This window comes from Buchnera aphidicola (Anoecia oenotherae) (assembly GCF_005080765.1).
GTDB classification, from domain to species: domain Bacteria; phylum Pseudomonadota; class Gammaproteobacteria; order Enterobacterales; family Enterobacteriaceae; genus Buchnera_E; species Buchnera_E aphidicola_AB.
In genome coordinates, this window is sequence record NZ_CP033012.1 from 230,685 (window position 1) to 346,027 (window position 115,343).

The 115,343-nt window shown below is 22.6% G+C and carries 90 protein-coding genes, 6 tRNA genes, 1 rRNA gene and 2 pseudogenes (1 of these 99 only partly in view); 63 read left to right on the forward strand and 36 right to left on the reverse strand.

Going from position 1 to position 115,343, the window contains the following annotated elements; genetic code table 11:
• Nucleotides 1–750: the 3' portion of a DNA polymerase III subunit alpha gene (gene dnaE / locus D9V65_RS00930; RefSeq protein ID WP_158341721.1), read on the forward strand. It extends 2,757 nt beyond the left edge of the window; the window shows 750 of its 3,507 coding nt (coding positions 2,758–3,507); its start codon lies off the left edge, out of view; its stop codon occupies nucleotides 748–750.
• Nucleotides 751–830: 80 nt separating this feature from the next.
• On the opposite strand, the gene D9V65_RS00935 is transcribed toward dnaE, so the two are convergent.
• Nucleotides 831–2,561 carry a proline--tRNA ligase gene (locus D9V65_RS00935; RefSeq protein ID WP_158341722.1) on the reverse strand — a complete coding sequence of 577 codons (1,731 nt, stop codon included), beginning with the start codon at nucleotides 2,559–2,561 and terminating at the stop codon, nucleotides 831–833.
• A gap of 464 nt (nucleotides 2,562–3,025) precedes the next feature.
• On the opposite strand from D9V65_RS00935, the gene D9V65_RS00940 reads away from it, so the two are divergent.
• Complete coding sequence (locus tag D9V65_RS00940) at nucleotides 3,026–4,147, forward strand: EscU/YscU/HrcU family type III secretion system export apparatus switch protein (protein ID WP_187305767.1); 1,122 nt, start codon at nucleotides 3,026–3,028, stop codon at nucleotides 4,145–4,147.
• A 28-nt stretch (nucleotides 4,148–4,175) separates the two neighbouring features.
• Nucleotides 4,176–6,290, forward strand: coding sequence for a flagellar biosynthesis protein FlhA (gene flhA, locus D9V65_RS00945; protein WP_158341724.1), 2,115 nt, complete (start codon nucleotides 4,176–4,178; stop codon nucleotides 6,288–6,290).
• A 106-nt stretch (nucleotides 6,291–6,396) separates the two neighbouring features.
• Here the strand turns inward: flhA and argS are convergent, their stop codons facing one another.
• Nucleotides 6,397–8,130, reverse strand: a complete 1,734-nt coding sequence (gene argS, locus D9V65_RS00950) for an arginine--tRNA ligase (protein WP_158341725.1) — start codon at nucleotides 8,128–8,130, stop codon at nucleotides 6,397–6,399.
• A 364-nt stretch (nucleotides 8,131–8,494) separates the two neighbouring features.
• Here argS and D9V65_RS00955 point away from each other — a divergent pair.
• From D9V65_RS00955 to D9V65_RS00965, 3 genes are all read left to right on the forward strand, one after another.
• A 16S ribosomal RNA gene (locus D9V65_RS00955) occupies nucleotides 8,495–10,044 on the forward strand.
• Between the two features lie 66 nt (nucleotides 10,045–10,110).
• Nucleotides 10,111–10,187: transfer RNA gene (locus D9V65_RS00960), tRNA-Ile, on the forward strand.
• 103 nt (nucleotides 10,188–10,290) lie between these two features.
• Nucleotides 10,291–10,363: transfer RNA gene (locus D9V65_RS00965), tRNA-Ala, on the forward strand.
• 12 nt (nucleotides 10,364–10,375) lie between these two features.
• On the opposite strand, the gene gloB is transcribed toward D9V65_RS00965, so the two are convergent.
• On the reverse strand, nucleotides 10,376–11,110 hold the full coding sequence (gloB, locus tag D9V65_RS00970; protein ID WP_187305768.1) for a hydroxyacylglutathione hydrolase: 735 nt from the start codon (nucleotides 11,108–11,110) through the stop codon (nucleotides 10,376–10,378).
• A gap of 84 nt (nucleotides 11,111–11,194) precedes the next feature.
• Entirely contained in the window at nucleotides 11,195–11,653 is a 459-nt protein-coding gene (gene rnhA, locus D9V65_RS00975; RefSeq protein ID WP_158341727.1) for a ribonuclease HI, read from the reverse strand.
• Nucleotides 11,654–11,713: 60 nt separating this feature from the next.
• Here rnhA and dnaQ point away from each other — a divergent pair, with 60 nt between their 5' ends.
• The 7 genes from dnaQ to tadA all read left to right on the forward strand — a co-directional run bounded on the left by dnaQ (nucleotide 11,714) and on the right by tadA (nucleotide 16,178).
• Nucleotides 11,714–12,391, forward strand: coding sequence for a DNA polymerase III subunit epsilon (gene dnaQ / locus D9V65_RS00980; protein WP_261978541.1), 678 nt, complete (start codon nucleotides 11,714–11,716; stop codon nucleotides 12,389–12,391).
• A 79-nt stretch (nucleotides 12,392–12,470) separates the two neighbouring features.
• Nucleotides 12,471–12,544: transfer RNA gene (locus tag D9V65_RS00985), tRNA-Asp, on the forward strand.
• 280 nt (nucleotides 12,545–12,824) lie between these two features.
• Complete coding sequence (gene lpcA / locus D9V65_RS00990; RefSeq protein ID WP_158341729.1) at nucleotides 12,825–13,415, forward strand: D-sedoheptulose 7-phosphate isomerase; 591 nt, start codon at nucleotides 12,825–12,827, stop codon at nucleotides 13,413–13,415.
• A gap of 216 nt (nucleotides 13,416–13,631) precedes the next feature.
• On the forward strand, nucleotides 13,632–14,087 hold the full coding sequence (gpt, locus tag D9V65_RS00995) for a xanthine phosphoribosyltransferase (RefSeq protein ID WP_158341730.1): 456 nt from the start codon (nucleotides 13,632–13,634) through the stop codon (nucleotides 14,085–14,087).
• A 285-nt stretch (nucleotides 14,088–14,372) separates the two neighbouring features.
• On the forward strand, nucleotides 14,373–14,948 hold the full coding sequence (grpE, locus tag D9V65_RS01000; RefSeq protein ID WP_158341731.1) for a nucleotide exchange factor GrpE: 576 nt from the start codon (nucleotides 14,373–14,375) through the stop codon (nucleotides 14,946–14,948).
• Between the two features lie 260 nt (nucleotides 14,949–15,208).
• Entirely contained in the window at nucleotides 15,209–15,682 is a 474-nt protein-coding gene (gene smpB, locus D9V65_RS01005) for an SsrA-binding protein SmpB (protein ID WP_158341732.1), read from the forward strand.
• 40 nt (nucleotides 15,683–15,722) lie between these two features.
• On the forward strand, nucleotides 15,723–16,178 hold the full coding sequence (gene tadA, locus D9V65_RS01010; protein WP_158341733.1) for a tRNA adenosine(34) deaminase TadA: 456 nt from the start codon (nucleotides 15,723–15,725) through the stop codon (nucleotides 16,176–16,178).
• A gap of 32 nt (nucleotides 16,179–16,210) precedes the next feature.
• Here the strand turns inward: tadA and acpS are convergent, their stop codons facing one another.
• The 5 genes from acpS to lepA all read right to left on the reverse strand — a co-directional run bounded on the left by acpS (nucleotide 16,211) and on the right by lepA (nucleotide 21,079).
• Complete coding sequence (acpS, locus tag D9V65_RS01015; RefSeq protein WP_158341734.1) at nucleotides 16,211–16,591, reverse strand: holo-ACP synthase; 381 nt, start codon at nucleotides 16,589–16,591, stop codon at nucleotides 16,211–16,213.
• 99 nt (nucleotides 16,592–16,690) lie between these two features.
• Complete coding sequence (era, locus tag D9V65_RS01020; protein ID WP_158341735.1) at nucleotides 16,691–17,533, reverse strand: GTPase Era; 843 nt, start codon at nucleotides 17,531–17,533, stop codon at nucleotides 16,691–16,693.
• Nucleotides 17,530–18,210: a ribonuclease III gene (rnc, locus tag D9V65_RS01025; RefSeq protein WP_158341736.1), complete on the reverse strand. Its 681-nt coding sequence runs from the start codon at nucleotides 18,208–18,210 to the stop codon at nucleotides 17,530–17,532. Before rnc ends, era begins: the two co-directional genes overlap by 4 nt.
• A gap of 129 nt (nucleotides 18,211–18,339) precedes the next feature.
• Nucleotides 18,340–19,269 carry a signal peptidase I gene (lepB, locus tag D9V65_RS01030; protein ID WP_158341737.1) on the reverse strand — a complete coding sequence of 310 codons (930 nt, stop codon included), beginning with the start codon at nucleotides 19,267–19,269 and terminating at the stop codon, nucleotides 18,340–18,342.
• Nucleotides 19,270–19,291: 22 nt separating this feature from the next.
• Complete coding sequence (gene lepA, locus D9V65_RS01035) at nucleotides 19,292–21,079, reverse strand: translation elongation factor 4 (protein ID WP_158341738.1); 1,788 nt, start codon at nucleotides 21,077–21,079, stop codon at nucleotides 19,292–19,294.
• Nucleotides 21,080–21,501: 422 nt separating this feature from the next.
• Between lepA and mnmA the strand changes: the two genes are divergently transcribed.
• From mnmA to lipA, 7 genes and pseudogenes are all read left to right on the forward strand, one after another.
• The gene (gene mnmA / locus D9V65_RS01040; protein ID WP_158341739.1) at nucleotides 21,502–22,614 is read left to right on the forward strand and encodes a tRNA 2-thiouridine(34) synthase MnmA; all 1,113 of its coding nucleotides are present in this window, start codon (nucleotides 21,502–21,504) and stop codon (nucleotides 22,612–22,614) included.
• 259 nt (nucleotides 22,615–22,873) lie between these two features.
• Nucleotides 22,874–24,244 carry an adenylosuccinate lyase gene (gene purB / locus D9V65_RS01045; protein WP_158341740.1) on the forward strand — a complete coding sequence of 457 codons (1,371 nt, stop codon included), beginning with the start codon at nucleotides 22,874–22,876 and terminating at the stop codon, nucleotides 24,242–24,244.
• Between the two features lie 401 nt (nucleotides 24,245–24,645).
• Nucleotides 24,646–25,421 (forward strand): annotated as a pseudogene (locus D9V65_RS01050) (enoyl-ACP reductase).
• A gap of 242 nt (nucleotides 25,422–25,663) precedes the next feature.
• Nucleotides 25,664–27,613, forward strand: a complete 1,950-nt coding sequence (locus D9V65_RS01055; protein WP_158341741.1) for an exoribonuclease II — start codon at nucleotides 25,664–25,666, stop codon at nucleotides 27,611–27,613.
• Between the two features lie 373 nt (nucleotides 27,614–27,986).
• On the forward strand, nucleotides 27,987–28,631 hold the full coding sequence (locus tag D9V65_RS01060; RefSeq protein ID WP_158341742.1) for a YchE family NAAT transporter: 645 nt from the start codon (nucleotides 27,987–27,989) through the stop codon (nucleotides 28,629–28,631).
• A 93-nt stretch (nucleotides 28,632–28,724) separates the two neighbouring features.
• Entirely contained in the window at nucleotides 28,725–29,348 is a 624-nt protein-coding gene (lipB, locus tag D9V65_RS01065; RefSeq protein ID WP_261978542.1) for a lipoyl(octanoyl) transferase LipB, read from the forward strand.
• A gap of 109 nt (nucleotides 29,349–29,457) precedes the next feature.
• On the forward strand, nucleotides 29,458–30,363 hold the full coding sequence (gene lipA / locus D9V65_RS01070; protein WP_158341743.1) for a lipoyl synthase: 906 nt from the start codon (nucleotides 29,458–29,460) through the stop codon (nucleotides 30,361–30,363).
• A gap of 816 nt (nucleotides 30,364–31,179) precedes the next feature.
• Here lipA and yciA read toward each other — a convergent pair.
• The 6 genes from yciA to trpD all read right to left on the reverse strand — a co-directional run bounded on the left by yciA (nucleotide 31,180) and on the right by trpD (nucleotide 37,148).
• Nucleotides 31,180–31,590, reverse strand: a complete 411-nt coding sequence (gene yciA, locus D9V65_RS01075; protein WP_158341744.1) for an acyl-CoA thioester hydrolase YciA — start codon at nucleotides 31,588–31,590, stop codon at nucleotides 31,180–31,182.
• 189 nt (nucleotides 31,591–31,779) lie between these two features.
• A complete protein-coding gene (locus D9V65_RS01080) occupies nucleotides 31,780–32,550 on the reverse strand; it encodes a YciC family protein (RefSeq protein WP_158341745.1) in 771 nt (256 codons plus the stop codon).
• A gap of 167 nt (nucleotides 32,551–32,717) precedes the next feature.
• Entirely contained in the window at nucleotides 32,718–33,539 is an 822-nt protein-coding gene (gene trpA / locus D9V65_RS01085; protein ID WP_158341746.1) for a tryptophan synthase subunit alpha, read from the reverse strand.
• Complete coding sequence (gene trpB, locus D9V65_RS01090; protein ID WP_158341747.1) at nucleotides 33,526–34,731, reverse strand: tryptophan synthase subunit beta; 1,206 nt, start codon at nucleotides 34,729–34,731, stop codon at nucleotides 33,526–33,528. The genes trpA and trpB overlap by 14 nt, the downstream gene beginning before the upstream one ends.
• Nucleotides 34,732–34,767: 36 nt before the next feature.
• A complete protein-coding gene (gene trpCF / locus D9V65_RS01095) occupies nucleotides 34,768–36,135 on the reverse strand; it encodes a bifunctional indole-3-glycerol-phosphate synthase TrpC/phosphoribosylanthranilate isomerase TrpF (protein ID WP_158341748.1) in 1,368 nt (455 codons plus the stop codon).
• A gap of 8 nt (nucleotides 36,136–36,143) precedes the next feature.
• A complete protein-coding gene (gene trpD, locus D9V65_RS01100; RefSeq protein WP_158341749.1) occupies nucleotides 36,144–37,148 on the reverse strand; it encodes an anthranilate phosphoribosyltransferase in 1,005 nt (334 codons plus the stop codon).
• Nucleotides 37,149–37,509: 361 nt separating this feature from the next.
• On the opposite strand from trpD, the gene D9V65_RS01105 reads away from it, so the two are divergent.
• Together D9V65_RS01105 and D9V65_RS01110 are read left to right on the forward strand one after the other, a co-directional pair.
• Nucleotides 37,510–38,415 (forward strand): DMT family transporter, encoded by a 906-nt coding sequence (locus tag D9V65_RS01105; protein ID WP_158341750.1) that lies wholly within the window; start codon nucleotides 37,510–37,512, stop codon nucleotides 38,413–38,415.
• An 84-nt stretch (nucleotides 38,416–38,499) separates the two neighbouring features.
• Nucleotides 38,500–39,222 (forward strand): pseudouridine synthase, encoded by a 723-nt coding sequence (locus D9V65_RS01110; protein ID WP_158341751.1) that lies wholly within the window; start codon nucleotides 38,500–38,502, stop codon nucleotides 39,220–39,222.
• Nucleotides 39,223–40,125: 903 nt separating this feature from the next.
• Here the strand turns inward: D9V65_RS01110 and D9V65_RS01115 are convergent.
• Nucleotides 40,126–40,911, reverse strand: a complete 786-nt coding sequence (locus D9V65_RS01115; protein WP_158341752.1) for an inositol monophosphatase family protein — start codon at nucleotides 40,909–40,911, stop codon at nucleotides 40,126–40,128.
• Between the two features lie 226 nt (nucleotides 40,912–41,137).
• On the opposite strand from D9V65_RS01115, the gene rlmN reads away from it, so the two are divergent.
• The 3 genes from rlmN to glyA all read left to right on the forward strand — a co-directional run bounded on the left by rlmN (nucleotide 41,138) and on the right by glyA (nucleotide 45,375).
• Nucleotides 41,138–42,187: a 23S rRNA (adenine(2503)-C(2))-methyltransferase RlmN gene (gene rlmN / locus D9V65_RS01120; RefSeq protein WP_158341753.1), complete on the forward strand. Its 1,050-nt coding sequence runs from the start codon at nucleotides 41,138–41,140 to the stop codon at nucleotides 42,185–42,187.
• A 559-nt stretch (nucleotides 42,188–42,746) separates the two neighbouring features.
• Nucleotides 42,747–44,024, forward strand: a complete 1,278-nt coding sequence (gene hisS, locus D9V65_RS01125; protein ID WP_261978543.1) for a histidine--tRNA ligase — start codon at nucleotides 42,747–42,749, stop codon at nucleotides 44,022–44,024.
• 91 nt (nucleotides 44,025–44,115) lie between these two features.
• A complete protein-coding gene (glyA, locus tag D9V65_RS01130; protein WP_158341755.1) occupies nucleotides 44,116–45,375 on the forward strand; it encodes a serine hydroxymethyltransferase in 1,260 nt (419 codons plus the stop codon).
• Nucleotides 45,376–45,953: 578 nt separating this feature from the next.
• On the opposite strand, the gene bioB is transcribed toward glyA, so the two are convergent.
• Both bioB and D9V65_RS01140 read right to left on the reverse strand, forming a co-directional pair.
• Entirely contained in the window at nucleotides 45,954–46,982 is a 1,029-nt protein-coding gene (bioB, locus tag D9V65_RS01135; protein ID WP_158341756.1) for a biotin synthase BioB, read from the reverse strand.
• Nucleotides 46,983–48,367: 1,385 nt separating this feature from the next.
• Nucleotides 48,368–49,354: a beta-propeller fold lactonase family protein gene (locus tag D9V65_RS01140; RefSeq protein ID WP_158341757.1), complete on the reverse strand. Its 987-nt coding sequence runs from the start codon at nucleotides 49,352–49,354 to the stop codon at nucleotides 48,368–48,370.
• Nucleotides 49,355–49,973: 619 nt separating this feature from the next.
• Here D9V65_RS01140 and leuA point away from each other — a divergent pair.
• The 4 genes from leuA to leuD all read left to right on the forward strand — a co-directional run bounded on the left by leuA (nucleotide 49,974) and on the right by leuD (nucleotide 55,262).
• On the forward strand, nucleotides 49,974–51,515 hold the full coding sequence (gene leuA, locus D9V65_RS01145; protein ID WP_158341758.1) for a 2-isopropylmalate synthase: 1,542 nt from the start codon (nucleotides 49,974–49,976) through the stop codon (nucleotides 51,513–51,515).
• A gap of 581 nt (nucleotides 51,516–52,096) precedes the next feature.
• The gene (gene leuB / locus D9V65_RS01150; RefSeq protein WP_158341759.1) at nucleotides 52,097–53,188 is read left to right on the forward strand and encodes a 3-isopropylmalate dehydrogenase; all 1,092 of its coding nucleotides are present in this window, start codon (nucleotides 52,097–52,099) and stop codon (nucleotides 53,186–53,188) included.
• Nucleotides 53,189–53,192: 4 nt separating this feature from the next.
• Nucleotides 53,193–54,587 carry a 3-isopropylmalate dehydratase large subunit gene (leuC, locus tag D9V65_RS01155; protein WP_158342167.1) on the forward strand — a complete coding sequence of 465 codons (1,395 nt, stop codon included), beginning with the start codon at nucleotides 53,193–53,195 and terminating at the stop codon, nucleotides 54,585–54,587.
• Nucleotides 54,588–54,623: 36 nt separating this feature from the next.
• A complete protein-coding gene (gene leuD, locus D9V65_RS01160) occupies nucleotides 54,624–55,262 on the forward strand; it encodes a 3-isopropylmalate dehydratase small subunit (protein WP_158341760.1) in 639 nt (212 codons plus the stop codon).
• A 109-nt stretch (nucleotides 55,263–55,371) separates the two neighbouring features.
• Here leuD and mfd read toward each other — a convergent pair whose 3' ends face one another.
• Entirely contained in the window at nucleotides 55,372–57,453 is a 2,082-nt protein-coding gene (gene mfd, locus D9V65_RS01165; RefSeq protein WP_158341761.1) for a transcription-repair coupling factor, read from the reverse strand.
• A gap of 1,597 nt (nucleotides 57,454–59,050) precedes the next feature.
• Between mfd and gap the strand changes: the two genes are divergently transcribed.
• Nucleotides 59,051–60,046, forward strand: coding sequence for a type I glyceraldehyde-3-phosphate dehydrogenase (gene gap, locus D9V65_RS01170; protein ID WP_158341762.1), 996 nt, complete (start codon nucleotides 59,051–59,053; stop codon nucleotides 60,044–60,046).
• Nucleotides 60,047–60,427: 381 nt separating this feature from the next.
• Here gap and fldA read toward each other — a convergent pair whose 3' ends face one another.
• Nucleotides 60,428–60,946: a flavodoxin FldA gene (gene fldA / locus D9V65_RS01175; protein ID WP_158341763.1), complete on the reverse strand. Its 519-nt coding sequence runs from the start codon at nucleotides 60,944–60,946 to the stop codon at nucleotides 60,428–60,430.
• A gap of 226 nt (nucleotides 60,947–61,172) precedes the next feature.
• Here fldA and phrB point away from each other — a divergent pair, with 226 nt between their 5' ends.
• The 6 genes from phrB (at nucleotide 61,173) to pfkA (ending at nucleotide 70,032) form a co-directional block, all read left to right on the forward strand.
• The gene (gene phrB / locus D9V65_RS01180) at nucleotides 61,173–62,597 is read left to right on the forward strand and encodes a deoxyribodipyrimidine photo-lyase (protein WP_158341764.1); all 1,425 of its coding nucleotides are present in this window, start codon (nucleotides 61,173–61,175) and stop codon (nucleotides 62,595–62,597) included.
• Nucleotides 62,598–62,605: 8 nt separating this feature from the next.
• The gene (locus D9V65_RS01185; RefSeq protein WP_158341765.1) at nucleotides 62,606–63,349 is read left to right on the forward strand and encodes a Nif3-like dinuclear metal center hexameric protein; all 744 of its coding nucleotides are present in this window, start codon (nucleotides 62,606–62,608) and stop codon (nucleotides 63,347–63,349) included.
• Between the two features lie 111 nt (nucleotides 63,350–63,460).
• Complete coding sequence (locus D9V65_RS01190; RefSeq protein WP_158341766.1) at nucleotides 63,461–66,262, forward strand: 2-oxoglutarate dehydrogenase E1 component; 2,802 nt, start codon at nucleotides 63,461–63,463, stop codon at nucleotides 66,260–66,262.
• Between the two features lie 22 nt (nucleotides 66,263–66,284).
• Complete coding sequence (sucB, locus tag D9V65_RS01195) at nucleotides 66,285–67,484, forward strand: dihydrolipoyllysine-residue succinyltransferase (RefSeq protein ID WP_158341767.1); 1,200 nt, start codon at nucleotides 66,285–66,287, stop codon at nucleotides 67,482–67,484.
• A 507-nt stretch (nucleotides 67,485–67,991) separates the two neighbouring features.
• Complete coding sequence (gpmA, locus tag D9V65_RS01200) at nucleotides 67,992–68,684, forward strand: 2,3-diphosphoglycerate-dependent phosphoglycerate mutase (RefSeq protein ID WP_158341768.1); 693 nt, start codon at nucleotides 67,992–67,994, stop codon at nucleotides 68,682–68,684.
• Between the two features lie 385 nt (nucleotides 68,685–69,069).
• Complete coding sequence (gene pfkA, locus D9V65_RS01205; protein ID WP_158341769.1) at nucleotides 69,070–70,032, forward strand: 6-phosphofructokinase; 963 nt, start codon at nucleotides 69,070–69,072, stop codon at nucleotides 70,030–70,032.
• Between the two features lie 341 nt (nucleotides 70,033–70,373).
• Here the strand turns inward: pfkA and tpiA are convergent, their stop codons facing one another.
• The 7 genes from tpiA to lolA form a co-directional block, all read right to left on the reverse strand.
• Nucleotides 70,374–71,162 carry a triose-phosphate isomerase gene (gene tpiA, locus D9V65_RS01210; RefSeq protein WP_158341770.1) on the reverse strand — a complete coding sequence of 263 codons (789 nt, stop codon included), beginning with the start codon at nucleotides 71,160–71,162 and terminating at the stop codon, nucleotides 70,374–70,376.
• Between the two features lie 221 nt (nucleotides 71,163–71,383).
• Complete coding sequence (gene rpsA / locus D9V65_RS01215) at nucleotides 71,384–73,060, reverse strand: 30S ribosomal protein S1 (RefSeq protein WP_158341771.1); 1,677 nt, start codon at nucleotides 73,058–73,060, stop codon at nucleotides 71,384–71,386.
• A gap of 107 nt (nucleotides 73,061–73,167) precedes the next feature.
• Nucleotides 73,168–73,842: a (d)CMP kinase gene (gene cmk / locus D9V65_RS01220; protein WP_158341772.1), complete on the reverse strand. Its 675-nt coding sequence runs from the start codon at nucleotides 73,840–73,842 to the stop codon at nucleotides 73,168–73,170.
• Nucleotides 73,843–74,144: 302 nt separating this feature from the next.
• Nucleotides 74,145–75,431, reverse strand: coding sequence for a 3-phosphoshikimate 1-carboxyvinyltransferase (gene aroA, locus D9V65_RS01225; protein WP_158341773.1), 1,287 nt, complete (start codon nucleotides 75,429–75,431; stop codon nucleotides 74,145–74,147).
• A 75-nt stretch (nucleotides 75,432–75,506) separates the two neighbouring features.
• Nucleotides 75,507–76,598, reverse strand: coding sequence for a 3-phosphoserine/phosphohydroxythreonine transaminase (gene serC / locus D9V65_RS01230; RefSeq protein WP_158341774.1), 1,092 nt, complete (start codon nucleotides 76,596–76,598; stop codon nucleotides 75,507–75,509).
• Nucleotides 76,599–76,680: 82 nt separating this feature from the next.
• The gene (gene serS / locus D9V65_RS01235) at nucleotides 76,681–77,973 is read right to left on the reverse strand and encodes a serine--tRNA ligase (protein ID WP_158341775.1); all 1,293 of its coding nucleotides are present in this window, start codon (nucleotides 77,971–77,973) and stop codon (nucleotides 76,681–76,683) included.
• A gap of 113 nt (nucleotides 77,974–78,086) precedes the next feature.
• Nucleotides 78,087–78,710, reverse strand: a complete 624-nt coding sequence (gene lolA, locus D9V65_RS01240; protein ID WP_158341776.1) for an outer membrane lipoprotein chaperone LolA — start codon at nucleotides 78,708–78,710, stop codon at nucleotides 78,087–78,089.
• A gap of 323 nt (nucleotides 78,711–79,033) precedes the next feature.
• Between lolA and trxB the strand changes: the two genes are divergently transcribed.
• From trxB to aspS, 3 genes are all read left to right on the forward strand, one after another.
• The gene (gene trxB / locus D9V65_RS01245) at nucleotides 79,034–79,987 is read left to right on the forward strand and encodes a thioredoxin-disulfide reductase (RefSeq protein ID WP_158341777.1); all 954 of its coding nucleotides are present in this window, start codon (nucleotides 79,034–79,036) and stop codon (nucleotides 79,985–79,987) included.
• 192 nt (nucleotides 79,988–80,179) lie between these two features.
• The gene (gene infA, locus D9V65_RS01250) at nucleotides 80,180–80,398 is read left to right on the forward strand and encodes a translation initiation factor IF-1 (protein ID WP_158341778.1); all 219 of its coding nucleotides are present in this window, start codon (nucleotides 80,180–80,182) and stop codon (nucleotides 80,396–80,398) included.
• 243 nt (nucleotides 80,399–80,641) lie between these two features.
• Nucleotides 80,642–82,369, forward strand: coding sequence for an aspartate--tRNA ligase (aspS, locus tag D9V65_RS01255; protein ID WP_158341779.1), 1,728 nt, complete (start codon nucleotides 80,642–80,644; stop codon nucleotides 82,367–82,369).
• A 1,141-nt stretch (nucleotides 82,370–83,510) separates the two neighbouring features.
• Here aspS and pyk read toward each other — a convergent pair.
• Nucleotides 83,511–84,956 carry a pyruvate kinase gene (gene pyk, locus D9V65_RS01260; protein WP_158341780.1) on the reverse strand — a complete coding sequence of 482 codons (1,446 nt, stop codon included), beginning with the start codon at nucleotides 84,954–84,956 and terminating at the stop codon, nucleotides 83,511–83,513.
• Between the two features lie 585 nt (nucleotides 84,957–85,541).
• On the opposite strand from pyk, the gene zwf reads away from it, so the two are divergent.
• From zwf to tsaB, 4 genes are all read left to right on the forward strand, one after another.
• Nucleotides 85,542–87,008, forward strand: coding sequence for a glucose-6-phosphate dehydrogenase (zwf, locus tag D9V65_RS01265; RefSeq protein WP_158341781.1), 1,467 nt, complete (start codon nucleotides 85,542–85,544; stop codon nucleotides 87,006–87,008).
• A gap of 343 nt (nucleotides 87,009–87,351) precedes the next feature.
• Entirely contained in the window at nucleotides 87,352–88,242 is an 891-nt protein-coding gene (gene htpX / locus D9V65_RS01270; RefSeq protein WP_158341782.1) for a protease HtpX, read from the forward strand.
• Between the two features lie 331 nt (nucleotides 88,243–88,573).
• Nucleotides 88,574–90,145, forward strand: coding sequence for a TerC family protein (locus D9V65_RS01275; protein ID WP_158341783.1), 1,572 nt, complete (start codon nucleotides 88,574–88,576; stop codon nucleotides 90,143–90,145).
• Between the two features lie 193 nt (nucleotides 90,146–90,338).
• Nucleotides 90,339–91,007 carry a tRNA (adenosine(37)-N6)-threonylcarbamoyltransferase complex dimerization subunit type 1 TsaB gene (tsaB, locus tag D9V65_RS01280; RefSeq protein ID WP_158341784.1) on the forward strand — a complete coding sequence of 223 codons (669 nt, stop codon included), beginning with the start codon at nucleotides 90,339–90,341 and terminating at the stop codon, nucleotides 91,005–91,007.
• Between the two features lie 111 nt (nucleotides 91,008–91,118).
• Here the strand turns inward: tsaB and minE are convergent, their stop codons facing one another.
• Genes minE through minC form a run of 3 tightly spaced genes read right to left on the reverse strand, consistent with a single transcriptional unit; the run spans nucleotide 91,119 to nucleotide 92,935 of the window.
• Complete coding sequence (minE, locus tag D9V65_RS01285; RefSeq protein WP_158341785.1) at nucleotides 91,119–91,376, reverse strand: cell division topological specificity factor MinE; 258 nt, start codon at nucleotides 91,374–91,376, stop codon at nucleotides 91,119–91,121.
• A 3-nt stretch (nucleotides 91,377–91,379) separates the two neighbouring features.
• Nucleotides 91,380–92,192: a septum site-determining protein MinD gene (gene minD / locus D9V65_RS01290; protein ID WP_158341786.1), complete on the reverse strand. Its 813-nt coding sequence runs from the start codon at nucleotides 92,190–92,192 to the stop codon at nucleotides 91,380–91,382.
• Nucleotides 92,193–92,236: 44 nt separating this feature from the next.
• Entirely contained in the window at nucleotides 92,237–92,935 is a 699-nt protein-coding gene (gene minC / locus D9V65_RS01295) for a septum site-determining protein MinC (protein WP_158341787.1), read from the reverse strand.
• A gap of 446 nt (nucleotides 92,936–93,381) precedes the next feature.
• On the opposite strand from minC, the gene D9V65_RS01305 reads away from it, so the two are divergent.
• Nucleotides 93,382–94,245, forward strand: coding sequence for a methyltransferase (locus D9V65_RS01305; protein ID WP_158341789.1), 864 nt, complete (start codon nucleotides 93,382–93,384; stop codon nucleotides 94,243–94,245).
• Nucleotides 94,246–94,328: 83 nt separating this feature from the next.
• Here D9V65_RS01305 and D9V65_RS01310 read toward each other — a convergent pair.
• A tRNA-Leu gene (locus tag D9V65_RS01310) sits at nucleotides 94,329–94,416 on the reverse strand.
• 46 nt (nucleotides 94,417–94,462) lie between these two features.
• Nucleotides 94,463–94,533 (reverse strand) — tRNA-Cys (locus tag D9V65_RS01315).
• A 224-nt stretch (nucleotides 94,534–94,757) separates the two neighbouring features.
• Between D9V65_RS01315 and D9V65_RS01320 the strand changes: the two genes are divergently transcribed.
• Nucleotides 94,758–94,844 (forward strand) — tRNA-Ser (locus D9V65_RS01320).
• A 58-nt stretch (nucleotides 94,845–94,902) separates the two neighbouring features.
• On the opposite strand, the gene murJ is transcribed toward D9V65_RS01320, so the two are convergent.
• Together murJ and flgA are read right to left on the reverse strand one after the other, a co-directional pair.
• On the reverse strand, nucleotides 94,903–96,435 hold the full coding sequence (gene murJ / locus D9V65_RS01325; protein ID WP_158341790.1) for a murein biosynthesis integral membrane protein MurJ: 1,533 nt from the start codon (nucleotides 96,433–96,435) through the stop codon (nucleotides 94,903–94,905).
• Nucleotides 96,436–96,828: 393 nt separating this feature from the next.
• Nucleotides 96,829–97,497 (reverse strand): flagellar basal body P-ring formation chaperone FlgA, encoded by a 669-nt coding sequence (gene flgA / locus D9V65_RS01330; RefSeq protein WP_158341791.1) that lies wholly within the window; start codon nucleotides 97,495–97,497, stop codon nucleotides 96,829–96,831.
• A 107-nt stretch (nucleotides 97,498–97,604) separates the two neighbouring features.
• Between flgA and D9V65_RS01335 the strand changes: the two genes are divergently transcribed.
• The 18 genes and pseudogenes from D9V65_RS01335 to D9V65_RS01420 all read left to right on the forward strand — a co-directional run bounded on the left by D9V65_RS01335 (nucleotide 97,605) and on the right by D9V65_RS01420 (nucleotide 113,197).
• Nucleotides 97,605–98,192: a hypothetical protein gene (locus D9V65_RS01335; protein WP_158341792.1), complete on the forward strand. Its 588-nt coding sequence runs from the start codon at nucleotides 97,605–97,607 to the stop codon at nucleotides 98,190–98,192.
• A 35-nt stretch (nucleotides 98,193–98,227) separates the two neighbouring features.
• On the forward strand, nucleotides 98,228–98,650 hold the full coding sequence (locus tag D9V65_RS01340; protein WP_158341793.1) for a hypothetical protein: 423 nt from the start codon (nucleotides 98,228–98,230) through the stop codon (nucleotides 98,648–98,650).
• Between the two features lie 248 nt (nucleotides 98,651–98,898).
• The gene (locus D9V65_RS01345; protein ID WP_158341794.1) at nucleotides 98,899–100,197 is read left to right on the forward strand and encodes a hypothetical protein; all 1,299 of its coding nucleotides are present in this window, start codon (nucleotides 98,899–98,901) and stop codon (nucleotides 100,195–100,197) included.
• 91 nt (nucleotides 100,198–100,288) lie between these two features.
• The gene (locus D9V65_RS01350; protein WP_158341795.1) at nucleotides 100,289–101,047 is read left to right on the forward strand and encodes a hypothetical protein; all 759 of its coding nucleotides are present in this window, start codon (nucleotides 100,289–100,291) and stop codon (nucleotides 101,045–101,047) included.
• A gap of 18 nt (nucleotides 101,048–101,065) precedes the next feature.
• A complete protein-coding gene (gene flgG / locus D9V65_RS01355) occupies nucleotides 101,066–101,863 on the forward strand; it encodes a flagellar basal-body rod protein FlgG (protein WP_158341796.1) in 798 nt (265 codons plus the stop codon).
• Nucleotides 101,864–101,924: 61 nt separating this feature from the next.
• Nucleotides 101,925–102,653, forward strand: coding sequence for a flagellar basal body L-ring protein FlgH (locus tag D9V65_RS01360; RefSeq protein WP_187305760.1), 729 nt, complete (start codon nucleotides 101,925–101,927; stop codon nucleotides 102,651–102,653).
• A gap of 154 nt (nucleotides 102,654–102,807) precedes the next feature.
• The gene (gene flgI / locus D9V65_RS01365; RefSeq protein WP_158341798.1) at nucleotides 102,808–103,947 is read left to right on the forward strand and encodes a flagellar basal body P-ring protein FlgI; all 1,140 of its coding nucleotides are present in this window, start codon (nucleotides 102,808–102,810) and stop codon (nucleotides 103,945–103,947) included.
• A complete protein-coding gene (locus D9V65_RS01370) occupies nucleotides 103,944–104,282 on the forward strand; it encodes a hypothetical protein (RefSeq protein ID WP_158341799.1) in 339 nt (112 codons plus the stop codon). The genes flgI and D9V65_RS01370 overlap by 4 nt, the downstream gene beginning before the upstream one ends.
• 590 nt (nucleotides 104,283–104,872) lie before the next feature.
• Nucleotides 104,873–105,817 carry an RluA family pseudouridine synthase gene (locus D9V65_RS01375; RefSeq protein ID WP_158341800.1) on the forward strand — a complete coding sequence of 315 codons (945 nt, stop codon included), beginning with the start codon at nucleotides 104,873–104,875 and terminating at the stop codon, nucleotides 105,815–105,817.
• Between the two features lie 119 nt (nucleotides 105,818–105,936).
• Nucleotides 105,937–106,110, forward strand: coding sequence for a 50S ribosomal protein L32 (gene rpmF / locus D9V65_RS01380; protein ID WP_158341801.1), 174 nt, complete (start codon nucleotides 105,937–105,939; stop codon nucleotides 106,108–106,110).
• A 300-nt stretch (nucleotides 106,111–106,410) separates the two neighbouring features.
• Complete coding sequence (locus D9V65_RS01385; protein ID WP_158341803.1) at nucleotides 106,411–107,346, forward strand: ACP S-malonyltransferase; 936 nt, start codon at nucleotides 106,411–106,413, stop codon at nucleotides 107,344–107,346.
• The gene (gene fabG, locus D9V65_RS01390) at nucleotides 107,343–108,068 is read left to right on the forward strand and encodes a 3-oxoacyl-ACP reductase FabG (RefSeq protein WP_158341805.1); all 726 of its coding nucleotides are present in this window, start codon (nucleotides 107,343–107,345) and stop codon (nucleotides 108,066–108,068) included. The genes D9V65_RS01385 and fabG overlap by 4 nt, the downstream gene beginning before the upstream one ends.
• A gap of 45 nt (nucleotides 108,069–108,113) precedes the next feature.
• Entirely contained in the window at nucleotides 108,114–108,362 is a 249-nt protein-coding gene (acpP, locus tag D9V65_RS01395) for an acyl carrier protein (protein ID WP_158342169.1), read from the forward strand.
• 366 nt (nucleotides 108,363–108,728) lie between these two features.
• A complete protein-coding gene (gene tmk / locus D9V65_RS01400) occupies nucleotides 108,729–109,364 on the forward strand; it encodes a dTMP kinase (RefSeq protein WP_158341807.1) in 636 nt (211 codons plus the stop codon).
• Nucleotides 109,357–110,349: a DNA polymerase III subunit delta' C-terminal domain-containing protein gene (locus D9V65_RS01405; protein ID WP_158341809.1), complete on the forward strand. Its 993-nt coding sequence runs from the start codon at nucleotides 109,357–109,359 to the stop codon at nucleotides 110,347–110,349. Before tmk ends, D9V65_RS01405 begins: the two co-directional genes overlap by 8 nt.
• 28 nt (nucleotides 110,350–110,377) lie before the next feature.
• Nucleotides 110,378–111,153: pseudogene (locus tag D9V65_RS01410) on the forward strand (TatD family hydrolase).
• A 129-nt stretch (nucleotides 111,154–111,282) separates the two neighbouring features.
• A complete protein-coding gene (gene ptsG / locus D9V65_RS01415) occupies nucleotides 111,283–112,731 on the forward strand; it encodes a PTS glucose transporter subunit IIBC (RefSeq protein ID WP_158341811.1) in 1,449 nt (482 codons plus the stop codon).
• A 103-nt stretch (nucleotides 112,732–112,834) separates the two neighbouring features.
• Nucleotides 112,835–113,197 (forward strand): HIT domain-containing protein, encoded by a 363-nt coding sequence (locus D9V65_RS01420; protein WP_158341813.1) that lies wholly within the window; start codon nucleotides 112,835–112,837, stop codon nucleotides 113,195–113,197.
• Nucleotides 113,198–113,423: 226 nt separating this feature from the next.
• Here D9V65_RS01420 and asnS read toward each other — a convergent pair whose 3' ends face one another.
• A complete protein-coding gene (asnS, locus tag D9V65_RS01425; protein ID WP_158341815.1) occupies nucleotides 113,424–114,821 on the reverse strand; it encodes an asparagine--tRNA ligase in 1,398 nt (465 codons plus the stop codon).
• Between the last annotated feature and the right edge of the window lie 522 nt (nucleotides 114,822–115,343).

The following is a 115,343-nucleotide window of genomic DNA, read 5'->3' on the forward strand; positions in this document are numbered from 1 at the left end:
TTAAAACAAAAAAGTTTATTTGGTTCACTTTCAACTGAGTTAAAAGCATTAAATAAAAGTTATATTAAGAATAAACCTTCGTTTGTTTTGAAAAAAGATATATATATGTATGAGTACGAAACTTTAGGTTTTTATCTTACTAATCATCCAGTACGACGATATTTCAAAGAAGTAAAAAGATATGTAAAAGATATTTCTTTTACTACGAGTAAAAATTTTTTTAATAAAAATAAAGAAATATCTTTATTTGGAGTAATTATATCTATAAATAAAAGAATAGATAGAAATAATAAAATGTATATTACTTTTGTTTTAGATGATTATTATGGTAGGATTGGAATAGTAATTTTTAGTAAGTTTTTAAAAGATAATGAAAAATATATTAAGAACAATCATGTTATATATGTTAACGGATTTGTGAAATTTGACTTATATGTTAACAAACAAACATTTATAGCGACTTCTTGTAAGTCTATAGTAGATTTAAGAGAAAAAAATATTAATTTTATAAAGCTGATTATATATGAAAAAAATATAAGTACTTTGATATTAGATAAGTTGTACAATATTTTAAAAAAGTATAATACAGGCATTGTTCCAGTGTATATATACTATTTTAAAGATAAAAGTTTCACTAAATTATCTTTAGGAAAAAAATGGAACGTATTTCCTATAGATGAATTATTTAATGATTTAAAATATATTTTAGGAAAAGATAATGTAAAATTAAAATGTAAAAATATATATTAAGTGATTTACATAGTAATAAAACAAATTTAATACTTAATATTAATGTATTTTAATTTTTTTTTAAATATAACAAATATTATTTAAACCATTTGTTGTTTTATAAAATCTATAACATTTTTAATAGGAATGAGAATATTGTTTTTTTCTCTTCTATTTTTATATTCGATTTTTCCTTTTAAAATATGATTTTTTTTTAGTATAAGTATATGTGGAATACCAATCAGTTCTATTTCAGAAAACATTTTTCCTAAATATTCTTTTCTATTATCGAGAATAGTGTCAATATTATTTTTTTTTAATTCATCATACATATGATTACTAGTCTTTTTAACAGTAGTAGATTTATGAAAATTAATAGGTATTAAAGCAACGTGAAAAGGTGCAATGGAATTTGGCCATATAATACCGTACTTATCATGGTGTTGCTCTATAATAGTTGCTATTAATCGAGTTATTCCTATTCCATAACATCCCATTTTTAAAAAAACATCTTTTTTATCTTTATTTTTTATAGAAAAATTTATTTTTTTTGAATAAATTGAACCAATTTTAAATATATGAGCTATTTCTATTGATGGTGAAATGGTTATTTTTTCTGTTGTATTATCAGGATTATTATCGTCTTTTTCTATATTTCTTATATCCTCTATATATGGTTTTTTTAAATCACGAATCCAGTTTACTCCAGTAAAAAAATAATTTTTAGCATTTGCTTTCACAGAAAAATTTTTCATTTTTGCTACTTCTATATCAGAAATTATAGGAATAGTTAATCCAATAGGTCCAATTACATTTAGATCATTTTGCCCTGTAAGTTTAAAAATTTCTTTTTGTGTAGCTAATGTTATAGGAGAAGAAAATAAGGTTAAATTTTTGATTTTAGTTAGATTTAATTGTCGATTTTTTTTTATGAGTAAAGCAATAAAAGATAATTTTTTACCAGAATAATATTTAGCTATAAATGTGTTTACTAGATTTGGAATAGAGTAATGATTTATTTTTTGAATGCATATTCTATTTAATTTTTTAAAAAATATTTTATTTTTTAATAAATAATTATTTTCATCAATATCTAATAGATTATTTAAATTATTTTTTATTGCAGCGATTTCTATATTTGAAGCGTAGTTGGAATTATTAGAAAATACAATTTTGTCTTCTCCAGAACTTGATATTGCTTGAAATTCATGAGAAATGTTTCCTCCCATATTGTTTGAACTTGCCTCGACTATTTTAAAATTAATATTCATTGATTTAAATATTTTAGAATATATTTTATACATGATTTTATAGGTTTTATCTAAACAACTTGATTTTAAATGAAAAGAATAAGCGTCTTTCATCAAAAATTCACGTGTTCGTATAGTTCCAAATCGTGGTCTAATTTCGTCTCTAAATTTTGTCTGTGTTTGATATAAAATAATAGGTAGTTGTTTATAAGAATTTATTTCTTTTTTAAGCAATAATGTTATTAATTCTTCATGAGTAGGGCTTAATATAAACATTTTATTTCTTCGATCGTGTATTTTTAATAGTTCTTTTCCGTAAGTTTTTATTCTTCCGCTATTTTCCCATATTTTACTTGGTTGTAAGATGGGCATGCTAATTTCTATAGCATTAGTTTTATTAAGCTCTTTTTGAATTATTGTTTGAATTTTTTTTATAACTCTCATTCCAGTTGGTAACCAAGTATATAATCCTGAAGAAATTTTTCTAATAATTCCTGCTCTTAACATTAACTGGTTACTAATTGTATCAGTTTGATTAGATATTGTTTTTAAAGTATAGAGTAAATAATTACTTGTTTTCATCTTTTTCTCAGGTAATGTTACAGATACGTGAGTGATTTATAGTAAATTATGTATTTTTAATGAAGTTTTTATAATTTCTATAAAAAATAGTTTTTATTATAATAGATTCTTTTATTTAGAAATATTCTAAAATAGTTGTTAAGAGAACATATATATGTTATGTAATAGGTACATATAATGTTGTTTAGTTAAATAATATATATTTTATAGTCTATTATAGATAATATTTAAAAATGAATTTAATGTTATAAATATTTTTTAATTTAATTAATGTAAAAAAAATTAATAAATTTAGCATTATTTAATTTAAATGATAATAAACTTATTATAATTAAATTTATAATTTTAATTAAAATTACATAAAATTTAATTAGTATATAAATTATCTATATATAACATATAAAGGTTTAATAACAAATATATTATATATATAATATATTATACAAACAGATAAGGCTAATACATTGTCATATGATGGAAATGAAAATAGAACTGAACATGCTACTGAACATAGAGTAAAAAAAGCGCTCGAAAAAGGAAATAACAGTTATTCTTATGAATTAAATTCGATGTTAATACTAAGTTTTTATTTTTTTGTTTTGTGGTTCTTTAGAACTGAAATAATTAATAATTTATTAAATATAGTTAATAAATATCTAATTTTTGATCATAATATTATTTATTACGAAATTGATATATTTTCATCAAGTATTTTTTTATATAAAAAAATAATAAAAATAATTTTACCATTATTTTTATGTGTTTTTTTTATATCTTATATTTCTCCGATTATTTTTAGTAATTCTATTATAAAGTTTCGATCTATAAAATTTAAGTTAAATATTTTAAATATTTTTTTAGGATTTAAAAATATTTTTTCTATTAATACGTTTATAGAACTATTGAAAATAGTATTAAAAGTATTTTTTATTATTTTTTTTATAATGTTATATTTATTTTTAAACAATATAAATTCGCAAAGTTTTTTATGTTTATCAACATATAATCCAATAAATGCTTTTATATTTTCTTTTACTCTAATAGAAAGATGTGTAATTTTATGCATGTTAAGTTTTCTCCCAGTAGTTATATTAGACTTTTTTTGGAAAAAATTTCTTTTTTTTGAAAAAATAAAGATGTCTAAAGAAGAAGTTAAAGAAGAATATAAAGAAATCAATGGTAATCCAGAGATAAAAGCAAGAATTCGAAGAGCTATGAAAATAGCTATACGCAATAAAGTTGCATCTAATGTTGCTAAATCGGATGTAATCATTACTAATCCATTACATTATGCTATTGCTATACAATATGATGAAATGACTATGGAAGCTCCAATTGTATTATCTAAAGGAAAAGGAAAATTAGCTTTTAAAATAAAAAATATAGCTAAAAAAAATAAAATACCTATATTTGAATGTGCAAAATTAGCTAGATCTTTATATACTTCTTCTGAAGTAGGTGACTGTATTCCATGGATGTTATACAAGATATTAGCGGAAATATTAGCATGGGTGTGGAAATTAAAAAAATGGAAGAAAGAAGGTGGTGTATATCCTGAAAAACCTGTAAGTTCATTTATTATATAAATTTTTATAAAAAAAAAGAGTTAAGCCTATGTTTAATTTTTTTAAATTAAAAAATAGTATTAAGAAACTAAAAAATTCTAATTCTATTTCTTGGAATGTATTATCTGGACCGATTTTATTATTAATGATTTTATCAATGATGGTGCTTCCTTTACCTCCATGGATATTAGATCTGTTCTTTACTTTTAATATAGTTTTGTCAATTATAATAATATTAGTAAGCATGTTTAATACAACTACTCTGAATTTTTCATCTTTTCCAACAGTTTTACTGTTTTCAACGTTATTACGTTTAGGTTTAAATGTAGCTTCTACTAGAATTATTTTACTGGAAGGTCATACTGGATCTGGATCAGCTGGAAATGTTATACAGTCATTTGGTCATTTTTTAGTAGGAGGAAATTTTGCTATAGGAATGATAGTATTTGTTATATTAGTTGTAATTAATTTTATGGTTATAACAAAAGGAGCAGGTCGTGTTGCAGAAGTAGGGGCTAGGTTTGCTTTAGACGGTATGCCAGGAAAACAAATGGCAATAGATGCTGATTTAAACGCAGGTTTAATTGGTGAAGCAGAAGCTAAGAAAAGAAGACTTGAAGTAGCTTGTGAAGCAGATTTTTATGGATCAATGGATGGAGCTAGTAAATTTGTTCGAGGAGATGCCATAGCTGGAATTTTAATTATGATTATTAATATTATAGGAGGTTTAGTTGTAGGAGTTGTTCAACATGGTTTATCTGTGAAAGAAGCAGCAGAAGTATATACGTTATTAACTATTGGAGATGGATTAGTAGCTCAAATTCCTGCTTTAGTAATTTCTACTGCTGCTGGAGTAATAGTTACTCGTGTTACTACTAAAAAAAATGTTGGAGAACAAATGATAAGTGAGTTGTTTAATAATCCACAAGTAATTTTATTAAGTGGATTAGTACTCGGTATTTTAGGCTTAGTTCCAGGTATGCCTAATTTAGTTTTTCTATGTTTTACTGGTTTTCTTTTTTTGTTATCATACTATTTGTATAGTACTAATATTAATCAATCACATTTTTCGTTTTATGAACAATTTAGAAAAAGTAAAGAATCTTTTTATTTAAAAGAAGTATCTTGGGATGATGTACGATTAGAGGATCCTATTGGAATAGAATTAGGAAGTAGTTTAATTTACATAGTAGATGAGAGTAAAAGAAATAATTTATTAATTAAAATTAGAGGAATAAGAAAAAAAATTGCACAAAAAATTGGATTTTTACCACCTATAGTTCATATACAAAATAATCATAATTTACCTAATTCGTGTTATAAAATATTTTTAAAAGGAATAAAAATAGTTAAAGAATATGCATTTTATGACAAATTATTAGCTATTAATACTGGAAATGTAAAAGATATTTTAACAGAAAAAATAGTTAAAGAGCCTATTTTTGGAATGCCAGCATGTTGGATAGATCATTCGTTGCGAATAAAGGCAAAAAATAGAGGTTATTCTATAATAGATCCAGTTTCTTTAGTAGCTACACATTTAAATTATATTATAAAAAAAAATTTGCACGAGTTATTTGGTCGACAAGAAGCACAAAAACTTTTAGATAGAGTAAGTAAAGTAGCTCCAAAATTAGTAGAAGAATTTATTCCTAATATTATTACTTTAACGTCTTTTCATAAAATATTAAAAAACTTATTAGTTGAAAATGTACCAATTAGAGATATAATAACAATTATCGAAACAATAATAGAAAATGTAAATGTTCAAAATAATGTTAAAGAATTAACATCTTATATTCGAATATCTTTAAGAAAATCTATCCTTCAAAGAATATGTAAAGATGAAAAAAATATACAAATACGTGTTTTAGATATAAAGTTAGAAAATATTTTACTGCAATCTATTCATCCTGATAGTTATATCATTGAGCCCGGATTAGCTGATTATTTAATTAAAGACTTGACTCGTTCTATTTTAGATAAAAAGATAATGAGTAAAAATGTTATATTAGTAGTAAAACATTCTTTAAGAAGTTTTTTATCAAATTTTTTAAGACCTTACTTTGAAGATATAAATGTTCTTTCTCAGTTAGAGATAGGAGATCAAAAAAATATACAGATTATTGATATAATTGGATCAAATTTAAATAAAAAAAAGTAAGTTTGGTATGAAATAAAAAATTTTAAATAAATTACATATAAAGTATTATTTTTTTGCAATATTTGTAACCTTATCTTTTTAGTAAAAATGTATTTATTAGAAATAGTTACATATAATCTACTGTTTCTATGCCTAATAAAGATAATCCTATTTTTATTGTTTTTGCAATTAGTGCAGATAGTTTTAGTCTACTGTATTTTATATGTATTTTATTTTCTGAAAAAATGGGGTAGTTTTCATAAAAGTGAGAAAATGAAACAGATAGACGGTATAAGTATGAACATATAATATTTGGAATCCCATTTTTTGAAGCAGAATACAAAATTTCTTCAAATTGTAAAAGTTGTATTCCTAAAATTATTTCTTGATTTTCTAAAAGAATAATATCATTTTTTAAATTAAATGGATAAATTTTATTTTTTTTAAATATAGATAATATTCTTGTATAGGCGTACTGTATATATAATGCTGTATTTCCTTCAAAACGAAGCATATTATTCCAGTTGAAAACATAATTCATTTTTCTGTTTTTAGAAAGATCAGCGTATTTAAGAGCACCTATTCCTATTACATGAGCTGTTTTATCTAATTTTTTACCTAATAAATTAGGATTCTTTTGTTTAATAATCACTTTAGCTCTTTCTATAGATTCGTGTATTAATTTAGTTAGTTTTATATTTTTTCCAGATCTAGTTTTGAAAGGTTTATTGTCATTAGATAACATCATTCCAAAAATATGATGTTCTATGTTAAAATTATTTGGTATATATCCTGATTTTTTACATATTATTTCTATTTGTTGAAAGTGTTGTTTTTGTCTGCTATCTACATAATATATTATTCTATCTGCTTTTAGATCATTGAATCTGTATTTTAGACAGGCAACGTCTGTTGATATATATAAAAATGCACCATCTGATTTTTGCATAATTACCCCCATATCATCTCCTAATTTATTTTTTAGTTCTTTTAGAAAGATGATTACTGAACCTTTTTTGATTACGGCTATTTTTCGTTTTAATAAATCATTAATTATAGAAGGTAGTAGTTTGTTGTAAAAACTTTCTCCTAAGATATGTTGTTTTTTTAGAGATACACCAAGTTGATCATATATTGATTGATTTTCTTTTATAGTTATATCTACTAGTGTTTTCCATATTTTAGTAATATACGAATTTCCAGATTGGAGTAAAACAACAGTTTTTTTTGATTTTTTTAAGAAACTTTTTTCTTCATTAAATTTTAATTTTGCTTTTTTATAGTATTTTTCAAGTTTTTCTAAAGAAATATTTTTTAATACATGATCTTTTTTTTTGTTTTGTAAATAAGCAATAAGCATTCCGAATTGTGTTCCCCAATCTCCGATATGATTAGTTCGAATAACTTTATCTCCTAAGAATTCTAATATTCTTGCTGTAGAATCTCCGATAATAGTAGATCGTAGGTGTCCAACATGCATTTCCTTTGCTACATTTGGAGATGAATAGTCAATTATGACAGTTTTTGGATTAGTATAAGAAATATTTAATCTAAAACATTTATATGATTTTTCTAAATTTTCCTGGATCCATTGCACATTTAAAGTTAAATTAATAAATCCAGGATGAGAAACGGTAATTTTTGAACATATTTTTTTTAATTCACTCATATTTATAATGTTTTTTGCTAATTCAGATGGATTTTTTTTAAGTATATTAGCAATTTGTATAATACCGTTTATTTGATAATGTACATTTAGTTTGTTAGTTACACATTGAATAATAGGATTAAAATGTTTAGGAATTTTGTTTCTTAAAAAAGATTGTTTTATTTTTTTTTGAAGCAATTTTTGAATGTTCATATATTTCCAAATATATTTAATATATATATATATATATTGTAAACTAAAAATAGTCTTATAAAAATAAGTAAAAATTAGTTTTTTATTTAAATTAATAAATAGAAGTCTTTAAAATATTAACAAAAAAATGAAAATAAGAAAATAATTAATAGTGTATAACGGAATTTTATTTTGATAAAAACTAAATTCAAGTTAAATAAGGAGTGTTTTTTTAATTTTACTTTAAAAAAATGTTGACAAAATGCTAAAAGATTAGTAATCTATAAAAAGTTTATATGGTTTCGCTCTTTAAAAAAATATCAGAAAATTTGTGTGGGCACGCTAAATTAAGTCAAAGAAATTTAGTTTTAAGAATTATTTTTTACAATTGAAGAGTTTGATCATGGCTCAGATTGAACGCTGGCGGCAAGCTTAACACATGCAAGTCGAGCGGCATCGAAAAAACTTCGGTTTTTGTCGGCGAGCGGCAAACGGGTGAGTAATATCTGGGAATCTACCCTAAAGAGGGGGATAACTACTGGAAACGGTAGCTAATACCGCGTAATGTTGAAAAACCAAAGTAGGGGATCTTTAATAGACCTTACGCTTTTGGATGAGCCCAGATGAGATTAGCTTGTTGGTAAGGTAATAGCTTACCAAGGCTACGATCTCTAGCTGGTCTGAGAGGATAACCAGCCACACTGGAACTGAGACACGGTCCAGACTCCTACGGGAGGCAGCAGTGGGGAATCTTGCACAATGAGCGAAAGCTTGATGCAGCTATGCCGCGTGTATGAAGAAGGCCTTAGGGTTGTAAAGTACTTTCAGTAGAGAAGAAGAAATAAGAGATAACACCTTTTGTTTTTGACGTTATTTACAAAAGAAGCACCGGCTAACTCCGTGCCAGCAGCCGCGGTAATACGGAGGGTGCTAGCGTTAATCAGAATTACTGGGCGTAAAGAGCACGTAGGTGGTTTTTTAAGTCAGATGTGAAATCCCTAGGCTTAACCTAGGAACTGCATTTGAAACTAAAAAACTAGAGTTTCATAGAGGGAGGTAGAATTCTAGGTGTAGCGGTGAAATGCGTAGATATCTGGAGGAATACCTGTGGCGAAAGCGACCTCCTAAGTGATAACTGACACTGAGGTGCGAAAGCATGGGGAGCAAACAGGATTAGATACCCTGGTAGTCCATGCTGTAAACGATGTCGACTTGGAAGTTGTTTCTAAGATATATGGCTTCCGAAGCTAACGCGTTAAGTCGACCGCCTGGGGAGTACGGCCGCAAGGCTAAAACTCAAATGAATTGACGGGGGCCCGCACAAGCGGTGGAGCATGTGGTTTAATTCGATGCAACGCGAAAAACCTTACCTGGTCTTGACATCCATAGAACCTCTTAGAAATAAGAGGGTGCCTTAGGGAACTATGAGACAGGTGCTGCATGGCTGTCGTCAGCTCGTGTTGTGAAATGTTGGGTTAAGTCCCGCAACGAGCGCAACCCTTATCTTCTGTTGCCATCAGGTTATGCTGGGAACTCAGGAGAGACTGCCGGTTATAAACCGGAGGAAGGTGGGGACGACGTCAAGTCATCATGGCCCTTACGACCAGGGCTACACACGTGCTACAATGGTACATACAAAGAGAAGCAACCCTGTAAAGGTAAGCAAACCTCATAAAGTGTATCGTAGTCCGGACTGGAGTCTGCAACTCGACTCCACGAAGTCGGAATCGCTAGTAATCGTGGATCAGAATGCCACGGTGAATACGTTCCCGGGCCTTGTACACACCGCCCGTCACACCATGGGAGTGGGTTGCAAAAGAAGCAAGTATCTTAACCAGATTTATCCGGATGGAGCTTACCACTTTGTGATTCATGACTGGGGTGAAGTCGTAACAAGGTAACCGTAGGGGAACCTGCGGTTGGATCACCTCCTTACAGAATTTTACTTATTTTTGTAGTGCCCACACAAATTTTCTGATTGCCTTTTTCGTTATAAGATAAAGGCTTGTAGCTCAGTTGGTTAGAGCGCACCCCTGATAAGGGTGAGGTCGGTGGTTCAAGTCCACTCAGGCCTACCAAGACTAGCATGTAAAATATAATATATATATATATATGTATACATATATATGTATGTATATTTTATTTTTAAAAAGAAAATTTTTGCATATATATTGAAAATATGGGGTTATAGCTCAGATGGGAGAGCGCCTGCCTTGCACGCAGGAGGTCAGCGGTTCAATCCCGCTTAGCTCCAATTTTTATATATTTACTTATTATTTTTTTTAATTCTTAAATATCTAAAAAGATCAAACGTAGAAACATTTAATTTAGGAAAAATATTTTTTTTTATTTCTCTTTTGTAAGTACATAGAAATATATTTATGGTTTTTTCTTTTTTTAAAATTGTAGGTATTGTTCTTTTTTTATTTTCTATAAATTTTAAATATTTCTTTAATGTTTTATTTTTTTTTAATATAGAACAAAAAAATTCTATATTAGATTTTGTATATTCATGAGAACAAAAAATTGCAGTATTATTTTGTAGTTGGCTTATTAATTTTAATGAATTGAACATATCTAATAAATTTTCATATTTAGTATACCCACAACCTCCGGAAAATAGAGTATCTCCACAAAAAAAATATGGTTTAACAAAATAAGAAACGTGTCCTTTTGTGTGTCCTGGTGTATGTAATACTAGTATATTTACATTCATAATATTTATTATGTCATTGTTAAATACATACGTATTAGTTCCTGATTTTTTAGTTTCTATTGGTCCATAAATTGGAATATTTGGATATAACAATATGATATCTTTAACCCCAAAAACATGATCTTGATGATAGTGAGTTAGTAAAATAGCATTTAGTATTAATTTTTTTTTTTTTATAAAGTTTAAAACATTAAATGATTCTCCAGGATCTACTATAATACAGTTTTCTTTTTTACTTAAAATCCAAATATAATTATTTTTTAAAGATCGAACATAAAATATCATAATACACCTAAATTGTTTGCTTGATAGTTTTAAACATAAATAAATATATATATACATCAATATTAATATATATATATATATCATTTATTTGTAATTATAATCTGTAAATTTTGGATTTTTTGCTGATTTTTTGGCTATTTTATCACATAATTCGTTTTTTGTATTTCCACTGTGCGATTTAATCCATATCCATGTAGTATTATGTAGATTTAGAACTTGATTAAGTTTAATCCATAAATCTATATTTTTAATTTTTTTTTTATTTGGAGTAAACCATCCTTTTTTTTTCCACTGTTTGATCCAAATATTGGTGCCTTTTTTAACATATTGGCTATCAGTATATATAGAAACATTACAAGATTCGTTTAAAGCTTTCAAACCTACTATTACAGCCATTAACTCCATGCGATTATTAGTAGTCTTATAGAATCCTGCTGTTAATATTTTTCTATGTTTTTTATAATATAAAATAGCACTATATCCTCCTGGACCAGGATTTCCTAAACAGGAACCATCTGTAAATAGTATAATTGATTTATTCATTAATTTTATTTTATTGTTAAATAATTAGTTTATTTTAATATATATACGATGAACACGATAATGAAAAGAGAAATTGTTATAGATACAGAAACAACAGGTATGAATAGTAAAGGATGTTTTTATAAAGGACATAGAATTATAGAAATATCATGTATAGAAATATTCAATAGAAATATTACAGGGAAAATTTTTCATACTTATTTAAAACCAGATAGAAGAATAGATGATTCTGCTTATAAAATTCATGGAATTTCTGAAAAATTTTTATATAACAAACCTAAATTTAAAGATGCTATTAAAACATTTTTTTCTTTTATAAAGAATTCAAATTTAATCATTCATAATGCAATGTTCGATATAGCTTTTATAAATTATGAATTAAAAATTGCAAATTACCATATTAAAAATATAGAAAAAAATTATAAAATAATAGATTCTTTATCAATAGCTAGAAATTTGTTTCCAGGAAAAAAAAATAATTTGAATGTTTTGTGCGATAGGTACAAGATAGAAAATAAAAATAGAAAATTACATAGTGCTTTATTAGATTCACAATTACTTGCTAAAGTATATTTAAAAATGACAAGTTATCAAAAAAATATATGTTTTGATAATAATCATAAAATTAAATTAAAGCTAAAACATGATATAAAGCATAAATTTATAGTAATTTTAGCAAACAAGAAAGAAATCAATAGTAATAAGGATTATTTACGTTTTATGAAAAAAGTTTATTAAAAGATCATAAAGATCTTGACTAATTTTTTTAAATCTATTATCTTTTAAACTAAAGATAATTTATAAGTAAAAAATTTTTGGTGCGGTAGTTCAGTAGGTTAGAATATCGGCTTGTCACGCCGAGGGTCACGGGTTCGAGCCCCGTCCGCACCGTGAAGTACAATATTGATTCGAATAAAAAAGTATTTTAAAACAAAATATTGTATTTTATATCCTTCCTGAAGAAAAATAACAGTGTTTCATTACGTTGTAATAGAATATAAAATATATTGATATTATTAATATATCAGTTAATATTAATTATTATATTATTTTTATATATAAAAATTTATATTCCTTTTATATTAAATAAATTTGATTTTATTGAAATAATTTTATTTAAGATTAAAATGTTTATTATATATAAGAAAATAAAAGTTAAGGGTTTTATTACATGTATGAACGAATTATTAAAAAAGAATTAGAGTCTTCTTTAAATCTATTAGAAAAAATTTTAAAAAATGAGTCTTATATTAAAAAAATTGAATTATCTGCTGATATAATAGTTGATTCTTTTAAAAAAGGAAAGAAAGTAATTTCATGTGGGAATGGAGGGTCACATTGTGATGCTATGCATTTTGCTGAAGAACTAACTGGTTGTTATAGAAAGATACGAAAAGGGTATCCAGCTATATCTATTTCTGATTCAAGTTATTTTACCTGTGTATCTAACGATATAGGATATAATTATGTTTTTTCTAGATTTATTTCAACGTTAGGAAAAGAAGGAGATGTTTTATTAGCTATTACTACGTCAGGAAATTCTGAAAATATTTTAAAAGCTATTAAGTCAGCCTATAAAAAAAATATGAAAGTTATAGTTTTAACAGGGAATAATGGAGGAAAAGTGAAAGGGATAGCAAATATAGAAATTTGTGTACCTTATATTGGTTATGCAGATAGAATTCAAGAAATACATATAAAAATTATTCATATATTAATATATTTAATAGAGATAAAAATGAAAAATAGTATTATTAAATAATTTTTAAAAGAATTAAATATATTTTTAGTATCAGTAAGAAATATATTGTTTTTATTGTATATATTACAATTATGAATGAAAAATTATTTTTATAAAAATTAATATTTTCTAAAAATAATTTATGAAAAAGTATATAGTTAGTACGGTTTTTATTTAAATTAAATATAACTAAATCCAGCTTTTTTTTGTTTTTTTTAAAGATTAGGAACATCTTTTATGAATAAAAAATACATTGTTACGTGGGATATGTTGCAGATGTATGGTCGAAAGCTTGCTACACAATTAAAATTAATAAAAAAATGGAAAGGTGTTCTTGCAGTTAGTAGAGGAGGATTAATTCCTGCAGCTTTATTAGCTAGAGAGTTAAATATACGTTTCGTAGATACTATTTGTATTTCTAGTTATGAACATGATAAAAAAAACAATATTGTAGTTATAAAAGAACCTAAAGAAATTAAAAAAGATTTTTTAATAGTCGATGATTTAGTAGATACTGGTGCTACTGCTAAAATAATAAAAGAAACTTATCCAAAATTATATTTTGTTACTATTTTTGCTAAACCGATGGGGAAACGTTTAGTTGATCGTTATGTAGTAGATATATCTCAAAGTACATGGATTGAGCAGCCATGGGATATGGATTTATTATATGTTCCACCATTGTGTGATTGATTGATGTTTAAATTGTATAAACATATATATGCAATATTTTTTAATGGTAGAATATGAAAAGTAAAAATTAGTAGTTATATAGTTTGATTTAATGTTTTTTATCAAAAAAAATTATTCTCTAACAGTTACAAAAGTATGTTTTAGTTTATATTTTATGTTATTACATAAAGTAATAATAATTAGAGTTACTTTTTTTAAATATTAAACATTGATTTATATGATATATAGATTATATATCTAAAATTATTCTCTAAAATAGAAAATTATGACTAAAAAGATAAAAAAATGTCTAATAATAATATTGATAAAAAAAATTTAAACAACCATGAAGCAAATGATATAACAATAAAAAATAACGTAAATAATAATGACATAAAATACGACAGTAATTTTTTACTTCATGAATTACAAAGTAAGTTATTAAAATTAGAAAAAAAATTAATTGAAAAAAAGAGTCATTTAATAAATGATGAAGAACAATATTTCAATAGAAAAAAGATTATTTTAGAAAAAGAAAATAAATTTTCTTTAAAAAAAATAATTTTTGAAATTTTACCAATTATAGATAGTTTAGAACGAGCCTATAGTTTATTAATAGAAACACAAGATAAAAAAAAACCATCTATTAAAAATTTATTGAAATGTGTTTTACAATCGTTATTGTTGACAATAAAAAAATTCAAAGTAGATATTATTAATTCTACAAATGTAGAATTTAATCCAAATATTCATCAAGCAATATCTATACAAAAATCTAATTCTATTAAAGATAATTATGTATTATCAATTGTACAAAATGGTTATTTATTAAATGGAAGATTATTAAGACCAGCTATGGTAATAGTAGCAAAGAATAGTTAACATCTACTTCTTGTAGAGAAGGTGTGTTATATAAATTATTTAGGATCATCGTGAATTTACACACCTTCTTGTTTTATAGTAAAGTGGTTTTTTTTATTTAGTTATAATCAGATATTTAGATACATATAATACACGTTATATTATTAATTATATTATGTGAAAAAATCATAATCATGCCATAAATTACAAAATAATTTTTATAAATATATTATAAACAATTTAATTTAATTTAATTAAAATTAATTATTAAAATATAAAATATGAAAAAAAAAATAAAAGATAGTTTCATATCTTTAAATAAAAAAGCTAAGCATTTGTATCTTATTGAGAAAAAAATAGAAGCTGGTTTATGTTTACAGGGATGGGAAGTAAAATCTTTAAGAAAAAAACAAATAAATATTGAAAATAGTTATGTTGTCTTTCGAAATGAAGAAATGTTTTTGTTTGGTTCTAGGTTTAATCCTGTTATTACTTTAGAATCTCATATTCAATATGATCTTATGCGAGATAGAAAATTACTGTTACATAAAAAAGAAATAAGTTTTTTATATGGAAAAATGAGTCGAGAAAAGGCTGTTATCATAGCTTTATCATTATTTTGGAAAAGAGCATGGTGTAAAGTACTTTTAGGATTAGCAAAAGGGAAAAGTAAGTATGATAAACGAAAATGTACAAAAGAAAGAGAGTGGAATCGGCAAAAAGAAAGATTATTAAAGAATAATAATAAATTTTGATTTTTAAAAAAAATATTTTTCCTAAAAAATAGGATTATAGATGTTTAATTTTGACTATGTTTGGATGAAGCATGCTATAAAATTGGCAAAGTTAGCTGAAAAAAACGGAGAAGTTCCTGTTGGGGCTGTATTAGTTCTGGATAGAAAAATAATTGGTAGTGGATATAATAAATCTATTTGTAATTATGATCCTACTTCTCATGCAGAAATTTTAGCTTTAAGAGAAGGAGGAAAAAAAATAAAAAACTATAGGTTATTAGAGACAACACTGTATGTCACTTTAAAACCGTGTATGATGTGTCTAGGAGCTATAATAAATGGACGTGTTAAAAGGTTAGTATATGGTGCTTCAAATACAAAAATAGATGTATTATATAATTTTTTATATAAATATAAAGAAAAAAATACAACTTCTTCTTTACAAATTAAAAAAGGTGTATTTTCATATATATGTAAGCATATTATTTTAAATTTTTTTAAAAAAAAGAGAATATAAATATGTAATAGTTGTGTTTAATTAATGTGTTGTTATTTTTCTAAAATTACTAAAGCATGAATATAATTCTTTTCTTTTGTTATAGAAACATGTATATATTTTATATTAAATTTTTTTTGTATTAATTTTGCATTATGTAGTAAACGCATTTTAGGTTTTCCTAGTTTTTCTGTATATAATTCAAAGTTATTAAAAAAAATTCCGTTTTGTATACCTATTCCTAATGCTTTAGCAGCAGCTTCCTTCACTGCAAAATGTTTTGCTAAAAATATAGATGTATTATTTGTTAAAAAATAATTTTTTAGTTCATGATTAGATAATATTCTATGTGCTAATTTAGTTTTCATATTTTTAACTAATATTTGAATACGTTTTATTTCTACCGCGTCTATTCCAATTCCTAATATACTCATATTTTTCTCTAATTCTTCTATAAATATTTTTTTAAATTTAATATAAATGAATATTTAGTTTATATTTTATATAGTTAAATATTGGTTTTTATTTATATGTTAGACATTTTTAAAAAAAACTATTTTTAATATTACATGTGTCTTTTCTTTAAAAAAATCTTCTATTTTTTTTCTAGACATAATAGAAATGCACTTTATTTTATTTCCATTTTTTCCTATTATAATTTTTTTATAATTTTTATTGGATGTTATAATATTAACGTATATTATTTTTTCTTTATTAGGTAGTACATATAATTTACACATTTTTACGTAAATTTTGTATGGAATTTCTTTATTTAAATAATGAAATAGAGTTTCTCTAATAAGTTCAGTATACATGTATTTATTACTTTTAATATTTTCTATATTTTTTTTATTTATATAATTTGTTTCGGGTAAAAACTTTTTAATATTATTCAATAGTATAGAAAATTGATAGTCTTTTTTTGCCGATATAGGAAATATAGATACAGGATTAATTTTTTTTTGAATAAAATTTATGTATGGTAATAAAATTTGTTTATTTTTACAAAGATCTATCTTATTTATTATGATAATAATAGGTACATTTTTGTTTTTAATATATTTATATATTTCTTCATCGTATGTTGTCCAAATGGTTTTTTCTACTATAAAAAGAATAAGTTGAACATGTTGAATATTTTTATTTATTCTTTTTAAATAGGTTTCATTAGAACTATAAATTCCTGGTGTGTCTATAAATATATATTTAATATTTAAACTTATTTTTGCACCTATTATATTTTTAATTGTTGTATTTTTTTTTTTTGATACAATGGATAATTTTTTTTCTAAAAGTTTATTAAATAGTGTTGATTTTCCAGTATTAGCTCTTCCTAAAATTAAAATTTTTCCACAGCATTTTTTTTTAGTATTCACTCCATCCCCAGTTTATATAATGCGCTTTGAGCGGCAGATTGTTCTGCTTTTCTTCTACTTTTACCTATTCCAATTATATTGCTTTTAACAGTACTAATTTTGCAGTTTATAGTAAAAATTTGATTATGTGATTCACCGAATACATTTGTAACAAAATAAGAAGGAAGTGGTAGATGTTTAGATTGCAAATATTCTTGTAATCTAGTTTTAGAATCTTTTTGTGTATGATTAGGGTTTAATTTTTTTAAACGATATTTATACCATTTTAATATTAAATTTTTAATAATATGTATATTACTATCTAAAAAAACGCCTCCTATAATTGCTTCTACAGTGTTTGCAAGAATAGATTCTCTACGTATTCCTCCGCTTTTAAGTTCTCCTTGTCCTAATTGTAAATATTGGCCTAAATTAAATTCATTAGCTATTTCTACTAATGTTTTACCACGCACTAAAGTGGCTCTCATTCTACTCATGTCACCTTCATTTACAGTAGGAAAATTATTATATAGTTCATTAGTAATAACGAAACTAAGTATAGAATCTCCTAAGAACTCTAGTCGTTCGTTATGAACAGAACTAGCACTGCGGTGAGTAAGAGCTTGTTCTAAAATTTTTTTTTGATTGAAAGTATATCCAATCATTTTTTGAAGCTTGTTAGTTACATTATAATTCATGCAATACCAGTTTAGATTTTATTAAATATAAATATATTAATTTACGATTTAAAATTAATTATTCATCGTTAGTTTTAGAATTTATAAATTTAAATATTTTTTTTTAAAATATATATAGTTAACAATAATTTAATGAATTAATCCGATTCTATTAAATCTAAAGTGTATAGGCCATATATTTTTTATTTTTTCTATACTCATCCAGATTATGTTTGCTTGTCCAATAAGTTCTTTTTCTGATATAAAACCCCAATATCTACTATCTAAGCTATTATCTCTATAATCTCCCATAACAAAATAGTGTGATTTAGGAACAATCCATTCTCCAGCGACTACTTTGTTTTGTTTATAGTACAATTTTACATCATCTTCTAATAATCTATTGATTAAAATTTTATGAGAACTATTATTGATAGTTTCTTGATTTTCTTCCATAGTAAACACATGATCTAATAATTTTTGATAATTATTTGAATCATTTAAAAAGACATTATTTTTGTTAGAATAAAGTTTTAATTTTTCATACTTAGAATTTTTTAAACTATTATAATGAACCTGTATGTTTGAATATATATTATTGTGATCTTTAGAATAAATAATTAGTTGTTTTTTTTTATTGCTGTATTTAATGTAGTCTCCTGGAATTCCTATTACTCTTTTTACAAAGTTTATATGATGGTTTTGTGGGTATTGAAATACAACAATATCACCTCTATGTGGAATGTTAGTAGAGATCATGATATTATTATTTATTGGATTTCTAATTCCGTAACAATATTTTTTTACTAATATAAAATCTCCTTCTAGTAGAGTAGGGTTCATTGACGTTGATGGTATATAAAAAGGTTCAAACAAAAAAGATCTTACTATAAATACTAATAAAAAAACATAGAAAAAAGAAGAAAAAAAACTGATATTTTTTTTAAAAAAAATAGCAAACATGTTTTTATTTTTGTTTACTTCTTTTTCTGAATCTTTATATAAAATAAATTTATCAATGAAAAGTGCTATTCCAGTAAACAAAACTATAAATAATAATAAATTAGGTATATTTATCATTTTTATCCTTTTATAAAATAATTTAGTTAATTTTTAATATTGAAAAAAATGCTTCTTGAGGAATGTCTACATTACCTATATTTTTCATTCTTTTTTTTCCACGTTTTTGTTTTTCTAATAATTTTTTTTTTCTTGTAATATCTCCTCCATAGCATTTAGCGATGACATTTTTTCTAAGTTGTTTTATTGTGGATCTAGCTATTATATTATTACCAATAGAAGCCTGAATAGCAATATTGAATTGTTGTCTAGGAATAAGATCTTTCATTTTTTTAACAATTTTTTTTGCTTGATTGAAAGAATTTTTTTTATGTATTATTAAAGATAAAGCATCTATTTTTTCTGAATTAATTAAAATATCTAATCTATCTAAATTAGATTTTTTAAATTTAATAAAACTATATTCTAAAGAAGCATAACCACTGGAAATAGATTTTAGTCGATCAAAAAAATTAAAAACAATTTCAGATAAAGGTATTTCATATGTTAGAGAAATTTGACGATTATGAAAAACCATATTTTTTTGTTTTCCTCTTTTTTCTGAACATAGAGATAAGACATTTCCTAAATATTTTTTTGGTAATAGAATATTGCATTCTGCTATAGGTTCTCGTAATTCTTTAATCATTGTTTTATTAGGAAATTTAGATGGGTTATCTAAATATATAATTTTGTTATTGTGCAATAATATTTCGTAAATTACTGTTGGAGCTGTTGATATTAGATTTAATCCATATTCTCGTTCTAAACGGGATTGAATTATTTCCATATGTAGTAATCCTAAAAATCCACATCTAAATCCAAATCCTAAAGCGGAACAGTTATCAGTTTCATAAAACAAAGAAGCGTCATTAAGTGATAATTTTTGTAATGCTTCTTTAAAATAGAGAAATTGATCAGATTGTGTTGGATACATACCAGCATATATTTGTGGTTTTATTTTTTTAAATCCGGATAACGGTAAAAGAGCTGGATAATGATCTAAAGTAATAGTATCTCCTACTAATATGGAGTGTATTTTTTTTATTCCACATATAATCCATCCTATTTCTCCACATATTAACATATTTTTTGTGATTTTTTTCGGAGTAAAAATTCCTAGTTCTTCTACAAAATATGTTTTACTAGAACTCATAATTCTAATTTTTGAACCTTTTTTAATTGATCCATTTTTAACTCGTATTAATGAAACTATTCCAAGGTAATTATCAAACCAAGAATCAATTACTAAAGCTTGAAGCGGGGAATCGATATTTCCTTTTGGACATGGTATATTATTAATAATTGATTCTAGTAGTGAATCAATTCCTATCCCTGTTTTTCCTGAACATTTTATAGAATTCTTACAAGATATTCCAATTATATTTTCTATTTCTTTTTCTACCCTTGTAGCATCTGCAGTAGGAAGATCAATTTTATTTAAAACTGGGATGACTATTAAACCCATATCTACAGCAGTATAACAATTTGCAATTGTTTGAGCTTCAACTCCCTGAGAAGAATCTACTATTAGTAATGCTCCTTCAGAAGCAGATAAAGATCTAGAAACTTCGTAAGAAAAATCAACATGTCCTGGTGTATCAATAAAGTTTAAATTAAATTTTTTTTCATTTTTATCCGTATAAAAGATCGAAACACTTTGAGCTTTTATTGTAATTCCTCTTTCTTTTTCTAAATCCATAGTATCTAAAACTTGAGAAGACATTTCTCTTTCAGAGAGTCCTCCACATTTTTGAATAAATCTATCAGAAAGAGTAGATTTTCCATGATCGATATGAGCTATAATAGAAAAGTTTCTTATATTTTTCATTTTTACAGATTAAATTCCGTTTAAAAAAAATTTATAAATATATTATATAGCAAATTTTAATTTTTTTTATATATAAATTTTTAGTATTAATGGTTTAATATAAAAAAGTTATTTCAAATTTTTAATAGTATAAGTTTATAACAATGGAGTTATATTTTATATGGTTAAAAAATGTTTTTGATACACAGTTGATTATAAATAATATAAATATATGTACTATTATATATTAGGCGTATTCATACGTAATATATAAAATTAGATTTTTAATAAAATATATATATATATAATAAATGTATTTAATTTTTTTTTAGATAAGAACATACTGTATATGTGACGATGTTACATTGTAATGCATTTGTTACACTAAAAATTAGCTGTAAATAATAGAATATCAATCGTATTTTTTTTAGTAAGATTAAATTATGAAAAAAAAAAATATAAAAATAGTAGTTGCTATGTCAGGTGGAGTAGATTCATCTGTAACCACTTGGTTATTAAATAAGAAGGGATATAATGTAGAAGGGATATTTATGAAAAATTGGGAAGAAGACGATAACCATCACGATGGTTATTGTGCATCGTGGAAGGATTTAAAAGATGCGCAAGCAGTATGCGATAGTATAGGAATACTATTACATAAAATAAATTTTGCAGAAGAATATTGGAATAATGTTTTTAAAAAATTTATCAATTTGCTAAAAACCGGAATAACTCCTAATCCTGACGTTTTGTGCAACAAAGAAATCAAATTTAAAGAATTATTGAATTTTGTTCTGTTTAATTTAAAAGCTGATTTTATGGCAACAGGACATTATGTTCGAAGAGTAGAGAGAAAAAAAAAATTTTTTTTGTTACGTGGAATAGATGATCATAAAGATCAAAGTTACTTTTTATATCATTTAAATCAATTTCAATTATCTAAATGTTTATTTCCTATTGGAAACTTAAAAAAGAGACAAGTTAGAATAATAGCAAAAAAATATGTCCAAGTTGTTGCTAAAAAAAAAGATTCCATGGGAATTTGTTTTATTGGACCTAAAAAATTTACTAATTTCTTAAGTAGATTTATAAAAAGCAGTCCAGGTAATATTATATCTAAAAAAGGTCAAGTAATTGGAATTCACAGTGGATTACAAAATTATACTATAGGACAAAGAAGAGGATTAAAGATAGGTGGTATTTCTAAAGGTAATGGTAAAGCATGGTATGTTTTTAAAAAAGATGTTAAAAAAAATATATTATTTGTTGTTCAAGGGAATAATAATATATCCTTGATTTATACAGGTATAATAGTAATAAATGTAGTATGGATAAATAAAAATCCAGTAAATAAAACATTTAATTGTACGGTAAAAACTAGATATCGACAGTTAGATGTATATTCTAAAGTTCAAGTAATATCTAGTCATCTAGTAGAAGTTAGATTTAGTGAACCTGTTCTAGCAATTTGTTCTGGTCAATCTGCGGTTTTTTATGATAAGCATATATGTTTAGGTGGAGGAGTGATTAAAAGAGGTTTTATGTTACATAAGTAGTATAATTTATATATAAAATAGAATTTTAAAAAAAAATTTAAAATTTTTAAAAATTAAATATATAATTTATATGCATTTGTAGAAGTCTAATATTTTATTCTGTTAAATATTGTTTAATATGTTAAACTGAAATTTAATTCTATTTAGAATTCTTAAAGTAATTTAATAGATAAAACAAATTTTTTTTATATTAATAGAAAATAGAAAAAATATATATATATATTAATTATAAAACTGTGAGAATAGGAGAAAAGGTATTATGGTATGTAAATCATCCTTGTATTCTATTTCCCCTTTAGATGGAAGATATAAAGATCAATTAAATGAAGTGAGAAGTATTTTTAGTGAGTATGCTTTTCTAAAAAATAAATTGTTTGTAGAAGTGAGTTGGATTAAAAATTTATTAAACATTAACAAAATACTTAATATTAATTATTCAAAAAAAGAAGTATTTAGTTTTTTAAACGATATTGTTATAAATTTTAATGAAGCAGATGCTTGTGAGATAAAAAAAATAGAAAATGTTATTAAACATGATGTAAAGGCAGTAGAATATTTTTTACGGAACAAATTGTTAAAAAATCAGTATTTTTGTCATATAATTGAATATGTTCATTTTGGATGTACTTCAGAAGATATTAATAATATTTCTTATGGACTTATGATAAATGAAGTTAAGAAAAATATTTTTCTTAGTTTTTGGATAAAAATTGCTAAATTTATCAAAAACTTATCTTTTAAATATAAAGATATATCTATTTTATGTAGAACACATGGACAACCTGCTACTCCGTCTACTTTAGGAAAAGAATTTTTTATATTTTATATGAGGATAAAAAAACAAATATATCAATTAAAAAAAATTAATATTTTAGCTAAATTTAACGGAACTACTGGAAATTATAATGCTCATTATTTTGCTCATCCAGAAGTTAATTGGATTAAAATTAGCCGAAGGTTTGTAACTAGTTTGGGATTAGAATGGAATCCCTATACTGCTCAGAATGAACCGCATGATTATATAGCAGAATTATTTCATTGCATTATAAGATTTAATAATATTTTATTAGATTTAAATCGAGATTTATGGATGTATATTTCTTTTGGTTATTTTAAACAGAAGCTAATTGACCAAGAAGTTGGATCATCTATTATGCCACATAAAATTAATCCGATAAATTTTGAGAATTCTGAAGGAAATATAGGTTTAGCTAATTCATTAATGGTATATATGTCTGAAAAATTACCAATTTCTAGATTACAAAGAGATTTAAGTGATTCAACAGTATTACGTAATATAGGAGTGGCAGTTGGTTATTCCGTTCTTGCTTACTCTTCTTTTTTACTAGGATTGAATCGAATAACAATTAATATAAAAAATATAGATAAAGATTTAAATAATAACTGGTCTATTTTAGCTGAACCGATTCAAACTATAATGAAAGCTCATAGAATAAAAAATTCTTATGAAAAATTAAAAACTATGACAAGAGGAAAAAAAATTAATAAAGACATTATTCATAATTTTATTAAAAATTTAAATTTACCTCACGATATAAAAATGAAATTACTTAATTTAACTCCTAAAAATTATATAGGGAAATCTTCGATTCTTGTAGAAAATATATAATATTTATATATTTTATTTTTTTATATATAAAAAATGAGTATTTAAAATATATATATAAAATTAAATATATATATATGAAGTATAATTTAATTTTTGTTATAAACAATAAACATTTTTTTAAAAAAAATAATATATAAATATAAAATATTTTTTCTAATTTATAGAAAAATTACAAAAAAAGTTTTTATTAATATTAAAAATTAAATTTTATTAAAAATGATTTAAATAAATTATTTTTTAGTACTGCATGTATATTACAAGAATTAATATTTTAATTTTATAATTATTTCTAATTAAATACTAGTTAAATTTTTTAAGATCATAAATAGTATTTTGTGTTTATAGAACAAAAAAATTTTGTCTATTCGATAACTACCGAACACTCATTGAGAAAGATATAAATGAAATTGCTGTCTGGAAGAAAATTTTTGATTACTGGTATTAAAAATAAAAGATCAATAGCATTTGGAATAGCTAAAGTTATGAAGTCGCATGATGCTAAATTAGCATTTACTTACCATAATAGTTTAATAAAAAAAAAATAAAAAAATTAATTACAACAATTGATTCAAATATACTATTACGCTGTAATGTCGGTGATGATGTTAGTATTAATAGATTAAAAAAAAATTTGTCTTTATATTGGAATTCTTTTGATGGAATAATACATTGTATTGCTAAAGCTAAAAAATCTGAATTATCTGGAGATTATATAGAATCCATAACTAGAAAAGGTTTTTATATAGCTCATAATATAAGTTCGTATAGCTTTGTAGCTTTAGCAAAAGTATTTAGAAATATGTTAAATACATATTCTTCTTTAGTGACTTTAACTTATATAGGATCTAACAAAGTTATACCTAATTATAATGTTATGGGTATTGCAAAGGCTTCTCTTGAAGCTAATGTAAAATATATGGCGTTTTATATGAAAAAAAATTTTGTTCGAGTAAATGCCATTTCAGTACCACCCATTGTCACTCTTTCTTCTTCAGGAATAACAGGTTTTAGAAAAATATATAAAGATTATGTATCTTCCTCTATTAAAAATAATATTGTTACTTCGCATGATATAGGTAATATAGCTGTTTTTTTGTGCTCTAAATTATCTTCTTCAGTTACAGGTCAAATTATTTATACTGATAATGGGTTTAGTGAATTTTCTAACTATAAATAATAACGATTATATTTTATAGATGATTTTTTTAAGGATATATTTACAAATGCATTATATAGGTAAAAAGTATTTTTTTAAAAAATATCAATTATTACAATTAACATTAAATTAATAATTTTTTATATATTAATAACATTATTTAAATCGAAAAAAATAGTATATATATACTATATTTACATGTTTTTATAGTAAATAACGTATTGTATGTTTTTAACAAATTCTAAAAAAATTAGGTTTTACATATGTTTTATAATAATCCATTATTAGTCCAATTAAAGCAAAAATTACATAACAAAGCAACCAGAGTTGAAGGAATTATAAAAAGTACAGAAAAGGGATTTGGTTTTTTAGAAGTTGATTCTGCTGTTAGTTATTTTATTCCTCCATATCAAATGAAAAGAGTGATGAATGGAGATCGTATTATAGCTAAAGTAAAATTAGAAAAAAACAGAGAAATAGTTGAACCAGAAAAATTAATAGAACCTTTTCTAAAAAAGTTTATTGGTTGTTTTCAAAAAAAACATAATAAATTTTTTATTATTCCAGATTATCCATACTTAAAGACACCTATTATTTGTTCTTATAGTAAAAAAATTGTACCTTCTTTTGAAGATGGAGATTGGGTTATAGCTGAATTAGTACAGCATAAATTGCGGGGAGAATCTTGTTTTAGAGCAGAAATAATTGATTTTGTTTCTAAAAAAAATAATGCTTTTTTGCCTTGGATCGTCACATTAAAACGTCATAATTTAGAAATAAACGAACCATTAATGAATGATTCTGATATTGCATTTGATTATTCTTTAACAAGAAAGGATTTAACATCTTTAGATTTTTTTACTATAGATAATTCGTCTACGAAAGATATTGATGATGCTGTTTATATAAAAAAAACAAAAAAAAATAATTTTCTTGTTATGGTAGCAATAGCTGATCCTACTGCGTATATTCTTGAAGGTAGTAAATTAGACAAAATAGCTTTTAAAAGAAGTTTTACTAATTATTTACCTGGTTTTAATATACCAATGCTTCCTAGAAAATTAGCCGAAGATACATGTTCTTTACATCCTTATTTAAAAAAGCCCGTGTTAGTTTGTGAAATGCAAGTTGACAGTAATGGAAATATATTAAAAAAAAGTATTATGTTTTTTTTAGGATGGATAAAGTCTAAAGCAAAGTTAGAATATGAATCTGTATCTAATTGGTTGGAAAAAATAGATGGTTGGGCTCCTCAAAATCATTTGATTATGAAGCAATTACTGTGGTTAAAAGAACTGTGTTCTACTCGAATACAATGGAGAAAAAAAAATGCTTTAATCTTTAAAGATAGATCGGAGTTTAGATTTTATTTTTCGGAAGATAAAAAAATTCAAAAAATTGTATTAGAAAAAAGAAGAATAGCACATCGAATTATTGAAGAGGTAATGATTCTAGCTAATATATGTGCAGCAACTATTTTATCTCAAAAAATAGGTTATGGAATATTTAACACTCATAAAGGTTTTGATAAGAAAAGTACAGAACAAGTTTTAGGTATTTTAAAAAAAATTAATATTCATTTTAGTGAACAAGAAATTAATTCTTTTGATGGTTTTTGTAGAACAAAAAGAATGTTAGACAGTTGTTCTAATGATTATGTTGAAAATCGTATTCGTAGATTCCATACTTTTAGTGAGATAAAAAATGTTCCGCTACCTCATTTTGCTTTAGGATTAAGAGAATATGCTACTTGGACTTCTCCAATAAGAAAGTATGGAGATATGATTAACCATAGATTATTAAAATCTATTTTTTTAAAAAAAATAGTAAAGAAACCATCAGACAAAATTATTTCTTTAATGAGTAATAGAAAAAGAAGGTATAAAACCGCTGAAAGAGATATTATAGAATGGTTATACTTTTTATTTTTTTATAGTAATTATGATAACGATACTATTTATAGTATGGAGATTGTTAATCTTACAAGAAGCGGTATAAGAGGTAAATTAACAGAGAATGGAGCACCAGTTTTTTCACCTATCAGTTTTTTAAATATTTCTAAATATGATGTTATATGTAATAAAGAAGAAGGTATTATGTACTATAGAGGAAAAGAAATATATAGAGTATCGAATTTTTTAAAGGTTAGAATATCTGAATTTAATGAAACAACAAGAAGTATTTTAGTAAAGCCTGTTTTAGAAAAAAGATAATAGTGTTTAAATTATTTATCATAATAAATTTATGAATAAAAATACAGAATAATATTCATATATATTGTTCAAAAATACTTAATTAAAAATCTATTGTATGAGAAATATACATAGAAAAATTTAATATTATTTTTTGAATAAATATAAATAAAAAAAAACGTGTTTCTATATTATATATAAATGTATATATATATTTAATTTATTTTCTATATAGTTTAATTGTTTTTAATATAGCAGATAAAAATTTTAAACGTTTTTTTTTAAATTAATATTTATAGTATTTAAAAATAAAATTTTTATATAAAAAAGTTTTTAGAACGTTAATGTAGTTTTATTTATTTATTAAAGATATCAGTTTTTATAAGGATTAAATATGAGTTTTTTTACGTTTGATACTTCTATTTATATAAAATTTTTTGCAAATTTATTAGCTTTAGTTAATCCGATAGGTATGATTCCAGTATTTATGAGTATGACTTATAATTATTCTAAAGAAAAAAGAGATAAAACAAATTTTATTACTAATATCTCAGTATTTTTTACTTTATCTCTTTCCTTATTATTTGGTAATTGGTTTTTGAATTTTTTTGGTATTTCAGTTAATTCTTTTAGAATTGCTGGTGGTGTTTTATTAATAATGATAGCTATGTCTATGGTGAATGGAAAATTTGTTGAAACTACGCAAGAAGAAAAAAATAAACAGATAAAAGTAGATAATAATGATATTGCAGTAGTACCATTAGCTATTCCATTAATAGCAGGTCCTGGAGCTATTAGTTCTACTATTATGTGGTCTTCTAAAAATCATGAAACAGAAAGTTCAATTATTTGTATAATTTTAATTTTTATTTTTTGCTTGTTTTGTTGGATATTGTTTAAATTTGCACCTTATATAGTTAATAGTATTGGTAGTTCAGGTATTAACGTTGTAACCCGTATAATGGGGTTATTATTATTATCTTTAGGTATTGAATTATGTGTTAAAAGTGTAATATTTGCTTTTACTAAAATAATATAATAATATTAATAGTAAATTAATTTTAATATATTTCATGTTATTTATTTTTTTAACAAAGATAGAACTTATATCTCAGTAAATAGGAATGTATTTTTGTTTAGTAAACATGTTACATATCAGGATATAGGTTTGACGGTTTGGAAAGATACGTTTTGTAAAATGTATGAATATACAAAACATAGAAATTGTTTTACTAAAGATCAAATATGGTTTACAGAACATTATCCTGTTTTTACTACTGGTCCAACTGGATATAAAAAAGATTATTTATTAAAAAATAATACGATTCCTGTTTTTTATAGCAATCGTGGTGGAAAAATTACATATCATGGACCAGGTCAACAGATTATTTACTTTCTTGTGGATTTGAAGAGGTATGAATTTAGTTTTCGCATTTTTGTCACCGCAGTAATAGACATAGTATTAAATACTTTAAAAAGATTAAAAATTAACGCTTATTTTAATAGAAAAAATCCAGGTATATATGTAAAAGAAAAAAAAATATGTTCTTTTGGTTTTAGAATAATTAAAGGATGTTTATTACATGGGATAGCTTTAAATATACAAATGAATTTACATCCATTTAGTTTGATTGTTCCATGTGGAATAAAAAACATTGTTATGACACAAGTTTTTAATATAAATCCAAATATTACTTTTAATATGGTAAAAAATATTTTAATAGAAGAAATGTTGTTTTTTTTTAAAAAGATATAGAATATTTATTCTATCTTAAGGTTAAATATTTTATTTGATTTTTTCGTTTAGAAAAAGTGTTTATTATTTAATAATGTTTTATTTATATTGAATATAAAATTATAAATTTATGCAAAAAAAAAATTATATACCTATTATAAAAGAAATAAAATATGTTAAAAATGTATTAAAAAAACCTAATTGGCTAAAGATAACGCTTCCTTTGAATTATAAAAAAATAAATATTATTAAGAAAAATTTAAGAAATAATAAGTTACATTCAGTATGTGAGGAGGCTTTATGTCCTAATATGCATGAGTGTTTTAATAATAATACTGCTACTTTTATGATTTTAGGTTCTGTTTGTACTAGAAAATGCCCATTTTGTGCTGTAAAAAAAGGAAGACCAACTATTCCTGATATTTTAGAGCCGGAAAAGCTAGCAGATGTAGTAGTAAAAATGAATTTAAAGTATGTAGTTATTACTTCAGTGACTAGAGATGATTTAAAATATGGTGGAATTGAACATTTTGTAAAGTGTATACAAGAAATAAGAAAAAGAAAAAATATTAAAATTGAAATTTTAGTTCCTGATTTTAAGAATTGTCAAAATAAAGTGATAGAGTATTTAGGTCTTTCTTTACCTGATGTCTTTAATCATAATATAGAAAGCGTTCCTAGATTATACAAAAAAATTCGTCCAGGAGCTGATTACATTTCGTCTTTGAATTTATTAAAAAAATTTAAAAAAAAATACTCTAATATTGAAACAAAGTCTGGCTTAATGCTGGGATTAGGAGAAAATAAAAAAGAAGTTTTAGATGTTTTGTATGACTTAAGAAATAATGGGGTTACTATGTTAACTCTAGGACAATATTTACAGCCATCATCTTTGCATTTAAAAGTAAAAAGTTATATTACTCAGTTTGAATTTAATTTTTTTAAAAAATTTGCTTTATCTATTGGATTTAAAAATGCTTTCTGTGGTCCATTAGTACGATCATCTTATCATGCTTATGATCAACAAAAAAAATAAGTGTTATTATAAAAAAATATATATACGGTAAAAATGTATATGAAGTGATATGTTAGTTTTAAGTCTTAATATAAATACATATAGTATAGTTTTTTACATAATAAAATTAATTCTTGATAGTTGTATTTAATATAAGTATTAAAGCTAAATGTATTGTTTAAAAAAATTTTTTTGATGTTTTTTATAATAAATACATAATTGTACTTAATAAAAACAATTGCTTATAAATAGATATATATTTATTTGTACTTTTACTTAATATAAATATTTTTTTAAATATTAAATTAAATATACAGTAATACTGATAGAGTTAATTTTAATTAAAAATTATAAATATTTAGTTAATACTGCTGATGTAAATATAAATATGTTTTAAACGGTTTGTATAAAAAAATAAATATGAAATAGTTAGATTTATAAATCTAGAAAAAATTTTTTTTTTTCAATTATAATAAAATATTAAAATAGTATTAGTATATTTTTCGCATTTTTATTTAATTTAAATTTGATTTAATTATTATTAATAAATAGTTTTTTTTTAAATTTTATGTATTTAACTAGTGTTATAAATGTTTTATTTATTTCATAAAATTATTTTTAAAATTTTTTAATTAAAAAATAAATAAATTTTTATTTCTTAATTATAATTGATTTTAGAACTAATTATTTTTACAAAAATTAATTAAATTATTTTATTTGTATTGTTAAAAACAAATAAACTTTTTTTAATTAAAAAAAAAACAAGTAAAAACGTATGAGATTGAATTGATTAATTTTTTTTCTAATCGAGTATTTTATATTTTTATAGATTTTATATTATAAAATACTTAATAGAGGAATAGTTCTAGGTTTTCCTTGATTGTTTATTGCAACATATACGATTGTAGCTTTAGTAGATAAATAATATTTTCCAATAGGGGGATTGCATATTTTTTTAATCCATACTTTAACTTTAATAGTAATAGAACTATTTCCAATTTTTACTGGTTGAGCGTAACAATGAATTAAATCACCTACTTCAATTGGTTTTAAAAATATAACTTTGCTAATTTTAACTGTTACAACGTTACCCCCTGTTATTTCTTTAGCTAAAATAGCTCCTCCAATATCTATTTTACTTACTATCCATCCACCAAAAATTTTTCCATTGGCGTTGGTATGATAAGGCATCGATAAAGTTTTTAAAACTAGCGTAGTATTAAAAATTTTATAAATTTTTTCTTTCATAAAATGTGTATATTTTCCGTATTATAAATGTTATAGAAGAAAACGGTTTTTTAGAGAAAATTATAAAATTAATAGTATTTTATTATAAAAGTAAATTCATTAAAATAAAAAACTATTAATAATAGAAAAAAGTGTATTTATTGATTAACAGTTTAATGACATATATATATATATTATATAAATAATTGTTTAATTGTTTTTTGATTCTGTGTCTAATTTTTGTAATGAATAAAAACGATATAATATTATATATAGTATAATGTATGAAAAATTATTAGCAGAATGCATTATTAAAAGATAAATATTATTTGAATCATTAAAATCAGATAGTAGCGTAGATACTATTAAAGAAATATAAATTTTTATATAAGAAAACAACATATTAGAAAAAATTATAAAAAATATATGGTTTTTAGATATAAAAATACTATTTTTTATAGAATAGAAAATGTTTTTCTTATTAAAAAATAATATAACAGGAGATAATAGTAACAATAATTGAAGAATCATTCCAGGAAGCATGAATATCATTGTTCCTAATGCTATTAACATATGATTTAATACTTGTAGCATAAATAATGGTAGTAATATAGAAGTAGATTTTTCTGTAATAGAAAAAAAAGAACAATGTTTTTCTTTGCATATGAGATAAATTGTAGACAAAATGGTTCCAATTAAAATTGCATTATATAAGGAATGTAGTACTAATTTAATGATAAAAATTATTATAAAATGAAGTTTAGTTTTAAAAAAAAAACTATCAGTAACTTCAGGAAAGTTATCATTATTTTTTGTAAAATATGAGTCATGGTATGTATCGGATATGAACTTTAATATTATATAATTATGAAGTTCTATGATAACTGAAGAAGTTAATATAGATACAATTAAAAAAATTGTAAAGTTTGTTCTAAGAAAGTAAAATGCATCTTTAAACAATTGTGTTTTTTGTACAGACATAAAGCATTCCTTATAATAATAGATATGCGTTTTATCTATATTTTGTAAAAAATGAAATATTAAATTAGGTTTTTTTTTTAGAAAAGATGTATGAGTGATTATTATATTAAGCACCTTATTTTAATAAAAATAAATGTTTTATATATAGATATATACGATATATTTTTTTACTTTTTATATATAGTAGTTTTTTTAAAAGAAGATAGTAATGTATGCATTTTTTTAAAAATAAGATGAGGTTTTTTTTCATACAGATGTTCAATTATTGAAATAATAGCTGATCCACAAACTATTCCAGATACTTTGTTTTTTAACGCATATTCTATGTGTTCTATTTTAGAGATACCAAATCCTTGTATTAAGGGTGTAGAAGTATATTTTTTAAGTTTTTCAATTGTTTTTAATATAGATGGAGTATTTAAAGTTTTGTTATTTCCAGTTACACCTGTTCTGGACAAAAGATAAATAAATCCTGTCGCTAACATAGATATCTTTTCTAATAAATCTTTATCTGCATCAGGAGGACACATTATGATAAAATGAATTCCATATAATTCTGCTGTTTTTTTAAAGTATTGATTTTCTTCTATTGGAACATCTGGAATAATAACAGAATCAATTCCACTTACATAGCACTCGTAAAAAAAGTTCTGTATTCCTTTTTGATAAACCATATTTGCATAAATCAATATTCCTATAGGAATTTTTTTAAAAATATTACGTATGTTTTTTATTAAAAAAAAGCATTTTTTTAGTGTAATATTAGATTTTAAAGCACGAATATTTGCTTTTTGAATTATTTGACCGTCTGCTAATGGATCAGAAAATGGTATTCCTAACTCTAAGGCATGAGCTAATCTTTTTTTTAAAATAAAGTAAATAATTTTGTATGATAATTTTAAAGAAGGATCTCCAATGGTTAAAAACGGTATTAAACATCTATTATTAGAAGAATGTAATTTTTGAAATAAATATTTATAACGTTCCATGAATATTTTTTTCCTTTCTTTGTACAATATTATTAACAGTCATAATATCTTTATCTCCTCTACCTGATAGATTAACTATAATAGTTTGTTTTTTTTTAGGTTCTTTTTGCATAATTTTTAACGCATAAGCTATAGCGTGAGAAGATTCTAAAGCAGGTATTATTCCTTCTTTTTTAGATAATAGTAAAAATGCATTTATAGCTTCTTGATCTGTTATTGAAACATATTTCACTTTTTTATTAATTTTTAGCCAAGCATGTTCTGGACCAACAGATGGAAAATCTAATCCAGAAGATATAGACCACGAGTTGTTTATTTGTCCTTCTGGATTTTGTAATAAAAACGATTTCATTCCAAAATAAATTCCTTTTTTTCCACATGTTAATGTAGCTCCATGTTTGTCGGTATTAGTACCAAGTCCAGCTGGTTCAACTCCAATTAAAGATATAGATTTTTTATTTATAAATTCAGAAAATATGCCTATAGCATTAGAACCTCCTCCTACACAGGCAATAACATAATCAGGGTATTTTTGTTCTTTTTCTAATATTTGTTTTTTAGTTTCTTTTCCAATGATTTTTTGAAAATTTTTAACTATTGTAGGGTAAGGATGAGGACCAGCTGCTGTTCCTAGCATATAATGAGCCTTTTTATAGTTTTCAGACCAATCTCTCAAAGCTTCGTTACAGGCGTCTTTTAAAGATTTTGATCCATGATTTACTGGTATAACAGTAGCACCCATCATTTTCATTCTTAATACATTTAAATGTTGTTTTTTTATATCTTTTGAACCCATGTAAATACGGCATTTTAAGTTTAATAAAGAGCATATAATAGCTGTAGCTACTCCGTGTTGTCCTGCTCCTGTTTCTGCAATAACTTCTTTTTTTTTCATTTTTATAGTTAGTAAACCTTGACCTAAAACCTGGTTTGTTTTATGTGCTCCACCGTGTAGTAAGTCTTCACGTTTCATATAAATTTTAGTATTCGTTCCATAGGTAATGTTTTTACACAGGGTTAGAGGAGTAGGTCTTCCTGCGTAATTATGTAGTAAATCATATAGTTTATTTTGAAAAATTACATCATTTAAAGAATCTACAAATGTTTTTTCTAACTCTAATAAAGCTGGAACAAGAACTTGAGGAACATACATACCTCCAAATTCTCCAAAGTAAGAATTTAACAGCGTCATAAATAACCTTTATATATTTATATAGGTATAATTGTATTATTGATAATAGCGTAATTTTTTAAATATAGAAATCATTTTTTTCTCATCTTTAATACCTGCTGTTTTTTCAATTCCAGAATTAAAATCTAATCCAGAACAGCCTAATTTAGAAGCAGAAAAACAGTTTTTTTCATTTAATCCTCCTGCAATAATAATATTACTTAAGTCAATATTTTTTAAATAAGACCAATTAAAGGTTTTACCTGTTCCTCCTTTTCCATTATCTAAAACGTAACGCGTAACATGTTTGAAGGATATTTTAGAGGTAATTGTAGTAGAAACTGATACAGCTTTCCATATTTTAATACCATGCGGTAAATGTTTATATAAAGTATCAATATAGTCTTGTGTTTCATTGCCGTGTAGTTGTATTGCAAAAATAGGTAGATTTTTAATTAAAGAAATAAGATTAAAAATAGGTTCATCTTGAAATACTGCAATATATTTTAAATTAGCACTTTGTATAATATTATAAGCTAAATTTTTAGATACATATCGAACAGATGATTTTTCAAAAATAAGTCCTCCATATATAGCTCCAACTTTATAACTTGAGATAGCGTCTTTTTTATTAGTTAAACCACATATTTTATTTTTTCCAAATATTATACTTTTTATTTTTTGGTTTAAATTAGTAGATTTTATTAGAGAGGATCCAATAAGAAATCCGTTGACTATCTTACTAAGACTACGAACTTCTTTGTAGGTAGAAATTCCAGATTCACTAATGATTATTTTTTTTTTGGATATTAAAGGAGCTATAGTTATTGTTTTCTGAATATCAACAGATAAATTTTTAAGATTTCTATTATTTATTCCTATGATATTTGCTTTTAAATAATTAGCCCTATTTAATTCCTCAGTATTGTTTATTTCAGTAATAATTCCCATATTTAATTTTTTAGCAATCTTAGATAAAATAGCATATTGATGATCGTTTAATATAGAGAGCATAAGTAATATAGCATCTGCTTTATAATATCTTGCGAGAAAAACCTGATAAGGATCTATAAAAAAATCTTTAGATAAAATAGGCTGATGTACTAGTTGGCTAGCTTGTAATAAATATTCAAATTTTCCTTGAAAATATTGTTCATCAGTGAGAATAGATATAGCTGTAGCATACGTTTTGTATTCGTTTAAAATAGAATGTAAATTAAAATTAGAGTTTAATATTCCACATGTTGGAGAAGATTTTTTACATTCTAAAATAAAAAAAGGATGATGTTTTTTTAATGATTCTTCAAAATTTTTATTAGATGGTACAACAAAATTTTTAAATTGAGTTAATGGTTGACGTAGCTGTCTTTGTTTTATCCATTTTTTTTTGTTATGAATAATTTCTTTTAGTAAATTTTTTTGCATTATTTTCTCTATTTATTTTGTTTAGAAATAGAAATCACATGATTATAGACTTTTCCACTTTGAATAGCATGTAATGCTAAAGATGTATTTTTTTTTAAATTAGAATATCCAAAAACTTTTAAAACTATAGCAACATTTGCAGCTATGATCTGTTCTATGGCTAAATTACTTTTTCCTTTTATAATATTTTTAATGATATCAGCATTTTTACTTGTATTTCCTCCTATAGCAAAGTTCTCGGAATGTTTTTTAATACCAAAGTCTGTTGGATTCAGTTCATAGAATGAAATATTGTTATTTTTTAGTTCAGCCACATAGGTAGTATCATGAAGTGTAACTTCATCAGTACCAGAACTATGTATAACTATAGCATGTTTATATTTAAAAAATTTTATGGCATTAATCATAGGTATAATAATGTTCTTACTGTATACTCCTACTACAATTAAAGGAGGTTTAGCTGGATTGAGAAGAGGTCCTATAATATTAAATATAGTTTTTGTTTTTAATCTTTTTCTTATTTTAGATATACGTTTAAAAAAATTATAATAATGAGGAAAATACAAGAAGCATAGGTTAAATTTATCTAGTAGATGCAATGAATTTTCAGGAGAAGAATATAAATTAATTTTAAAAGAATCAAGCAAATTAGCAGACCCACTTAGTCCGGTTATATTTGTGTTACAGTGTTTAGCAATTTTAAATCCGCAAGAAGATGTTACAAATGCACTAGTTGTAGAAATATTAATAGTATTGGATTGATCTCCTCCAGTTCCAACAATATCAGCAAATAAATATGTTGGTTTTAAAAACGGTTTAGAATATTTTAAAATTTCTTTAGTTGATCCTATAATTAACTCATATAGGTTGTTTTCCTCTAGATTCATAGAGCTTAATATAGAAGACAATTGTTCAGAATTAAATTTATCTAATACTATATTATGAAATAAATTATAAATTTCATTTTGATTTATATATTTAGAATTTAAAATTTTTTTTATTTTTTTATCCATTAGTTTTGATATGAATTATTTTTAATTGTTGATTAGTTGATTGATAAAGTTATTTAATAAGTAATATTCATTTATATAATTAAATATTAATTTAAATACAGTTTAATTTTTGTATACCTTATTTAAAGTAAAAATAATTTTATTTTTATATGAATGTTGTTTGAATAAAAAAAATATTTGTATTGAAAATATTACTAAATTTTAATAAAAATCTATGTTTTGCAATTTTTATAAATTTAAATTTTGTTTAAGTTTATAAATAAAGAAATACTATTTTTGATAAATTTTTTCATTAATCAAAAACAAAAAAACTGTGTTATTTATTGTTTAATGTTTTATTTTATAGATAAGGAGTATAAGTATGTTAAAAAAAGTAATGTTAGTGTTATTATTTATAACTGTAGCTTTTACGTTAGGTACAACTTGGATAGCTATGAAAATAATAGTGTCGACAATACCCCCTATTTTTGCTACAGGTATGCGATTTTTACTTGTTTCACCTTTATTAATTGGATTATCAATTTTTAATAAAGCACCTTTTTTATTTCCAAAAGAGCAAAGATTATTTCAATTAATTATCACTTTATTTTATTTTTCGATTCCATTTTCTTTAATGCTATATGGAGGTATTTACGTAAATGCAGGATTAGCAGCTTTAATATTTTCTATGATGCCAGTAATGGTATTAGTTATGTCAATCATTTTTTTAAAAGAAACAGTTAAAGACGTTCAAATTATTGGTTTGTTTATATCAATAATATCTTTTTTTACAGTATTATTTTATGAAATTTTATACGGTAAAAAAAACTCTATTTATGGAATTATAGCTATAATTATTTCCTTAATTAGTCATTCTATAGTTTACGTTCAGTGCAAAAAGAATTATAGTCATTTATCTGTTTTAACTTTTAATACAATTCCTTCATTATTAACTGGTGTTTTATTAACAATAGTATCTTTTTTTTATGAAAAACCAATTATTCATAATTTTTCCTACAGTTCTATGTTAGCTTTGTGGTATCTTGCTAATTTTTCTGGATTTTTTGGGGTTTTGTCGTATTTTTATCTACAGACACAAGTAAGTGCGTTTTTTTCTTCTATAATTTTTGTTATTTTTCCTATTATAGCTTTAATTATAGAATATTACATGTATAATATTTTATTTTCAACACAGGAATTATATTTGATAGTAACATTGGTACTAGGAATAGTATTGATTTTTATTCCTAAGAACATTATCAGAAATAGAAAAATAAACTTTATTTAAAAAAATAAATAAAAGTCTAAATTTTTCAGTTAATTTTGATTAGATATTTAATTTAATTTATTTTCTGTTATTATACTATTTATAATGAAAAAAAAAATACAGAAGTTAATTGCACATTTAGGATATGGTTCACGACGTAAAATAGAAAGGTGTATACTAAACCAAGATATTTTAGTAAATGGAAAAATAGTAACAATAGGCGATAGATATGATTGCAAATCTATAAAACGATTAACTATTCGTGGAATAGACATTAGTTTAGATAAATTGTCAGTTATAGACGCTCGATTAATTTTATATAATAAACCAGAAGGAGAAATCTGTTCAAGATTTAATTTCTATGATAATAGTAGTGTATTTAATAGACTTCCTGTACTAAAAAATAATCGTTGGATAAGTATTGGACGATTAGATTTAAATAGTAGTGGTTTACTATTATTTACAACTGATGGGGATATAGCACACAGATTTATGCATCCTAGGTTTAAGATTAAAAGAGAATATCTTGTTCGGGTTTTCGGACAAATAAATGAAAAGAAATTAAGCATGCTAAGTTCTGGTATTAAGATTCAAAATAGATATTGTAAGTTTAGTAGTATAGAATGCGTAAAAAGAAAAAAAAATATGTGGTTTAAAGTATCTCTATATGAAGGAAGAAATCGTGAAGTTAGACGTTTATGGAATGCTGTAAATGTAAAAGTTAGTAGGTTAATTAGAATAAGGTATGGTGATTTTGTTCTTCCTAAAACATTACCTGCTAAGAAATGGATTGAGTTAAGCTTAGATAATTCAGTTTTTTCAAAATAAAACATTATAAAATTTATTCTTATATATGTAAATTGCTAATATTTTTTATTTTTTGTACTAAACATGTTAAAAAAATAAAAAAAGTATACAGTTAAATTCAAATGTATTTTAATTTATAAATTGATTTAAGAAAAATGATTTGTAAATTAATTAATAAAAATATGAATTTTATCATATAAATAAAATATTTTTTATACGGTAAAAATAATGAAAGATATACATATATATATATATTGAAAAAATATTAAATTTATATTTAAAATATTCAGTGTGTATATTAAAAAGTAAAGATATTGTATCTATCTAAAATAGACAAATAATTAATTAAGTATTAAATTATGAATAAATTATAAACTATATATGAAATATATATAGTTATATATTTATAATATTTAAATATATAACTTAAAAAATTCAATATATTAAATTAATAATTTATGTATTAATGTAGAATATGTATAGTTTTTAACTTTAAAGTTATATTTTTGTTCGAAAGTATATTTTAAATATGTATATATATATGTGTATGTAATTTAGATTTTAAAATTATATTTTTATTTAAATAAATTTGTAAATTTTTAGTTAATATTAAGTAAAGGTTATTTTTTGAATATATAGTAATTACTTTATTTTATAGTAATGTTTTATATTTTATTATTTTATATATAAGTTATATGTATTGTGACGTTTTATATAAATTTATTTTTAATAAAATTTAAATAATTTATTATATATATGTAATTCTAAAAGTATAAAAAAGTATAATTTTTTTTAGATTAAAAATTAAAATTTAACAAAAATAGTTATAGTTTAAATATATATATATATATAAAAAAAAGTTTTAAATAACAAAAAAATGATTTTTAATCACATCTTATTAAAGATTTATAGATATTTTAATTTTTAAAATCTTAGTATTTCTTCTATTATTGCTATGGATTTAAAGTTTCCTAACAAAGATAGTTTTTCATTGTTACATATATTACTAGCATTTATTGACTTTATTAATCCCCCTGATTCTCTTATTTGTAGTTCTCCAATATAAAGGTTATAATTTTTTTTGTCGAAGTTAAATAAACATGTTATTTTACCAGCTGCAACATATGCTAAATCTAATAGGAAGGAACCGGAATTTCTAATAATAATTTTTTTTAAAATTAATTTTTCTAAAATTTGAGTGTAATAGGTTAACATTTTTTTATTAAAATTAGAAGGGTAGTGCATAGAAACAATTAAATTATTATCATTCATATCAGAACCAGAACAACGCATACGGTATCCGTTTAATTGTGATCCTTGTCCTTTTACAGAAGTAAATAGATCATTTTTTATTGGATCATAAATTACTGAAATTTCTATTTTATTTTTTATAATAATCGATATTCCAATACAAAAATGAGGGATATTGTTAATAAAATTTTCCGTTCCATTTAATGCATTAATAATCCAATAAACATTTTTTATATTTAATTTTGTAGGAGTAAATTTGTTTTTTAATAAAATATGGTTTGGGTAAGATTTTTGTATAGTAAAAAAAATGTTTTTTTCTAACATGTGAATCATTTTTTTTACAATATATATAATGTTTTCTTTTTTTTCTTTTTCTAATTTTTTTCTATCATAATTTTGTAGAAGAAAATTTCCGTTTTTTCGTATAGCTCGAATAGCTATGTGCAGTATTGGGTGCATTTAATATCCTTTTTACATTTAAATAACAATTTTATATTTTATAAAAAATTATTGTATAAGGTATAGATAAAAGTAGAACACAATATAATATTAAATATGTTTACTTTAAATTTTGTATTTTAAATTTGTGTAATGCCAATTTTACATTGATATTCAAAAAATTAGAATAATATTTATATAATAATTTTTACAAACTCTCTATTTATTTTTATTAATTAAAATATTTATGATAAATAAAATTAATCTACTAGATTTTGATAAGCAAAAAATGCATAGTTTTTTTCTCAGTATAGGAGAAAAACAATTTCGTGTGAATCAGATAATGAATTGGATATATAAATATTATTGTAACGATTTTAACAAAATGACAAATTTAAATTTGTTGTTGAGAAATAAACTTAATAATATAGCTTGTATATATAGTCCTAAATTTTCAAAAGAACAAATATCTCTTGATGGAACTATAAAATGGAGTGTTGAAATTGGTAATAAATTCATTGAAACTGTTTATATTCCAGAAAAAAAAAGATCTACCATATGTGTTTCTTCGCAAATAGGTTGTATATTAAAATGTAAATTTTGTTCTACTGGATATCAAGGATTTAATGGAAATCTATCGGTTTCTGAAATAGTTGGTCAAATATGGAATGCCTCAAGAATAATAAAAAATCAAACTGGTAAAAAAAATACTTCTATTACTAATATTGTTTTTATGGGAATGGGTGAACCATTATTAAATATAAAAAATTTAATTCCAGCATTAAAAATCATTACAGATAGTTCTTCTTTTAATATTTCTAAAAGACGAGTTACTGTTTCTACTTCTGGAATTGTTCCTGGGTTAGAAATATTAAGAAGCGCAATAGATGTTAATTTAGCTATTTCATTGCATGCATCGAATGATAAAATAAGAAATTTAATAATGCCTATTAATAAAAAATACAGTATTAAATCAATTTTATCTGAAGTAAGAAAATATTTAAAAACGTCTACAGCTAATCATGGAGGAGTTACAGTAGAATATGTCATGTTAAAAAATATTAATGATTCTTCAAATAATGCAAAAGAATTAGCAGTATTATTAAAAAACACACCTAGTAAAATTAATTTAATTCCTTGGAATCGTTTTATTGGAACCAATTATGAAAGTAGTTCATATAATACAATTGAAAATTTTTCTAAAATATTAAGAAAGAAAGGATTTATTACTACTATACGAAAAAACAGAGGAAAAGATATAAAAGCAGCTTGTGGTCAATTAGCAGGAAAAGTATAAATTATAGTAAAATATAAATATTTTTTACTATAGAAATTATTTTAGAAAAATAGTTATTTTAATAGTTATATAAAAATATATGATAATTATACTATTAACAATAGGTATGTTTTATATAGGATTGTTAATCAAAATAATTAGTTATTTATAAATAAATTATTATAAGATTTTATTAAATTGTGCGTTTTATATTTATGATTTAAAGATATAAAACGTAAAATTACCAGTAAATGTTATGGTATAGTATCTATTTTTATAGATGTATAAATTTAATATAATATTAATTTTCATTAAAAATGATAGATATATATATATCTAAGTAAAACACTTATTATTATTAAAATAATTAAAAAATATATACAGTTAAGTTTTAAATTTATTTTGGTGTATTTGAATAGCGTAATTTATATAAATATTGTAAAAGATAACGTCTAGAAAAAATTTTAGTTTTTTTTAATGTTAAATATTAATATTTTGTTAATTTGTTTAATATAAAAATTTGTTAAATAAATACAATATGATAAAATAATTTTATTGAGAATCAATTATTTTAAACATAGTGAAAAGTATAAAACAGTCTATTAGAGGATGTTCTGATTATTTACCAGAATATATGAGAATTTGGAGATTACTAGAAAGAAAAATAATAAAAGTTCTCAATAGTTATTGTTATAATGAAATTCAATTTCCAATAATTGAAAATACAGAATTATTTCAACGAACTATTGGATTAAGTACTGATATTTTACTTAAAGAAATGTATAGTTTTAAAGATAAAAAAAACAATAGTATTACTTTAAGGCCTGAGGGTACTATTGGATGTGTTCGTGCAATTATAGAGAATAAATTAAACAGTATTACTGAAAATAGGTTGTGGTATGTTGGTCCTATGTTTAGGTATGAGCGACCTCAAAAAGGAAGATATCGTCAATTTAATCAATTAGGTATTGAAGTATTTGCAATTAGTGAACCAGAAATTGAATTAGAATTATTAATGATATTTTCTCATTTACTAGATGATTTAAATTTATCTGATTCTGTTTATTTAGAAATTAATTCTATTGGTTCAAAATATACTAGACGTTTATATATAAAAGATTTAGTCATTTTTTTAAAAAAATATGCAACAGAGTTAGATGAAGATTCAAAAAAGCGTATTTATACTAATCCATTAAGAATACTAGATACAAAAAATAAAAATATTCAACATTTACTTAAAGAAGCTCCAATAATTTTAGATTATTTAGATGAAAAATCAAAAATTCATTTTGAAACATTGTGTTCGCTAATGAATAAATTCAATATAAAATACAAAATTAATACTAAATTAGTACGTGGATTAGATTATTATAATGATACTGTTTTTGAATGGAAAACAAATGTTTTAGGATCTCAAAATACAGTTTGCGGAGGTGGAAGGTACGATACTTTATTTCAACAAATAGGTGGACAGTCGACAAGTGCAGTAGGATGTGCTATAGGAATTGAAAGATTGATTTTATTAATAAAAAAAGAATCTCTATTTTTAAAAGATGTTTCATTATTTACAGACATTTATTTATTTTTTTTAAAGAAAGATATATATTTTATTGTTTTAAAATTAGCAGAAAACATACGAAAAGTTTTTCCTACACTAAAAGTTAAAATTGATTTTTTAGTTGGAAATATTAGTAATAAATTAAGAAAAGCGAATAAATCTAATACTACAGTAGCTTTAATATTCGGTAAAAAAGAAATTTTTACAAAGACAGTTTTAATTAAAAATTTAAAAAATAACGTACAAATGACTGTATCTAAAAAAGAGTTAATGCACCATTTAAAAAAAATATTTTTTTAAAAAAATATATTTTTACTAATATTTATAATTTTTTATTACAAATAATATTTGATAAGAGAATTAGTTATATATTGAATATATAGAGAAAAAAATGATTATTACAAGTAAACTAAAAATTAATGATTTCGATCTATGGAAAATTATAGAACAAGAAAAAATAAGGCAAGAAGAGCATATAGAATTAATTGCATCTGAAAATTATGCAAGTGTTTCTGTTATGCAGGCACAAGGATCTTGTTTGACAAATAAATACGCTGAAGGATATCCACATAAAAGATACTATGGTGGATGCGAGAATGTTGATAAAATAGAGTTATTAGCTATACAACGAGCTAAAGAATTATTTGATGCTGATTATGCTAATGTTCAACCTCATTCTGGATCTCAAGCAAATTTTGCAGTATATTCTACTTTATTAAAATCAGGAGATTTAATATTAGGATTAGCATTAAGTCATGGAGGTCATTTGACTCATGGATCTAAAGTTAATTTTTCAGGAAAAATCTTTAATTCTATTGAATATGGAGTTAATGATGCTGGTTTTATAGATTATTCTAAATTAGAAAAAATTGCAATTAATTATCGACCTAAAATGATTATAGGTGGTTTTTCTGCTTATTCAAGAATATGCGATTGGGAAAGAATGAGATTTATTGCTGATAAAATTAGCGCTTATTTCATAGTAGATATAGCTCATATTGCTGGTTTGGTAGCAGCTAAATTATATCCTAATCCTATTCATTATGCTCATGTAGTAACTAGTACTACTCATAAAACTTTAGGTGGACCACGAGGTGGTTTAATTTTATCAAAAAATCAAACAAAAAGTTTTTATCATGCAATTGATATGTCTGTTTTTCCAGGAAGTCAAGGTGGTCCACTAATGCACGTTATAGCTGCTAAAGCTATTGCTTTTAAAGAAGCAATGACACCTAATTTTTTATTATATCAAAAACAAATTTTAATAAATGCACAGTATATGTCTGAAATTTTCATTCAAAACAATTTTAATATTGTATCTAATGGGACAGAAAATCATCTATTCTTAATAGATTTAAGTGCTAAAAAGATTACTGGTAAGGAAGCTGAGTATTGTCTTGGTTGTGCTAATATTATAGTAAATAAAAATAGTGTTCCAAATGATACAAAAAGCCCCTTAATTTCTTCAGGTATTAGAATAGGAACAGCTGCTATAACGCGTAGAGGATTTAAAGAAAAAGAATCTAAATTAGTATCTTATTGGATGATAAAAATTATTAATAATATAAATAATAAGAATAAAATTGATGAGATAAAACAAAAAGTAAGAAAACTATGTTTATTATTTCCAGTATACGATTATACAACATAAAATATTCTATTTTAGAGATAAATAATTACTTATCATTTAAAATGATAAAAATAATTTTATAGTTAAAATATTAAGTATATATAATATATATATATTTCATTTATAAATATGATTTAAAAATATAAATAAAATATATATATATATGTATTAAAAATAGAAAATTAATATTTTGGTTTGGATTTATTTCATGTTTAAACCATTAAATAAGTTTAATTGTTAGTTAAAATTTAATGTTCTTTATTTACTAAATATAAACATTATTTATAAATATAAATTATATCAATAATTTATACACTATTTTTTATTTAACATGAAATTTTTTAATAACAATATTTTACTGTTTATAAAAAAAAGTACTACTATATTATTATTAGAAGTAATGTGTGTACTTCTATTTTTTTTGAGAAACATCATATTTTTGTTGTAAATCATAATTATTATATAGAAATTCAAAATTTTTTAGTAAAATAATTAAATATATATTTTAACTACGTTACATAAGTTTTAAATTTTTATGTAACGTCATAAACTATTTTTTTCATATAAAAAGTTATAAATACATATATTTATTTTTTAACTTAAATAGTTGCGTTATAATACAATTTTTTAGTATTATTTTCTTTGTTTGTTTTAATTGTATTGAAATAATTACTTTCTTTGTTAATTTTTGTATTTTTAAAATTTAGTCCTAATTTTTTAAACAATTTAAGATCATTTTCTTTATCTGGGTTTTTTGTAGTTAATAGTTTACAACCATAAAATACAGAATTCGCTCCTGCCATAAAACACATTGCTTGAGTTTGTTCATTCATATTTTTTCTTCCAGCTGATAATCTAATATAGGAAGAAGGTAGTATAACTCTTGCAACTGCAATTACTCGAATGAATTCAAATGGATCTATAGTTTGATTATTTTCCATTGGAGTACCTTTTGTTCTTACAAGCATATTTATAGGTATACTTTCTGGTGGAATAGAAAGATTTGATAATTCCACAAGTAATTCTATTCTATCTTGCATAGTTTCTCCAAGGCCTATTATTCCACCTGAACAGACTTTTATGCCATTTTTTCGTACTATTTCTAGTGTTTTTAGTCTATCTTCGTATTTTCTAGTAGTAATTATATTTTTATAAAACTTAGGAGAAGTATCTAAATTGTGGTTATAAAAGTCTAATCCAGCATTAGCTAATTTTTTAGCTTGTAAATTAGTTAAACTTCCTAACGTCATGCATGTTTCCATGCCCATATTTTTTATTTTTTTTATTATTTTTTCTAAATACGGCATATTTTTTTCAGATGGAGATTTCCAAGCAGCTCCTAGACAAAATCGATCTGATCCTGATAATTTTGCTTTTTTAGCTTCTAAAAGAACTGTTTTTAATTCCAATAATTTTTCTTTTTTTATATTTGTCTTATATCGTGCACTTTGTGGACAATATTTGCAATCTTCAGGGCAAGATCCTGTTTTGATAGATAGTAAAGTACTTATTTGCAAAGTATTAGGAGAAAAGTTTTTTCTGTGTATAGTTTGAGATAAAAATAATAGTTCTAAAAGAGGTAATTGAAATAACCGTTTAATTTTTTTTAAAGTCCAAATTTTTTTCATAATTTTCTCATAAATGTCATAATATTTATTTATAAATATATATATAACAAATGTTAATTTTATTTTCTGTAGATTTAAATTAAAAATAAATAAATGGAACTCATGTTCTAATATTAAAAATATATAGAATTCTTATTGTTTAATAAATACACTAGGTATTTTTAGTGAAGCTATTAAAAAATTTCTAAGGTATTTTAATAAATTAAAAATAATATTTAGATTTTTATTATTTTTTGTTTATAAATAGGTGTACACAATTTATATTTAAATTTATTTAATAAGATAAAAAACGTACTACTACTATTGTAGTGAGATAGAATTATGTCATTATATTTTTTATAAAAAATTTTAAATTATTTACCTTAATGAAAAATATAATAAATTTTATTTTTAAAAAAAGTAGTTGTTTTTTTTAGATAATTATGAAATTAGTTACAAAATTTTAGATTTTTTAATTAAAAAAATAGATTTTATTTATTTTAATAAAAATATAACAGAAGTATTTTTTATTTAAAGTTTATAATGGTTTTTTTGTTAAGAATCAGATAAACATTTTGATTGTGTATATGTGCTATTAACAATTTTAAATATTTATTTATGAAACCAAATATTTTTATATTGTATTGATATACAATTATTTTTCTGAATAATCAAATTTTAATTTATAAATTTGTAATCATAGGAATTCAAATATATATATATATACTTATATATTTATTTTGTTTTAATATTTTAAATAGCATGTATTTGTACTTTTAATGAAAATATATATGAAATGATTTATAGTTAATTTTTAATATTAAAAAGAATAAAAAAAATGTTTCAGATTAATATTTCATAAATGTTAAATAAAATTTTTATATATAAGATGTGTATCATTCAAGATCTACGAATACAAATTATTATAGTTGTTTAAAAATAATTAGGAATAATATTTTATCTATACAAGAGATAAATTAATTTGATAAGTCAAGAAATTTGTATTTCATTTTACACTTTTATTTGTTTTTTAATATAGAAATAGTTAAAAATTATTAAATTTTTACTGTACATAATTTTATTAAAAGATTTTTAATATAAAAAATGTATGAGATTTTAGAAACGTAAAAAGCATTTAAGCAACATATTGTAAAATAAAAACTACTTGATCTTAGGATTTTTTAATATTACATTTTACAGATATTATTTATTATATGTTTAGTGAATTCCATATTAAAAGTGTAAATAAAAAATTTTTTTTTATTTTTAAAAAAGTGTAAATGTTACAGTTTTTTTTTGTTAAATATATATGTAAAAAATATAAATATTAGTAATATACAATTTATATGTTTTTTATAAAAAATGATTTAATAAATTATGTACAACGTAATTATGTTTATATTTATTTAATTCATGATAACCCATACAGGATTTTCTCCAGCATAACTTCTTATTATAGGAAGAAGATCACCATTATTTTTAGAAATTTTATATATTGTAATGAAATTTGATTTTTCTCCTACCACAGATAGTAAGTTTTCTTTTTTATCAATAAAAAATGCACGAGGTTGTGTTTCTACGGAATAATGTTTTTTAAAAAAAATTTTAAAATTATTTTGATTAATTTCAAATAATGTTATTATACTATTATTTCTTTCTGACGCGTACAAATATTTTCCACATGATGATATGTGAATATCAGCAGCCCAATTGCATATAGAATTATTATGTTCTTTTGGAAGTAATTTTATATTTTGTATATTATTTATACTAATTTTATCATTTTTTATTTTCCATACATCTATTGTGCTATCTAGTTCGTTAATAGAAAAAATAAAATTTTTGTTTGGATGAAAAGTAAAATGGCGTGGTCCAGATTTTTTTTTAACTATAAATTGCAATTTTTTAAAATTTTTCTTGTTGTTTATAGAGTTAAAAATATAAATAGAATCTGATTTTAATGCAGTTGTAATTATGCTGTGATTTAAATCATAAAATTTAGAACAGTGACAACCATTGATGTTTTTAAATATATTTAAAATAGTTATAGGAATGCCATTTTCATTTAATTTTATTATAATTAATAATGATCCATGATATGAACTACATGCTAATAAATTGTTTTCTTTATTTATAGAAATATAGTTTAAAGGTACTGGTAATGAAAAAGTAGATAATTTTTTTATTTTTCCATTATTCAAAATTTTATAAGTTGTTATATTATAATTAGGTCTTATTCCAACGTACATTAATTTATATTTTTTACTTAAAGATATAGGTTGTGCTTGACCTTCAGTATAAATTTCTTGAACTATTGTTATATTTTTTTTAAAAAATTTTAAAACTTTGATTGAGCTATCTCCAGGGCTAGATATATATATATATTTATCCATTAATTTTTTCTCGTTTATATTATTATAAGTAATATATAAATTTTTTAAATTTTTGTAAATAAAAAAGTATGATAAAGGATATTTTTAATACGAATTTGTTCGTATAAAAATTATATACTTTTCTAAAATAGAAACGTATGGAAAATTTTTAATATGTAAAACATCAATTTAATAATTAATAAATTTTCAATTTTTAGACATATTTATATGCCGTTTATTCAAAAAAATATGTGAATTTTTTTGTTATTATTTGTAGAGTAAATACATATGTCTGAATAGATTATGTATTTTTAAAATAATAGTTTCATAAAAGCTAATAACACTTAAGATATAAAATTTTTACATAAAAATATTTTTTAAAAAATATTTTATATTTATTTTGATTTTAAAAATTAAGTAATTTATGGACATAAACAGATTACAAATAACACTATATTTTTATTAAAATAGATAATTAAATAATTTAAAAATTATAGTAGGTTAATTTTTTCATTAAATATTGATAAATTATTTTCAGTAGATTACAGTGTATTGTAAAAAAGCAATATTTAATTTAACCTAAGATTAGCAATATGTAATCTATTTTCTAGTGTAGTAAATGTTATAGAATAGGAAGATAATGAAAGAAAAAATTATTATTTTAGATACAACTCTTCGTGACGGAGAACAATCTTTAAGATCGAGTATGAGTATAGAAGAAAAATTAAACATTGCTTTATCTTTAGAAGACATGGGGGTAGATTTTATAGAAGCAGGATTTCCAGTATCTTCTCCAGGAGATTTCAAAGCAGTGCAAACGATTTCTAATACTATAAAAAATAGTAGAATATGTAGCTTAGCTAGGTGTATAGATAAAGATATTGATATAGCAGCAGAATCGATGAATAGATCAAAATATTTTAGAATTCATGTATTTCTTGGAACGTCTAACTTACATGTTACTTCTAAATTACAAAAAACTTTTACTCAAATTATAGAAATGGCTGTTAAAGGAGTAAAAAGAGCTAAACGGTATACAGATGATGTTGAATTTTCATGTGAAGATGCAGGACGTACTTCTATCCAAAATCTTTGTAGAATTATAGAATCTGTTATAGATGCTGGTGCTACAACAATTAATATTCCTGATACAGTTGGATATACAATTCCTAGCGAATATAAAAAAATTATTTTACAAGTGCGTAATGAAGTTCATAATATAGATAAAGCAGTTATTTCTGTTCATTGTCATGATGATCTAGGAATGGCTACTGGAAATTCTATTTCTGCATTAGAAGCAGGAGCTAGACAAATAGAAGGAACTATTAATGGAATAGGAGAAAGAGCAGGGAATACAGCATTAGAAGAAGTTATTTTAGCGATTAAAATAAAAGAAAAGCTATTAAATGTATATACTAGCATTAAAATTTCAAATATTTGTAATACAAGTAAAATTGTTAGTTCTACATGTGGTATTTCGATACCTGAAAATAAAGCGATTATTGGAAATAATGCTTTTTCTCATTCTTCAGGTATTCATCAGGATGGAGTGTTAAAAAATAGAAAAAATTATGAAATAATTTTCCCTGAAGATGTTGGTTTTAAAACTAAACAGTTACATTTAACGTCACGTTCTGGTAGAGCTGCAATAAAATTTTATATGGATAAAATGGGTTATAAAGAGGTAGATTATAATTTGAATTTATTATATAAAAAATTCTTAAAGTTATCAGATAAAATAGGACAAGTATTTGATTATCATTTAGAGATATTATCTTTTTTAGATAATCAAGATAAATTAATCCTATTTTTTTTAAAATCGTTAAAAGTAAAATTTTCTTGTAATAAAAATTACATGATTTTTATAGAATTGTTATATGGAAAAAAAATACTAAAAGGAGAATTATTATCTAAAAACAATAATCTAGTTAATTCTATAATAGATCTAATTGTTTCTGTAACTAAAATACCAATCATTTTAAATAATTATAATTTTTTAGTTCAAATGAAGAATAAAGAAGAAATTGGAATTGTAAATATATCAGTTCTATATAAAAAAAGGATATTTTACTCAAAAAGTTTTTCTATAAGTTTTTCAGAAGCAATTGTTAAATCGTTAATAAACATATTGAATGATATTGAAAAGTATAATAAAGCAATGTTATTAGCTAAAAGTACATAAATATATATATTTAGTTAAATAAAAAATACATTAGTTTTTAACTTAATAAATAATTAAATTAAGTAAAATACTTTAATTTATGAATTATAAAAATAAAAATTATATTTTTTATAAATTAATATAGTTTTATTATTTAAATAATTTTAGTATAAAATGCTAGACTTAAAAATTTAATTAAATTAAATTTTTATAAGTAAAAATTAAATTAATGAATATTTTGTTTATGGTTTTAAAGACATTTGTGCAATATAATAGTATATACTTATTGTACTAAAAATTATTTTTTTAAAAAAATTAATTTAATAAGTTTTGAATACAGTATGACAGGTTTAATGAATACATGTATGATTTTCATTTTATTAAACAAAAAAATATATTTGTATGTTTCGTAAGTATAGAATATATATTTATATATATATAAACATAATAATATAAAACAATATATATTCTAAATATATGAATCATTTATAAAATTGTAGTACTAGAAATACAATGTTAATGTTTCTTTGTTTATATATTCACAATATGTTCCAAAAAAATGTTAAATATTTTTTAAAATATTAAAAATTAAGAGTTGTTTTATGAAAAAAGAAACTAGAGTAACTATATTACCTGGTGATGGGATAGGACCTGAAGTAATGGAACAAGGTTATAAAATTTTAAAAGTATTAAAAAAAAAATTTAAGTTAAATATTTCGCATTATGAATGTGATATTGGTGGAATAGCAATTGATAAGCATGGAGTATCTTTACCTAAATGCACAATAGATTCTTGTGCTGAATCTGATGCGGTATTATTAGGATCAATAGGGGGTCCAAAGTGGGATAATCTTCCTAGTCATTTACGTCCGGAAAAAAGTGCTCTTCTTGCATTACGAAAGCATTTTAATTTGTTTTCGAACATTAGGCCAGCAAAAATATATCCTGAATTGCATTATTTGTCTCCTCTTCGTTATGATATTAGTAAAATAGGATTTGATATATTATGTATAAGGGAGTTAACAGGTGGAATATATTTCGGGAAACCTAGTGGTAATAGTGGTTACGGATTAATGGAAAATTCTTTTGATACGGAAATATATTATAAATTTGAAATAGAAAGAATTTCAAAAATGGCTTTTCAGATAGCTAGATTAAGAAAAAAATGTGTTACTTCTATAGATAAAGCTAATGTACTAAATAGTTCTATATTATGGAGAAAAACTGTTGATAGTGTATCAAAAAGTTATCCAGATATTTCATTAAATCATTTATATGTAGATAATGCTGCTATGCAAATTATAAAAAATCCATCCCAATTTGATGTGATGTTATCTTCTAATTTATTTGGTGATATATTATCAGATGAATGTGCTGCTATTATTGGATCAATAGGAATGTTGCCATCAGCTAGTTTTAATGAAAAAAATTTTGGTATTTATGAACCTTCAGGAGGATCTGCTCCTGATATTGCTGGAAAAAATATTGCTAATCCTATAGCACAAATTTTATGTATATCTATGTTTTTATACTATACAATGAAATTACCTGAAATATCTTATTTGCTAGAAATGTCAGTTCGTGAAGCATTGAGGATTGGATATAGGACAAAAGATATTAGTGATAGTAAAAAATACGTTAGTACCGATGAATTTGGCAGTCAAGTAGCTAAATTATTATCTTCAAGGGCATAACATGATGGGAAAAACGATATACGAAAAAATATACGATTCACATATTATATTTCAAGATAAAAATACTATACCTATTATATATATTGATTTGCATTTATTACATGAAGTTACATCTCCTCAGGCTTTTCTTTCTTTAATAGATAAAAAACGTGGTGTTAGATGTCCAGAAAAAAGTTTTGCTACAATGGATCATAATGTTCCAACACATAGTAATAATATTAATTCATCAGGAAAAATGGCAAAAATACAAATGCAAACATTGATGAAAAATTGTAAAAAATACAATATTTCTTTATATGATTTACATCATCCTGATCAAGGAATAGTTCATATTATTGGACCAGAAAAAGGATTAACCTTACCTGGAACTACTATTGTTTGCGGAGATTCTCATACGTCTACTCATGGTGCTTTTGGAGCTTTGTCATTTGGAATAGGAACTTCAGAAGTAGAACATGTCTTAGCTACTCAGACATTATCGCAACGTCGTTTAAAAAATATGAAAATTAAAGTTATTGGACATGTGAAAGATAATGTTTCTGCTAAAGATATTGCATTATATATAGTTAGGAAAATAGGTACTTCTGGAGGTACTGGGTATGTAGTTGAATTTTGTGGAGAAACTATTAATAATTTAACTATGGAAGGAAGGATGACTATTTGTAATATGGCGATTGAGATGGGTGCAAAATCTGCTATAATTGCTCCAGATAATATTACTTATAAATATTTAAAGAACCGTACTTTTGTTCCAAAAGGTTCTGATTTTGAAAAAGCAATTAAGTTTTGGAAAACTTTGAGATCTGATGTACATGCAAAGTTTGATAAAGTTTACATAATAGATGTTAATAATTTGTCTCCTCAGATAACTTGGGGTACAAATCCATCTCAGGTAATTAATATAGAAGAAAGAATTCCATACATTAGTGATTATAAGAATGAAATAGACCAAAATAGTGCAAGAAGATCTTTAAAATATATGAATTTAAAAGAAAATATTTCTTTATTATCTGTAAATATAGATAAGGTGTTTATAGGATCCTGTACTAATGGAAGGATTGAAGATTTACGTGAAGCTGCAGATATTGTCAAAAATAAAAAAATATCTAATCGTGTACATGCTATAGTTGTTCCGGGTTCAAAATCTGTTAAAGTTAAGGCAGAAAAAGAAGGATTAGACAAAATTTTTAAATCAGCAGGATTTGAATGGAGATTACCAGGATGTTCTATGTGTTTAGGTATGAATAAAGATGTTTTAAATAATGGAGAGAGATGTGCGTCTACAAGTAATAGAAATTTTGAAGGACGTCAAGGGAGGGGAGGAAGAACTCATTTAGTTAGTCCTAGAATGGCAGCAGCCGCGGCTATTTATGGTAAATTTGTAGATGTAAGTAAGTAGTTTACAAATTATTAATTTTAAAGGTTAAATACATTGATGAAAAAAATAATTAGACATACTGGTTTAGTAGTTCCTTTAAATGTCTCGAATATAGATACTGATATTATTATTCCAAAACAATTTTTAAAAAGTAATGTTAAAACTGGATTTGGAAAAAATCTTTTTTATAACTGGAGATATTTAAATGGATTAAAAGATAAAAAAAATTTTGAATTTATATTAAATCAAGATAGTTATACAAAAGCTGACGTTTTGTTAACTAGAGAAAATTTTGGATGTGGTTCATCTAGAGAACATGCAGTATGGGCTTTGGTAGATTATGGGTTTAAGGCTATTATAGCGCCGAGTTTTTCAGATATATTTTATAATAATGCTATAAACAACCGACTATTATTAATTAATTTTTCTAAAGAAATAATAGATGAGCTATTTAGTTTATTTAATAATAATAAGAGCGTATTTTGTACAATTAGTTTATTAGATTGTAAGATAACGATAAGAAAAAAAGATTATTTTTTTAAAATAAATTCTTTTTATAGGTTTTGTTTGTTAAATGGATTAGATAGTATCGATTATACTATGAGATACGAAAGAGAAATTAACAATTATGAACAATCTATTCCATCTTTTTTACTATATAAAAAAAACGCATTTAATTTGTTTAACAATGATTAGTATTAATACTTATTTTTAAAAATATAAAAAAGAGTAGATATATATTTCATTAATAAAATATAGATTGTATAAAATAAGTTAAATAGATTTAGTATTTATTAAAATTGATTTATTTTTTAGTAACCATCATAGCAATTTTTATGGCAAAAGATAAAATCCATTCTAATCTAATATTTTCATTACAAAGTTTATAGTGAATTTGGATGCATTTTTCTGAAGAAAAACTCCATGATAAAATTGGGTAATCTGATAAATTTTGTATTAAAATATGATGTGATATAGGTGTTTTTTTATCGAAACATACTTTTCCCGTATTTTTATTAAGTATAGCTCTTTTTATTCCTATTTTTTTAAAAATTATTCTTAAATAAGAAATTTTTATTAAATTATTAACTTCATTCGGAATAGTTCCAAATTTTAAATTGAGTTCTTTTTTTATGTTTTTTAATTCTAACTTATTTTCTGCACTAAAAATTTTTTTATAAAAAAATAGTCGTTTATTAACGTTAGAAATGTATTGTGAGGGAATTAATGAAATAATATATAGTTCTATTTCTGGTTGAAAAGATAACATTTTTTCTAAAGATGTAGAATTACCTGATTTTAAATTTTTAATAGCTTGATTTAATAATTTCATATATAAAGAAAAACCAATCGAGTTGATATGTCCACTTTGTTCATTACCTAAAAGATTTCCAATTCCTCTAATTTCTAAATCATGAGAGGATAATATAAAACCAGCTCCAAGATCTTCAAACTTAGAAATAGCTTCTAATCTTTTTTGAGCGTTTAAAGTTGTTTTTTTAAAGTTTTGAACCAATAGCCAAGCATATGCTTGGTGATGAGATCGTCCAATTCGACCCCTTAGTTGATGTAATTGAGACAAACCAAATTGATCCGCGCGTTCGACAATAATAGTATTAACGTTTGGTATGTCAATACCTGTTTCAATTAAAGTAGTACATACTAATATATTAAAATTTTTTAAATAAAATTTTTTTATTATTTCTTTTAAATAAGAAGATTTCATACCTCCATGAGCAACAGCTATTTTTGATTCAGGAATTAATTTTTTTAGTAAATTAGCTTTTTTTTGAATTGTCATTATATTATTATGTATAAAATACACCTGCCCTTTTCTTTCAATTTCTTTTTTAATAGCTTTTTTTATAATATTTTCATCATAGTTTTCAATAATAGTTTTTATAGATCGTCTTTTTTCTGGTGGAGTAGCTATTATAGATAGATCCCGTATTCCATTAATTGTCATGTTCAAGGTTCTAGGTATAGGAGTTGCTGTTAATGTTAAAATATCGATATTAATATAATTTTCTTTTATTTTTTCTTTATCTAATACTCCAAATCTATGTTCTTCATCAATAATTAATAAACCTAAATCTTTCCATTTTATAGAGCTAAATAACATTTTATGAGTACCTATTAAAATATGAATTGTTCCTTGAGATACTTGTTGTATATTAGACTTAATAAGTTTATCAGAAGAAAATCTAGACAGAATTCCAATTTTTACATTCCAATTTTTAAATCTTTGAGAAAAATTATTAAAATGTTGTTGAGCTAACAAAGTAGTAGGAACTAATATCGCAACTTGCTTAGAGTTGCATACTGCTATAAATGCAGCTCGCATAGCTACCTCTGTTTTTCCAAAACCTACATCACCGCAAACTAACCTGTCCATTGGAGTAGATTTGTGCATATCTTTTAATACAGTATTAATTACTTTTTCTTGGTCTGGAGTAGTTGTGAATGGAAATTTTTTTATAAATTTTTTATATTTTGTATATTGTATTGAAAAAGAGAAGCCTTTTTTAGATATTCTTAATGAATATGTATCTAATAATTTTGCTGCATAATCGTGAATTTTTTTAAATACTTTATGCTTTTCTTTTTTCCAATTAGAGTTCCCTAACTTATCTAGAGGAATGTTAGTGTTAGTATATGATTGGTATTGACTAATTAGATGTAGATATGATATTGGTACATATAGTTTTGCTTTATTGGCATAGACTATAATTAAATATTCAGTAGTAATACCATTTGGTGTTGTTAAAGTAGTTAATCCTTTATATAATCCAATTCCGTGTTCTATATGCACTACTAGTTGATTTACTTTTAATTCTAGACAATGTTGAATTTGTATATTCACTGTTTTCGTTTCTTTAAATTTTATTGTTTATAATATATAGTTATACATAAATAATAAATATATATATATATATAATTTAGTATATATACATTTATTTAAATAAAATTAAATCGCGTGATTTAATGAAATATGATATTAGTAATTGTAAGAAATAAATTTAATTTGCATAGAACAGTTAATTCTATTTTTATAGAAAATTAGTATATTAATATTTTTAAGAAAAATTACATTTATATGTTTAAATATAAATTTATTTAATGAATAGTATTTATATTAAACAGTTTAAAACTATTATTGCAATAAATACACGATATTATAAATTGTTTATATAAAATTTTATTTAAATTAATAATAATAATTATTACTTATTTTTTTAAAAACTTTATACATAATTAATATTTTTTAAAATTTAAAAATTACTAATTTATTATTTACATATATATAGCAATATTATGGATTAATAATAAAAAAAAATCTTTAAAAAAAAATTGTTTGAATAATATATAAAATATCTTTTATATAAATAGTTATTTTTTAAAAAAACATTGATTTTTAGGATAAATATTAACAAATTTTTTTTAAATTATGTAGTTAAAATTTAAAATAATAATTTTATTTAATACGTAAAATACATAATATACTAAATATAATGTTATATAAGAGATGTTATATAGTTTTTTTATTAAAGAAGCAAATTATAAAAACATTTATATCAATATATTCATAATTTTAGAATTATATTTCATATGAATTATTTTTTATATATAAATGATTTTTTAGATAAAAGTTATGTTTTTAACATTCTTTTAATAAAAAAACAATAAATGTTAATTATGATACTTTGTATATAAAAAATTAAGGTGAAAAATTTTTGTATATTTTAGAAAAAATTTTTTAGAATAAATTTTCCTTTTTTAGAAAAAATACTAATTTTTAATATTTTATATGGAGTGAATTTATATATTAATTATAAATAATAAATACATATTTTATATTTTTTGACAAAATAATATTTTTTACATTTGTTTTTACAAAAATGAATATAAATAATAATTGAATAATTATTCAAACATAAATTCATGTTATATGATAAGTATTATATTTTTTAAATATATTTATAATTTTATTTATAAAAAAATATATAGGTTATTAATAATTAATCAGTTTATAGATAAAATATATTAAATTAAATAGAGTTATTATTAGATTTTATCACAATATGAGTATTTATTTTTTTAAAAATAAATTTAATTTTTAAATTTATTTAATGAACTTTTATAATTTTCTTGTATATAAATATGAGTTAAAATTTATATGAAATAGAATTTTAGTTTCGTAATATAATTAATGTATTTTATTTTTAATTGCTGTTTGCTTGGGTAATAAAGTATAATTATTAATTTGTATAGTTGAAAATTATTATGAATAAATATTCATACTATTTTTATAATTTAATATATTAAGTTAATTAACTATAAAATATTTGATGTAAATATTATTTTAATTACAGTAATGTAATTACATTTGAAAAATAATAATAGTACTTACAAGATTAGTTTTAATATTTTTTAATTTTAATAAATTGTTGTTTATATATATAAAAATAAAATGGTAAATTAGAATGAAAATAAGAGTGGGTATTAATGGGTTTGGACGAATTGGTAGATTAGTTTTTAGAATAGCACAAAATAATTCAAACGTTGACATTGTAGCTATAAATGATTTAGTTAGCGCTGAATATATGGCTTACATGTTAAAATATGATTCTACACATGGTTCATTTTTAAAAAGTGTGGAAGTAAAAGAAGATTGTTTAATTGTAAATAATAGAAAAATATTTACATCTGCTAAAAAAAATCCAAAAGATATTTTATGGAGTAAATATTCTGTAGATGTAGTTATAGAATCTACTGGAATTTTTTTAACTACTGAAAGTGCATTAAGTCATATATCTTCAGGAGCGAAAAAAGTAGTTATTACTGGACCATCTAAAGATGATACTCCTATGTTTGTTCGCGGAGTTAATTTTGATGCTTATAAAGGTGAATTAGTTGTATCAAATGCTTCTTGTACTACTAATTGTTTAGCTCCTTTAGCTAAAGTAATACATGATGAATTTAATATTTTAGAAGGATTAATGACTACAGTTCATTCGGTAACAGCTACACAAAAAACAGTAGATGGTGCTTCTAGTAAAGATTGGAGAGGGGGTAGAGGAGCTATTCAGAATATTATACCTTCTTCTACTGGAGCAGCTAAAGCAGTGGGAAAAATATTACCAGAACTAAATGGAAAATTAACAGGAATAGCTTTTCGAGTTCCAACACCTAATGTATCTGTAGTAGATTTAACTTTTCGTCATAAAAAATCGGCAAGTTATCAAGATATTTGTGAATTAATAAAATACGTTTCTAGTAGTTCTATGAAAGATATTTTAGGATATACTACAGATCCCGTTGTTTCTTCAGATTTTAATGGAAGTAAATTAATTTCTATTGTAGATATTACGGCTGGATTATCCTTAAATAATCATTTTTCTAAAATAATATCTTGGTATGATAATGAAACAGGATATTCTACTAAAGTTCTTGATCTTGTAGAGCTTATTTGTTCTTAACTATCTTTCTTATTTTTTAGAATGATTTTGATTATAATTCTTAATTATAAGATATTTAAATTAGTAATTTGAGTATTTTTTATTATATAAAAATACTTTATATTAAATATTAGCTATTTAATAAAAAATATAATTGTTTTTTTCATGTGACGAATGATTATCGTCACATGTTATAGTAAAAAATAATAAAATTTTATACAACGAATCACTGTTAAATTATGTAAATACATATTTATATTTTTATTTAAACAATATATTCATATGTATTTTAAATTTATTTACATTATAAACATAGAATGTATTTTTAATTTTTTACATTAATATTTATTATTAATATAATATTGGATCTATATATAAAATTAAAGTTATTATTACTATTCTTTATTTAAACAAGTTTATTTCTTTTTTTATAGAATTTACCCATATATAAACTCTTTCTTCTGTTAACTCAGATTGTCTATCTTCGTCAATAGTTAGTCCAAGGAAATATTTTTCATTTAACAGTGCAGTAGATGACTTAAAAGAATATCCTTCATTTTTCCATTTTCCAATGCATTTTGCTCCTTTTTTAAGAATTAAGTCGTATATAGTTCTCATTCCATTGCAAAAATATTCTGAATAATCTTCTTGATCACCACATCCGAAAAAAGCCACTGTTTTATTTTTAAAATCCATAGTTTTAAAATTTGGTAGGAAATCTTCCCAATCGCATTGTAATTCACCGTAGTACCATGTAGGTATACCAAACATAAGAATGTTATACTTTTCTATATCTTTTTTTTTTATTTCAGAAATATTAAACATGCTTGAAATTGCGTTTCCTAATTGTTCGTGTATTAAAAAAGCTACTTTTTCTGTATTTCCAGTATCGGAACCAAAAAAAATTCCTATTTTTTTCATATTTGAGGTCCAAGAATTATATTAAGTTAAATTGTTTAAAAAAGGATAACTTTTATTGAATAGTTAATAACGTGATATACTATACATATAAAATATATATCAAATATAGATTATTATATCTTAACACATATGAATATTTTATATAAAAATAAAGTTTTATACTTATAAAAATTTTAAATTTTATATTAATAAACGTATATGTTATTTTTTATTAAGTTATATAAATATGAATATTCATCTTATGTGGTTTAGAAGTGATTTAAGATTGACAGATAATGAAGCTTTATATACTGCGTGTAAAAATAAAAAAGATACAGTATTAGGAATTTTTACGTCTGTTCCAAAACAGTGGAAAAAAAATAATATGTCTCATAAAAAAGCGCAGTTTATATATGAACATATATGTAGTTTATCTAAGGACATGTTTAAAATTGGAATAATGTTTTACTATTATGAAGTAAATAGTAATTCAGTGTTAAAAAAATTAATAGTTAAATTTTGTTTAAAACATAAAGTAAATTCTGTTTTTTACAATTATCAATACGAATATATTGAAAGAAAATGTGATATTGACATAGAAAACAAATTAAATATTAATAATATTAGTATGAATGGATTTCATGGTAGTTTATTATTTAATCCTAAAAAAATATTAACAAAAGTTAAAAATACGTATCAAGTTTTTCATTCTTTTAAAAAAAAAATAATAAGCAAGTTAAATGTTACTAAATTTTTTATTTTTCCAAAACCTTCTAGAAAAAAATTAAATTTAGTTTATCGGTGTAGAGTATATTCTTTTAAATTTCCAAGAGAAAATTTTGATAAAAATGTTTTTCCAGTAGGAGAAAAAAATGCTTTATTTAAATTAAAACAGTTTTGTTTACAAAAGATTAAAAAATATTTTTTATATAGAGATTATCCTGCATTAAAATCAAATAGTTTTTTATCTCCATATTTAAGTATTGGAGTTTTATCTCCGAAACAATGTTTCTTGACATCCATAGAAAAAGAATTTGATTTTTTAGACAATAAATTTGTTTTTATATGGATAAATGAATTAATTTGGCGAGAGTTTTTTAAACATTTGTTAAATGGATATCCTATCTTAAGTAAAAATAAATCTTTACGAAAATGGGAAAAAAAAATTGTTTGGAAAAATAATATGCATTTTTTTAAAATGTGGAAAAAAGGTAAAACAGGGTATCCTATAGTGGATGCAGGTATGAAACAATTGAATAAATTAGGTTGGATAAACAATAGATTAAGAATGATAACTGCTAATTTTTTAGTAAAAAATTTACTGGTTGATTGGAGATTAGGTGAAAAATATTTTATGTCCAAGTTAATCGATGGAGATTTTTCGTCTAATAATGGTGGATGGCAATGGATATCATCAACTGGATGTGATAATGTTCCATACATTCGAACGTTTAATCCTATAGATCAATGTAAAAAATTTGATTATTTATGCAAATATATTAAAAGTTTTTTAAAAGAGTTAATTCATGTTCCTATATATTGCATACATAATCCTGGATCATGTATGTGCATACAAAAAAAAATTATACGTTATCCAATATTTATTGTTATTCATAATATTGAATACAAAAAATTTTTAAAATTAATCACGTTAGCAAAAGAATATGAGTAATTAATAGTATGAATAATATTGAGTTAGAATCAGTAGTAAACGCTAAATTAAAAGTTCATTTATTTAAAGATTATACTTTTAATGGATTACAAGTTGAAGGAAAAAAACAAGTTAATTCTATTATTTCTGGAGTTTCTATTTGTCAAGAATTGTTAGAATATGCTATAAAAAAAAAAGTTGATGCAGTAATAGTACATCATGGTTGTTTTTGGAATAGAGACTTACATATTATTAGAGGAATACAAAGAAAAAGATTAAAGAAGATCTTAAGTAATGACATTAATGTATATGCGTGGCATTTACCTTTAGATGTTCATAAAACATTAGGAAATAATTTTCATATTGGAAGAAAGTTAAATATTAATTATCAGAACAATATAACAAAATATGTTTCGTGGGGCAACACTGATAAAAAGATGACAGGAATAGAATTATACAAAAGAATAAAAAAAGCATTTTTTAGATCACCTTTTTATTTTGGGAAAACAGGATCTAAATATATAAATAAAATAGCTTGGTGTAGTGGAAAAGGTCAATCGTTCATTAAACAATCCGGGGAGTTTGGTGTAGATGCTTTTATTACTGGAGAAGTATCAGAAGAAACTATTCATTATGCTAAAGAATATAAAATTCATTTTTTTTCTATAGGTCATTATGCTTCTGAGAGAAACGGTATAAAATATTTAGGTAGATGGTTAAAAAAAATTTATGGTCTTCATGTTGAATTTTTAGATATTTATAATCCAATTTAAAATAATGTTTTATTTTTTTTATAAAAAGTTAAGTTTAAAAAAAAGTGAATTGTTTTAAATAATTTTTTTTAAAAGTTAAAATATTAATCTTAAAATTAAGGACATTATAATATGATTTTTTTAAAAAAAACTTCTTGGATGAATTCTAGTAATCAAGAGTTTTTAGAAAATTTGTATAATGAATTTATAAATAAAAAAAAAATAGATGTTTTAGATTTTTCTTTTAAATCTGAATTTAATGAATTAAAAAATAATCAATATAATATAAAAAATTTATTTAAAAAAAGTTACATAAAAGATGAACAATATAAATTAAATAGCTCAGAATCAACAAATATTAAAGAAAAAAAACCAACTTTAAAAAAAATACTGTTTTGTGTTTTAGATTCTTTTTTTCAAAAAAATGGACATAAGTTTTCGTCTATTAATCCTTTAGTTTCGAATTTAACAAAAGAAGATTTATTTCAACAGTATATTACAAGTTTAAAAAAATATTTAAAAACTAATTATTCAATGTTACAAAAAAAACTTATAAAACTAGTTTTAGAAAATAAAATCAGATATGAATTGAAAACTTATGAAAATTTATACTGCAAATCGATTGGGTTTGAGTTTTTACACATTGACAGTGATTTTAAAATAAATTGGATTAAAAATTATATTTCACGCAAATCTATTTATTCTGAAATTACAGAAAAAGAAAAAAAATCTATATTAAAAGATTTAATAAAATGTGAGGTTTTTGAAAAATTTTTACAAAATAAATTTCCAGGAGCAAAACGATTTTCTTTAGAAGGAGCAGATGTTTTAATTCCAATGTTATCTTCAGTTATAAAATCTGCAAAAAACGAAAAAATATCAAAAATTGTATTTGGAATGGCTCATAGAGGAAGACTAAACGTTTTAGTTAACATTTTAAAAAAACCAATAACACATATATTTTCTGAATTTTGTGATACTAATAAAAGAAAGAAGAACATTTCTGGAGATGTAAAATACCATTTAGGATATAAATTAATTAAAAAATTTGAAGAAAACTATAACCTTAAGTTAATTTTACAATGTAATCCATCGCATTTAGAAGTTGTTAATTCTGTTGTGCTAGGTACTGTAAGAGCTAGTTTAGATAAAAATAAAAAAAAAAATAATGTGAAAAACATATTACCCATATTAATTCATGGTGATGCAGCGATATGTGGTCAAGGAATTGTTCAAGAAGTACTAAATATGTCCAAGACTACAGGATATAACGTTAATGGGTCTATTCATATTGTTATAAATAATCAAATTGGTTTTACTACATCAAATAGTATGGATCTTAGATCCAGTAGATATTGTACTGATATTGCTAAAATGACTCAATGTCCTATCTTTCATGTAAATGCAGATGATCCAGAAGCAGTGATATATGTAACGAAATTAGCATTACAATTTCGTAATACATTTAATTCAGATGTATTTATAGATCTAGTTTGTTACAGAAGAAATGGACATAATGAAGCGGATGATCCTTATGTAACTCAACCTGTTTTATATAAAAAAATTAAAAATCATCCAACGGTATATTCTATCTTTTCTACTAATTTAATTAAGAACAAAATAATAACTAAAGAAGAAGTGAATAATAAAGTAAAAGAATATCGTAATAAAATAGAGAACGAATATTTTTTATATATAAAAGAAAAAGAAATAAATGTAAAAGATGATTTTTTAAAAGAAAAAAAAAATAATGATGATGTTTTAGAAAAAAAAGTTATGAATGCTAATTATCTAAAACAAATAGCTAATAGTGCATATTTATTTCCTGATAATTTTAATGCACATTTTTTAGTTAATAAAATTTATTCAAATAGATTAAAAATGGTAAAAAATAAATTAAAGTTTGATTGGGGGGCTGCCGAAGTTTTAGCATATGCCACTTTAATAAAATCCGGAATTTCTTGTAGAATATCAGGGCAAGATGTTTCTCGTGGAACTTTTTTTCATCGTCATTTAAAAATACATGATCAAAAAAATGGTTCTAGTTATATCCCTCTGATGAAAATGAATGGTTTTAGTTCTTTTTTTGATGTTGTTGATTCAGTTTTATCTGAAGAAGCAGCTCTTGGATTTGAATATGGTTATTCTATTGCTTCTTCAAACACTTTGACAATTTGGGAAGCTCAATTCGGAGATTTTGCTAATGGAGCTCAAGTGATAATTGATCAGTTTATCGTTTCAGGAGAACAAAAATGGAATATAAAATCTAATTTAGTTTTATTTTTACCTCATGGATATGAAGGTCAAGGACCAGAACATTCTTCTTCTAGAATTGAAAGATTTTTACAGCTATGTGCTCAAAATAATATATGTGTGTGTATTCCTTCTTCTGCTTCACAAATGTATCATTTAATACGTAAGCAAGCTTTTTTAACGAAAAAAAAGCCATTAATTATTATTACACCAAAATCATTATTAAGACGTCAAGAAACATATTCTTCTTTTGACGAAATATGTTACCAACATTTTAAAAAAATAATTTATTCTAAAGAAATTTTAGAAAATAAAGTAATAAAAAGAATAATATTTTGTACTGGGAAAATTTTTTATGATCTTTTAGAAAAGATAAAAGAAAAAAATATAGTTAATATATGTGTTATTAATGTAGAACAGTTATATCCATTTCCTAAAAAGGATATTCAACAAGTTTTAAATATATGTCATCATATTTATGATTTTGTATGGTGTCAAGAAGAACCGTTAAATCAAGGTGCTTGGTCTTTTTTTCAAGAAAACATAAAACTTTTGTTACCTGTCAAATCAAACATTATTTGTATTTCAAGAAAAAAATCAGCTTCACCGGCAGTAGGTAGTTTTTCTTGCCATAAAATAGAACAAGAAAATATTTTACAAAAAGCAATAAATATTAATTAATTAATTCATATTAGGAAAAATAATGAATGAAGTAGACATATTAGCTCCAGAATTTCCAGAATCTGTCTCGAATGCTCAAATTATTAGTTGGCATAGAAATATTGGAGAACATGTTAAACGAGATGACATATTACTAGATATTGAAACAGATAAAGTAATATTAGAAGTACCCGCTTTAATAGATGGTATTTTAACTGCTATAATAATAAAAGCAGGAGAAATTATTTTTTCAAAACAGATATTAGGAAAAATTACTTTACAAAAAGAAGAAAATTTAAAAAAGATTGTTGTGGAAAAAAAGAAATCTTTAATAAATAAAACAGAGTTAGAAGCTTCTCCTTCAGTTAGAAAATTAATAAAACAGCATAGTATAGATCATACATTGATTGTTGCTACTGGAAAAAAAGGACGATTAAATAGAGATGATGTTTTAAATATTATTAAAAAAGATAAAGTTGAAAATAGTTTAAATTATATAAAAGAAAAAGAAAAAAATGTAGAAAATCAACAAAATTATAAAGAAAGAAAAGTTGAAAGGATAAAAATTAGTCCTTTAAGAATGAAAATGTCGGAAAGATTATTATTCTCACAGAGAAATATGGTAACATCAACAACGTTTAATGAAGTAAATATGAAAAGTATTTTAAGTTTAAGAAAAAAATATAAGCATAAATTTGAAGAAAAACATAAAATAAAATTAGGACTAACATCTTTTTTTGTTAAAGCAGTATCTGAATCTTTAAAATTATTTCCAGAAATTAATTCTTCAATAGATAGAGATGATATTATTTATTATAAATATATTGATATAAGTGTAGCTATTGCAACAAAACGAGGTTTAATTACTCCTGTATTGAAAAACGTAGAAGAAATGAGTATAGTTGATATAGAAAAAAAAATTAAAGATTTTATTTTAAAGGGAAATATTGGAAAGTTATCTATAGATGATTTAACTGGAGGGAATTTTACTATTAGTAATGGAGGTATTTTTGGTTCTTTAATGTCAATTCCTATAATAAATCCACCTCAAACAGCTATTTTAGGAATGCATAATATAATAAAACGAGTAATGGTAGTTAAAGATAGTATTGTTATTCTTCCTATGATGTATATGTCTTTATCCTATGATCATAGAATAATAGATGGGAAAACCTCCATTCAATTTTTATCAAGATTAAAAGAAATATTAGAAGATTTTTCTAGAATTTTATTACATGTATAAATGTCTTATAAAATAAATCACTTAGAATATGTTGGAATTTTATATTTTAACCAACATATTTATATTTAATATATATATATATATAATAATTAATTTAATTAGAATAAGTGAGAACATTAATTTTGTTTTTAAAAGAAATAGAATTTACTAGAAAATAAAACATTTTGAATAAATAAATATACGTATATTTTATTTTTATAGTACAAATTATTTTTAATGAAGTTAAATATTTTAAATTAAATAACATATAAATAAATATATACATATTTTTAATATAAAACAATTTAGATATAAAATTATATATTTTTTTGATGAACAATAGTAGATATAAATTTATTATTGATATTTAATAACGATAAATAAATTAATTATCAAGGTATTATAGTTGTATCTGCTTGATGAAAGATTATAAATTTTTCTGTAATAAAGACTATTTATTATGTTTGTACATCACTTATATATAAAATATTTTAATAAATACAATGCATTTTTTTTAAAGGAGTGTATATGTCAGTAAAAAAAGTTATTTTAATTAGGCATGGGCAGAGTAAATGGAATTTATTGAATAAGTTTACAGGATGGAATGATGTTGAATTATCTGATTTAGGCAAAAAAGAAGCAGTAAAAGCTGCAAATTTATTAAAAATGAATAAAATTAATTTCAATTATTCATTTTCTTCAATGTTAACGAGATCTATTCATACTTTATGGATTATTTTAAAAACATTAAATAAAACTTGGGTTACTGTAGATAAAGATTGGAAGTTAAATGAAAGACATTATGGTGCTTTACAAGGATTAAATAAAGATGAAATGGTAAAGAAATATGGAGAAGAAAAAGTACATAAGTGGAGAAGAAGTTATAAAATATCACCGCCTAAAATAAAAAATTTTAATAGTTTATTTTCTGGATATGATGAACGTTATGAAAATATAGGATTAAATAATTTTCCTAAAGGAGAAAGTTTGGAGTTGACTGAAAAAAGAGTAGTTGAATTTTGGAAAGAAAAATTGTTACCACATATGAAATTACAAAAAAAAATAATTATAGTAGCCCATGGTAATTCTTTAAGAGCATTAATAAAATATTTAGGAAATATTGACGATGTATTAATTAGTAGATTAGATATTCCAACTGGATCTCCTATTGTTTATGAATTTAATAAGAATTATCTTCCAATAAGATACTATTTTTTATAAAAAAATTAAATATAAATTTAAGCATAATAATAAAATAAAAGATTTAAAATAAATAAATTTTTAATTTAGTGTCATATCAATTAATACGCATATCAGTTTATAGTAGTATTTTGTTACATATATTATATAGATTTAATCAGTACTAATAATTACGAGTAAATCAGTAGAATTAAAAATAAATATATATACTATATATTTAAATGTTAAAGTTCTGGTTTTTTATCAAAAAATAATAAAAATACATATTGTTTTAATTAAAATTAGTGAAATAATTTATAAAAATGTTAAAGATAAATTATTTATATCTCGTTAAGACTAAGTTATCTGGTTACTAATATATTAATAAATTTATGTTTAACGTTATATTTAAAGGGTTATAAAGTTTATGAAAAAAAAAATAGGTATTTTAACAAGTGGTGGTGATGCGCCAGGGATGAATGCTGCTATTCGAAGTATTGTAAGAACAGGTATAATGGAGGGATTAGAACTATTTGGGATATATGATGGATATTTAGGTTTATGCAAAAATAGAATAGTTAAATTAAATAGTGATAGTGTGTCAAATATGATTAATAGAGGAGGTACATTTTTAGGGTCTGCTAGATTTCCAGAATTTAATTTAGTAAAAAATAGATTGATTGCAATAAATAATATAAAAGAAAAAGGAATAGATTATCTAGTTATTATAGGAGGAGATGGATCTTACATAGGAGCGAAAAAACTAACAGAATCAGGAATTCCGTGTTTAACTATACCGGGAACTATTGATAATGATGTTGTAGGAACTGACTATGCCATTGGGTATTTAACTGCACTAGAAACAGTAGTAGAGGCAATTGATAGGTTGCGCGATACTTCTTCATCACATCAAAGAATATCTATAGTAGAAGTAATGGGACGTAGTTGTGGGGATTTAACTTTAGCTGCATCTATTGCAGGAGGATGTGAGTTTATTGCGTTACCAGAAATTAAGTATGTTAAAGAAGATTTACTTAAACATATAAAAAATAGATTATCTAAAGGAAAAAAACATGCGATTATAGCTATAACAGAACATATTTGTAATGTAGAAAACTTAGCTAGATATATAGAAAAAAATACTAAAAGAGAAACGAGAGCTACTATTTTAGGACATATTCAAAGAGGAGGTAAGCCTATAGCTTACGATAGAATTTTAGCATCTAGAATGGGTTCTTATGCTATAGATTTAATAACAAAAGGTAATGTTGGAAAATGTATTGGAATTAAAAATGGAAAAATGGTAAATTATGATATTAGTTACGCTTTGAAAAACATGAAAAGACCTTTCAAAAGTGATTGGTTTAATTTAGCTAAAAAATTAGTTTAGAAGATGTTTGTTTAATTGAATGTATTTTTTTGTTGTTTATAGAACTAATAATATAGTTATTTTAAGAAATGATTGATGTTTACAGATAAGTAAATTTATTTATTTTTTTATTTTAATTTTATAAATTTTATATATTCATAAAATATAATGTATTAATTATTTAATTAATACGTTTTCTAACGTATTAATTGTTGTTATTTATATTATATATATATAGATAATTGTTGTAACGATGACATTTTTTATATCTATAAAAAATAGTTATAATTGCATAAAAAAAATGTATAACTAATTGTTAATTATAATAATTTTATATATGAATAATGAATTCATAAAAATTTTTATTTATCTATTTTATTAGATTTTACTAAAATATTATTAAATATTTTTTTATTTAAAGAAGCATTTCCAATTAAACAACCATCTACATTTTTTTTATTTAAAAATTCATTTACATTTTCTTCGTTAACAGAACCTCCATAAATTATATAAAAATTGTCTATATTAAAATTTTGAAATTTAATAACATAATTTTTTATGAAAGTATGCAATTGTTGAATTAAATCTGGATCAGCAGATTTTTTAGATCCAATTGACCAAATTGGTTCGTAAGCAATAATAGAATTATTAAATATAGTTTTATTTTGTTTATCTATACTAGCAATAGCATTTAATTGACTTAATATTATTTCTTCTGTTTTTCCGCAATCTTTTTCTAATTGATTTTCTCCAAGGCATAAAATGGGAATAATACCTTTTTGTTTAGATAAAATAAATTTTTTTGCAATAATGTCATTGTTTTCCGAATGATAGTAACGGCGTTCTGCATGTCCTATTATAGTATATTTTATGTTAATATCAGATAACATATTTACCGATGTTTCTCCAGTATATGGTCCTTGCTTATGAATATCTATGTTTTGTGCTGATATTTTACAGTTAATATTTAATTTTGATACTAGTTCTTGAGCATAATTTAAATAAATATTTGGAAGAGCTAATATAGTTAAATTTTTTTTTATCTTTAATGATTTATCTTTTATAAATTTAAAAAATGAATTTAACTTATTTTTTGTTCCGTTTAATTTCCAGTTTCCTATAATTATAGGTAATGTGGTTTTTTTTTTCATTTTTTTAAAGGAATGTAGAAGTTGTTTATAGTTAGAAGAACTAAATTGCTACTTATTGAAGTAGCAATTTAGTTGTATAGAAAAATAAAATATTAAATAAAATATTTTATTTTAAATAGTATCTAATACTATTAATGCAATAATTGAATGTTATTTGATTTGTTTTTAATAAATGTAAAAAATAAAATATTGTAATGATTATTTAATCATTTAAATATTGATTACTCATTATTTTTTGCAGCTTTAAACGCTTCCATCATAGCATTCGAAAATTTTTCTTTTTTTGCTGTACTAGAGTGTGTTGTGTCGTTTTTTTCTTTTTCCAACTTGGTTTTATTTGGAATAATAGTTAAATAAACTGTTCTATGTTTTTTATCTACGTTATTTATTTTTGTAGAAATAATATCATTTATTTTATATTTTACATTAATATTATTATTTTTTTCAGATGATTCAGGTAATTTTACGATTCCATGAATATTATTTTTCATTTTTGTTATAATTCGTGTTTCTTCTATTTTTTTAATTTCTGTTGTAAAAGTACTATTTTTTTTCTTTAATTTTAAATAAAAATTTAAAGGATCTTCTTGTAATTGTTTTATTCCTAGAGATATTCTTTCTCTTTCAGGATCTACTTGAAGTACAATTGCTGTAATTTCTTCTCCTTTTTTATATTTTTTTATAGTTTCTTCTCCAGAAGAATTCCAGTCAATATCGGATAAATGTACTAGACCATCTATTCCACCCGGAAGACCAATGAATATTCCAAAATCAGTAATAGATTTTATTTTTCCTATTACTTGAGTTCCTTTTTTGTGAATTTCTGAAAAATTTTTCCATGGATTTTTTTTACACTGTTTTATTCCTAGAGATATTCTTCTTCTTTCTTCATCTATATCTAGTACCATGATTTCTACAATATCATTTACATTAACTACTTTAGAAGGATGTATATTTTTATTAGTCCAATCCATTTCAGAAACGTGAACTAATCCTTCAATTCCTTCTTCTATTTCAACAAAACATCCGTAATCTGTTAAATTTGTCACTCTTCCTTTTAGGATAGTTTTTTCTGGATAACGATTAGAAATAGCTATCCATGGATCCTCTCCTAGTTGTTTTAGTCCTAATGAAACACGAGTTTTTTCACGATCAAATTTTAGAATTTTTACTGATATTTCGTCTCCAATACTAACTATTTCGTTAGGATGTTTAACTCTTTTCCAAGCCATATCCGTGATATGAAGTAGTCCATCAACTCCTCCTAAATCTACAAAAGCGCCATATTCAGTTAAATTTTTTACTATTCCTTTTATTTTTAGTCCTTCTTGTAGTTTTTCTAACAACTGATTTCTTTCAGCACTATTTTCGTATTCAATGACTGCTCTTCTAGAAACTACTACATTATTCCGTTTTTTATCTAGTTTTATTACTTTAAAGTCTAAATTTTTTCCTTCTAAGTGCATTGTATCTCTTACTGGTCTTACATCAACTAAAGAACCTGGTAAAAAAGCTCTGATTTCATCTAGAGAAACTGTAAATCCGCCTTTTACTTTTCCATCTATTGTTCCATTAATAGTTTTTTTTTCTTTAAAAGATTGTTCTAGCAACAACCAAGATTCATGTCTTTTAGCTTTTTCTCTAGATAGTATTGTTTCTCCAAATCCATCTTCTATTGTATCTAGCGAAACTTCGGTTAAATCTCCTATAGAGATATCTAATTCTCCTTTTTTATTTTTAAATTGTTCGATTGGAATAGATGATTCAGATTTTAATCCAGCATCTACTATTACGGAATCTTTACCTATAGATATAATTATTCCTTTTAGTATTGATCCTGGAGCGGTTTTTATTTTTTGAAAAGATTCTTCAAGTAATTGAGAAAATGTTTCGGTCATATTTTATATATATATATATATTATTTAATCTTTTTAATTTCCATATTTTTGTTAAGATATAGTACATTTTTCTAAAATTTTCCATTTTTTAGGGCTATTTTTCTAATTTAGAATAAATTAAATTTAGATTTAATATATTTCATTGAAATATTAAACATTTCAGTTGTATTAATATAACTGGTATCTAATATTATAGCATTTTTTGATGGTTTTAAAGGAGATATTTTTCTAAAAATATCAAGATTGTCTCTTTTTTGAATTTCAGAATATGTTTTTTTAAAATTAGTAATTATTCCTCTTTTTTTCAATTGAAGCATTCTTCTATAAGAACGAATTTTTAAATTTGATATTAAAAAAAATTTAAGTTTAGAATCAGGAAAAACTACAGTACCCATATCTCTTCCATTAGCTACTAAGCCAGGATTTAATCGGAATGATTTTTGAATATTTAACAATATATTCCGTATTTCTGGAATTTGTGATATTTTAGAGGCAAGCATAGAAGTTTTTTCTGTAAAAACATTATTTGTAATGTCTTTTTTGTTATAAATTACTTTAAATTTTTTTTTTTTTATAAATAAAAAGCAATTTAAATTTTTTGCAATAAAAACAACTTTTTTTGGTATAATAACAGATGAATATTGTAAATAAATAAGAGCAACAGCTCTGTATATAAAACCAGATTCTAGTGAAAACCATCCTATTTTTTTAGATATTTTTTTACATAAAGTACTTTTTCCTGAAGCGCTCGTTCCATCAATAGTAATTACTGGAATATTCATAATATTTGAATAGAATAAATTTTTAATTAAAAGATTATTGTTATTTTTTTAAATATAAATATATGTTATACATATACATACAAATACATTAAATTATTTAAAAATAGTATCTGGTTTTTATTAGATAACTAAAATTAATTAATTTTATTTTTATTTTTAATAAAAATCTATTTCTATAGAAATTTTTTATTTTAAATATAAAATATTATTTATATATATATATATTAATAATACAAATCTTATTTTTAAGATATTTATATAAGATATAGACATACGAAAATTTTTTGTAAAATGCACTATATTTAATTATAGAAGCTTATGCTATTAAAAGCAGAGAAATAATTTGGAAATGTTTTTGCTACACAATCTGGATTTATTATGTTAACTGATTTTTCTGATAAAGGTATAAGAGAAAAACACATTGCCATTCTATGATCGTTGTATGTATTAATAGAAGATGGAATAAATTTTTTAGGAGGAGTAATAGAAATATAATCTTCACCTTCTACTATTATAGCACCAACTTTTTTTAATTCAGTAGACATTGCATGCAATCTATCTGTTTCTTTAACTCTCCAATTATATATGTTTCTAATAGTTGTTGTTCCATGAGAAAATAATGCTACTATAGCAATAGTCATGGCTGCATCAGGAATATCATTCATATCCATATCAATTCCATGTAATTTTCCTTTGGAACATTTTACAAAATTTTCTCCCCAAAATATTATAGCACCCATTTTTTGAAGTATATGAATAAATCTAATATCTCCTTGTATGCTATTTTTATATATATTATTTAAAACAATATTTTTACCTTTAATAGCTGCTGCTGCTAAAAAATAAGTAGCTGAAGATAGATCGCTTTCTATATAGTAAAGTCTTGGACTAAGATAAGTTTGTTGTCCTGTAATATAAAATTTTTTATAATTTTCATGTTTTATTTTTATTCCAAAATGTTGAATGATTTTTAGTGTCATTCTTATATAGGGAATTGACACTAATTTATTTGTTACTGTAATAGTAGTATCATTTATAGCTAATGGAGATGCTATTAAAAGTGCTGATAAAAATTGGCTAGAAATATTTCCACGTATTGAAATGTTTCCTCCAATAAATCCTCCTTTGGTATGTATTGGTGGGAAGCCTTCTTTTTTCATATATTTAATTTTAGCTCCTCCTTGTTTTAGACAGTCAATTAAATCTCCTATAGGACGTTCTTGCATTCTTTTATCACCAGTAATAATAAAATCATTATTAACTAAAGATAAAACTGCTACTAAAGATCTTATAGCTGTTCCTGCGTTTCCTAAGAATATAGAGGATTTTTTATTATTTTTAAAATTTATTCCGTTTCCATACATATGACAAATAGATTTATTTTTTTCTAAAACATAATGTATACCTAAGTCTTTTAAAGCTAGAAGCATGTATTGGGTATCATAACTATCTAATAAATTTATTAGACTAGTTTTTCCGTGAGCAAGTGCAGACATAAGAAGTACTCTATTAGAAATACTTTTTGAACCAGGTAAATCTATTTTCCCTTGAACATAAGAAATAGGTTTTATAGTTAAAGATTTATTCATATATTGAAGTTCCTAAAAGAAAAAATTTTTTTATATTTTAAATATTGTTTACCATTTAAATAATAATTAACTAAATTATCCATATTTTTTTTCAAAATATTTCATATATTGAGATAGCTTTTTTACTCCATTAAAAGTCATAGCATTATAAATAGAAGCTCGCATACCACCTATTGAAGAATGCCCTTTTAAAAATAAAAGACCATTTTTATGTGTTTTTTTTAAAAACAGTTCATTTAATCTTTCATCTTTTAAGAAAAATGAAACATTCATAGATGATCTATTCTTTTTTGCAATTGAATTAGTATATAGTGAACTATCATCTATTGTTTTGTATAATAGATTTGATTTTTTTTCGTTTATTTTTTCAATTTCTTTAATTCCTCCCATTTTTTTTATCCATTCAAATACTAAACTTGCTACGTATAAAGAAAAAGTAACTGGAGTATTAAACATAGATTTATTTTTTAAAATAGTTTGATAATTTAAAATAGATGGACAATGTTTATTACATGTTTTGATTAAATCTTCACGAATGATAACTATTGTTACACCAGACGGTCCTATATTTTTTTGAGCACTAGCATATATTATTCCGTAATCTTTAATATTTATTTTTCTAGATAATATACTTGAAGAAAAGTCAGCTATTACTGCAATTGATTTATTAAAATTTGGTCTTTCATATATAGAAATACCTTCTATTGTTTCGTTTTGACAATAATGAATATAGGATGTTTTATTATTTATTTTCCAGTCTTGCATCGGTAAAATGGAATGTTTTCCATCTTTTATTCTACGCACATTTATTAATTTAGAAGAGCATAAACGTTGAGATTCTATAAATGCGCTTTTAGACCAGTAACCACTGTTAATATAGTTTGCTGTGTGAGTTGTATTTAATAAATTCATAGGAACAGCGTAAAATTGAGCTCTAGCTCCTCCAGAACAAAACAATATTTTATAGTTTTCAGGTATATTCATTATTTTTTTTAGATTTTTTTTTGCTGTTTCAAACATATCAATAAAATCTTTAAAACGATGACTTATTTCAATAATAGAAACTCCTAAATTATTCCAGTTTTTAATATTTTTAGAAATAATATTTAAGACTTTTTTTGGAATCATAGCTGGTCCAGCACTAAAATTATAAATTTCACTATTCATTTTTTTCTCATCTAGTATTTAAATTATAAAAATTATTAATATAATATGTTTTTGAAAAATTAAATATTAATTTAATCAATTTTTATTGTATAAATTTTAATCCATTCATATATTTTTTTTGTAAAATAGTAGGAATTTCTATTTTACCATCAGCATGTTGATAATTTTCTATAATGGCAGCTAGTGTTCTTCCAACAGCTAATCCAGATGCGTTTAGTGTATGTAAAAATTTATTTTTATGATTTTTTTTTCTAGAATATTTTAGATTAATTCTTCTTGATTGAAAATCTAACATATTAGAACAAGAAGATACTTCTATATATTTATCCATAGATGGGAACCAAACTTCTAAATCATAAGTTTTAGAAGCAGAAAATCCTAAATCTTGTGAGCATAAGAGAACTTTTCTATATGGTAATTTTAATAGTTTTAATACTTTTTCCGCATGATGAGTTATGTTTTCTAAAGCTAAAGACGATTTTTTTGGGTGAACAATTTGTATAATTTCTACTTTTTCGAATTGATGGGTTCGAATTAATCCTTTTGTATTTTGTCCATAGGAATAATTTTCTGATCGAAAACAAGGAGAATAAGCTGTTAGTAGGATAGGTAGATCATTTTTATTAATTAATTTGTTTTTAAATAAGTTTATTAGTGGTACTTCTGAAGTTGGTATTAAAGAATACTCTAAATTTTTTTTATTTTTAGAATAAATATGAAAAAGTTCTTCTTTGAATTTTGGTAATTGTCCTGTTCCATATAAGCAGTCTGAATTTACTATATAAGGAATATATGTTTCTGAATATCCATGTTTTATTGTATGTAAATCCAACATAAATTGACCAAGTGCTCTATGAAGCAAAGCAATTTTATTTTTCATGATAATAAACTGAGAACCAGATATATTTAAATTTGGATTAGAATCGAATCCGAAAACATTATTTCCAAGTTGAATGTGGTTTTTAAATAGTATATTGGTTTTTTTATATTTATCCCCCCATTTGGATATTTCGTGATTATTTGTATTGTTTTTTCCTATTGGAGTATCTTTATGAGGTATGTTAGGTATATTGAGGTAAAACTGTAAAATCATTCTTTTTAATAGAGATAAGTTTTTTTTATTATGTTGAATATTATTGTTAATATTTACTACTTTTTTTTTCAAATGCGAATTTTTTTTAGATAGTAATTTAAATTTTCCAATTAATTTTGATATATGATTTCGGTTTTTTTGAAGGTTTTCAGTGTATAATTGAAGAATTTTTCTTTTAGATTCTAACGTGTTTATTCTATGTATGTCTAAATTAAATCCACGAGTTTTTAGTTTTTTTTTTATTAATTCAGGTTGAATACGAAATAAGATTGGATCTAACATTTTTTTTTACAAAAAGAAGGTGAGTGTAGTTTGCGTTAAGTTTTAATTATTTGATTTCAATAATAAAAAAACGCAAACATGATTTTAAATGTTATAAAAAATTTTATTAATAATTAACTATTACTTGAATTGCTTAGTCTCAGATCATTAACTTCAGTTCTTTCTGGAATTACAAAATTAAATTTATCTGGTTCTACATCCCATTTGTTTTGGCTTCGGAACTCAAATATAATTCTTTCACCAGTATCATCTATGAACTCAGCTCTTTTAATAATTCCTTCTTCTGTGATATTTATATTAATTTTCTTATAAGGTAAAAATTTTTCACTTAGAATCATATTAAATGCGTTGTTTTTATGTTTGTTTACTATTGCTTTTAGAAATGATGGATCATTTAGCATAGATAGAATTTGTACATTCTTTTTCATATGTTCAAATGGAAGAACAGTTACAGAACGATCTTTTATATTAAAATGCCATACAGTTTTTCCATTAGATATGACTTTTACAGGACTAGGAGAATCTATATGAATATAAAAAGTAGTTTTGTCTTTAATCCAAAGTTTTCCTTGAGCATCAAAAATTTGTTTTCCATCTTTATCTATTATTTTTTGTTTAAATTCTAAAAATATATTTTTTAAATGATTTAATCGATTTTCTAGATCTAATTGTTTATCGAATGCTATTGAAGATACTGATAATAATACTGCAAAGATAAATAAGAATATTTTATTCATTTTTTGTCCTAGAATCAGTTTAAAAAAAGATATGACGTTTTCACATTTATATGAGTTTATATTGAATATTTTTATTTAGAATAAATATATAGTTTATATTAGGATTTTAAATATGTATAGAAGATAAACTCATTTATTTGCGTTTAATTAGAATAACATATAAAATAATACTTATATTAGAATTAATTTAAATAATAATATTATATATTAAAAATTATTTTTTTATATTTAAAATTTATAGTATATAAAATTTTGAAAATAAATAAAGTATTAAAAATAAATAAATTTTAAATTAGTTAAATAAATGTATTTATAAAATAAAAATGGAAACTAAAAATACCTCACTTTTGATACTAGGATCCGGTCCAGCTGGTTACACTGCTGCAATTTATTCATCTAGAGCTAATTTATTTCCAATATTAATTACGGGAAATATGGTAGGAGGACAATTAACTACAACGTATAGTATTGAAAACTGGCCAGGAGATATTTCAGCTTTAAGTGGAATAGACTTAATGGATAGAATGCATAATCATGCAAAAAAATTTAAAGTTGATATAATAAATGATGAAATCCTAGAAGTGGATTTTTTAACAAAACCATTTTATCTAATAGGTCGTACATTTTGTTATAAAACTGATGCATTGATTATAGCAACTGGTGCTTCTCCTAGGTATTTGGGGATAAGTTCAGAAAATAAGTTTAAAGGAAAAGGAGTATCCACATGTGCTATTTGTGATGGATTTTTTTATATAAACAAAGATGTAGTAGTTATAGGTGGAGGTAATACTGCTGTAGAAGAAGCTCTGTTTTTATCAAAAATAGCTAGAAAAGTTTTTATAGTTCATAGAAATAAAATTTTTAGTGCAGAGAGAGTGTTGATCCATCAGTTAGAAGAAAAGGTGAAAAAAGAAAAAATAATATTGTTTACAAATTTTATAGTTGATGAAATTTTAGGAGAAAAAGAAGGAGTTACTGGAATTAGAATAAAATCTAATATAAATAATAATAAATTTATTACTATAAGTATTTCAGCAGTTTTTATAGCTATAGGACATATTCCTAATACAAAAATTTTTAAAGATCAGCTAAAGATGAAAAATGAATATATTTCTGTTAAATTTGGAATACATAGCGGATTTACTAAAACTAGTATTGAAGGAATTTTTGCAGCAGGGGATGTAATTGATCATGTATATAGACAAGCTATTACTTCTTCAGCTACTGGATGTATGGCGGCTTTAGATGCCGAAAAGTATTTAAATAAAAAAAAATGAAATAATATTATTGACATGATTAAATTTAAATTGTAAACAAATTTCCATTTTTTACTAAAAATTTAGTATATATTGTGTATATGAAATGTAAAGTAAAAATTCTATAAAAATAGTTTAATTTTAAATTTTTTATATCTTTGTCATTTATAAGAAATTTATATTCATTTAAAAATAATAGAGAACAAGTAAATTATGCATAAAGAAGATAATGTAGAAATGCAAGGAACTGTAATTGATACTTTACCTAATACTATGTTCCGAGTAAAACTAGAAAATGGGCATATTATTATTGCTCATATATCAGGAAAAATGAGAAAAAATTACATTAGAATTCTTACTGGAGACAAAGTTACTGTAGAATTGACTCCATATGATATTTCTAAAGGAAGAATAATTTTTAGAAGTAGATAAATGGATTAAATATTAATTATATTTTACATAATATATATAATGTGTTCTAACGTGTAATGTTTATATTTTAAATAAAAAAAAATTTTGTAATTTTATTAATAAAAAATTAAAAATATTAATTTAAAAAAAAGATTTATTTTTTTTATATAACAAAAAAAATTTATACGCTATTTTTACAGAATATGATTTATTTTTATTAACGTATTACATATATTTATATGTTATCTCTCGAAGAGAAGTTATATGCGTACAAAATATTGTGGAGATCTATGTTTAACAGATATAGATACATCAGTTATCTTATGTGGATGGGTTGATAAAATTAGAAATTTTGGAAGTTTTTTATTTTTAGATTTAAGGGACAATAGAGGAATAGTTCAAATTTTTATAGATAAGAAAAATAAAAATTTATATAAAGAATTTTCTATTTTAAAAAATGAATATTGTATTAAAGTTCATGGTATTGTTAAAAAAAGATTAGATAAAAACATTAATTTAAATTTAAATACTGGAAAAGTAGAAGTATTAGCAAAAAAAATATACTTATTTAATAAATCTCAGTCATTTCCTTTAGATTATAATCATACACATAGCGAAGAAACACGATTTTTATTTCGGTATTTAGATTTAAGAAATAAAAAAAATATTAATATTTTTAAAATTAGAAGTAAAATAGTATTTATACTACACTATTTTTTACAAAGAAATAAATTTATAAATGTAGAAACGCCTATTTTGACAAAAGTAATGACTGAAGGATCAAGAAACTATTTAGTGGCTAGTAGAATACATATTGATAAATTTTATGCCTTATCACAATCTCCTCAGATATATAAACAACTTCTTATGATATCAGGTTTTGATCGTTATTATCAGATAACTAAATGTTTTAGAGATGAAGATTTACGTTCAGATCGTCAACCAGAATTTACTCAATTAGATGTAGAAATGTCATTTATGGACATTAAAAAAGTTCGTTTAATTATGGAAAAAATGATTCGGAATTTATGGAAAAAAGTTTTAAAAATTCGGTTAGACAAATTTCCGGTGATAACTTTTAATAGTGCAATAGAAAAATACGGTTCTGATAAACCAGATTTAAGAAATCCATTATTATTAATAAATTTAACTTTTTTATTAAAAAAAAATAAAAAATTTCGTTTATTTTTTAATATAAAAGAGGTAAAAAATTATAAAATAGTTGGACTTTGTGTTTCACATGAAAAATATTTTAGTAGAAAAAGAATAGAAAAATATAATTTATTAGTTGCTAAATTTACTAAATCACAATTAATTTATATACAAATCATTAATATAAAATTAGGATTAAATGGCATTAAAAGTTCTCATAAGAATTTACTAGATATTGTAATTTTACAAAAGATAATTAATGAAACAAAGGCAAAAAATGGAGATATTGTATTTTTAATGATAGAGCAATGTGCTTTAGTTAGTTCTATTTTTGGAATTTTAAGAAAACAAATTGGTGAAGAGTTAAATTTAATAGATAAAAAAGATTGGAAGCCAGTTTGGATTATAGATTTTCCATTATTTAACAAAGATGTTGAAAATAATTTAGTTCCTACACATCATCCATTTACTTCTTTTAAAAATACTAAAAAAAATTTAGAATTATTAGATTCTTGTCCTGAAAAAGTTATTTCTGAAGCTTATGATTTAGTAATAAATGGATATGAAGCTGGAGGTGGTTCTGTTAGAATAAATAGTGCGTATATACAAGATAAAATCTTTAATCTTATAGGAATGTCAAGAAAAATAAAAAAAGAACAATTTGGGTTTTTTTTAAAAGCTTTAGATTTCGGAACACCTCCTCATGCAGGAATGGCTTTTGGTTTAGATAGAATTATAATGTTGATGACAAAATCAAAAAATATAAAAGATGTTATTGCATTTCCTAAGACAACTTCTTCTTATTGTTTAACAACAGGTGCACCTAATAAAATCATTTAGTTACTCAGTAAAGTTAAATCAATTCAAGTATATTGAATTTCTTGAAAAGTAATTATCAGTTGATAATATAATTAAAAATTAACAATATGTAATTATATTTAATTATATTAAGTAATTTAATATATTAATTTTATTTTATTTTATTTTATTTTTAATATATATCATAAAAAATGATATTTGAAGCATAAATAAAAAATATCAGTTAATATATTGATATTTTATTTTTTAAATAAAAATATTATTTAGGATATACTTTTTATTATGATCAATTATCAATTAATAAGAAACATATTGTTATTGTTAAAATGATAGGATAAAACATAACGTATATATAACAATTATAGTGTATACAAAAAAACAAAAAAAAATTTTTGTTTATTTAATAGTTTAAAATGTATGTAAACAATTTTACATATAATTAAATTTAATTTGTATTTAATAAATATATTTATATATACTTATTATAAAGTATAATACGTAGTTATTGTTTGCTTTTCTTGTTTAAAGTGTGTTTTTCAATAATTAGTATTAAATTTATTTTTTTTTACATATTAATAATTTTGAAAATTTCTATTTTTTTATTGTTAATAAAAAATTTTTATATATAGAATTATTATTGATGTATGTTTTACTATATTAAATGAAAAATAAAGTATCTAAATAAAAAAATTTAGGCGTTAAATATAATAATTTTTACTTTATTTTTTAAAATATAAAAGTTAAATTTTTTTTAAAAAACATTAATATTTTTCTTTCTAATCATTTAAAATAAGCAATTTTTAGTAAAGAAGTTATAAATAGTATTTATAACTAATAATTTTTAGATTATTTAATTTAATTAAGTAGTATTATGTCTTAGTTTTTACTAAGTAGATTTAATGTAAATAAAATATTTATTAAATTAAATATTAATTAAATGTAAATAAAATTTTATTAAATATAAATATTTGAAATTTTTAAATTTTTTAAAATAGAATATTTTTAATTTTTTATATTAAAAAAAATATATATAAATATAAAATATATTAATAAATCGCATAGATTAATTGTTTTCTATATAAAGGATTTACATATATTTTATATTTACGCTTATTAATATAATTAATTTGAATTTTAAAAAAATATTGTTATAAATATTTTTTTATATTGATACTTTTACAATTTTAGAATAATAAATTTTTTTAAAATTATTGTTTTTTTCTAATGCAATAATAACTACTAGACTTCCTGTAACTATTAGATTTTTAGATAGTAAAAATGCAATGGCTTGATTTTCTTCATTTACTTCATTATTTATTTTTTTAAAAAATATGGGAATAACACCTCTATATAATGCCATTAAATTTAAATCTCGTACTTTATTAGTTAACGAAAAGATAGGCAATTTAGACGTTATTCTAGAAGCTATGATAGCTATTTTTTTTGAATGTGTAAGATTAATAATAGACGATACTCCTGTTAAGTGACTAGCAGTATACATTGATGACATAGCTATAGCTTCTTTTATAGAATTAAATTTCGTATTTAAACGATGTTTTGAAGTGTTTAAAACAGGTATTTTTTCTGCTCCTTGACATATTTTAGACATAGAAATTACAGTTTCTACTGGATTCTTTCCAGAAGCAGTTTCAGCTGATAACATGACTGCGTCAGTTCCATCTAAGACTGCGTTAGCCACATCCATTACTTCTGCTCTTGTAGGAACAGAATTGGTAATCATGGATTCCATCATTTGGGTAGCTGTAATCACAATTTTGTTTAATTGACGAGTTCTTTTTATTAGTTTTTTTTGTACTCCTGCTAATTCTGGATCGCTGATTTCTACACCTAAATCTCCTCGAGCTACCATAATAGCATCCGAGTTATTTATTATTTCATCTATGATATTTTGGTTAAAAACTACTTCTGCTCTTTCTATTTTTGCGATAACTTTTGCACGACTTCCTGCTTTTTTTAGTAATAATTTTGTGCGTAAAAGATCTTCAGAACATCTAGGGAAAGAAATTGCTAAATAATCTACTCCTAAGTTAGCCGCTAATATAATATCTTTTTCATCTTTTTTTGTCAGACAATCAGCGGATAATCCGCCTCCTAGTTTATTAATTCCTTTTTTGTTAGAGAGAACTCCACCTATTAATACTTCGGTAAATACTTTAGATAATTCTGTATTTAATACTTTTAACTTTATTTTTCCATCGTCCAATAAAAGGATATCATTTTTTTTCACTTCTTCAGATAATTTAGAGTATTCAACTTGAACTATTTTTTCATTCCCATTATATTTTGAATAATTATAATCTAAAATAAAGTTATTTCCTTTTTTTAAAAAAATTTTGTTATTTTCAAATATTCCTATTCTAATTTTTGGACCTTGTAAGTCACCTAATATTGATAAATAACATCCCATTTCTTGCATAATTAATTTAGCTTGTTTTACTCTATATTGATGTTCTTTACTATTACCATGGGAAAAGTTTAAACGTAATACATTAACACCACTTTTAATAATTTTTTTCAAATTATCTTTTTTATCTGTAGAAGGACCTAATGTTGCGACAATTTTTGTTCTTCTAATACATTTCATAATAATAAAAGCCTATTGTTTATAAAAGATAAAATATAAGGTTTAAAATTCTTAATATATATACAATATTCATACTGAAAAGAATTTTTTTATTCAAAACTATTTTTATAATACCTTTATTTTTTGTTTTTTTAAAGTTACTAATATTATGATATTAACTAAAGATTAATTTATAGGGAATCTTTTTAAGATTTAGTGAATACTTACAAATTTTTAAAAGATATGTTAAAATTTATTGTAATAATTGATTAAATTAACTTAATTTATATGTGTATAATTAGTAAAACACGTTTAAGGTTTTAATTTTTTAATATTATAAATAGTACATAAAAATAAAATAAAACAGATAAATATTTTTTAAAAAAATATTTTTATACTTACCAATTTTAATACTACAATGTCTAGTATTTTTAATAATTTTTGAAATATGATAATATTTTATATTAAGATAATCTAATTTTTTACATGTATTTTTTTTTAAATAAAAATAAAATTGTTTTTTTAAAAGTTACATTTTAAATATTTTCTATTTTATAAAGAAAATAATACAAATATTGCAAGTTAATTGTATTTATCAGGATAAATTTCATGGTTTACAGTCCAATAGAATTATATGATATTGTTATTTTTGGAGCTAAAGGTGATTTAGTTAGAAGAAAATTAATTCCTGCATTATACAATTTAGAATCTAAACAACATATACATGAAAATACTCGAATTATTGCTGTAGGAAGAGCAAAATGGAGCAGTCGTGAATATTGTGATATGATATTAAAAAATTTAATAACTTTTTTATCGAAAAAAATAGACTATTCAATATTTAATAAATTTAAATCTAGATTTGTTTTTTGTAATTTAGATGTTTCTGATCATGCTAAATTTTTTTATTTAAAAGATATAATAAAAAAAAAAAATAGTAGATGTATTTATTATTTAGCTATGCCACATTATACGTTTAGTAACGTTTGTTTAGGATTAAAAAAGTTTAATCTTAATGATTGTAATTCTAGAGTTGTAGTTGAAAAACCTATAGGAATTTCTTTAGAAACATCTAAGCTAATAAATAATGTATTAGGAACATATTTTAGAGAAAATCAAATTTTTAGAATAGATCATTATCTTGGAAAGGAAACTGTTTTAAACCTACTTTCTTTTAGATTTGCAAATCTTTTTATTTACAATAACTGGAATAAATCAGCGATTGATAGTGTGCAAGTTACCTTATCAGAAGAAATTGGATTAGAGGGAAGGGTTGACTTTTTTAATAGCACTGGTCAAACACGTGATATGGTTCAAAGTCATTTACTTCAGTTATTAACTCTTATCACTATGTCTAAACCATATGCTGTAAATGCAGATATAATTAGAGATGAAAAAGTAAAAATATTAAAAAGTTTAAAACCAATTACTAAAAATAACGTTAAAGATAATATTGTTCTTGGACAATATCATTCTGGTTTCATCAATAAAAAACCGGTTAAATCATATTTAAATGATTTAGGGAATGACAATATTGTTAGTGATACTGAAACATTTATTGCAATAAAAGTAGAAGTTGATAATGAACAATGGAATGGAGTACCGTTTTATATTAGAACAGGAAAAAGATTATTAAAAAAATGTTCGGAAATAATAGTCAACTTTAAAAATGATTCTAATAATATTTTCAATAAGATACTATCTAGTAGATCTAGTAATCAATTAATTATTACTTTACAACCTAATGAAGGATTAAAAATTAATATTTTTAATAGAAAACCAGGTGTATATGATTCAAACAATTTAGTCACTAACTCTTTAAATTTTAGTTATAAAAAAAGTAATGAAACATTTTTAAACGATTATGAAAGGTTATTTTTAGAAGTTATAAGAGGAAATCAATCTTTGTTTGTACGTCGAGATGAAGTAGAATTAGCATGGAATTGGATAGATTCCATGATGTACGCATGGAAAGATGTAAATATGAAACCAATTTTATATCAATCAGGAACTTGGGGTCCTGATAATTCTGATCTATTATTAAATAAAGATGGTAGATATTGGTATAATAATTAATTTTAAAAAATAAATTATTAATATAAGATACTTATTTTTTATTTAAAAAATTTAAATAAACATTAATTATTTTAAATAATATAAAAAATTAATTATAGTTAATAAATTTTAATATTTTTTAATAAAATTGTTAAAGAAAAATTTTTATTAAACAATATTTAAAACTAAATATTATTAATTTTAGAAAAGTGAATGTTTATATCACGATATATTTAATAATATTTATTTTGAGTGTTTCATGTGTATGTAAAATATAGTATATAAATATACAAAAATTAATTTAGCTAAAAAAGTGTTTTTATGTTTTTAACGATTTTAAAATCATAAGAGGAATATGTATTTTATGATGAGAATCATGCTTTTTTTATTAACTAATATATCAGTTATGTTAGTGTTTGGATTTTTATTATTTATAGTAGGAATAAAACAAAATAGTATCGAATCGTTAATGATAATGTCAGTATTATGTGGTTTTGGAGGTTCTTTTTTATCTTTAATATTTTCTAAGTGGATAGCATTACAAGCTGTTAACGGAGTTTTAGTAAAACAAGCAAAAACCGAGCAAGAAGAATGGTTAATTAAAACAATTAAAAAATATTCTGAAATAGTAGGAATAACACCTCCAGAAATATCTATTTACCCATCATTAGAAATAAATGCTTTTGCAACAGGAGCTAGACGTAATTCTGCATTGATTGCTGTAACAACTGGATTGTTACAAAATATGAATAAAAGTGAAGCAGAAGCTGTTATTGCTCATGAAATTAGTCACATTGCTAATGGTGATATGGTCACTATGACTTTAATACAAGGAACAGTAAATACTTTTGTAATTTTTTTTTCAAGAATAGTGGCAACTATAGTTACTAATTTTATTTCTTCAAAAAAAAATGAAGATAATATAAATAATAGTAATTATCCAATATTTTATTTTTTAGTTTCTATGTTTACTGAAATGGTATTTGGTGGAATAGCTACTATCATTATTATGTGGTTTTCTCGAAATCGTGAATTTTATGCAGATGCTGGTGCCGCTAAAATAGTTGGAGTAGATAAAATGGTAGCTGCATTAAAGAAATTACAAATGCAAAATGACCAAATGAACAAAGGAATTTCTTCTGTAACTGCACTATGCATACATGGACAAGAAAGTTTTCATTTAGCAAAAATGTTTATGTCTCATCCACCATTAAAAAAAAGAATAGAAGCTTTATATAATAGAGATTATTTATAAAATAAAGGATTTAATCAGTCAAATACAATAAATTTGACTGATTAAATTTGTTTGTAATTATTTTTAAAAAAAAATAAAAATTTAATCAAACCTACTATTTTAAATGTTAGATATATAAAATATTTAAACATTACAATAATATATTTTACATAAAATTTTATATTTAATAATTAAAAATTAAATTCTAATTTTTTTTATGAATTAAAATTCAGTTTTTTTTAGTATATGTACAGAATGTTTATTTTCAATAATAGTAGCTATTTTTTATATATATATTTATTTTTAATAGTGTAATATTTAATATTTTGCCCTATTTAATATGGAGTTTTTAATGTATCTGTTTTTAGACTCGTCAAATTGGGCTGCTTTATTAATGTTAATTGTATTAGAAATAGTTTTAGGAATTGACAATTTAATATTTATTTCTATTTTAGTAAAAAAGTTATCTCCTTCACAAAGAGATAAAGCTCGAATACTAGGTTTAACCATTACTTTAGTAATGCGAATAACGTTATTATATTTTATGTCTTGGATAATCACTTTAGATCATCCATTATTAGTATTTAAATATTTTTATTTTTCTGGAAGAGATTTAGTATTATTGTTTGGTGGATCTTTTCTTTTATTTAAGGCAATTATGGAGTTACATGATAAGTTAGATTTTGCTAAAAAAAAGAAAAATAAAAAAAGAATTTATTCTAATTTTTGGATTACTGTATTTCAAATATCTATTTTAGACGCTATTTTTTCTTTAGATTCAATTATAACAGCAGTTGGAATGGTAAATAAACTATTAATTATGGTAATTGCTATAGTTATAGCAACAGCTTTCATGTTATTAGCTTCTAAAATATTAGTCACTTTTATAAATCTCCATCCTACTATAACTATTTTATGTTTGAGTTTTTTAATTATGATTGGTGTAAGTTTGGTATCAGAATCTTTTAGATTTTATATACCTAAAGGATATTTATACGGAGCTATAGTATTTTCTGTATTTATAGAATGTTTAAATCAGATAGATAAAAACAATCTTATAAAATATCAATCGCTTCGTCCTGTAAGAATTAGAGCTTCAGAAGCTATTTCTAATCTAATAATAAAAGATAAAAAAATAGAGTCTATATCTAATATTTCTAAAAAAAATAAGCATTCTTTAACTATATTAGAAAATAATAAATATAAAAATTATTTTAGAGAAGAAGAAAAGTATATGATCAATGGAGTTTTAACATTAGAAGGTAGATCTATTAAAAGTATTATGACTCCTAGAAGAGAGATATCATGGATTAATATAGAAGATTCAGTGATTAATATACAAAAAAAATTATTAGATACGCCTCATAATTTATTTCCTGTTTGTGATGGAGAATTAGATAAGATCATAGGAGTAGTTAGAGCTAAAGAAATTTTAGTGATTCTTGATAATAAGTTTGATATAATTAAGTTCGCATCGAATAGACCTCCGGTAGTTATACCAGATACACTAAATCCTATTAATTTATTAGGAGTATTAAGGAACGCTAAAGGAATTTTAGTTATTGTAACTAATGAATTTGGAGTAGTTCAAGGGTTAATAACTCCACTTGATGTGTTGGAAGCAATAGCAGGGGAATTTCCAGACGATGATGAGACTCCAGATATAGTAGAAAGTGAAAAAGGTATTTGGATTATAAAAGGAGGAACTGATTTGCATACGTTAGAACGATCATTAAATATTGCAATTAATACGAAAAATAGAAATCAGAATGCTTCTTTAGCAGGATTATTAATTTCTGAAAAAGGAAATGTACCTATTCCAGGAGATATAGTAAAAATTCCACCTATTGAATGTCATATATTAGAATCAAATCAATATAGAATAGATTTAGTTAAAGTTGTGATCGTTAAAAAATTTACTTAAGAAGAAGTTTCTTCTTAATGAAAATAATAATTAAAATAGAAAAATTTTCTTATAGTTTTAAATAAATTTTTTTTATAAATTATTGAAAATAAAAGTTTTTTTTAAAAAATATATTAATAATGTAGTTCATTTAGGTTTTTTATTGATTATTTAAGGGTTTTTATTTAAATAATATTTGATATGGTTTATTAGTATGTGTTTAAATATTTTAGCAATTGATATGACATTTAGTTATGCTTCAATAGCATTATTAAAAAATAAAAATATTCATACTATTTCTTCATTTAATATTAGAAAAAAAGATATTAATGTTTATAATTGTATAAATAGTCTATTAGCATCCAAAGGTATTCAGGTTCATGATTTAGATTATATTTCTTTTTCTAAAGGACCTGGAAATTTTACAGGATTAAGAATGTCTTGTAACATTGCTCAAGGTCTTTCGTTAGGTTTAAAGATTCCAATATTATGTGTTTCTACGTTTATATTAATGGCGGAAGAAGTTTTTAAAAAAAAAAATTTTAATAAAGTAATAGTAGCAATGCAAGCTACAAAAGAAAAATTTTATTGGGGTAAATATAAAAGAAATAAAAATGGGTTTTGGTTTGGAGAAAAAACGGAATCATTATTAGATAAAGAAGACATTTTAAAAAAGATAAAGATGATAAATAGCGAATACATTTCTGTAGGATCAGCATGGTCTAAAATACCTAATAAAAATCGATGTATAAAAAATATTAAAGAAATAACGTATCCTAATATACGTTATATTTTTCCATCTTCATTGTTGCATATTCAAAAAAATCTTACTTTTTCTGCTGATAAAATAGAACCAGTTTATTTAGGTAGATATACATTTTAAATAAAAATATTTTTATAAAACTAAAAATTAAAGTATTTTTTAGTTTTATTATTTTTATGTTACTAGATTAAATTTAAATACTATATAGTTAATAAATAAAATCTATATTTTTTATTGTTCTATGAAAGTTATGTTAAGTTCTAATATAGAAATTTTATTTTCTTTATATTCTATTTGAATATTAGTAGTTTTAGGATCTAATTTTATATATTTACATATAACTTTAATAATATCTAATTTAATTTGAGGTAAATAATGGTTTAATTTTTTATTTTTTCTTTCTTCTTCTATAATAATTTTTAATCGATTTTTTGCAATTTTAGCTGTTTTTTTTTTTTTTCTAGAAAAGAAAAAATTAAGTAAAGACATATGTTATCTCCAAAAAAATCGTTGAAAAAAATTTCTTTTTTTGTCTTTAATAAATCGAAAAGGACATTTTTTTCCTATTAATCTATTAGTTGCATCAGAATAAGCTTGTCCTGCTTCTGAAGATTTATTTAAAATAACAGGTTTTCCTTGATTAGAAGATTTTAATACTGATAAATCTTCTGGAATTACTCCTAACAAAGGTATACATAATATATTATTTATATCATCAATACTCAGCATTTCTCCTTTTTTAACTCTTTCAATATTATATCTAGTTATGAGTAAATGTTCTTGGATAGGTTTTTGATTTTTTTCAGCTCTTTGTGATTTTGAAGAAATAATACCTAAAATTCGATCAGCATCTCGAATAGAAGAAACTTCTGGATTAGTAACTATTATAGCTTCATCAGAAAAATATATAGGTATAATAGCTCCAGATTCTATACCAGCTGGAGAATCACAAATAATAAAATCAAAACTCATAGTTTTCAGTTTTTTTAAAAGATTTTTTATTCCTGTTTTATGTAGTGAATTTTTATCTCGTGTTTGAGAAGCGGGTAGAATGAATAAATTTTTTGTATTTTTATCTTTTATTAAAGCTTGATTAAGCTCTATGTTACCTTGTAATACATTTATTAGATCATAGACAACTCTTCTTTCGCATCCCATAATTAGATCTAAGTTTCTTAATCCAATATCAAAATCAATAACTACAGTTTTTTTTCCAAGTCTAGCTAGCCCAGTAGCAATAGATGCACTTGAAGTAGTTTTTCCTACTCCACCTTTTCCGGATGTAACTACGATGATGCGTGTCATACTTTTTCCCGTAGAAATAGTAATTTAGTTAAAAAAATTATAATTTATATTTTTAATAATTTTATAACCCCATTTTGTATATAACATTGAACGGATTTTCCAATTAATTCAGATGGAATCTGATCTAATAGTAAAAATTGACCACAAATGGAAATAATTTCAGCAAATAATTCTGTACAAAAAATATAGCATTTTGTGTTACCTTGAATTCCTGCTAATGCTTTACCTTTTAGTTTTCCATATATGTGAATATTTCCATCAGAGATAATTTCAGATCCTTCATTAACATTATTTATTATAATAATGTTACTATTACTTGAATATATTTGTTGTCCAGATCGTATTGGTTTTTTTATAACTTTATTTTTAAAAAAAAGATTTGATTTTAAGTCAATAGTTTTTTTTTTTTTTTGAATATGGATAGAATGTTTAAAGTTATTTTTTTTTAAGAAAACAGGAATACCTGAATCAAGGATAGTTTTATTCAACTTTTTATTTTCACATTTTATAAAACCTATAATTTTTAATTTTAATGATTGAATAATATATTTAATTGAACTCCAATCGATTTTACAAGATAATTGTGAAATATTTAAAATAACAGGTGCATTTTTAAAGAAAGAAGGTGATTCTTGTATTTTTTTTTGTAAAGCATATTTTATTTTTTTTGTTGAATCATTTTGTAAATAAAGGACTAATAGTGTAAAATTATTGCTTTTTAATTTTATAACTTGATTAAACATATCTATTTCGCTTTTTATTTTTTTAAAGCATGGAATTAAATATAACAAATATATTATTTGTTATATAAATATAACATTAATATATTTTTATTTTAATAATCATTAATTGATAAAATGTTAGCAAAGATTGTATTTTAAGTACAGATACTTTATTTTTAAAGTAAAAATATAAGTTTGTTTATGTAAAATATATATCTATTAATTTTTTATATATGATGTAAACATTTTTACATATTTATGATTATAAATCATATGTATAATTTTTATAATTTTTTTGAATTGGAGTGTACAAAAAATATGACTAACTTTAGTTCCACCGGTATGATTATTTATAATCTTTCTTATCTATTAAAAAAAAAAATTTTATTTTCTGGAAATATTCAAGATGATTTGCCAGTAAAGTTAGAGTCTATTTTTTCTATTATACATACTGTAAAATATAGTAAATGGGAAAGATTAAAAAGTATAACAAAAAAAAAATTTTTTTTGGAGTATTTATTCCTGAAAATTTTTCAAAAATATGTAATACAATAGTGTATTTTTGGCCAAAAAATAAACAGGAAGCTATTTTTCAAATGAAATATTTATTTTCTATATTTTCTATTTCGACAGAAGTATTTATTATAGGAAAAAATAGAAGCGGAGTAAAAAGTGCTGAAAACATGTTAGAAGAATGGATTAATTTAAAAAAAATTCAAGGAAAAGATCGTTGTACATTATTTTATGGAAAAATAAAAAAAAAATATATATTTATATTAAATAATTTTATAAAAAGTTATTTTTGGAATAAAATACATATTTCTTGTTTACCAGGAGTATTTGGATATTCAGGAATAGATTCTGGTACTTTATTATTGCTATCAACGCTGGATTTTAAAATTTATGGAGATATATTAGATATTGGATGTGGATCAGGTATTATATCTATTCAAATTTTGAAATTATTAAATAAAAATAATATAACTGTAAATCTTTTAGATGAATGTGCTTTATCTTTATATTCTAGCAAATTAAATATTGAAAATAATAATTTAAAAGCATCTGTATTTGAGAGTAATATTTTTTCTAGGATTGATCAAAAGTTTAATTTAATTATTTCTAATCCTCCTATACATAATGATTTGAAGCAAGACTTCTTTGTTTTAAAAAATATCATAAAACAGTCTAAAAATTTTTTAAAAAAAAATGGAGAATTAAGGATTGTAATAAATTCATCTTGTTCTTTTGAAAAATATTTTAAAAGACATTTTAAAAAAATTATTATTTTAAAAAAAAATAAAAATTATAAAGTTTATCAAGGATTGAAATAAAAATAAGTTTAATTTTATTAAAGTAAGAAATTTTTTTAGTTAATAATTATTTCTAAATTATTAAAGTAAAAGTATATAAATTGTGGTACCCGGAGCGGGAATTGAACCCGCAAAGCATTTATAGCCGAGGGATTTTAAGTCCCTTGTGTTTACCAATTTCACCATCCGGGCATTTACAGATTTAAATAAATAGATAATTTTATATATATATTTTTATAGGCGCGTCCCGGAATCGAACCGAGTTTTCCGGATTTGCAGTCCGTTACATAACCGATCTGTCAACGCGCCTATAGATAATATAACTATATTTAAATTATATTAAAAACAATAATTTTGTTTATATAATACAAATATATATATATAGAAACTAATCAAAGTATATCAGAATAAATAAAAAAAATAAAACGTTTTATTATCTATAAAACAGTAAAAATGCTTGCATTAAGTACATGATATATGATATATATTTCATATTATTTAATTTAATACAGATAAGATTTATTTAAAAATATGGAGGGGTGGCCGAGTGGTTTAAGGCAGCGGTCTTGAAAACCGCCGATGACTAACATCATCCGAGAGTTCGAATCTCTCTTCCTCCGAAGATTTAAAAAAAATATATGTTTAACTAAAATAATTATTTATAAAATTTTTTAAATATCAAAGTAGTTTTTTATTATCAAATATATAGTAATTTAATATATTAAATGTAATTAAATATGTTATCCAAGATATTAATATTGTTCCAGTTATGCGGAAAATTCTAAAAATCATAGATCCATATCTCCAATCACATATATTATATAAAATTATGCTAATAACATATTTCATTACTAATATAGAAATAAATAATTTTAATAAAAATTGCCACCATTCAGATGAAAAAGATAATTTTTGAAAAGAGTGTAAATTCTTATACAACAAAAAAGTGTTAATCCAAGATGATATTGATACAGAAATTGCAAGTCCTACATGTTTAAAAAAATATATAAAAAATATGTTTATTATCGTATTGATAATGATGGTTAATAATGAACATTTCATTGGTGTAGTGAAGTCTTTTAAAGCAAAAAAACTAGAAGATAGTATTTTTACTAAAATTAAACCAATAATTCCTATTGAATATGATTCAACAGTATTTTTTGTCATAAAAGTATCAAAATCATTAAAATTTCCATATTGAAATAAAGAAATTACTAAAGGTTTTGCTAAAAAATATAATAGCAAACTGCTTGGTAATCCTAATATAAAAGATAATCTTAATCCCCAATCTAAATTTTTCTTATAATCTAAAAAATTATTTTTTACAACATTTTTCGTTAAAACAGGTAATAAAATAGTTCCTAAAGATATTCCTAATACACTAGTTGGAAATTCTAATAGTCTATCAGCATAATAAATCCAAGAAATAGATCCAGCATCTAAAATAGAAGAAAAGAAAATATTTATTATTGTAGATAATTGAGAAAAAGCTACTCCAAAAATAGCTGGAATGATACCTTTTAACATTTTAGTTAATTTTTTATTTTTTATATTTATAACTGGATATGGCAGCATATGGATTTGTTGTATTTTTGGTAGTTGGTATAAAAATTGTATTATTCCTCCTATAAGAACACCCCATGCTAAACAAAAAATATTTTCTTTAAAATACGAGTGTAGAAAAATTACAAAAAAAATAATACTAAAATTTAGAAAAATAGGAGATATTGCTGGTAAAAAAAAATAATTCCATACATTTAAAATAGAAGAAGCCATGCAAGCTAAGGATACAAAAAAAACATATGGAAACATAATTCTTAATAGAACAACAGCAGTATGAAAAAGCTCTGGATTATTGTAAAATTTAGGAGATGTAATAAAAATTATTTCTGGAGAGAATATTATTCCTACTAGGATAATTACTACTAACATTAAACTCAACATTCCAGAAACATAAGATATAAAAAATCTAGTTTTTTTAAACTTTTTTTTATTTTTGTACTCTGTTAGCATGGGTATAAATGTTTGAGAAAAAGCTCCTTCTGCAAAAATTTTGCGCAATATATTAGGTATTTTAAATGCTACAAAAAAAGCATCTGTTTCTATAATAGCTCCAAACGTTGTAGCGATTAACATATCTCTTATAAAACTTAAAATTCTAGAAAACAAAATAATAGTGCTATTTATAAAAAAAGGTTTAAAAAGATTCATATATTATTTCCTCCTATATGGTTTAGAGAAATATTTGAATCAAAAATATATTTCAATTATTTAACGTTAAAAACAATTGGTACATTTTTTAAAAAAAGCAAACAAAAATAAACAATGTACATAAATATGATATATACAATGATAATAAATCTGTTTTATACTAAACGAAATTTATTTTTTATAATTTAAAGGCATTTTAATAAATGTTTTTTAACAAATTAATTTTAGTAAAATAAACGTGTTGAGTTAACAATAATAATTTTTATTTTTAAAAAAAAGTTTTTTAGTTACAATATAGTTATTAACTATAAATAAGATAACTTTTAAAATTTATTATTTAAAAATTAAATAATATACATAGTTGCAAAAAATATTTTTATGTTTTAAGTATATTCATAATAACAATCTGACATTTCCATCGTTATTAAGTTGACCTGTAACTATGTTACCTGAATATAAAATAACTTTAACTTTATCGCCTATACAAGTATTATTTAGAGCTATACCGAGAGTTGATATATAAATATTTAAAAACTCAAAAAAAACTTTAATTTTATCATTTTTTTTTATAACAAATGTAGGTTTTAAAGTAGAACTAGTTATTATTTGATGGGAATACATCGCTTGATTTATTATTTTATTAAGTATTAAATTTTTATTTAGAATAGCGTCTTGTGGTAAGCAATCGAAATTTCCAAATTTAGATATAAAATTATTTTTATTTAAAACAGAATATTTTTTTAGTTTCTTATTAGTTAAAAAGTAATATCCAATAATTTTAATATAGATATTTATTTGCATCGTTTTTTCTGCGGTTACCATTAATATTTTTGTATTTCCCCATTTTTTATAATGATAAGGAAGAATAAATCGGGGTGTATAGGGTGTATTGCACAATTTTTTTTTAGTTAGTATTTTTAAATCAATATGGTTTAAATAGATAGGGTTATTTCTTTTTAAAAAATTTATAATTTTTTTTGATAATTCTGAAGAAAATGCGTTATTTACGCTAATAAAAAATATAATTATGCATACGAAAGATTTTATTTTATAATTATTCATAGATTTTTTAATATATTTGTTGATCTTAATTAGTAATTATAATAAAAAGTATAAATGTTTAATATTAATTAAAAATTTGTAATTTAATAATATAATTAAGGAATTTTATGATTTCTAAATTAGATTTATATTTTAAAGATGATTCTATAATGTTAGAGTTGTTAACATTAAAAGAAAATAGTATAGCTAGTAATATAGCTAATATTAATACTCCTAATTATAAAAAAATAGATGTAAATTTTTTAGATGAATTTAAAAAAAAAATAAAAAATTTAATATATATAAAAAAAAATAATTCTATTATAAATAGTAAAAAAAAAACATTTGTTAATAATTGCAAAAAAAACTTAAAAAAAAATATAGTAGTAGATAAAACTGTTGATAAAAATTTTATTTTTAATGAAAGTAATTTATATTCTAACATACATAATTCGTTGTTTAATGACATTAAAAATAGTATTAAAAGTATTGATGAAAAGAACAATTTATTATATCAAGAAATAACTAATTCTATGCTTCAAAATATAATTGAATCAGATAGTTGTAAATTAAACGTTACGGATGATAGTAATGATAGCAATGAAATTGATTTAACACATGAGAGAATTAATTTTGTTGAAACAGAACTAGAACATAAAAAAGAATTAGCTATTATAAAAAATAAAATAGATAATATACTAACAGTTTTAGATTAATAGTATTTTTAAATAAAAGATAAGGAGAAGTAAATATGGATGTATTTGACACATATAAAATATTAGGTTCTGCCGTAGAATCGCAAGAACATAGTATGAATTTTTATGCTAAAAAAATGTCAAATTTAGAATCTTATTCGTATAAAAGAAAAAATAATATTTTAAATAAACAAAAAAAAGCTGTTTTTAAATTTGATCCTATCAAAAATAGTAATTCTTATAAAATAGGTGGTGTTAAATTAATAATTGAAAACAATAAAACTGATGATAGTATTGTAAGTAAAAGTTTTAAAAAAAGTGAATTTAGTAATGAACAGTATAATTCAATATCAGATATTAATTTTATTGACAATTATATAGGATTTATAAAATCTTCTAATCAGTATAAAATTGATTTGTCTATGTTGAGTTCGAACAAATCTATTATATTAAATACTTTGTCTATTATCGAGAAATGATATATAATATATTTTTTATAATAATAAAAAATAAAATATTTAAAAAATAAATAATTTTATTATTTACATAAATTATATTAAAAAAATGAATTATTTTCTATAAAATAATAGTATACTAAATATTAAGTAATTTAAAAAATATTTGTACTAAAAAAATAAAGAAGTAATTAGATTTAAAAACAGTAATATATATTACAAACCATTTCAAACAATAAAAAACTAAAAATATTATTAAGGAGAGTTTTTATATGTCTTTAGAATCTCTTGAAAACTCAGTTCAAAAATTTCATAATTCTATACAATCACTACAATCAACAATGTTACAATGCAATAAAAAAAATGAAGTAGTTTCACAATATGACGATGAATCAAACTTTCAATACGAAAATATAAATAACAGTCCATATAATAGCGAAACTAACTTCGGTTTTGAACAGGTAGACGAAAACGGAAGTTGTTTGTCTTTAAATAAAGTGGATAAGCATGCAAACCGAAATTTGTATACTAATATTAGTCCTAACGCTTATTTTAGGTTATCGGATAATAATAATTATATCTTATATTCAAAAAATGGACATTTTTTAATAAATGAACATGGAGATGTAATAACAGAACAAGGTTACCGGTTAACGGGATATAATATTAAAGGATGCAAAAAAGCATCGGAATTTATAGATCATTCTTTGCCTAAAAATTTAAATCTTTCTAATGCATACAGAATAGATTATAAACCAACTACTAGGTTAGCATTATTTTCATATTTAAATATGAACGCTCCTGTTTTTGCTAATAATCCTTATGATTATGCAAATAAATCAACATGCAGTAATAATATAAAAACAGTAATTTATAACAAAGATGGAAAAGAGTGTATTGTAGATTTAAATATATTAAAAACGGGTGATAGAGAATGGACTGTATCAACTTCTATTCACGATGATAGTCAACTAGCATCTGACGCTCCTAATATTTTTAAAGATGAAAATTATTATCAAGGAAGCGATGAAAAAACAATTGTATGTGATCCTTTTACTTTTAAATGTGATGACAATGGCAATATTATAAATTCAAAAAAACTAATAAATATCACTTCTTCAGATAAAAGGTATGTTACTCCTTTAGCTATAAATTTACAAAGCGTAAGAATAAGCAACGATGATAATTTTCCTAGAGATTATACTCATGTACAAGCAAATGGATTTCCTGAAGGTACTTTAAATAAATTTATAACAGATAATGAAGGGTTAATAACAGGATATTATTCTAATGGGAAAAGACTGCAATTAGCACAAATGTCCATTTTAGAAGTTAACGATCCAAGTGATTTATCAACAGTACCTGCTCAAAATATTGTATCTAGTATTACAAAACAAGAAAATGAAAACAATCAAGATAGAAACATTGCTATTAATTATGATTATGATCATCAGTTAAATAATCAAGAAATGTCTAATTTAAAGTTAGATAATCATGAAGAAAATAATTCTAAATTAGATATAATTACTGTTGATAAAAATAATAATATACTAAGTATATTAACGAGCTAAGTTAAATATAGATTTTTATATTAGAAAATATACTAGTTAATTAAATTTAGTTAAATATTTAAATATGTTTAATACAATAAGAAAAAAATAAATGAATTCTGGAATAAATGCAGTATTAGAAGCTGCTAAAAATACCGTAATTAAACATGAAATAGTATTAAATAATTTATCTAATATTGATACGACCGGGTTTAGAGAACAATTTTTTTCTTTAACTATAAATAAAAGAAAGAATAATGTTCTTAACAATAAAGAACTCTATTTAAAACCTGTAGTTTTTTATAGTGATAAACCTGGAAGTATACAAGAAACTAATAGATCATTAGATATTGCTCCTCTTCAAAATTATTGGATAACTCTTAAAAATCCTATTTCGAATAAAGAAATGTATACTCGAAATGGTCATATGAGTATTGATTCAAAAAATAGACTAACTGTAAATAAACATTTAGTTTTAGGAGAAAACGGTTATATTTTAATTCCTAATTATGAAAATATAAACTTTTTAGAAGATGGGACTATTGTATCTACCTCAAAAGGGAAAAATAAATATTTAGGAAAATTAAAGTTAACGTGGTTAAGAAGCAAAGATTTAAAAAAAAGTAATTATAGTTTTTGTTATGATGCATGTGATAAAATAATGGAAGACAGTAAAAGAAAAAACCATAATTTATTAACAAATGAAAAGAAAATAAAGTCAAAATCATTAGAAACTAGTAATGTAGATTTAACAAAAAATTTACTACAATCCATTGATTGTTGTAGAAAGTTTGATTTTTACACCAATATTGTTGAACATGATATAGAAAATGACAATCTTTTAAACAAATTCGTAGATACTAATAGTTAAAATATAGGAAAAAAAGATATGTTCGCTTCTTTATGGATTGCAAAGACTGGATTGGATGCTCAGCAATTAAATATGAATGTTGTTTCTAACAATTTAGCTAATGCTAATACAAATGGATTTAAACGTTCTAGAACTATGTTTGAAGATTTAATGTATCAAAATATAAGATCTCCTGGTGAATTGTCTTCTCAAAATTCTAATTTTCCTTCTAACTTACAAATTGGTACAGGTGTTAGACCTATTTCTACAGAAATTATTGATACGCAGGGAAATTTAACTCCTACTAATTCATTTAAAGATTTAGCAATCGATGGAAATGGGTTTTTTCAAGTAGTTTTACCTAATGGAAAGTTGGCCTATACAAGAGATGGTTCATTTAATATAAATCAAGATAATCAATTAGTTACTAATTCAGGATTTCCTGTACAGCAAGAATCTGGAATAATTTTCCCAAATAATTTAGTTAATGATCCTACTATAGGATTAGATGGTTCTGTAACAGTAAATTCGTCTTCTGGAGACAATAGTACTCTTGAACATATAGGACAAATAAATTTATTTCATTTTTCTAATACTTCTGGATTATCTAATATTGGAAATAATTTATTTGTTGAAACACCTTCTTCTGGAAGTGCGATAGAAAGCAAACCGGGAAGCGAAGGAATTGGAAGCATAAAATCACATTTTTTAGAATCTTCTAATGTAAATATAGCTGAAGAATTAGTAAATTTAATACAGATACAAAGAGCATATGAAATTAACGGAAAAGCAATATCTAGTGCAGATCAAATGTTACAAAAATTATCTCAATTGTAATATATTTTTATATATTATTAATTATAATATATAGTCTTAATATTAAAAAAGGTATATTTCATTGTTCAGATCATTATTTAAAACACCTAAATGGTTTTTTTTAGTTACAGCTATTTTAGCATTGAATGGTTTTTCTTTATATACTAGTGAAAATTATATAGATCCAGTAATTAAAAATTATAAAAAAGACAATCAAATTTTATTAAAAGATTTTGATAATTCAGTATTGTCTGAAGATTTAAAAAACAAAATAAGCAGTTTATCTAATCCTTTCTTAAATGAAAAAAAAATATATAAAATAGGAGAAACTATTACGTTGTTACTAGAAGAAAATATTAGTGCAAGTAATAGTTCCGTGTCTTCTTTAATAAGAAATGGTAATAGTAGAGTAAATATTAATTCTTTTCCAAATCCATTAGATTTTTTGTTAAAATCAAAAACAAATAGATCTAGAGCGGAAATAAATAGTGAATCTAAAAATAATTTTTCTGGAAAAGGAAATACATTTTCAAAAAATACTTTTACAGGCATTATAACTGTTACTATAACTGATATATGCAAGAATGGAAATTTAAAAATATTTGGTCAAAAACAAATATCTATTAATCAAGAATCAGAATTTATTCGTTTTTCTGGAGTAATAAATCCTGAAAACATTAGTATAAATAATGTAGTAAAGTCACATGATGTAGCAAATGAAAAAATAGAATATTACAATAATGGAAGCGTTAGTCAGAATAGTAAAACTAATTGGATGCAAAAGTTGTTTTTTTATTTTTTCCCAGGTTAGAGTAACATTTAAAAAAATGATAAATGTTACATAAACAATTTTTTTTATTATAATAATTAAAATTGTTAATTTTTTAAATTCTATTAAATATGAAAAAAATATATTTTAAAACATTATAACTTATCTAATAGATTTTTTTAAAAAAAGGTTTTATATGTACAAAAAATCATTTTTTTCAACTTTTTTTATAGTTATTTTTTTTGTTTTATTTTCTTGTTCTTATGCTCAAACAATTAATAAATTAACTACTATTGAAGGTGTTAGAGAAAACGAATTAATTGGATATGGTTTAGTAGTTGGGTTGCCAGGTACAGGTGATTCTGTAAAACAATCTCCTTTTACTTTTCAAGCGCTATATAATTTACTACATAAATTAGGAATAAATATACCTGAAAAAAATAAATGTTTAGATTCTAAAAATACAGCTTCGGTAGTAGTTACTGCTAAATTACCTCCTTTTGCTAGATCTGGACAAAAAATCAATGTAGAAGTTTCATCTGTTGGAAATAGTACCAGTTTATCTGGAGGTACTTTATTATTAACTCCTCTTTTAGGATTAGATAATAAAATATATGCTATAGCTCAAGGAAGTATTCCGTTTTTTAATGAAAAAAAAATAAGCAATATTATTAGTCATCGTTATTTTATTTTTAATTCACGTAATAACAATGTAGCAATTTTAAAAAACAGTGCTATTATTGAAAAATCAGTAGATAGTAAATTTGGAAATAAAAACACTATTAATTTTCAACTAAACAAACCTGATATTATTATTGCACAAAAAATAAGCGATCGTATTAATTTTTCTTACAAAAATGCATCTTTTGTATTAAATCCGAATATTATTCAACTCAACATTAACAAAAAAAGTTATAAAAATATTATAAATATGATTTCTGATATAGAAAAGATGTTTATAAACATCAATGTAAATGAACCAAAAATTATTGTAAATAATAGAACGGGACTAGTAATATCAAATGCAGACATCAAGGTAGGATCATGTACTATTGTAAGTAAACATTTTTCATTACTCATAAAAATTAATAAAAATGATCTTTCAGGTTGTTCTGATCAACAAAAATTCGATTTTTTATCTAAAAAATTTGATAATAAAAAAATTTACCATAATAACAAACTTAATACAGTATTGATAAAGAATGCTGTTGATATACATGTTATATTATCTATTTTAAATAAATTTCATATAACTCCAGATGAAATAGTATCTATTCTTACGTCTATGAAAGACGTTGGAGCACTTCCAGCTACTTTAGATATAAGAAAACAATGAAAATTCAAAATAATAGTATAGATTTAATTTATAATAATTATGAAAATAATAAATTAAATATAAATTCTTTAATACAAACTAATGATTTAAAAAAAAAAATAAACATAAAAAATAAAAATTCTATCATAAAATCTATAGAAACAATATTTATAAACATGGTTTTATCTAATAAAAATACATTATGTAGTGAAAATACTTTTTTTAACTCAGATCAAATAAAAATGTTAAATAGTATGTATACTTATCAATTGTCAAGTGTTTTGTCAACAAAGGGATTTGGAATAGGTAATTTGTTATGTGAAAAAATAAGTTCAAAAAAAAATAAAAACACATAAATTTTATTTTAAAAATAGTTTTATTTTATATTTAAAAAATTAAATTTATAAAAAATTTTATTAAAAATAGAAATTATATTGTTTTACTTTTCTTATTATTGTTAAAAAATTTAAATGTGTAATCATTTTTCTATTAAACAACAAATTCTATTTTGCTATTAGTAAAAAATGTAAATAAAAATTAAATTTTATCTGTTATTTAATAGATAAAAATATTTTTTAAAAAAAATATAATTAATTTTTATCAATTCTAATGGTTTAAAATTGTTTTTTATTTTAATTTCAATAAAAATTAGTCAATTATTATTGAAAAATATTTTAGAATCATTATTTTTATATTTTATTAGTAATAAAAATTTAGACGATATTAAAAAAACAAAAAATAAAAATATTTTTATATAAATAATATTTATTAATACTAAAATTAGTGGTTTTTTTTAATAAAAAGGATTAAATTATTAATTTAATAATTACATTTAATTTAAATAAAAAATATTTTTTTTGTAAAAATTATTTTTATTATTTTTATTAGAGAATTTACTTTATAACACAACTAAACGATCTAAAAAAATATTTTAGAGAAATACAATATGGAGTTTAAAAAATTAATATGTAAAACAATAGTTATTGATCAAAATATGATAAATAGAAGAATAGATAATGTTATTTTTAACTTATATAAAAATGTTCCTAAAAGTATGATTTATCGGTTAATAAGAACTGGAAAGATTAGAATAAATATACAAAAAATAAAGCCATTTTATAAATTAAAAAAAGGGGATATAGTACATATTCCTCCAATTAATACAATAAATAAAGTAGAAAAAAAAATAATTTTATGTAAAACTATAAAAAAAACTATCATATCTAGTATAATGTATGAAGATGAATTTCTTCTTATAATTAATAAACCCGCAGGAATAGCTGTTCATGGAGGTAGTGGAGTAAAATTTGGTATAATTGAAATTTTTAGACATATTAGACCAAAAAATAAATATCTTGAATTAGTTCATAGATTAGATCGTGAAACTTCTGGAACGTTAATAATAGCTAAAAAATATTCATCTTTGAAAAAATTGCATGAACAATGGATTAATAATAAAATAAAAAAAAAATATATTAGTATAGTTCATGGACATTGGCCTAAGAATCAAATAAGCATTACTCAACCATTGTTAAAAACGTTTCAGTCTAATAAAAAACGGATGGTTGTTATAAGTGATAAAGGAAAATTTGCAAAAACGTTTTTTTTAGTAAAAAAATATAATACTAGTACTACTTCTATAGAAGTAACACCTGTTACTGGAAGAACTCATCAGATTAGAGTACATAGTTCTTTTCTAGGATTCCCGATAATATTTGATAAACGGTACGGTAATACTAAATTAGATAAAATTTTGTTAAAAAAAAATAAGAATGTTTCTTTATTTCTTCATGCTTCTAGTATACAGTTTAAACATCCTGAAAATAAAAAAGATTTTTTTATAAGCGCTCCATTATCAAAAACGTGGATAGATTATGAAAAAAGTTTATAATTAATTAAATTAAATTTAAAATAATTAAACGTATTTTTATTAATATATAATAATTACATATTAATATTTTTTTAATTATTTCGATAACATTAAATATTTTTTAAAAATAAAGGAAAAGTATGGCAGTTCAAAAAAATAAACCTTCTCGTTCTAAGCGTGGAATGCGTAGATTACATGATAAAATTTTTTCTCCTTCTATATCTAAAGATAAAAATTCAAACGAGTTGCATATAAGACATAATATTACTGCAACAGGAAATTATAAAGGCAGAAAAGTGATTTTTAAAAAATAAAAAATATTTACAATTTTTAATAAATGATTTAAAGCTACAAACATAATATTACTGATCATTTTAAAGTAAAAAAACTCATATAATTAAAACATGTAGTTTTTAATTTTATTGTTTATTACTGATGGTAAAAGTAAAAATTTATTGTTATAAAAATAACTTTATTATTTTTAATATAAGATTTATATCAATAGAGATATGGAATATATAATGTATATATTTTTTAATTTTATTAAATATTACTAATTTTATAGATGTAAAAAATTGTACATGTACAGTATTATTTAGAATATAGAAGGTAATATGTTGTTTGCAATGATTTTTCCCGGACAAGGTTCTCTTAACGTACATAATACATTTAAGTGTTTAAACTCAAGCAGCTTAAAAATTGTAAAAAATACGTTTGAGGAAGCTTCTGAAATTATCAAATTGAATTTGTGGGATATTTTTTTTTATTCTAAAAATAAAAACCATTCTTACATACAAATAGTAATATTAACAATATCTGTAGCTATATATAGAATGTGGATGACTATTACAGGAATTAAACCAACAATAATGGCAGGACATAGTTTAGGAGAGTATTCAGCTTTAGTATGTTGTAATATTTTGAGTTTTTCAGAAGCAGTAAAAATTATACATGCAAGAGAAAAAATAATGACTTTTGCGTGTAAAAATTTTGAAGGTAGCATGTTAACAATAAAAGGATTAAAACTAGAAAATATAAAAAAATTAATTATATTAAATTTTCCTAACCCAGCAATTTCTATAGCATGTATAAATTCTAGAACAAATATAGTTGTTTCAGGAAAGATAAAATATATAAAAAAAATGCAACTACTATGTGAAAAATATGGAGCGAAGTTTACAAAAATACTTCCAATTCATATTGCTGCGCATTCTTATTTAATGAAACCAGCAGCTAAACGTCTATATAAATTAATCAAAAAAGTTAAATTTCATAATCCTGTATGTCCAATAGTTAATAATACTTCGATAAAATGTGAAACGTCTTCTATTTTTATAAAAAAATCTTTAATTCAACAATTATATAAACCAGTTAGATGGATAGAAGTGATGCAATATATTTTTTCTAAAAAAATAAAATTGTTTTTAGAGATTGGATCTTCTTCTATTTTAACTCATCTTAATAAAGATATAAATGGTATTACTAGTATTTCATTATATAAAATGAGCAATTTTTTAAAAGCATTTAAAATTTTAAGTAAAAAATCATGACTTTTTTAGGTAAAATAGCAATAGTTACAGGTGCTAGTAGAGGAATAGGAAAATCAACAGCAATTATGCTAGCAAATAAAGGAGCTACAGTTATAGGAACTTCTACTACTGAGACAGGTGCTAAGAGTATAAAAAAATATTTAAGAAAAATGTCTGGAGACGGAGTTATACTAGAAATAACTAATATTTATTCAATAAAAAAATTAATTAAATATATTTTAAAACATTTTCATCGTATTGATATTTTAATAAATAATGCCGGAATTGTAGAAGATAATTTGTTATGCAAAATGACATTTTTGCAGTGGGAAAAAGTATTAAGAGTTAATTTAAGTTCTGCATTTTATATTTCTAAATTAGTAGTTCCATTAATGAAAAAACAAAAATATGGAAGAATTGTTACAGTAAGTTCAATAGTAGGATTTATCGGCAATGTTGGACAAATTAATTATGCTTCTTCTAAATCCGGATTAATTGGTTTTAATAAATCTATGGCTTTAGAATTATCTTTTAGAAATATAACTGTTAATATTGTAGCTCCAGGTTATATAAAAACAGATATGACTTCAAGAATTAAAAAAAAAATATTAAATAAAATACCAATGAAAAAATTCGGAACTAAAGAAGATGTTGCTAATGCTATCATTTTTTTATCTTCAGATTGTGCAAAGTATATTACTGGTCAAACATTACATGTAAACGGTGGATTATTTATGAATTAACAAGTGAAAGATAAACTTTTTAATATACATTTAGGATATACAATAATGAAAGACATAGAAGAAGAAATGAAACAAATTGTTTCAGAACAACTTGACATAAAAAAAGATAAATTATCTAAAACATCTTTTTTTTCAAAAGATTTAGGAGCAGATTCTTTGGATATAATAGAACTTATTATGTCTATAGAAGAAAAGTTTGGTGTTAACATTTCAGATGAAGAAGCAGAAAAAATTACTACTTTACAACATGCTATTGATTTTGTTAAAAAGTATAAATCTTCTTTAAATGATTAGATTGCTATTTTTTATTAATAAAAATTATTCTCGTATAATTATACGATAATCATGAAAACTTCTCTTTATAAGAAGTAAATACATTTATTCTTATAATAAATATTAAAAATATATTATTTATTTATAATAAAATATATTTTTACAAAAAATTATATGAATATTTTTTGAATCTAGAAATCAATTCTTATACAAATTGTATATTATTTATTTTTTTCGTTAGTTGTTCATGTTAATAATCTTTTTTTTGAATGTTAAGAAAAGTAAAATTATGAATGTTGTTTTGTTTATCGCACATTCATATTTTGCGTTCAAATAATGTTTTTTAGTTCAGTATATGTGCTTTTATTTTATAAAAAGAAAATAGATATGATTAGAAATAAATTTATAGTAGTGGAAGGTATAGAAGGAGCTGGAAAAACTACAGCATCAATTTATATAAAAAATATTTTAAGAGATATTGGTATTAGAAATGTTATTTCTGTAAGGGAACCAGGTAGTACTGAATTAGCAGAAGAAATAAGGTATTTAGTAAAAAAAAATTTTAGTCATGATTTAATTACTATTAATACAGAATTATTATTAATGTATGCAGCAAGAACTCAATTAATTGAGAGTATTGTTAAACCACAATTAAAAAAAGGATATTGGATTATAGGAGATAGACATTATTTTTCTTCGTATGCTTATCAAGGAATATTTTCAAAAAGTATTAAGAAAAAAATTTCTGTTTTACAATCTATTTTTTTTGGATCTTTTAAACCTGGTCTAACTTTTTTTTTAGATATATCTCCATGTACTAGCATAAAAAGAATAAAAAAGCGAAAAGTATTAGATAGAATAGAAATGAAAAATATTAAATTTTTTTCTAAAGTTAGACTAGAATATTTAAAGTTAGTAAATAAATATAGTAACTGTATTACTATTAATGCTGAAAGAAAAAAAGATGAGGTTCATAAAGAAATAAAAACTAAATTATATACATGGATTAAAAATTATGAATAATAAGTATCCGTGGATAGTTGGTTTATATAATCAGGTAATTAATCAATATAGACAAGGTTATAATAATAAATCTATTGTAATTAATTCCATGATAGGTACTGCATGTTCTGTTTTAATATGGAATATTATTAAATGGATATTATGTGAAAGAAAAAAAAATATATATAGTTGTAACCAATGTGTTTCATGTATTTTAATGAACTTAAAAAATCATCCAGATTTTTATTTTATAGATTTAAAAAAAGAAAAATCTGATTCTTACATAGAAAAAGCTATTGATCTAGTAAAAAAAATTATTGCTAGTACATCTCATCAGAATAGTGCAAAAATTATTTTTTTTTCTAATAGTAATAATATACCTGTTTCTTTTATTGATTTTTTATTAAAGATAGTAGAAGATTCTTATTCTAATACTTTTCTTTTTATAAAAAACTATTTTTCTGACATGTTACCAACAATATTTATTGGTCGTTGTATTACATATAATTTGTTTTTTTCTGTACGGGATAAAAAAAATATTTTATGGTTACAAAAAGCAACTAATTCTTCGTTAAAGTTGTGTATGATTATGCTAAAATTGAGTAATGGATCACCATTAGTTGCATGTTATATGTTGAAACATACACTCTTAAAAAAAAGAGAATCATTTTACAAACAATTTAATTCTTGTCTAAGAAAAAAAAATTTTTTTTTATTGTTTCCTTTTTTTGAAGAGATAAATTTTAGTTTAATTATTTTGTGGATTTATTCTATTTTAATAGATGCCATTAAAATAAAGTATTTAGATGAATCCTATTTAATTAATTTAGATCAAAAATTATTAATTTTAAAAATTTCTTTTAAATATTCATTTAAAAAGTTAAGTTTAAGTATACATTCTTGGTTTAAATGTAGATTTAATTTAATAAACATTATTGGAATAGATCAAAATGTATTAATTACAAGTGAATTACTAAAATTTGAAAAAATTTTTTTTCATATTTAACATTTATTTAATTAAAGAGATAAAACATATGTTCTTAGTAGATTCTCATTGTCATATAGATGATTTAGATTATAAAAAATTACATATTAATATAAATGATGTTTTAGATAAAGCAAAAAAAAAAATGTTCATGCAATTTTAGCAGTTTCAATTTCGTTAGAAAAATTTAAAAAATTTTTTTTAGGAGAAGATTTGCGTTCAAAAGTTTGGTATTCGTGTGGAATACATCCTTTGTATTGTAGTAATAATAGTTCTCTTCTAGAATTAGAAAAACTTGCTAATAACCGAAAAGTAATAGCAGTAGGAGAAACAGGATTAGATTATTATCATAATAAAAAAAATATTAATCTTCAAAAAAAATTTTTTAGACAACATATTAGAACTGCTATTAATCTTAATAAACCATTGATAGTTCATATGAGAAGTTCTAGTTTAGATGTTTTAAAAATATTAAAAGAAGAAAAAGCATATATTTGTAAAGGAGTTATACATTCTTTTACAGAAAGTAAGTTAATAGTTAAAAAAATTTTAGATATGAATTTTTTTATTTCTTTTTCCGGAATTACAACATTTAAAAATGCACAACATTTAGTAGAAGTTGTTAAATATGTTCCAATAGAAAGAATGTTAATAGAAACAGATTCTCCTTATTTAAGTCCTGTTCCATATCGTGGAAGAGAAAATCAGCCTGCTTATTTGTATAATATAGCAAAATGTTTATCTAAAATAAAAAATATGGATTTAAACGTTTTTTCAGCAATTACAACAAAAAATTTTTATAAATTATTTTTTAAGCGTAATTAGTAATGTTTTAAAAAAATATTATTTTTTACGAGTTTACTAAGTCAATTTTTAATATTTAAAATAATTTAATTATTATTTTTCATATATTAGTTATATTTTTATGTATAGTTATAGAGGATAATATAATTTATGTTACAAAATGCATTTTCAAGTTTTCAAAAAATTGGAAAATCTTTAATGTTACCAGTTTCTGTACTTCCAATTGCAGGTCTTTTTTTAGGTTTAGGATCTGCAAACTTTCATTATATTCCAGCGGTTATTTCTAAAGTGATGATTGAAGCAGGAAGTTCTGTATTTTCTAATATGTCAGTTATTTTTTCTATAGGAGTGGCATTAGGTTTTACTAAAAATGATGGAGTAGCTGCATTATCAGCAGTTATTTCTTATGGAATTATGAAAAAAACAATGTTTGTTTTTACTCCATTTTTTTTAAATCAATCATTAAATAATGTATCTTTAAATTATTTTTCTGATACAGGCATATTAGGTGGTATTCTTGTTGGAGGAATGACTGCATATTTATTTAATATTTTTTCTAAAATTGAGCTTCCAGAATACTTAGGATTTTTTTCTGGAAAAAGATTTATTCCTATGATTACAGGTATTTTTTCTGTTTTTTTAGGAATATTACTTTCTATGGTTTGGCCTTCAGTAGGACAAATAATTCAAAATTTTTCTTTATGGGCGGCTTATCAAAGTCCAGGAATAGCATTTGGAATTTATGGTTTAGTAGAGAGAATACTTGTTCCTTTTGGATTACACCATATATGGAATGTTCCTTTTCAAATGCAAATTGGAGAATACATAAATTCTTCTGGCAAAGTTTTTCATGGAGATATAGCTAGATATATGGCTGGAGATACTACTGCTGGAAGATTATCTGGCGGTTTTTTGTTCAAAATGTACGGATTACCAGGTGCTGCTATAGCTATTTGGCACACAGCTAAAACAAAATACAAAAAAAAAGTGGCAGGGATTATGATTTCAGCTGCTTTAACTGCTTTTGTAACTGGAATTACAGAACCAATTGAGTTTTCTTTTATATTAGTAGCTCCTATATTATATGTAATTCATTCAATTTTATCTGGATTAGCTTTTACTATATGTGTTTTATTAGATATGAGAGCTGGAACTAGTTTTTCACATGGAATTTTAGATTTTTTAATATTAAGTGGAAACAGTCATAATCTGTGGTTATTTCCGATTGTTGGAGTACTATATGCTATAGTTTATTATATTATTTTCTATTCTTTCATAATAATTTTTGATTTAAAAACTCCTGGAAGAGAATATTTTTCAGAATCATTAAAATCTAAAAATATAGAAAAAATAGTTTCTAAAATAGTAGATGCTTTTGGAGGAGTTGAAAATATCGTTAGTATAGATGCTTGTATAACTCGTTTAAGAGTATCAGTTAAAGATAATACTAAAGTTAATCAAATACAATTAAAAAAAATTGGTGCTTTAGGAGTAATAATTTCGGGATCTGGAATACAAGCTGTTTTTGGAACAAAGTCAGATAATATTAAAACGGCTATTGACGAATATATAAAAAATTATAAAATTACAAAAAAATAAATTTTTTCTATATAGATATACATATTATAGTAATTTAATATAGAATTAATTTCGCGTGTTTTTTATTCACTAAAACAGTATTATTTTTTTATATGAGGATTATATGGATACAAGTAATGAAAAAAAATCTATTATTTTTAAAAATATAATATTACGCAAATGTTTTGCAATAATTGAATATCAAGATGAATTAATAACAGCTTTTGAAGATAAAAATAAGTTAGCTCCAATACATATTTTGATTGTTCCTAATAATTATATACAATCTATGGCTTATGTTAAGTCTAAAAACAAGTTATTACTTGGTCATATGTTATATGTGGCTACAAAATTAGCTAAAAAATTTAATATATCTAAAAATGGATATAGAATAATTATTAATTGCAATAAACATGGAGGTCAAGAAATTCCTTATCTACATATTCATTTATTAGGGGGTAAAAAATTAAGTAATCATTTTTGTTAAAATAATGGTGAAAATTTAATTTTATAGATTTATTTTAATGAAAGTATTTATGTTTAGTTTAAGAAATTTAATTTTAAACAATCATTTTTAACAGTATGTAAAATTAGTTAATAATTTTGAATTATATAACAATGAATTGATGTATTAAAATAAAGAATATATATAAAGTTATTGTACAATGCGTTAAGTATTAGTGTTTAGATATATATATAGGAATAGTTTTTTATTAAAAACTAGAATTTTTTACTGTTCTTGGAAATGGAATTAAGTCTTTTACGTTAGACATTCCAGTAACATACGACATTAATCTTTCAAATCCTAATCCAAATCCAGAATGAGGAACTGTTCCATAATATCTTAAATCTCTATACCATTTATAGTCTTTTTTATTTAAACCACATTCATTGATACGTTGGTCTAAAATTTTAATTCTTTCTTCTCTTTGTGATCCTCCTATAATTTCACCTATTTCAGGAAAGAGTATATCCATAGCAGCTACTGTTTTTTTATCTTTATTTATTCTCATGTAAAAAGGTTTTAACAATTTTGGATAATTAGTTATTATTACTGGATTGTTAAAATGATTTTCTACTAAATATTTTTCATGAAGAGAAGATAGATCTATTCCAAAACATATGTTATCTGTTTTAAATTGATTGGATTTTTTTAATATTTCAATTGCATCTATATAGTCAATTTGAAGAAAATGATTTTCTATACAATATGTTAATTTTTTAAATAAATTTTTTTTTGAAAATTTTTCTAAGAAATAAATATCGTCAGCATTATTTTCTAATACTTTTTTAATAATATATTTAATTATATTTTCAGATAATTTTATAATGTCATTTAAATTGGAAAAAGATTGTTCGACTTCTACCATCCAAAACTCTGATAAATGACGACTAGTATTAGAATTTTCTGCTCTGAAAGTAGGTCCAAAAGTGTAAGCTTTTGATATAGCACAAGCGTATGATTCTAAAGTTAATTGTCCTGATACAGTTAAAAAAGATTCTTTTCCAAAAAAGTCTTCCTTAAAGTTTACATTTTTGTGTACATCTTTAGGAATATTTTTAAAGTCTAGTGTAGATACGCGAAACATAGCTCCGCTACCTTCTGTATCTATACTCGTAATAATAGGAGTTGGAATCCAATAATATTCGTTTTTAAAAAAAAAATTATGTAATTCAAATGAAAGAGTATTTCTAATTCTACAAATTGATCCAATAACATTAGTTCTAGCTCTTAAATGAGATACTTCTCTTAAATATTGAGTAGTATGATTCTTAGAAGAAATAGGATATTTTTTTGGATTATTAACCCATCCTAGAACAGTAATAGATTGTGCTTCAATCTCATATTTTTGTGATTTTCCTTTTGATAAAACTAATATACCAATTATTGATATAGAACAACCAGCAGTTAAACACAATACATCTGTAGAATAATTTTTTATAGAAGAATGAGCTATTACTTGAATAGTATGTATACAAGATCCATCATATATATTAAGAAAAGAAATTCCTATTTTTGAACTTCTTCGGGTTCGAATCCATCCTTGTATTTTTATTTTTTTATTAACTTTTATTTTTTCCATGAATATAAGTTTAATCGGGATTACCATGAAATTTTGTTTTCCTAAATGAAAAATAAAAAATTTAAATGTTTTCACTTTATACTAACATAGCTTTAATTTTATGAAAATTTATATTTACAAAAGTATAATATATTTTATATGTATTTATGAATAAAAATTATTTTATTAATAAGAATTATTGACATAAAATTTAAGATAAATTATTTAATTTTTAATTTTAAAAAATTAAAAATTAAAATCATTTATTATCTATCATAAAAATTAAAAATAGTATTAAATAATTGTTTTTGTTAATAAAAACACGCATAAAAAAATAAAAAAAGACTGTTTTATAAATGTTTTATATTAGAATTGTAGTATATAAATATTGGAATATTAAAATGTATTGCATATAAATAAGTACATATAAAATGTATAAAAATAAAAAAATGTATATAATTTCAAATTTTTTATGTTTAATTTTATAAATTAATCAGGAATATTTTTTCAAAAAAATAAAAAGTAATATAATTTTTGAAAAATATCTTTTTATTTATAAATCAAAAAAAT

Bases quoted from the DNA above. Each gene is read 5' to 3' on its own strand.
- D9V65_RS00935 (WP_158341722.1), bottom strand. From the start codon at position 2,561: ATGAAAACAAGTAATTATTTACTCTATACTTTAAAAACAATATCTAAT.
- flhA (WP_158341724.1), top strand. From the start codon at position 4,176: ATGTTTAATTTTTTTAAATTAAAAAATAGTATTAAGAAACTAAAAAAT.
- argS (WP_158341725.1), bottom strand. From the start codon at position 8,130: ATGAACATTCAAAAATTGCTTCAAAAAAAAATAAAACAATCTTTTTTA.
- gloB (WP_187305768.1), bottom strand. From the start codon at position 11,110: ATGATATTTTATGTTCGATCTTTAAAAAATAATTATATTTGGATTTTA.
- rnhA (WP_158341727.1), bottom strand. From the start codon at position 11,653: ATGAATAAATCAATTATACTATTTACAGATGGTTCCTGTTTAGGAAAT.
- dnaQ (WP_261978541.1), top strand. From the start codon at position 11,714: ATGAAAAGAGAAATTGTTATAGATACAGAAACAACAGGTATGAATAGT.
- lpcA (WP_158341729.1), top strand. From the start codon at position 12,825: ATGTATGAACGAATTATTAAAAAAGAATTAGAGTCTTCTTTAAATCTA.
- gpt (WP_158341730.1), top strand. From the start codon at position 13,632: ATGAATAAAAAATACATTGTTACGTGGGATATGTTGCAGATGTATGGT.
- grpE (WP_158341731.1), top strand. From the start codon at position 14,373: ATGTCTAATAATAATATTGATAAAAAAAATTTAAACAACCATGAAGCA.
- smpB (WP_158341732.1), top strand. From the start codon at position 15,209: ATGAAAAAAAAAATAAAAGATAGTTTCATATCTTTAAATAAAAAAGCT.
- tadA (WP_158341733.1), top strand. From the start codon at position 15,723: ATGTTTAATTTTGACTATGTTTGGATGAAGCATGCTATAAAATTGGCA.
- acpS (WP_158341734.1), bottom strand. From the start codon at position 16,591: ATGAGTATATTAGGAATTGGAATAGACGCGGTAGAAATAAAACGTATT.
- rnc (WP_158341736.1), bottom strand. From the start codon at position 18,210: ATGAATTATAATGTAACTAACAAGCTTCAAAAAATGATTGGATATACT.
- lepB (WP_158341737.1), bottom strand. From the start codon at position 19,269: ATGATAAATATACCTAATTTATTATTATTTATAGTTTTGTTTACTGGA.
- lepA (WP_158341738.1), bottom strand. From the start codon at position 21,079: ATGAAAAATATAAGAAACTTTTCTATTATAGCTCATATCGATCATGGA.
- mnmA (WP_158341739.1), top strand. From the start codon at position 21,502: ATGAAAAAAAAAAATATAAAAATAGTAGTTGCTATGTCAGGTGGAGTA.
- purB (WP_158341740.1), top strand. From the start codon at position 22,874: ATGGTATGTAAATCATCCTTGTATTCTATTTCCCCTTTAGATGGAAGA.
- D9V65_RS01055 (WP_158341741.1), top strand. From the start codon at position 25,664: ATGTTTTATAATAATCCATTATTAGTCCAATTAAAGCAAAAATTACAT.
- D9V65_RS01060 (WP_158341742.1), top strand. From the start codon at position 27,987: ATGAGTTTTTTTACGTTTGATACTTCTATTTATATAAAATTTTTTGCA.
- lipA (WP_158341743.1), top strand. From the start codon at position 29,458: ATGCAAAAAAAAAATTATATACCTATTATAAAAGAAATAAAATATGTT.
- yciA (WP_158341744.1), bottom strand. From the start codon at position 31,590: ATGAAAGAAAAAATTTATAAAATTTTTAATACTACGCTAGTTTTAAAA.
- D9V65_RS01080 (WP_158341745.1), bottom strand. From the start codon at position 32,550: ATGTCTGTACAAAAAACACAATTGTTTAAAGATGCATTTTACTTTCTT.
- trpA (WP_158341746.1), bottom strand. From the start codon at position 33,539: ATGGAACGTTATAAATATTTATTTCAAAAATTACATTCTTCTAATAAT.
- trpB (WP_158341747.1), bottom strand. From the start codon at position 34,731: ATGACGCTGTTAAATTCTTACTTTGGAGAATTTGGAGGTATGTATGTT.
- trpCF (WP_158341748.1), bottom strand. From the start codon at position 36,135: ATGCAAAAAAATTTACTAAAAGAAATTATTCATAACAAAAAAAAATGG.
- trpD (WP_158341749.1), bottom strand. From the start codon at position 37,148: ATGGATAAAAAAATAAAAAAAATTTTAAATTCTAAATATATAAATCAA.
- D9V65_RS01105 (WP_158341750.1), top strand. From the start codon at position 37,510: ATGTTAAAAAAAGTAATGTTAGTGTTATTATTTATAACTGTAGCTTTT.
- D9V65_RS01110 (WP_158341751.1), top strand. From the start codon at position 38,500: ATGAAAAAAAAAATACAGAAGTTAATTGCACATTTAGGATATGGTTCA.
- D9V65_RS01115 (WP_158341752.1), bottom strand. From the start codon at position 40,911: ATGCACCCAATACTGCACATAGCTATTCGAGCTATACGAAAAAACGGA.
- rlmN (WP_158341753.1), top strand. From the start codon at position 41,138: ATGATAAATAAAATTAATCTACTAGATTTTGATAAGCAAAAAATGCAT.
- glyA (WP_158341755.1), top strand. From the start codon at position 44,116: ATGATTATTACAAGTAAACTAAAAATTAATGATTTCGATCTATGGAAA.
- bioB (WP_158341756.1), bottom strand. From the start codon at position 46,982: ATGAAAAAAATTTGGACTTTAAAAAAAATTAAACGGTTATTTCAATTA.
- D9V65_RS01140 (WP_158341757.1), bottom strand. From the start codon at position 49,354: ATGGATAAATATATATATATATCTAGCCCTGGAGATAGCTCAATCAAA.
- leuA (WP_158341758.1), top strand. From the start codon at position 49,974: ATGAAAGAAAAAATTATTATTTTAGATACAACTCTTCGTGACGGAGAA.
- leuB (WP_158341759.1), top strand. From the start codon at position 52,097: ATGAAAAAAGAAACTAGAGTAACTATATTACCTGGTGATGGGATAGGA.
- leuC (WP_158342167.1), top strand. From the start codon at position 53,193: ATGGGAAAAACGATATACGAAAAAATATACGATTCACATATTATATTT.
- leuD (WP_158341760.1), top strand. From the start codon at position 54,624: ATGAAAAAAATAATTAGACATACTGGTTTAGTAGTTCCTTTAAATGTC.
- gap (WP_158341762.1), top strand. From the start codon at position 59,051: ATGAAAATAAGAGTGGGTATTAATGGGTTTGGACGAATTGGTAGATTA.
- fldA (WP_158341763.1), bottom strand. From the start codon at position 60,946: ATGAAAAAAATAGGAATTTTTTTTGGTTCCGATACTGGAAATACAGAA.
- phrB (WP_158341764.1), top strand. From the start codon at position 61,173: ATGAATATTCATCTTATGTGGTTTAGAAGTGATTTAAGATTGACAGAT.
- D9V65_RS01185 (WP_158341765.1), top strand. From the start codon at position 62,606: ATGAATAATATTGAGTTAGAATCAGTAGTAAACGCTAAATTAAAAGTT.
- D9V65_RS01190 (WP_158341766.1), top strand. From the start codon at position 63,461: ATGATTTTTTTAAAAAAAACTTCTTGGATGAATTCTAGTAATCAAGAG.
- sucB (WP_158341767.1), top strand. From the start codon at position 66,285: ATGAATGAAGTAGACATATTAGCTCCAGAATTTCCAGAATCTGTCTCG.
- gpmA (WP_158341768.1), top strand. From the start codon at position 67,992: ATGTCAGTAAAAAAAGTTATTTTAATTAGGCATGGGCAGAGTAAATGG.
- pfkA (WP_158341769.1), top strand. From the start codon at position 69,070: ATGAAAAAAAAAATAGGTATTTTAACAAGTGGTGGTGATGCGCCAGGG.
- tpiA (WP_158341770.1), bottom strand. From the start codon at position 71,162: ATGAAAAAAAAAACCACATTACCTATAATTATAGGAAACTGGAAATTA.
- rpsA (WP_158341771.1), bottom strand. From the start codon at position 73,060: ATGACCGAAACATTTTCTCAATTACTTGAAGAATCTTTTCAAAAAATA.
- cmk (WP_158341772.1), bottom strand. From the start codon at position 73,842: ATGAATATTCCAGTAATTACTATTGATGGAACGAGCGCTTCAGGAAAA.
- aroA (WP_158341773.1), bottom strand. From the start codon at position 75,431: ATGAATAAATCTTTAACTATAAAACCTATTTCTTATGTTCAAGGGAAA.
- serC (WP_158341774.1), bottom strand. From the start codon at position 76,598: ATGAATAGTGAAATTTATAATTTTAGTGCTGGACCAGCTATGATTCCA.
- serS (WP_158341775.1), bottom strand. From the start codon at position 77,973: ATGTTAGATCCAATCTTATTTCGTATTCAACCTGAATTAATAAAAAAA.
- lolA (WP_158341776.1), bottom strand. From the start codon at position 78,710: ATGAATAAAATATTCTTATTTATCTTTGCAGTATTATTATCAGTATCT.
- trxB (WP_158341777.1), top strand. From the start codon at position 79,034: ATGGAAACTAAAAATACCTCACTTTTGATACTAGGATCCGGTCCAGCT.
- infA (WP_158341778.1), top strand. From the start codon at position 80,180: ATGCATAAAGAAGATAATGTAGAAATGCAAGGAACTGTAATTGATACT.
- aspS (WP_158341779.1), top strand. From the start codon at position 80,642: ATGCGTACAAAATATTGTGGAGATCTATGTTTAACAGATATAGATACA.
- zwf (WP_158341781.1), top strand. From the start codon at position 85,542: ATGGTTTACAGTCCAATAGAATTATATGATATTGTTATTTTTGGAGCT.
- htpX (WP_158341782.1), top strand. From the start codon at position 87,352: ATGATGAGAATCATGCTTTTTTTATTAACTAATATATCAGTTATGTTA.
- D9V65_RS01275 (WP_158341783.1), top strand. From the start codon at position 88,574: ATGTATCTGTTTTTAGACTCGTCAAATTGGGCTGCTTTATTAATGTTA.
- tsaB (WP_158341784.1), top strand. From the start codon at position 90,339: ATGTGTTTAAATATTTTAGCAATTGATATGACATTTAGTTATGCTTCA.
- minE (WP_158341785.1), bottom strand. From the start codon at position 91,376: ATGTCTTTACTTAATTTTTTCTTTTCTAGAAAAAAAAAAAAAACAGCT.
- minD (WP_158341786.1), bottom strand. From the start codon at position 92,192: ATGACACGCATCATCGTAGTTACATCCGGAAAAGGTGGAGTAGGAAAA.
- minC (WP_158341787.1), bottom strand. From the start codon at position 92,935: ATGTTTAATCAAGTTATAAAATTAAAAAGCAATAATTTTACACTATTA.
- D9V65_RS01305 (WP_158341789.1), top strand. From the start codon at position 93,382: ATGGGAAAGATTAAAAAGTATAACAAAAAAAAAATTTTTTTTGGAGTA.
- murJ (WP_158341790.1), bottom strand. From the start codon at position 96,435: ATGAATCTTTTTAAACCTTTTTTTATAAATAGCACTATTATTTTGTTT.
- flgA (WP_158341791.1), bottom strand. From the start codon at position 97,497: ATGAATAATTATAAAATAAAATCTTTCGTATGCATAATTATATTTTTT.
- D9V65_RS01335 (WP_158341792.1), top strand. From the start codon at position 97,605: ATGATTTCTAAATTAGATTTATATTTTAAAGATGATTCTATAATGTTA.
- D9V65_RS01340 (WP_158341793.1), top strand. From the start codon at position 98,228: ATGGATGTATTTGACACATATAAAATATTAGGTTCTGCCGTAGAATCG.
- D9V65_RS01345 (WP_158341794.1), top strand. From the start codon at position 98,899: ATGTCTTTAGAATCTCTTGAAAACTCAGTTCAAAAATTTCATAATTCT.
- D9V65_RS01350 (WP_158341795.1), top strand. From the start codon at position 100,289: ATGAATTCTGGAATAAATGCAGTATTAGAAGCTGCTAAAAATACCGTA.
- flgG (WP_158341796.1), top strand. From the start codon at position 101,066: ATGTTCGCTTCTTTATGGATTGCAAAGACTGGATTGGATGCTCAGCAA.
- flgI (WP_158341798.1), top strand. From the start codon at position 102,808: ATGTACAAAAAATCATTTTTTTCAACTTTTTTTATAGTTATTTTTTTT.
- D9V65_RS01370 (WP_158341799.1), top strand. From the start codon at position 103,944: ATGAAAATTCAAAATAATAGTATAGATTTAATTTATAATAATTATGAA.
- D9V65_RS01375 (WP_158341800.1), top strand. From the start codon at position 104,873: ATGGAGTTTAAAAAATTAATATGTAAAACAATAGTTATTGATCAAAAT.
- rpmF (WP_158341801.1), top strand. From the start codon at position 105,937: ATGGCAGTTCAAAAAAATAAACCTTCTCGTTCTAAGCGTGGAATGCGT.
- D9V65_RS01385 (WP_158341803.1), top strand. From the start codon at position 106,411: ATGTTGTTTGCAATGATTTTTCCCGGACAAGGTTCTCTTAACGTACAT.
- fabG (WP_158341805.1), top strand. From the start codon at position 107,343: ATGACTTTTTTAGGTAAAATAGCAATAGTTACAGGTGCTAGTAGAGGA.
- acpP (WP_158342169.1), top strand. From the start codon at position 108,114: ATGAAAGACATAGAAGAAGAAATGAAACAAATTGTTTCAGAACAACTT.
- tmk (WP_158341807.1), top strand. From the start codon at position 108,729: ATGATTAGAAATAAATTTATAGTAGTGGAAGGTATAGAAGGAGCTGGA.
- D9V65_RS01405 (WP_158341809.1), top strand. From the start codon at position 109,357: ATGAATAATAAGTATCCGTGGATAGTTGGTTTATATAATCAGGTAATT.
- ptsG (WP_158341811.1), top strand. From the start codon at position 111,283: ATGTTACAAAATGCATTTTCAAGTTTTCAAAAAATTGGAAAATCTTTA.
- D9V65_RS01420 (WP_158341813.1), top strand. From the start codon at position 112,835: ATGGATACAAGTAATGAAAAAAAATCTATTATTTTTAAAAATATAATA.
- asnS (WP_158341815.1), bottom strand. From the start codon at position 114,821: ATGGTAATCCCGATTAAACTTATATTCATGGAAAAAATAAAAGTTAAT.